We start from the raw sequence: 92,343 nt of genomic DNA, 5'->3' as shown, positions 1-92,343 counted from the left end.
GCCCCCGCCCGGCCGCCGCCCGGTCCCGGCACCATGTGCTCGCGGGAACGCTCCTCGCCTTCGTCATGCTGCTCACCGCGTGCGGCGGCACGTCGAAGGCGAGCGATCCGGCGGACAAGCCGAAGCAGAGCGCATCGGCCGATCACAACGCCGACGACGTCATGTTCCTGCAGATGATGATCGCGCACCGTCGCCAGTCGCTCGACATGGCCCGGCTGGCCCCCGACCGCACCCGGCGCGGGGACGTCCAGAAGCTGGCCGCGGCCGTCGTGAAGGACAGCACCGGTGAGATGCAGCGAATGACGTCATGGCTCACCGCATGGTCGAAGCCGACCACGGTGCAGGGCCCGGCGAACGCCCACGCCGCCCACGGCGGCCTGCCGGCCATCGGCCCGGCCGAAATGAAGGCACTGAAACAGGCCGAAGCCCGCGGTTTCGACACCACATTCCTGAACCTGCTCCTCGGCCATCAGCACAACGCGGTGGAGATGTCGAAAGTGGAGCTGAAGAAGGGAGTCAACCCCGCCGCCAAGGCGTACGCGAAAGACGTCATGGAACGCACCAGCAATATGGTCAGCCGGCTGCTCGACTTGATCAACAGCTGACCGCGGTCGTGAGCGCGACAGCGAGGTCGCGCTCACGGCTCGGCGTGGACGATCTGGCCGTCGAGGACGGTGTACCGGAGGCGGGCGGCGGGCAGGTCGGCGGCGTCCAGGGCGAACAGGTCCCGGTCGAAGACCACCAGGTCGGCCCGGTGCCCTGGGGAGACCACGCCGAGGTCGTGTTCGCGGCGGGCCATGTAGGCGCCCTCATAGGTCGCGCCGTGGACGGTCTCGCCGCGGGTGAGCCGCTGGTCGGGGAACAGGCCGCCGGGCGGTGACCCGTCCAGGGTCTGGCGTGTCTCCGCGGCGTGCAGGGTGCCGAGCGGGTCGGGCGGGGCGACCGGGAAGTCAGTCCCGAGCGCCAGCCGGACGCCGGCGGACAGCAGCGTCCGGAAGGCGTAGGCGTGCCGCGCCCGCTCCGGGCCCAGTCGGTCGGCGAGGTACCCGATCGCTTTATGCAGGTGGGCCGGTTGGACGGACGCGATCAGCCCCAGCCGGGCGAGGCGCGGGACGTCGGACGGCCCGACGACGGTGGCGTGCTCGATGACGAACCGGTGGTCGGCGTCCCGTCCGGCGAGGGCCGTTTCGAGGGTGTCGAGGACGATCCGGTTCGCGCGGTCGCCGATCGCGTGCACGCACAACCCGCGGCCGTGCGCCAGGACCGCGTCCGCTGCCTCGCGCAGGCGCGCCTCGGGCATCATCTGAAGCCCGGTGCTGTCCGGGTCGTCCTGGTACGGCTCGTCGAAGAGGGCGCCGCGCGCGCCGAGCCCGCCGTCGAAGACCAGCCGCAACCGCTGCAATTCAAAGCGCGGGTCGGGGTGATGTGTGAACACGTCGCCGACGAACTCGGTCAGGTCGCCCTCGGCGGGCGCCCGGACCATTCCGAAGATCCGCGGCAGGTGCTCGCCGTCGTCGAGCAGCGAGCGGATGTCGTCGATCCAGGCGAGGTCGTCGATGGCGTCGTGCAGGCCGGTCAGGCCAAGGCTCAGGCAGTGCGCGGCGGCGGAGCGCATGAGGCGCCGCCGGTCCGCCGCGCCGTGCGGGGGGATCCGCGCGCGGACGAGGTCGGCCGCGGTCTCCAGCAGGACGCCGGTCGGCCGCCCGTCCGCGCCGCGCAGGATGCGCCCGCCGGGCGGGTCCGGGGTGCCGGGGCCGATCCCGGCGCGGCGCAGCGCCTCCGCGTTGACCAGGGCGCCGTGGTGGTCGAACCGGTTCAGCAGCACCGGCCGGTCAGGAACCGCCTGGGACAGCAGGTGGTTGTCCTGGACGCCCTCCGGGGTCCAGCCGCGGCCCTTGATCCAGGCACCGGGCGGGGTATCGGCGGCGCGGAGCGCGGTCGCGCGGACGACCTCGTCCGGGCCGGGCAGCCCGCGCAGGTCCAGGACGTCGAGCGCCTCCCCCAGGCTCAGCAGGTGGGCGTGCGCGTCGATGAACCCCGGCAGGACCGTCCCGCCGCCCGCGTCGATCTCGGTCGCGCCGGGCCCGGCGGCGGCCCGGCAGCCGGCGAGGTCGCCCACGGCGGCGATCCGTCCGGCGGCCACCGCGATCGAGGCCGCAGGACGGCCCGGCAGGGCCGCGTTCCGGACGACGAGCGGCCCGGCCATCAGGCCGCGACCCGCCGCCGGATCTCGCCGCCCACCATGACGAGCCGCACCCTGTCCGCGAGGCCGTCCAGGTCGGTGGCGTCGCCCTCGATTAGGACGAGGTCCGCGACCCGGCCCGGCTGGAGCCGCCCGAGGTCGGTGAAGCCGAGCAGGTCGGCCGCCGATCCCGTCGTCGCGTGCAGGACCTGCTCGGGCGTCATGCCGCCGTCCCGCATGAGGGGCAACTCCTCCAGGTTGGAGCCGAACGGGCCGACGCCCGTGTCGGTGCCCATCGCGATCTTGACGCCCGCGCGCACCGCCCGGGCGAACGACTCCTTGTGCGCCTCGACCGCCTCCGCGGCCTTGGCCACAGCGATCGGGCTGACCCGGACGCCGGTGGCCGCCAGGTCGAGCACCGCTTGCCCGGCGACCAGCGTCGGCACCAGCCAGCAGCCGCGCTCGACCATCATCTCGATGGACTCGTCGTCCAGGTGGATGCCGTGCTCGATGGACCTGGCGCCCGCGGCGACCGCGTTCTTGATGCCCACCGGGGACTGCGCGTGCGCCATGAACGGGCGGCCGGCCGCCCGCGCCGCGTCCGCCAGCGCCTCCAGCTCCGCCGGGACGAACTGCGCGTCGTGCGGATGGTCGCGGGCGGACAGGATGCCTCCGGTCGTGCACACCTTGATGACGTCCGCGCCCGCCCGGACGATCTCGCGGACCTTGCGGCGGACCTCGTCCGGGCCGTCGGCGATGGCGTCCGGACGTCCGGGATGCGCGATGTTGTACATCACGGTGAGGCCCGAGGGCCGCCGCCCGTCGCCGTGCCCGCCGGTCTGGCTGATCATCGTGATGGCGATCTGCATCCGCGGGCCGTCGATCAGCCCGTCCTCCACCGCGCGCTTGATCCCGAGGTCGGCGCCGTTGGCCTCGCGGACGGACGTGATCCCGATGTCGAGCATCCGGGACAGGTTCCGCGCCGCCACGTAGAACTGGTACGAGAACGGGCGCTCCAGCCGCTGGACGAGGTCAAGACCCGACGAGCACACGTGCACATGGCAGTCGAACAGGCCGGGCAGCACCGTCATGCCGGTCGCGTCGATCCGCTCGTCGGCGGCGCCGTCCAGGCCGGGGCCGACGTCGACGATCCGGCCGTCCTCGACCAGCACGTCGCCCGGCGCGGCGGGCTCCCCAGTGCCGTCGAACACCGTGCCCCCGGCCACTGCGATCCGCGTCATCCGTCCGTCCCTCCATCACTTCGCCCGCCGGTCATCCGCGTCATCCGCGCAGGTAGACCGTGGTCGTCCGGGTGTAGAAGTCGCGGGGCGCGCGGCCCTGCTCCTTGGCGCCGAACCCGCTGGCCTTCTCCCCGCCGAACGGGACGTGCAAATCGGCCCCGGCCGAGTTGGAGTTGACGTGCAGGACGCCGACGTCGAACTCGTCGACGGCCCGCAGCGCCGTGCCGAGGTCCCTGGTGAAGATCGCCCCGGACAGGCCGTACTCGCTGTCGTCGGCGAGCGCGAGCGCGTGCTCGGGGCCGTCCGCGCGGACCGCGGCCAGCACCGGGCCGAACACCTCCCGCCGCCACAGCGGCAGGTCGGGGCCGGGCAGCGCGAGCACGCTCGGCGGGACGAAGTATCCCTCCGCGAGCGGCCCGGACGTGTACGGCTCGCCGCCCGCGAGCGCCTCGGCGCCGCCGTCCAGCGCCTCGCCGGTCGCCCGGCCGACGGTGTCGCGCGCGGCGGCGGTGATCAGCGGGCCCATCCGGACGCCGGGGTCGAGCGGGTCGCCGACGTCCAGGCCGTCCACCAGCCGGACGACCTCGGCCAGCAGGTCTTCGGCCACCCGGTCCTCCACGACGAGCCGGGTGTTGGACGTGCAGCGCTGCCCGGACACCCCGAACACGCCCGGCACGATCTGCGCCGCCGCGGCCGCGAGGTCGGCGTCGGCCAGCACGATCGCTGCGTTCTTGCCGCCCATCTCGGCCTGCACCGGCTTGGCCAGCTCGCCGCATCGCCGGATCAGCGCCCGTCCGACGGCGGTGGAGCCCGTGAACGCGACGACGTTGACGCCGGGATGCTCGACGATCCGGGAACCGACGTCCGCGCCGCCGTGCAGCAGGTTGAGCACCCCGGCGGGGAGCCCGGCCGCGTCCAGCGCCTCGGCGAACCGGATCGCGAGCAGCGGCACCACCTCGGCGGGCTTCCACACGACCGCGTTCCCGTAGGTCAGCGCGGGCGCGATCTTCCAGGCCGGGATCGCGATCGGGAAGTTGAACGGGGTGATCACCCCGGCCACCCCGACCGGCTTGTGCACCACCATGATCCGCTCGCCGGCGCGCGGCGAGTCGAACAGCTCGCCGGTCGGGCGGTCGGCCTCGGACGCGGCGTAGTCGCAGATGTCGGCGGCGCGGCGGACCTCGCCGACACCCTCGACGAGCGTCTTGCCCTCTTCCAGCGACAGCTCCCGGCCCCACTCGTCGGCGTGCGCGCGGATGTGCGCGGCGGCGCGCACCAGCACCGCGGCGCGCTCCCGGAACGGGGTCGCCGCCCAGCCCGGCGCGGCCCGGTTCGCCGCCGCCACGGCCGCGTCGACCTGCGCTCCGGCGGCGGCACGGCCCGTGGCGAGGACGGTGCCCGGCGCGGCCGGGTTGACGTCCACCAGCTCGGCGCCCGTCCCCTCCCGGAAGCCTCCGTCGATGTAGTGGACGATCTCCTTCACCGCTGCTCCCTTCCCAGAACGTCCTCGTCCAGCCGGACGAGGACCGGCCCGCGCCGGCGCACCGCGCGCTCCATCGCCGCGGGGACGTCGGCCAGCCGTTCCGGCGCCTCGACCCCGGCGCCCATCGCGGCCGCCAGGCCGGAGAAGTCCGGGGTCGCGGGCGTGACGGCCACCGGCTCGATGCCGCGCGCGATCATGTCGTCGCGGATCTGGCCGAGCGCCTCGTTGTTCCACAGCACGACGACGAGCGGCAGGCCCAGCTCGGCGGCGGTGACGATCTCCTGCGCGGTGTAGAGGAGGCCGCCGTCGCCCACGATCGCGACGGCCGGGGCGTCCGGGTCGGCGACGGCTGCGCCGACCGCGGCCGGGACGGCGTAGCCGAGCGTCCCGAACCCCGACGGGTGCAGCCAGCGGCGCGGGGCGCGCATCGGCACGATCTGGGTCCCGGTGTAGGCGAGCTGCGTCATGTCGCTGTAGACGCGAGCGTTCTCCGGGATTCCGGCGAAGACGGCGTCCAGGACGCGCGTGTGCCATCCCCGGTACGGCGGCGCCGCCGCTGCCGCGAGCGCCCGCAGCTCACGGACGTCGGCTTGCGCCCCGGAGTCCTCTCTCGCGGGAAGCTGTTCGAGGAGCCGGTCGAGCGCCCATGCCGCGTCGGCCTGAAGGCACAGCGCGTCCGGGTAGTCGCCGGGGAGGTGCGCCGGATCGACGTCGATCCGGACCAGGCGTCCTTTCAGCGGCAGGACGTCCACGGTGGTGTCGGTAGACGCCAGCTCCGTGCCGACCGCGAGGACGATGTCGCGGTCGGCGAGCCATTCGCGCACCGCGACCCGCTTGAGCGCCTGCCCGGCGCAGAGCGGGTCGTCGTCCGGGACGATCCCCTTGCCCGCCACGGTCGTCAGCACCGGCGCGGAAAGCCGCCGGGCCAGGCTCCTGACCTGCGCGCTCGCGCCCGCCGCCCCGCCGCCCACGAGCACCGCCGGACGTTCGGCCCCGGCGAGCAGCCGCGCGGCCTCGGCCAGCGCCCCCGCCGGCGGCGCCTCGACCTCGGGCCGGACGGGCGGCAGCGGCCGCCAGCCGTCCCCGACCTCCTCGGCCAGCACGTCGATCGGGACTTCCAGGTACACCGGACGGGGACGCCCCGACGTCAGCGCGCCCCAGGCACGGGCGAGCAGTTCGGGCAGCTCGTCCGCCGAACCGGCGTGCAGCGCGAGCCCGGTGATCGGCTCGGCGATCAGGCGCTGGTCCTTGCACTCATGCAGATGCCCGCGGCCGCGTCCCAGCGTGTGCGACGCCGTGACGCTGGCCAGCACGAACATCGGCACCGAGTCGGCGTACGCCTGCCCGATGCCGGTGGCGGCGTTGGTCAGGCCGGGCCCGCTGATCACGCAGCACACGGCGGGACGTCCGGTCGCGCGGGCGTAGCCGTCCGCCATGAACGCCGCGCCCTGCTCATGCCGGGGCAGCACGATCCGGAACCCCTGCTCGGTCAGCCCGCGGAAGTACTCCAGCGTGTGGACGCCCGGAATGCCGAAGACGGTGTCTGCGCCGTAGTGCCGGAGGGTGGCCATCACGGCCGCGCCGGTCCGCATTTCTTCGCTCCTCGTGTTCCGGCTCAGTGCAGCCTGGTGGTGAAGTCGCGGATCCGGCCCTCGCTCGCGTCGATCTCGGACGCGGCGATGTCCTCGGCGATGACGCCGTCCGCCATCATCACGACGCGGTGCGCGGCCCGCCGGACGAAGCCCATCTCGTGCGAGGCGACGACCATCGTCATGCCCTCGGACGCGAGCTCCTCCATCACGTCCAGGACCTCGCTCGTCGTCTCCGGGTCCAGCGCGCTGGTGGGCTCGTCGAACAGCATCACCTCGGGCCGCATCGCCAGGGCGCGGGCGATGGCGCCGCGCTGCTGCTGGCCGCCCGACAGCTTGCGCGGGTAGGCGCCGGCCTTGTCCGACAGGCCGACGCGTTCGAGCAGTTCCGCGCCGCGCTCGCGCGCCTCCGCCGGCGAGAGGCCGAGCACCCGCATGGGCGCCTCGATGACGTTCTGCATCAGCGTCATGTGCCAGAAGAGGTTGAAGTTCTGGAACACCATGCCGATGCCCCGGCGCGCGGACGCGATCTGGTCCTCCCGCTCGGGGACCAGGCCGTCGCCGTCCCCCTTCCGGTAGCCGATCAGGCGGCCGTTCACCGTGATGCGGCCCTTCTGGATCGACTCCAGATGGTTGATGGACCGCAGGAACGTGCTCTTGCCCGACCCGGACGTCCCGATCAGGCACACGACCTCGCCGCGGTGCACGGTCAGGTCCAGGCCCTTCAGGACGTGCAGCTTTCCGTACCACTTGTGCACGCCGCTCGCCTCGATGACGACCTCGTCCGACACCACGCGGCCCTTCTCCGCCGACGGCGACATCACGCGGCCTCCTTCTGCGGCCCGGCGCTCCCGAGGAGATCCCGGCGGACGCGGTCGAGCAGGCCGCCCGAGGAGGCGTCGGCCTCGTGCCGGTTCAGCCGCGCCTCGATCAGCGACTGGATGAACGTCCACACCGTGGTGAGGATCAGGTAGTTGATCGCGAGCCCGATGAACAGCTCGAACACCCGGAACGTCTCGGCCGCGTAGGTCTGCGTCGTGAGCAGCAGCTCCGGGACGCCGAGCACGCTCGCCAGCGACGTCGCCTTCAGCATGATCGTGAACTGGTTGCCCATCGGCGGCACGACCACCCGCATCGCCTGCGGCAGGATGACCCGGCGGAGCGTCGGGATCCGTTTCAGGCCGAGCGCCTTGGCCGCCTCCACCTGCCCGTGGTCGACGGCCATGATCCCGCTGCGGAAGATCTCGCCCATGTAGGCGCCCTCCCGGATCGTGAAGCCGATGATGGCGGCCTGCATCGCGGCGGGCAGCGTCATCCCGGCGATGGTCAGGTCGCTGAACTTGAAGATCCCGGCGGCCGCGACGCCGGTGTAGAGCAGGATGAGGATGACCAGCTCGGGGATGCTGCGCAGCAGCCACACGTAGATCCCGGCCAGGAACCGGATCGGCGCGATCTTGGACAGCCGGGCCAGCGCCACCAGCATGCCGAGGATCACGCCGAAGAACATCGACACCACGGCCATGAAGATGGTGCGCTGCAGGCCCACCCCGTAGTGCGGGCTCAGCGCGAAGATGTGGTCGACGAGGAACTGCCAGTCGAAGTTCATGGAGTCTTCTCCGCCGGCAGGCACGCGACGGGCTTGGACGTCTCCGCCGCGTCGAGCGTCTCCTTGTCCAGGCCGTACCGGTGGAAGATGTCGCGGTACTCACCGCTCCCCCGGACGGCGGTCATCGCCTGCTCCATCGCGGTGTACAGATCGCGGTTGTTCTTCGCGATCATGAAGCCCATCTTCCCGCCGGCCTTCACGTCCGACAGGCACGGCTGCCCGGCGAGCTCCAGCCGTCCCGGCGCCTTGCGCAGGTAAAAGGACCCGGCCGAGTACGTCGTCGCGGCGCCGTCCACCGTGCCCGCGGCGACCTGCTGGAACAGCTCGCTCGTCCCCGCCAGCGGGACGATGTTGATCTGCTTGCCGCCGCTCCCGGCGAGCTTCTTGTTCATGTCCTCCAGCAGGCCGTGCGCGACGCTGCCATCCGGCGCCGCGATCTTCTTCCCGGCCAGCGACGAGAAGTCGCTGATCTTCTTGGGGTTGCCGGCGCCGACGACGAGCTGCGTCGCGGCGATCGAGTACGGCAGTTGCCACGCCGTCTTGTCCCGCTCCGGGACGATCTTGAGCTGGCTGACGATCATGTCGCAGTGCCCGCCGAGCAGGGACGCGACGAGCCCGTCCACCCGGACCTGCACCCACTTCGGCTTGAGGCCGAGGGTGGCGGCGAGCGCCTGGCCGAGCTCGATCTCGCTGCCGACCTGCTTGCCGTCCTGCGTGAACGAGCGCGGCGGGTTGGTGAAGGTGGAGCAGAACGTGATGGTCCCCGGCTGCGCGAACTTCGGCGGGGCCTTGACCTTGCCCGCCGTCCGCTGCCCGGGAGCGGTCTCGGCGGGCTTGACCCCGGCGTCGGAGGTCTCCGAGGTGCCGCCGCAGGCGGCGGCGGTGAGTATCGCGGACGTGACGATGACGGCCGCACCCAGTCGACGAGTACGCATCCCGGCCTCCAAGGCTCGTTCGTGCAGGTAGTGCTGGTAGTGCAGGTTGTGGGGGTCGTGCGGGGTCAGGAGAACGCGGCGACGCCCGTGAGCGCCTTGCCGATGACCAGGCTGTGCACCTCGCTGGTGCCTTCGTAGGTGAGCACCGATTCCAGGTTGTTGGCGTGCCTCAGCACCGGGTATTCGAGGGTGATGCCGTTGGCCCCGAGGATCGTCCGGCACTCGCGCGCGATCGCCAGGGCCTCCCGGACGTTGTTGAGCTTGCCGAGGCTGACCTGCTCCGAGGTGATCGCGCCGGCCTCCTTGAGCCGCCCGAGCCGGATCGCCAGGAGCATGCCTTTGCCCAGCTCAAGCGCCATGTTCGCGAGCTTCTGCTGGGTCAGCTGGAAGCCCGCGAGCGGACGGTCGAACACCGTCCGCTCCCGCGCGTAGGCGATCGTCGTCTCCAGGCAGTCGAGGGCCGCGCCGAGCGCGCCGAAGACGATCCCGAACCGCGCCTCGTTGAGGCAGCCCAGCGGTCCGGACAGGCCGCGGGCGCCGGGCAGCATCGCGTCGGCGGGGAGGCGCACATCCTCCAGGACGAGCTCGCTCGTCACGCTGGCGCGCAGGGACAGCTTCTCCGCGACGTCACGCGCGCTGAAACCGGGCGTCCCGGCCGGGACGAGGAACCCGCGGACGCCGTCGTCCGCCCGGGCCCACACGACGGCGACGTCGGCGACCGCGCCGTTCGTGATCCACATCTTGGTGCCGTTCAGCACCCAGTCGCCGCCGTCGCGCCGGGCCGTGGCGCGCATCCCCGCCGGGTTGGAGCCGAAGTCGGGCTCGGTGAGCCCGAAGCAGCCGATCTGCTCGCCGGCCGCCATCGCGGGCAGCCATTCGTCCTTCTGCTCGTCCGAGCCGTAGGCCCGGATCGCGTACATGGCCAGCGAGCCCTGCACCGACACCAGGCTGCGCAGCCCGGAGTCGACCGCCTCCAGCTCGAAGCAGGCCAGGCCGTAGGCGACGGCGCCCGCCCCTGCGCAGCCGTGGCCCTCCAGGTGCATGCCGAGCAGGCCGAGGCCGCCCAGCTTCCCGGCCAGCTCGGACGCGGGCAGCTCGCCGGATCGGTACCACTCCGCGATGTGCGGTCGCAGCTCTTTGGCGCCGAACGCGCGGACCGTGTCGCGGATCGCCCGCTCCTCCTCGGTCAGCAAATCGTCCACGCCGAACAGCTCCAGCGGACGAACCGCTTGGCCGGTCATTCCAGGCCCCTCCTCAACGAAAGCTCGGGGCACTACCGAAGCACAGAATCTATTTTGGATCCAGTATTGATTCTCCAATCAACGGTGGCTAGAGTCCCGGCGGTACGTCCATGTGCGGAGATCGCTAGGAGGGCCGACCGGATGCAGAGCAGCGGCATGTGGGGCCGGGGCGGGCGCGGGCGCGGCGGCACGGCCCCCGGCGCGCGGGCATGACCGGAGCCCTGCGCGACCTGGTCATCGTCGACTTCAGCCGCGTCCTCGCCGGGCCGTACGCGACGATGCTGCTCGCCGACTTCGGCGCCGAGGTGATCAAGATCGAGCGGCCCGGCGGCGGCGACGACACCCGGTCCTGGGGACCCCCGTTCGCGGACGGCGAGAGCACCTACTTCCTCGGGGTCAACCGCAACAAGCGCTCCATCGCCCTCGACCTGTCCGACCCCGCCGACGCCGCGACGGCCCGCGCGCTCGCCGCCCGCGCCGACGCGGTGGTGGAGAACTTCCGTCCCGGGACGATGGAGCGGCACGGCCTCGGCCACGAGGAGCTGCGCGCGGCCAACCCCGGGCTCGTCTACTGCTCGATCACCGGGTTCGGCGCGGACGGCGGCGCGGACCTGCCCGGCTACGACCTGATCGTGCAGGCGGTCGGCGGGCTGATGAGCGTGACCGGCGATCCGGGCGGCGAGGGGATGAAGGTCGGCGTCGCGCTCGTCGACGTGATCACCGGCCTGCACGCCGCGCTCGGCGTCCTGGCCGCGCTGCGGCACCGGGACGCCACCGGCGAGGGCCAGCGGGTGGAGGTCTCGCTGCTGTCGTCGCTCCTGTCCGGGCTGGTCAACCACGCCTCGGCGTACGTCGCGGCCGGCGTCGTGCCCGCCGCGATGGGCAACGAGCATCCCAGCATCGCGCCGTACGAGCTGTTCGAGACCGCGGACCGGCCGCTGGTCATCGCGGCGGGCAACGACCGCCAGTTCCGCTCGCTCTGCGCGGCGCTCGGCCGTCCGGACCTCGCCGCCGACGAGCGGTTCGCCACCAACAGCACCCGCGTGGCGAACCGCCGGCCCCTGAAATGCGAGCTCACCACCGCACTCGCCGAGCGCACGGCCGACGACTGGTTCGCCGCCCTCACCGCGGCGGAGGTCCCGTGCGGACCGATCAACGACGTCGCCGGCGCCTTCGACCTCGCCACCCGCCTCGGCCTCGCCCCCCGCGTCGCCCTGCGGGACCCGCGCCGGCCGCACCCGGTGGGGCAGGTGGCCAACCCGGTCCGGCTGAGCGCCACGCCGCCCCGGTACCGCACCGCGCCGCCGCGCCTGGACGAGGACGCCGCCGCCGTCCGCGCCCGGATCGCCGGAGAACGCGACCGAGATGTGGAATCCTTGACGCAAGATCCAGACGCCGGAGGGGGGTGACCCGGATGACCGCGGGAAAGCGGCCCCGGCGCCCGCCGACGGCCCAGCAGTTCGTCCTCGAAGAGATCAGGCGGGCCATCACCAGCGGCGAGCTGCGGCCGGGCGACCCGATCCGCCAGGACGCGCTGGCCGAGGAGCTCGGCGTCAGCCGCGTCCCGCTGCGCGAGGCGCTCAAGATCCTTGAGGGCGAGGGCCTGGTCACCTACCAGGTGCACCGCGGCTACGGCGTCGTCTCCCTCTCCATGGAGGACCTGCGCGAGGTCTACCGGATCAGGGAGATCCTGGAGGCCGAGGCCGTCCGCCGCGCCGTAGACAAGGTCACCGATGCCGATGTGGACCGGCTCGAAGAGATCCAGCGCGGCGTGGAGCGCGCCAGCGAGGCCGGCGACGTCGCCGAAATGGCCGCCGCGAACCGGCTGCTCCATTTCACGCTGTTCGAGTATTCGGGAATGCCGCGTCTCGTCCGGCACATCCGCCTGCTGTGGGAGGCGACCGACGCCTACCGCTCGCTTTACTACAGCGACCACGAGAACCGCGAGCGGGTGAATCACGAGCACCGCGCCATGCTCGCCGCCCTGCACGCCCGCGACGCCGAAAAGGCGATCGCGTCCCTGGACGAACACCGCGCCCACGCGGTCTCAGCCCTGGAACTCGTCTTCGCCGAGGAATCCGCCACCACACCGCGCCATTGACCGACGTCCCGCACAAACGTCGGACGAAGCCGAGGGTGTCCTGGGGCCTTGTTCAGTCCACATGGACGGCTTGGACGCCGCTGCCGCCCGGCCACGCGAAAACGTCGCCGGAGCGGGCGCCGGCGAATTCGGGGATGCTTCCTGGCAGTTTCGTTTCGCCGCCGCGGGAATCGCAGGGCCACCAGCGTCGTTGCGGGTCCGTCCAGTAGGGACGCTCGCCGGAGCTTTTCTGGGTTTTGGCGACGAGGTCGTCGGACCAGCACCAGCCCGTCGGCTCGTCCTGGACCGGGCGGGGGCCAGAGCCGAGGTCGAGCAGGACGCTGCCGGAGTGGAGCGTCCGGATGAGGTAGGTCCGGTCGTCGATCCGGATCACGCTTCTGTCGCCTTCGATGTCGTCGGGAAGGCTGAAGCCGAGTCCGGGCACCGCTCCGGCCCGCCAGGACCAGCGTGTCTCACCGGTCGCGGGATCGAAACCCTCCACGGTCACGCTGAGGTCCTTGAAGCGCCATTTCTCGGGGCTCCCGCCGGCGGACACGTCCATCCAGCCGGTCTTCCGGCACCGGACGGGATGCTCGATGGTGAACTTGAGCGCGCCGCAGAACACGGTGGTGCCGGGCTCGGCCCACAGCCTTCTGCCGGTGGCCCCGTCGAAAGCGGCGACCGTGGCGTAATCGAGTCGCCATCTCTTCTCGGCCTCAATGAACTTGCCGCCGGCACCGATCTCCCCGACATAGCGGCCGTCTTTGTACTGGAGGTCGTAGTGATAGGACCAGCTGATCGATCTCCAAGGCCCGCCGCCGTCCTTGCGGTCGGCCACGCTGAGCTCGAGCGGGTTCACATCGCCGAAGATCTCCGATATTGGCCGCCGCCATAGTTCCTTGCCGTCGACGGTGGTCCGCACGATCTGTTTGTGGTCGATCGAGTCGCGCAGGCCTGTTCCCAGGGGGATGTAGCCGAGCGGCGCGGACTCCGACAACTTCGCGCCATTCGAGCCGTCCAGGATATGGATCCGGTCGGTGGCCGTGCTCGGTGGCCGTGTCGTGTCCGTGACACCGAAGCAGACCCTTCCTGTCCCGCACCAATGGGGGACGATGTTCGACAGATAGAGCCCGGCCTGACCATGTCGCCAGCGGACCCGGCCGCTGTGGACGTCCACGGCGACGATCTGTTCGACGTTGAGACGCTGGCCCGCTTTCTGCGTGAATACGACCGTGTCCCCTTGAACCTGCAGATGGGAATTGAAGCCATGACGCAGGTCGCTCATGGGATGGCGCCATTGGACCGCGCCGGACTGCGCATCCAGCTTGAGGACCTCGAACCGTCCGGTCGGCGTACCGCCCGCGGCCAGGAATCCCCCGGGGGCGGCCCGGATCTCTTCGACCGGAATCACCGCGCCGGTGTCCCAGGCCGGCCGGTAGGGCGGCGAGGGCCACAGCAGCAGGGCGGCGGTGATCGCGACCGTCGCCGCACCGGCCACGGCCGCGGCCGTCTTGGCGCCGCCGATCTTGGCCAGCAATCCCTTGACGCCCACGGCGGCGGCCGAGCCGGCGATCGCATGCGGGAACAGTGTGGCCAGCGCCGCGGCGGCGGCCGCGAGCCCGGCCCGGCCCTGCCGCTCCCAGCCGGGGCCGTACGCCCGGGCCGCGGTCGTCTCCAGCTCGGCGACGAACTCGGCGGCGTCCCAGACACGCTCGGACGGCGTCTTGCTCATGCCGCGCACAACCAGAGGCCGCAACGGCTCGGGAACGTCGTCGACCGGAACGGGCGCGGTGAGGTGCTGCTCCCGCAGCGTGTGCACATCACCACCGCCGAACGGCCGGCGTCCGGTGACGCATTCGACGAAAACGCAGGTGGCCGCGTACAGGTCGGTGGCCGGGGTCGCGGGCTCCCCACGCCACTGCTCGGGCGACATATATCCCGGCGTCCCCGCCTGACCGCTTTGACCGGTCAGCACGGCGATCCCGAAATCGATCAGCTTGCTCCGTCCGGCGGCATCGACGATCACGTTGGCGGGCTTGTAGTCCCGATGCACCACCCCGACGGCATGAGCCGCCGCGAGACCGAGCAGGGAGCCCTTGAGCACGGCCAGCGCGGCCTCCGCGGGAAGGGCCGCGTCGCGATCGTCCAGCAGCCGCCGCAGGGAGACCCCGTCCACCGCCTCCATGACGATGGCGGCCTCACCGCCAGGCGATTCGACATAGTCGTGCAATCGGGCGATGTTCGGATCAGTCACCCGGGCCAACGTCTCCGCCTCACCGCGAAACGCTCTCAGAGCACGGGTGTCCACGTCGGGCCGCGCGGCCAGATACTTGATCGCGATGATCTCAGCGGACTCATCACGACGCGCCAGCACCACACGTCCCTGAGCACCTGCCCCGAGCTCTTTCAACTCGGTATATCCAGGCACCCTCCACTGCGATGAACCCACTCGCATCGCCCCATTAGACCAGCCATTGCACGTATCCCCATGATGGCGCTCAATCGTTGATCACGGACTCAACGCACTGTCAGGCGTGAGGCGCTTCCCGAGCTCTCTAACGCCGGTACGCGGTTACGCCGACGGGTACTCGGCCGTCCACTGCACGGATGACGGGCTCGGCTCCCTCCGGGCCGGAGGCGCCGTACAGCTCGATCAATTGCAGGTCGTCGGCCATTGTCTCGGCCACCTCACCGGCGGTGGCCTCGTCGGGAACCGCCACGAAGGTCGTCCTGCCGCCGTCGGCCCTCTCGTGAGTCACCACGTCGCCCGAGGGGTCGGCGCCTTCGTGCACGATGATGAACGCCTCCGAAAGGACGTCCCCGGCCTCGAAACGCGACTTGTACGAGGCGACACCGGTCAGCGACTCGAACCCGTAGTAGATGGCCCCGACGGGCACCTTTCCATCGGCCGCCCGCCCGGCTGCGGCGTGCCACACCGCACCGAACGCGCCGCAGATCTCGATCTGGGTCACCCCTTCGCCGACCAGCCGGGTGACCAGCTCGACCATCTCCTCCTGCTTGCCGACAGCCCGCACGCGTGTGCGTCCGCTGCCGTTCTGGACGGTCATGACGTCGGTCCAGGGGTCGGCACCGGTCTCCTCATAAATGACCACTTTGTCTTCGCTCATGTCCAGCAGGCTGCCACCTCAACCAGAGTTGAGGTCAACTCGACATGTGACGCCGCGTCGCTGGGTGGCTTGTGGTGGGTCGGGGGTGCTTCTGGGAAGATCACCGGTATGCGTGTCGCTGCAGCACAGGCTCGATGTCCCTGGCTCGACTCCGCCGCCGGGGTCGCCAAGGTGGTGGACTTTCTTCAGCGGGCGGCTGCGGACAATGTTGAGCTGGTCGCGTTCCCCGAGACGTTCCTTTCGGGCTATCCGTTCTGGGTGGAGCAGACCGGCGGAGCCCGGTTCAACGATCCCGACCAGAAGCGCGCCTATGCCGCTTATGTGGACGCCGCCGTCGAGCTCGACGGTCCCGAACTACGCACGATCGTCGAGGCCGCCGGTGATCTGAAGGTATTCACCTATCTGGGCATTACCGAACGCGTCCGCGGCACTGTTTACTGCAGCCTTGTCGCGATCTCTTCGGACGGCGCGATCGTCGGCGTCCACCGCAAACTGATGCCTACGCACGAGGAACGGCTGGTCTGGGGCATCGGCGACGGTCACGGGCTGCGCACCCATCAGGTCGGCGACCTCACGGTCGGTGGCTTGATCTGCTGGGAGAATTGGATGCCGCTGGCCCGGCACTCCCTCTATGCACAAGGCGAGAACCTGCATGTCTCGGTCTGGCCTGGCTCGTCCAGGCTCACCGGTGACATCACCCGCTTCATCGCCCTCGAAGGCCGTGTCTACTCCCTGGCCGCCGGTGCCCTGTTCTCCTACGCCGATATCCCGACCGACTTTCCTTTCTACGACCAGCTCGCCGAACGGAAGTCCCGGTACGACGGCGGCTCAGCCATCGCCGGGCCCGACGGCCAGTGGATCGCCCCTCCGGTCTCGGACGAGGAACGCCTCGTCACCGCCGACATCGATCCCGCCGCCGTCCGCGCCGAACGTCAGAACTTCGACCCCACCGGCCACTACGCCCGCGCCGACGTCCTCCACCTCCAGGTCGATCGCCGCCGGCTCACCACGGCGGAGTTCCTCGACTGAGGACGCTCGACGGCGCGCCTCGTCCCGGCGGACCCGACCGCACGGATCGGCGGTCGCGCAGGACGGGGAACTCCTCGCGGATCCGCGCCACCACGCCCGGGTCGATGTCGCAGCGCAGGATCTCCTCGGCCTCGCCCGCCTCCGCCAGGAGGGTCCCCCACGGGTCGACCACGCGGGAGGCGCCGGCCAGCGTCACGCCTTCGTGCGTGCCGGCGGCGTTGCAGGCCAGGATCAGAACCTGCTGCTCGACCGCGCGGGCGGCGGTGAGCAGCCGCCAGTGCGCGCGCACCCGCGCCGACCACGCGGCCGGGACCGCCACCGCCTCGGCGCCGGCGTCCGTCAGCGCCCGCCAGACCTCCGGGAACCGCAGGCTGATCTGCGCAGATCCCGAATCGTGGAGCCGCATCGAGCTGCTGCCCGCGAGCTTCGGCCTCGACGTCGAGGAGGCCCGCGAACTCGCCCGGGCGCACTGCAACCTGGCCGACTCGTGCTCGTGGATCGGGCACTACGAGCGCGCACGGGAGTACCTGCGCACCGGGACGAGCCTGGCCACCCAGGTGGGCGCGCCCTACGTGGTCGGCACCGCCGAGACCACGCGGATCAGGCTGGACTGGCTCGGCGGCGACTGGACGGGGCTGGAGGAGCGGGCCGAGCGGCTCGTCCAGACCTACGCCCACCTGCTGCCGCTGACCTGCGAGGTGCACCTGGTCAGGGGCTGGCTCGCCACCGCCCACGGCGACTGGGACCTGGCCGAGACCTGCTTCCACGCGACCGGCATGGCACGGCCCGACTCCGCGATCATTCCCGTCGCGATCGCCGCGATCGGCGGCATGGTCACCATGCCGCTGAGCCGCGGTGACGTGGACGCGGCCTGCACCTACGCCGATCGCGGCGCCATCCTGCTGCGTGCCAAGCGGATCTGGGCCTGGGCCGGCGAGCTGGCCCCCAGGCCGTCGAGGCGTACCTGGCGAGCGGGCGCGTCGAGGACGCCCGCGCCCTGATCACCGACCTCGGCTCCGGGCTCGACGATCTCGACGCTCCCCTGCCGCAGGCGGCCCTGGCGGCGTGCCGGGCGCACTTCGCGCGCGCCACCGGCGGCGCCGCGGCGGCGAGCGGTGCGAGGAGGAACACGTCGCCAACGTGATCCGCAAGCTCGGCGTCAAGTCCCGGCGGGAGGTCCGCCTCTGACATCCGGCCACACGGCGATGTTCGGGATTTCGAGGCTCCCGGCCCAGCCGTCTGACCGGCTTGATCAGCAGGAGGGCGGCGACTATGCCGACGGTCGCCGCGGTCGAGCCCAGCATGAAGGTGCGTGGGTCCACCAGGGTGGTGGCCGGGCCGGCCAGGGCCTGGCCGGCGGCCATGCCTGCGACGGAACCGGCGATCTGGTAGGCGTTGACGCGGTTCAGCACGTCCGGCGCGACCTGTGTCTGGACGCTGGTCGACCACATCACCGACCAGAACGCGAGCGCGCAGCCGCCGAGCAGGTGTCCGGCCATCAGCAGCGGGAGCGGGAGTTCGAGCGCGACCGTCAGCGGTACCGGGACGTAGCCGCTCACCGCGATCGCCCCGGCCGCCAGCGGCCGGCGCGGTCTGAGCCTGATCGCGACCAGCCCGCCCAGGACGGTGCCGAGGCCGAGCGCCGCCATCACCCAGCCGTAGTCGTCCCCGATGACCTGCGACGACAGCGGCACGGACGGGCCGATCACCAGGACGCCCCAGAACACCCAGACCAGGATGACCGACCACATCCAGCTCCTGGCCCTGAACTCCTCCCAACCTCGCCGCAGGTCGCTGAAAACGTTGGAGGGTGACGGCTTGGGAATTGCGACCCGGATCAGTAGGAGGCATACGCCGCTTAGCAGGAATGTCGCGGCGTCCACTGTGTAAACGACGACGGGTCCGGCGGCGATGATGAGGATTCCGGCCAGTGCGGGGCCCGCCAGGTGGGTGAGCGCCTCGGCGATCTTCAGCGTCGCGTTGGCCCTTTGAGGGTCTTTGGCGACCAAGGGGACCATGCCGTTGACGCCCGGCTCGAACAGCCCGGCGGCCGTGCCGGACAGGAACGCCATCGCCAGGAGCAGGGCGTAAGGCGGAGCGCCGTCCAGGAAGGCGACGGCGACCACGCCCTGGGTGACGACCCTGATCGCGTCCGCGACGATCATCAGGCGGCGGGCGCCGATCCGGTCGGCGACGACACCGCCGAACACCATGACCAGCACGGCGGACGCCGTCCAGAGCCCGAGCACGTAGCCGACGCCGGCGATCCCATAGACTTTCCCGACCGCCAGCGCCGAGGCGACGGGCATCATCGCGTCGCCGAGCAGCGAGATCGTGCGGGCCCCGAAATAGAGGGTGAAGTTCCTCGTCCACATGATCCCCAATTCTGGATATTTCCAGGTCAGGGCGCTGGTGTCCTATATGACATCGTTGGGTACATTTGCGCCATGCCCCTGCCCCCGGAGTGCCCGGAAACGCCGCCGGCGCCGTCCAGCCCGCATCGCGTGGTCGCTCTGGTCGCCCCGAACCAGGAGCTCTACCCGGTCACCTCCGCCTCGGCGGTCTTCGGCTACCACGGGCCCGCCATCCCCCAGCACTACAGCTTCGGCCTGTGCGCCGAACGTCCCGGCTCCCTCCCCACCACGCTCGGCGTCCCCATCCAGGTGGAGAGTGGTCTCGAAGCCCTCGATGACGCCGACACCGTGGTCATCGCGGGCTGGACGCTCGTCCCTTCACCTGCCGTCCTCCAGGCGGTGTCCGACGCCCATGCCCGAGGGGCCCGCATCGTCGCGGTCGCCGCCGGGGTCTTCATCCCCGCCGCCCTGGGTCTCCTGGACGGACGCCGCGCGTCCGTCCACTGGGAACTGGCCGACGAGCTCGCGGCCCGCCACCCGCGCGTCGTCCCGGACGGAACCGTCATCTACGTCGACCACGGCGACGTCGCCACCGCCGGAGCATCGGCCGCGACCCTCGACCTCTGCCTTCACCAGGTCCTCCAAGAGCACGGCGCGGCCCACGCCATGCGCATCGGCCGCCAGCTCGCCGCCGGACCGCACCGCGAGGGCTGCCAGCGCCAGTACCCTCCCCTCCCCACCACCGGCCCCATGCCGGACTCCCTGGCGCCCCTGCTCGAATGGCTCCTCTCGCGCCTGGACGACCAGATCACCGTCGAGGACATGGCCGCCTACTCCGGCGTCTCTCCCCGGACCCTCACCCGCCAGTTCACCGGCCGGCTCGGCGTCCCGCCCGCCCGCTGGCTGCTGGAACGCCGCCTGGCCGCCACCCGGGCCCTGCTGGAGGAGACCGACCTGCCCGTCGAGACCATCGCCGCCCGCGTCGGGCTCTCCTCGGCGGTCAACCTCCGCCGCCGCTTCCACACCGCCCTGAACACCACCCCGGCCGCCTACCGCCGCTCCTTCCGCTGAACGTCCGCGCGCCGGTCCCCGCAATCACGGGTGATGAACAGTGTCGGTGTCATCGCGTTTAATCGAGGGGTGGACGTTGGAGAACGCATCGCGGAACTGACCGCCGAGGTCAAGCGGCTGAACGACCTGTACTACGGCGCCGGCGACAGCCCTGTCCCGGACGCCGACTACGACGCGTTGAAGGACGAGCTGGCAGCGCTCGTCGCCGAGCATCCGGAGCTGGAACCGGCCGACAGCCCGCTCGGCAAGGTCAACGCTCCGGCGGAGCTGGCCGGGCCGACCGTGCGGCACGCGCGTCCGATGCTGTCGCTGGCGAAGGCGACGGGCGAGGACCAGATCCGGACGTTCTGCGAGCGGTTCGGCGGCCAGGTCTTCCGCGTGTCGGAGAAGCTCGACGGGCTCTCGCTCAGCGTCGTCTACACCGACGGGAAGCTCGACTACGTCGCCACGCGCGGCACCGGCGCGGTCGGCGAGCTGGTGACCGAGAAGGTGCGGCACGTGATCCCCGGCCTGCCGACCGAGATCGAGCTGCCGGGGCGCATCGAGGTCCGCGGCGAGGCCGTGATGCTCCGGTCGGTGTGGACCGCCTACAACGAGGCCCACCCTGACCGGACGCTGACCAACCCGCGGTCGGGCGCCGCCGGAACGCTGGTGCTGAAAGACCCCGAGGCGGCCGCCGAGGCCAAGCGGGTGCTGCGGTTCTTCGCGTTCGGCACCGACCGCGACGGCGTCGCGATAGAAGACCCGGAGGGTTTCGAGCCGGTCGCGCGGTACGTGTGCACGACCGTCGAAGAGGTGATGGACGCGATCCACGAGATCGGCGGCCGCCGCGACGGGCTGGACTATGAGATCGACGGCGCGGTCGTGCGGCTGCACGAGCCGGCGGCGTTCGACGCGGCGGGCTTCAACAGCGCCGAGCCGCGCGGGGCGATCGCGTTCAAGTACCCGCCGGAGGAGAAGCTGACGACGCTGCTGTCGGTCGAGTGGCCGGTCGGCAAGATCGGACGCGTCCCGCCGCGGGCGAAGGTCGCGCCGGTGTTCGTCGGCGGCGTGACGGTGGAGAACATCACCCTGCACAACCCGCGCCTGATCCGCGAGCGCGACCTGCAGATCGGCGACACGGTGGCGGTCGTGCGGCGCGGCGACGTGATCCCGTTCGCGGGACGCTCGCTGCCGGAGCGGCGGGACGGGAGCGAGGTCGAGATCATCCCGCCGGAGCGCTGCCCGTCGTGCGGCTCGGAGCTGGAGGTCCGCGGCACCGGCGAGGAGCGCTGGTGCCTGAACCTGCAGTGCCCGGCGCAGGCGACGCGGCGGCTGATGCACTGGGCGTCGCGCCCGGCGGCCGACATGGAGGGCGTCGGCGACACCTGGATCGAGAAGCTCGCCGAGGACGGCGTGCTCAGGCGGCGCAGCGACTTCTACGACCTGACGGCCGAGCAGCTGCTCGGCTACGAGCGGATGGGGGAGGTCAGCGCCAAGAACATGGTCGACTCGATCGCGTCCTCCACGGGGATGGGGCTGCGGCGCGCGCTGATCGGGCTGGCGATCCCGATGGCGTCCGAGGGCACGGCCAAGCGCCTGTGCCTGGCCGGCTACGAGCGCATCGAGGACGTCGCGGCGGCGACCGTCGAAGACCTGGTGGCGATCCGCGACATCGGCCCGAAGGCCGCCGAGAGCATCGTGGCCTTCTTCGCCCGCCCCGAGGTCCAGGAGGAGATCGCGGCGTTGCGCGAGCGCGGCGTGAACCTCGACGTGCTCGACGAGGACCGCCCGGTCGACGCGATGGCCGCGGGCGACTCCCCGCTCAAGGGCAAGGCGGTCGTGATCACCGGCGCGTTCATCGATCCGCGCTCGGGCGCGAAGATCAGCCGTCCGGACGTCACGCGCCTGGTCGAGCAGGCCGCCGCGACCACCGCCTCGTCGGTCTCGGCCACCACCGACTACCTGCTCGCGGGCGACAACGTCGGCGCCGCCAAGACCGGCAAGGCCGAGAAGCTCGGAGTCACCGTCGTCGACCAGGCGCAACTGTGGCGCTGGCTGTCCGAAGCCGGAGTCATCTGATCGCATCGGTGTCCCGGAAGGGACGAACGGCTTTCGATAGTGCAGGGACCGCACGTGAAAAGGCAGGGATGTCATGGTGATGTCGTGACATTTATCGTCCATCACGCAGTGTCGCGGCGCATGCGCATTTAAGGACGAGCGCCACAGAAGCATTCAGTGTTTATAGAATGAAATGTGAAATTCACGTCGCACTTGCGGGGCCTAGTCAATTCGGCATAGCTTCACGGCTATGCAGGTGGAACTGCGCCATTTGCGGGTGCTGTGCCAGGTCGCCGAAACGGGCAGCATCACGCGCGCCGCGGCGAGCCTCGGCGTGTCCCAGCCGACACTCAGCAACCAGCTCCGCCGCATCGAGAACGCGTTCGGCGGGCCGTTGTTCGTCCGCGGCCCGCAGGGGATCACCCCCACGGCGCTGGGACGGCACGTCCTGGCCCGGGCCCGCGGTGTGCTGGCCGACGTGGACGACCTCCTCGCCACCGTGCCGGGCGACGGGTCCCGGACCGGCATCCGGCTCGGCACGCACCCGCACATCCTGCTGGGCGAGTGGCTGCGCAGCCTCGAGAGCGAGCTGCCGCACCGCACGATCAGCACCACCCTGGACTACTCCGGCGCCGTCCTGACCCGCCGGCTCGCCAACGACCAGGTCGACGTCGCCCTCATGGGACGCGTCGCCGACCACCACGCCCCACAGTGCCCGCCGGGGATCAGCGAGCGGGTCATCACCATCGAGCCGTGCGGCATCGCGATCGCGTCCAGCCATCCGCTGGCGTCGCGGAGCCGGGTCAGCCTGGCCGATCTGGCCGGGGAGACGTGGATCCCGCCGCAGGGCGGCGACGACGGCGGCACCGCCCTGCTGCGCGCCGCCTGCGAGACGGCCGGGTTCACGCCGCGGTTCCGGTACGCCGGCGCGGACGTCAACGTCATGGTCGGGTTCGTCGCGGCCGGTTTCGCCATCGCGCTCGCGTCGCCGACCTGGCTGGCCCCCGAGGGGATCACCGTCGTCGCGCTCGCCGACCACGTCACCGACGCCTACCGGGTCCTGCGCTGGCGCACCGCCGGCATGCCGGCGGGCGAGATCGACATCCTGCACCGGACGTTCCACGATCTCTACCGGCCGATCGTCCAGCGGAACATCGCGACGCAGCGCTGGCTCGCCGACAATCCCGACGCGCGCCCCCAGATCATCGACGTCCCCGCCGCCTGAGGACGTGCCCGGCCGGGCCGCTCGTATCCCCGGTTCCGGGGGCATAGCTCGGAGGCTATGCAGAATTAGCAGGCCCCATATGCCTCCCGGAATGCCACCCTTCAACGTGGGCGCCATTCCGAGACCCGCGAATGGACTCCCATCTCTCCACCTGCCCCCGTTGTTCCCAGGAGTGCCACATGGCCCGCAGACCGCTGTATGCGAGCACCCGGTACCCGCTGGGCGCGGTGACGGGCCGGATCCGAACCGGCAGCTGCGCCGGCCCCGGCGACCCCGGCGGCGCGCTCCCCATCCGGACGGACGGCCAGGCGCAGGGCAGCTCCACCACTCAGCACGGCGACCCGGACACCTTCCGGTACCGCGTCCACGCCAACAGCGGTTCGGGCGGGTACACGGTCGGGTCCGGCAAGCCGTGAGACCTCCCCGGCCGCCCGTGTGCTCTCCACTCCTCCCCGCGGGCGGCCGGGGCACCACCCCCTCCCGAATAGTGGAACGTATCATTCCGTTCTGCTAGACTGGACGGCATGAGCGAGATCATCGATTCCGGCTGGCCCGTCCTCGACGCCGCCCACGAGGCGCTGCGCGGCGCCGTCCGCGACCTTTCCGACCAGGACCTCGGACGCCCCACCCCGTGCTCCGAGTGGAACGTCGCCCAAGTCGTCCAGCACGCGGCCGGCGACCAGCTCGCCTACGCCTCCTGCATCACCGGCGAGCCCGGGCCCCACTACGACCCCTTCGAGCCGTCCGGCAAGCTCGACGGGTCGCCGATGGACTTCCTGGAGCCTTCGGTGTCGGCGAGCGCCGCCGCCTGGGCCACCGTCGACCGCGACGCGGAATCGGTGTCCGTGCCCGTCCCGCCCGGGTCTCTCAAGCCCGAGGTCGGCGCCGGGGCCGCCGCGCTGGACGCCGCCGTCCACGCCTGGGACATCGCCGTCGCCACCGGACGGCCGTCCCCGCTCACCCCCGGCCTGGCCCGCCCGCTGCTGGACGTCGCCAGGCAGATCGTCGAGCCGCTGCGCCAGTACGGCGCGTACGCCGCGGCCATCGAGCACTCCGGTGACGACGACGTGGCCGCCCTCCTCCGCTACCTCGGCCGCGACCCGGAATGGACGCCCTGACAACCGCCGCGGTCCCGCCGGGCCTGCCCGGACGCCGGCTCAGCCGCCGTCCGGCTCACGAATCGAGGCCGCCTCGGTTGACGAGCTGGCTCGCGATGACGTTGCGCTGGATCTCGTTCGTGCCCTCACCGACGATCATCAGCGGGGCGTCGCGGAAGTACCGCTCGACGCAGAACTCGGTCGAATAGCCGTAGCCGCCGTGAATCCGGACGGCGTTCAGCGCGATCTGCATGGCGGTCTCGGACGCGAACAGCTTGGCCATGCCCGCCTCCATGTCCACCCGCCGTCCCGCCTCGCCCTCCCGCGCGGCGTAGAGGGTGAGCTGGCGCGCCGCCGTCAGCGACGTGGCCATGTCGGCGAGGTGGTTGCCGATCGCCTGGTGCCGCCAGATCGGCTTGCCGAACGACTCGCGCTCCTGCGCGTAGGCGAGCGAGTCCTCGAACGCCGCCCGGCCGACGCCGAGCGCGCGGGCGGCGACCTGGAGCCTGCCCGTCTCCAGCCCCTTCATCATCTGGGCGAACCCCTTGCCCTCGGCTCCGCCGAGCACGGCGTCGATCGGCGCCCGGTAGTCGTCGAAGGTGAGTTCGCAGCTCTCCACGCCCTTGTAGCCGAGCTTGGGCAGGTCGCGGGAGACCGTGAGGCCGGGCCCGTGCTCCACGAGGAGGATCGAGATGCCCTTGTGCGCGGGCGTGGCCTCGGGGTCCGTCTTGCACAGCAGGGCGATCAGCCGGGAGCGCCTGGAGTTGCTGATCCAGGTCTTCGCGCCGGTGACGAGGTAGCCCCGGTCGGTCCTGCGGGCGGTGGTGCGTATGGCCTGGAGGTCGGAGCCGCCGCCCGGTTCGGTCAGCGCCATCGTGGCCCGCACCTCGCCGGTCGCCATTTTCGGCAAGTAGCGGCGTTTCTGCTCCTCCGTCCCGAAGTCCAGCAGCAGTTTGGCGACCACGGTGTGGCCGCCCATCGCACCGGCCAGGCTCATCCAGCCGCGTGCGAGTTCCTCGGTGACCAGGACGTAGCAGGGCAGGGAGACGGCATTTCCGCCATATTCCTCGGGAATCGCCAGGCCGTAGATCCCGAGCCGCTTCATCTGCTCGATCAGCGCCTCGGGGTAGGTGTTGGCGTGCTCCAGTTCCCGGACGGACGGCTTGACCTCGTCGTCCACGAAGGCGCGCACGGTCTCCACGACGAGGCGCTCGTCGGAAGACAGGATGTCCAGGGTGCTCACTTTGTGCCCCTCCTCGCTCGGTCAGATCACGCCGTCGGCGCGGAGGGCGTCGATCTCCGCTGCGGTGCGTCCCAGTTGGGTCAGGATTCGTTCGGTGTGCTCTCCGGCGGCGGGCACGGGATCCATTCGCGGCTGGATCCCGGCCAGGTCCGCCGGCGGCTGGAGGGCCTGCATCACGGCGCCCGGAAGGTCCACGTCGTGCCAGCGTCCGCGGTCGGCGAGCACCGGGTGGGCGACGAATTCGGGGACGCCGTTCACCCCGGCATTGGCGATTCCCGCCTCGTCCAGCGATTCCATGACCTCGTCGCCGCCGGCTCGCCGGAACCGTTCGGCGATGATCGCGTTGAGCTCGTCCCGGTGGGCGACCCGCGCGGATCCGGTGGCGAACCGCGGATCGTCCACCAGGTCCGGACGCTCGAGGAACCGCTCGCACAGCGCCGCCCACTCCCGCTCGTTCTGGACGGACAGCAGCACCTGCCCGCCATCGGCCGCCGTGTAGGCGCCGTACGGGGCGATGGTGGCGTGCTGCGTGCCGATTCGCGGCGGCGGCGTCCCCCCGTATCGCGTGTAGTAAGCGGGCTGGCTCATCCATTCCCCCAGGGCCTCGAACAGCGAGACCTCCACGGCGTGCGCCGAGCCGGTGGTGGCCCGGGTGTAGAGCGCGGTGAGAATCCCGGAGTAGGCGTACATGCCCGCGGCGATGTCGGCGACCGACACCCCGACGCGCGCGGTCGCCCCGTCGGTGCCCGTCAAGGAGACCAGCCCGGTCTGGCACTGCACGAGCAGGTCGTACGCCTTCCGGTCCGCCCACGGTCCGGACGTCCCGTATCCGGACACGGTGCACGGGATCAGCGCCGGATACCGGGCGGTCAGGGACGCGGCGTCCAGCCCCAGCCGGTCGGCGGCGCCCGGGGCCAGGTTCTGCACGAACACGTCGGCCCCGGGGAGCAGTTCCTCCAGGACCTCGCGGCCGCGCGCGGACTTCACGTCCAGGGTCAGCGACTCCTTGGACCGGTTGAGCCACACGAAGTAGCTCGACTGCCCGTGCACCGTCGTGTCGTAGCGCCGGGCGAAGTCCCCTCCCCCGGGCCGCTCCACCTTGATCACGCGGGCGCCGAGATCGGCGAGCTGCCGCGTGGCGAACGGCGCCGCCACGGCCTGCTCCAGGCTCACGACGGTGACACCGGAAAGCGGACGTTCGGTCATGCCTCATCATCGATGGTCATGCTGCCGCGAGTAAAATACTGATTCCTGATATCTCCATGCTGATCCCAGATGGTGCGGTGGAACCCTTTGGACGTCAAGCAGCTCAAAGCGCTCGTCACGGTGGCCGAAGTGGGGAGCGTGACCCGGGCGGCAGAGGTGCTGCACCTGGTCCAGCCGGCGGTGACGCGGCAGATCCGCGCCCTGGAGCAGGACCTGGGCGTCGCGCTGTTCGAGCGGACCCGGCAGGGGATGCGTCCCACGGACGCCGGGCTCATCCTGCTCGAACGCGCCAGGCGCGCCCTGAACGAGCTGGAGCGGGCCCGTGCGGAGATCCAGCCGGCGCCCGGCGCGGTCACCGGCATCGTGACCGTCGGGTTGCTCGACAGCTCCAGCGACCTGCTGGCCGAGCCGCTCGTGTCCGCCATCGCCCGCGATCATCCGGGCATCGACCTGCGCGTCCTCACCGCGTACTCCGGGCACCTGCAGCAGTGGCTGGACGACGGCGACCTTGACCTCAGCCTCCTGTACGACCTGGACGACACCCCGTCGCTGAACGTCAAGCCCCTGGTGCGCGAGAAGTTGTGGGCGGTCGCGCCGCCCACGGCCGGGCTCCTGGCCGCCGTCCCGGTCCCCTTCGAGGAGGTCGCGGCGCATCCCCTGGTGATGCCCGCCGCCGGGCACGGGCTGCGCGCGCTGATCGACGCGGCCGCCGCACGGGCCGGGACGGCGATGAACGTCGTCGTGCAGACCAACTCCATGCACGTGCAGAAACAGCTCGTCCGGGCCGGTCACGGGTGGACCGTCCTGCCCGGCGTCGGCATCGCCGAAGACGTCGCCAACGGTTCCTTGAGCGCGGCGCCGCTGTGCGAACCCACGACGTGGCGGTCCATCGTGCTCGGCACACCCCGGACAGGACGGCGAGCACCCGCCACCCACGTCGTGGTCGAAGAACTGGCCCGCCAGGTTCATTCGGCCCTGCGCCGAGGACTGTGGCCGTCGGCGCAACCATCCGAGCCCTAGACCCTGGCGCGGCCGTCCGAGCCTTAGACCTTGGCGAACGCCGTCCGCACCTGCTCGGGGCCGGCGCCGTTCCCGAGCAGCAGGCTGAGCAGGACGCGCGCCTTCGGCCCGTCAAGGAACCCGGCCGGGATCAGCCCGCGGGCGATGAGGTCGCGCTCGGACCCGGGAAAGCCGTACGTCGCCTGGAGCATGTCACCGGCGCCCGTTCGCGAGGCGAGCACGACCGGCACGGTCGCGGCCAGCCGCTCCAGAGCCGCGACGGTACGCGCGGGAACGTGGCCACCGCCGAACGCCTCGACCACGACCCCGGCGTAGCCGAGGGCACCGACCCGCTCGATGAGGCGTCCGTCGTCCCCGAGGCACATCGTCAGCAGCGCCACCGGTGCCACGGGCCCGGCAGGCACCGGGACGGCGGGCAGCGGTGCGGGCCGCAGCGCGATCCTGAGCCGCCCCTCGACGAGCCAGCCGACCGGTCCGGCCGTCATCGAGCGGAAGGCCGCGGGGCTGGTCGTATGGGTCTTGCTGACGAACCGCGCCGCATGGACCTCGTCGTTGAGCACCACCAGGCATCCGAGCCCCCGCGCCTCGGGCGACGCGGCGACCTGGACGGCGGCCAGCAGGTTCGCCGGCCCGTCCGGGCTCGCCAGCGTCGGGTTGCGCATGGCCCCGGTCACGACGACCGGGTTCGGCGCGTCGATCAGCAGGTCGAGAACGAACGAGGTCTCCTCGATGGTGTCGGTCCCCTGGACGACCACGACCCCCGCCGCCCCGGCCTCGAACCGCGCCTTGATCTCCGCAGCCAAGGCGATGAGGTCCTCGAAGGCGAGATCGCCGGACGGACATCGCCGAAAGGCCACGGCCTCCAGCCCGACCGAGCCGTCCAGCCCGGGAACACCCTCCAGCAGTTCCTTGGCTCCGAGCCGCGGCGCGACCCCGCCCCCACCGCCGCCGCCCGGTTTCTCGGTGGACGCGATCGTCCCGCCCAACGAAAACACCGTGACCAGTGGCCGATCCCGCGCGTTCAGACCCCATTCCCCCTTCGGATTCGACGCCGTATCACCATTCCTGCGTGGCGGGCAGATCGCTGACGAACTGCTTGAGCGCGGCCTCCATCGTCCATTCCATTCCGCGTCGCAGAACCTCCTGGGCCGCGGCGGCGTCGCGCCGTTCCACGGCGGCGTGCGCCTTCTCCATCGAGGCGGCGGCCCGGTGGATCCGCTCGCCGTCGACGAGCATGAGCCGGCTGTACCTGGCCGACCGGACGTACATCGTGTCCAGGTTGCTCAACATCTGCGGCCGGTTGGCGAGCGAGTAGAGGTAGCGGCGGTAGTTCCAGCTGTGCCCGACGTACTCCGGCCATTCCGCCTTGCTGTGCGCGGCGTGCTGGATCTTCTCCAGGGCGCCGCGCAGGTGCTCGATGTCGTGGTCCTGCACCTGCTCGACGGCCCTGCGAGTGAGCCACCATTCCAGGCCCACCCTGATCGTCCAGACCTCCTCGAACTCCTCAAGGCTCATCGGCGCCACCCGCATGCCGGAATGCGGGCGGCTGACCACCAGTCCCGCCGCGGCCAGCTCGATCAGCGCCACCCGCACCGGCGTGATGCTGACCCCGAAGTGCGCCGCGAGCTGGCGCAACGGCAGGTGGGCCCCGGGAGCGAGGTCGCCCTCGGCGATCAGCCGGCGCAGTTCCTGCGCGATGCGCTGCTCCACCGTGTCGGTGACCTGCGGCTGACCGGCGGCGTCGCTCGGCAGGTCCAGCTTGATGGCGCGAGACGACCGATCGGACGGCGACGGCTTCGCCCGCGATGACGGCTCGCTGCTCATTCTCTGCTCCTCCTGATGGGCGTACGGATGGGCGTACGGCTGTCGCGGATCATGACAGATCCGCCCGGCTCCGGCGATGGAGGACGAACCGCTCGATGATCTCGGCGGCGCGCTCCGGCCGCTCCAGCACCAGATAGTGACCGCAGTTCTCCAGAATGTGCAGTTCCGCGTCCGGGATGACGTGCACGGCCGTGTCGAAGCCGACTCCGCTGCCCGCCGGGACGGGCGGCGTCATCTGGTCTTCGTCCCCGCCGAGCAGCAGGGTCCGGGGCAGGCTGGGCAGCAGGTCGGAAAGGTCCATCGCCTCCAGGCTCTCCGTGCCGGCGACGAACGACTTCGGGTCGTTGGAGCCCATCGCCGTTCTCAACCGGTCGAGGATCTCCGCGGCGTCCGGACGGTCGTAGAAGCCGCGGGAGAACCCCGCAGCGGCCGTCAGGTCGGCGGCCTGGACCATGCCGCTGTCCATCGCGCCGCGCTTCCAGGTGTGCCGCATGTGCCGGGCGGCGTTGTCGTAACGGAACAGGCAGCAAGAGAGAATCAGATCTTTCAGCACTTCGGGATGGCGGGCCGCGAGCGTGGTGGCGACCAATGCGCCCATTGAGGTGCCGTGCACGTGGACGGGACCGCCGTCCAGCCGCTCGATGAATTCGGCGAGGTGATCAGCCCATTCGGCCACGCCCAGCGGACCCTTCGCGACGCTCTGCCCATAGCCGGGCAGGTCCAGGTCGATCACCTCGAAGGAGTCGACGAGATGCGGTGTCAGCATCGCGAAGTTCCGGTAGCCGAATCCGCTCCCGTGAACGTGCAGGATCGTCGGGCCTGTTCCCTGGCGCCGGTACCAGATCACGGACCCGTCGCTCAATTCGAGCGTTCCCACGCTCACCTCCCGTTCTCGTCGTGCCGGTGGCCGCGAAGCCGCGGAAAATCAGCCATTGCGGATCAGGTCCAGCGTCTCCGCGAAGGCATCGTGCATGGGGGTCAGCCGGTATTCGTCCCCGGCGAGTTTCTCGAAGGCGCTCACGCTGAACCGGTGCGGGAATCCCAGCCGTCCCGGTTCGGTGCGAACGGACACGCCGGGACGCAGATCCCGGACGAGACTCACGGCGTCCCGCATGCTCGCCACCGTGCCGGGCAGGTTGTAAATGCCCTGATCGGTCTCGTCGAGGCCGTTGACCAGGATGAACGCCCTGGCGACGTCGCGGACGTACTGCCAGGAGAAAACGTCGTCCCCGTACGGGACGACGGAATCCTCGCCACGGGCGGGCCGGTCGAAAAGGTGCTCGGTGAACAGGCCCTCGCCGCGTTCCTTGCCCTGCCCGTACACCAGGCCGATGCGCAGCCCGACGGTATTGAGCCCGTACCGTTCGCGGTACGCGAGCGAGATGCCCTCGGCGTACGACTTCGTGACGCCGTAGACGTTGTCAGGGCAGTGTCGACTCGACTCGGTGAATTCCTCGGCGCCGTCGTCGGCCTGCGTCTGGTGGCCGAACACCGCCATCGAACTCGCCCAGGTGAAATGGGTGACGCCGTGCGCCAGCGCGACCTCCATCAGGTTCTGGGTCCCGACGACGTTCACTTCGAGCGCGTGGTACGGGTCGTCCTGCGACGCCGGCGCCAGCAGCGAGGCCAGATGGATGATCCGGCCGACCCGGTGCTCGTGCGCGATGCGCGTCAGCCGTCTGAGGTCCCGGACGTCGCCCTGGACGGCCGTCACCCGTGGGGACCGCGGCCGCGGCCCGGCGGCGGGAGCGTGGTCCAGCGCGACGACGTCGGCTCCGGCGGAGACCAGCTCGCGCACCACGTACCTGCCGACGAAACCGGACGCGCCCGTGACCAGGGTCGTCATCGGATCAGACCTTCCTCTCGCGTAGCGGCCGAGAACCGTCCGCCGTACCTTCGGAGCAGGCGGACGAACGCGCGGTCGGCGCACAGCCCCAGCGCGCCCAGAGTGATCAGCGCGGCGAAGACGCCGCGGACGTCGGTGTTGGCGGTCCCCTCGGTGATCAGGACGCCGAGTCCCGACTCGGCGCCGAGCATCTCGGCGGTGACGACCGTCATGAAGGCGTTCCCGAGCGCGATGCGCACGCCGGAGAAGATGTAGGGGAGGCTCGCGGGCAGCCGCACGGCGAAGAACAGCCTGAGCGGGCCCGCGCCGTACGTGCGCGCCATCCGGATCATGTCGCGCGGGACGGCCTTCACCCCGGCGGCGGTGTTCACGGCGACGACGAACACCGAGGTGTAGACGATCAGCGCGACCTTGGACGTCTCCCCGGATCCGAGCCACAGCAGCGCCGGAGCGAACCAGGCCAGCGGCGGGATGAACCGGAACACGTTGATGAACGGTTCGAGCAGCGCCTCCAGCACCCGGCTCGACCCCGACAGCAGGCCCAGCAGGACCCCGGCCAGCGAGCCGGCGAGCAGGCCCGCCATGACGCGCAGGACGCTGGCGACCGACGCGGTCCAGATGTTCCCGCTGGTGAGACCGTCCAGCAAGGTCGAGCCCGTGTCCGCGGGTCCAGGGAACAGCAGCGGCTTGCCGTAGGCGCGGGAGACGACCTCCCACCCGATGAGGATCACACAGATCCCGGCGACGGCCACCGGCGCCCCGCGCAGACGCGCCCGCCGCGCAGACGCGCGCCGCGCCCGGGTCGCCGCCCCGTCGCCGGTCCTTGCCCGTGTCGTCGCGCTCACGTGTTCACCTGCCCGGCGTAGAAGCGGGCGAGGCCGCGGTGGATGACGACGCTGAACACCCGGTCGGCCAGCAGCCCGGCCGCGCCGAGCAGCAGGATCCCGGCGAACATCGTCGCGGTGTCGAAGAAGACGCGCGAGTCGTAGATCAGGAAGCCGATGCCGTCGTTGCCCGCCACCATCTCCGCCGCGACGACGCTCATGAACGCGTAGCCCAGCGACAGGCGCATGCCGGTCACGATGTACGGCACGGCGCTCGGCAGGACGATCGAGAGCTGGATGCGCAGCCGGGACGCCCCGAACGTGCGCGCCATCCGCACCTTGTTGACCGGCACCTGGGTCAGGCCCGTCAGGGTGTTGATGGCCACCGGGAAGACCGTGGCGTAGACCACGATGAACCGCAGCGAGCCCTCGCCCACGCCCAGCCAGATCGTGGCGGGGACGATCCACGCCACCGGCGTCACCGACCGCAGGAAATGGACGACCGGTTCGAGCGTCAGCGCGACGGCCCGGACGCTGCCGATCAGCCCGCCGACCGCGATCCCGAGGGCGCTGCCCAGCGCGAACCCGACGACCACCCGCCGCAGCGTGATGAGCAGCTGGTCGCGCCGCTCCGCATCGGACAGCACGTCGCCGAGCGCCGACAGGCAGGTCAGCGGCGTGGGAAAGATCAGCAGGTTGTCCTTCCACAGCGCCGCGCCATGCCAGGCGAGCACCGCCAGCAGGACGGCGAGGACGTTCAGGGAGAGCCGCTGCCAGCGCCAGCGTCCGGCGGCCCCCGAGCCGGCCCGGTTCACCTGGCCTCCCCGGCGGCGGCAGGTGGACGGGACTTCGCGGCCGTGACCGCCTCCTCCACCTCCCGGTACAGTTCCGCGAACTCCGCGGCGCCGCGTGCGCGCGGCCGCGGCAGCGGGTTGTCCATCACCGTCTGGAGCCGCGCGGCCGGTCCGGAGGTCATCACGCCGATCCGGTCGGCGAGGATGAGCGCCTCGGAGATGTCGTGCGTGATGAACAGGACCGTCCGCTGGGACTGCTCCCACAGGCGGGCCAGCGCGTCCTGCAGGGTGGTGCGGGTCTGCGCGTCCAGGGCGCCGAACGGCTCGTCCATCAGCAGGACGGGCGCGTCCACCACCAGGGCACGCGCGATCTGGACGCGCTGCTTCATCCCGCCCGACAGCTCGTGCGGGAACTTGCCCTGCTGCCCGTCCAGCTCGACCATCTCCAGTGCATGCTGGACGCGCCGGTTCCGTTCGGCGGCGGGAGTGCGCAGCGCCCGCAGCCCGAACTCGACGTTGTGCCGGACGTTCAGCCAACCGAGCAGGGAGTCGTCCCCCTGGAAGATGACCGCGCGGTCAGGTCCGGGGCCGGTGACCGGCTTGCCGTCCATGCTGATCGACCCCGTGGTCGGACGCTCGAAGCCCGCGACCTGGTTGAGGATCGTGGTCTTGCCGCATCCGCTGGGGCCGAGCAGGACGAAGAACTCCCCGCGCCGCAGCTCCAGGCCGACGTCCTGAAGGATCGGCTGAGGGCTGCCGGGGTACGCGAAGGAGACGTCGTCGATGACGACGAACGCCTCGTCGGACGGACGCGACTGCGAATCCGCGATCGGTGGTGTCATGCGCGGCCTCTCCCGTCGGCTGTGGTGTGAGGGGTCATCGGGGTGTCCGCGCTGACGGGCCCAGCGCGGCGGTCAGTCGCTCCCCCGCGAGGGCGACGTGCGAATCGGGGTCGGGCACGGTGGTGCTCAGCACGACGCCGTCGATCCCGGTCTCCCGCTGGAAAGCGCGCAGGCGTTCGGCGACGGCGCCCGCGGTGCCCACCGCCGCGAACCGCTCGAACAGGTACGCCTCTTCCTCCGGGTGGTCGTCCAGAAGCCGCTCGTTGGCCCCGGCCGCCTTGGCGTGCGCGGAGAAGTCGTAGCGGGCGAACGCCTGCTCCAGCCCCGGACGCAGCCGGACCGGCACGTCCCGGGCGGCCATGTCGATGCCGATGGCGTGCCGGGCCACCGCGAGGACCGAGGCGCGCACGGCCTCGCGCGCCCGTGCCGCCTCGTCCTCGCGTTCCACCAGGTGGCCGATCAGGAAGACGCGCGCGCTGACCGGGCGGCCCGCCGCCTCGATGAGCCGCCGGGTCCAGGACGCCGACAGGCCGCCGCCCAGCACCAGCCCGTCGATGCCGGTGGCCATCATCGAGGCGGCCTTAGGTCCGCTCGCCGCCAGTTCCAGCGTCACGCCGTCCGGCGCCGCGCCGCGGATCGTCTGCAACCCCAGGCGCACCTGCTCGGCCGGGGCCGGTCCCAACCCGACGCTGTGCACCGCCGAGTCGCCGGCGCCCATGACGACCGCCAGCCGTTCCGGGGTGTACAGCGCCGCGAGCGCGGCGACGTCCGCCGCGTGCACGGACGGGTGCCGGGTGACGGGATTCGTGACGAACGGGCCGACCTTGATCCGCGACGTCCGGGACAGGATCAGCTGCACCGTGGGGTACATGGCGCCGAACAGGTGCGACGAGTCCGCGACCCCGAAGCGCCCGATGCCGGTGCTCTCGGCGATCCGGGCCAGACGCAGCGCCCTGGACGGCGACGCCGGCAGGTGTGAGATCCCGATTTCCACGAGTCGTGCCTCCGCGTGGCAGGTCGTTACCGGTCGGACTCTTGGACCCAGGTCGTCTCGACCAGGCTCTTGGCGTCCACGCGGGACTTGATGTTCTTGCGCTGCAGCTGGTAGTCGGCGATCGCCTGGATCTGCTCGATGCTCTTCGGGTCGAACGCGAGGCTGAAGTCGACCTGGGCCAGGATCTTCCGGACCGCCGCGTCGTCCGTCATCCCGGTGAGCTCCTTGGCGAACGCGACGACCTCCGCCTCGTTGGCCTTCATGTAGGCGGCCGTCTCGCGCAGCCCGCGCAGGACGCGCAGCGCCGTGTCCTTGTCCTCGTAGACCTTCGGACCCGCCGACACGTATCCGTAGAACGGGAGCAGGCCGTCGTCGCCGCCCCACCAGGTCACCTTGGCGCCGCCGCGGCTGGCGACGGCCTTGGAGACGTTGGGCTCGAAGTGGATGATGGCATCGGCCTTGCGCTGCGCGAACGACGGGACGAGCTGCGCGAACTTGGCGTCCAGCACCTTGATCTTGGACTTGTCCAGCCCGTGGTGCGCCACGAACCGGTCGAACCAGTAGTTGGCGGTGGAGTTCGACTGGAACCCGACGGTCTTGCCTTCGAGGTCGGACGGCTTGCTGATGCTGCCGTCGGTGACGAAGCCCCACCATTGGGCGGACGTCGCGTTGTGGCCGATGACCTTCACCCGCGCCTTCCGCGCCGCCAGGCTGACGACGGGGAACCCCGCCACCGTGGTGAAGTCCGCCTGGCCGGTCGCCACGGCCTCCGTGCCCTCCACGCCGGTCGGGTACTTCTGGAGCTTGGCGTCCAGCCCCTGCTTCTTCAGGAAGCCCTTCTGCACCGCGAAGTACAGCGGTATCCCGAAGAAGTCCGGCTGGGTCGCGACGGTGATCTTCTTCGCGCCGCCCTCGCCCTCCGAGCCGTCCCCGCCGCAACCGGCGAGGACGAGTGACGCACCGATCAGCACCGAACCGAGAGCGCGTGCCCGAATCCTCATGAACCCCTCGCTTTCCGGCGGCGCGACGCAGGCCCGTGGCCGGGCCCGCGCAAGTTCGCTCCTCTGACCGCCACCGATGCCCACGGTCACGTGGAAGTGGCGCCGCTCACGTCCGCGGATGTTGTCACATACAACATCCGCGCGTCAATGAGCCGCCAAGCGGAGTTCAAGCGATGACCGGACGCCGGAGGACCCCGCGCGGCATGGCGTCTGATCTGCGATTCCACCGGCAGGGCGCACCAGCCGACCGTCAGGTGATCAAGCGCGTGTGCCGGACGGTCGTCAGGCGAAGAGGGCGACGAACCGCCAGTCGAGGACGTCGGCCGGGTCCGCACCGGCCCGGACCGACCGGACGAGCGAGCGCAGATGCACCAGCCCGCCCCGCGCGAGTGGCTCGGTCCGCTCGACCTCGATGGTGCTGGTCAGCGTGTCCCCCTCGCGGACCGGGCCGACGTGGTCGCAGCCGTGCCAGCCGACGACGGTGACCAGGTTCGGCAAGGCCCGGACGGCCTGGTGCAGCGCGATGCCAATGGTGTGGCCGCCGTAGACCAGCCGTCCCTGCTCGCCGGCGGTGGCGTCGTGATGCACCTTGGCGACGTTCAGCGTAAGACGGGCCAGTTCAGGCGCCGAGGACACGACGTCCCCGCCGGTCACCTGATAGACGTCCCCTTGGGCGAGCCCGGCGAAATGGCGGCCGGGCAGCGCGTCCCGGTAGGCGGCGAGATCCCATCCGGACGCCACCGCCGCCATCTCGTCCCGTCCGGGGTCGGTGCCGAGCGCGGACAGGTCGTCGGCGTGCCCGGTCTCGGCGGCCTGATCCCGCAGGGGCAGCATGGCGCAGCGCCAGAAGTCCAGGATCGGGCGGCCGTCCTGGTCGGCCGTGCTGATCCGCAACGCGGCCAGGCCCCTGGCGGGCCGTCCGGGACGGCGGGAGTTCTGCCGGAGGCCGACCACCTCGGTGGTCGTGCGCAGCGTGTCGCCCAGCCGAGGCGCCCGCCGGAAGACGACTCCCCGGTAGAAGAGGTTCGCGACGACCGTGTGCGTGGCCGTCGTCGACTGGCCGATGGCGACGTCCCAGACGAGGTTCGGAGCGGCCAGGACGCCGTCGCCGAGCACTCGCCGGGACAGCCCCTGATCCAGGGCGAGCGGCGACCGGCACCCGACGACGGCCTGGTGGGCGGCGGCCAGCCCTTCGGTGAGGGTCCGAGCGGGACCGTCCTCGAACCGCAGGCCGTGGTGGAGGTCCTCGAAGTACGGACCGTCGACCGTTTCCACACGCGCGCTCACCATCGGTCACCTCCGGGCCACGAACGTAGCAAGTTCGTTCGATACGGCCTGCAGAGGGTCATGTGTTCGCGCAGGCGGTAGCGGTGGCGCGGCTACCGCCTGCGGGCGATCATCAGGTGGCGGCGTCCAGGACGTCGTGGAGTTTGCGGGCGAACGCCTCCGGCTGACCGGTCTGGCCGAACTCGCCGCCCATGAAGCCGCCGTGATGGCTGGGGAACACCATCGCCTGCTGGCCGAGCAGCTCGGCCAGCGCCAGCGGGGCGCGTCCGGTGAAGGTGGTCAGGGACTCCTCGCCCACCGCGATCACGATCCGCGTCGGCGCCGCGGTCAGCGCCTCGACGTCGGGCTCGTAGCTGCTGACCGCCCACGAGCGGTCGGACAGGAGCGGGTCGTCGCGGGAACCGTCGTCCTCGGTGGGCATCCCGAAGGCGGCCGCGTCCGGCACGGGTTGGGCGAAGTAGTCGTCGGTGTACTCGCCCTGCCAGGACGTCATCGCGATGAACGCCGCCATGCCCGCGCCCCAGCCCTTGGCCTGGTAGACGTCCCGGACGCCGGCCCGGGCACGTTCCACGGCCGCGGCGTCGGGAACCACCGAGATGAGCGGCGGCTCGTGCGCGACCACGGTGGTCACGTCGCCGGGGTGGGCCGTCACGAGGGCGAGCGCGGTCACCGCGCCGCCGCTGCTGCCGAACATCTCGACGGGGCCCGCGCCGAGTTCCGCGATGAGGGCGTGCAGGTCGGCGGCCTGCGTCTCGGGCGTGTGGTCGATCCGGCCGTCCTTGCGGGTGCTGCGCCCCAAGCCGCGCGGATCGTAGGTGATCACGGTCCGCTCGGGGAAGTGGGACGCGAGCGCGCCGAAGCCGCTCGCGTCCATCGGCTGCCCGATCAGGACCAGCGGCGGGCGCCCGCCGGCGGGCGGCAGCGGACCGCGGACGTCGTAGACGAGGTCCACGCCGGGAATCTGAAGTGTGTGCGTACTCATGCCTCTGCTGACTTCCCGCACGTCGAGAACTCATCGGGCCTCAAGGCCGCGTTTCGAGGATTGATCGCAGGTGGGCCTCGCGTACACCTGCGATCGCGGGGCGAGGGCGTAGACTCGTGGTGACGAGGGTTCACTCGATGCGGGCGGCCAAGCCCGCGTCCCCTGGTTTCTCGATTCTCGGTCCTTCGCGGGCCAGACAGGTCCGGCGCTATGACGCCGCAACACCATCCCGTCCAGACGGCCGGGGCCGACCTCACCTGTGAACGGTTCGCCGACCACACCGTCATCGCCATCAGCGGCGAGCTCGACGTGTCCTCCACCCCGTCCCTGCGGGAGCGCCTGTACGTCGCGCTGCGCGACCCCGGCATGTACGTGGTCATCGACCTGTCGGGCATGACGTTCTGCGACGCGTCCGGGCTGGCGATGCTCGTCGGCGCGCAACGCCGGTTGGAGGGGGACGGGACGGGCCTGATCCTCGCCCGGCCGCGTCCGCACACGGCCAGGCTGCTGCGGGTCACCGGGCTGTCCCGTGCTTTCACCGTCCGTCCGCCCGCCGCCTGGGCGCCGGCCGGCGACTCGGACCCGCGATCGGCCGCAGCCTGATAGCCGCGGCCTCCACCCGTGCACCGGACACAGACGCACCGGACACGAACGCACCGGGCCCAGGCGGACCGGGCCCAGGCGGACCGGGCCCAGGCGCACCGCGCCCAAGCGCACCGCGCCCAAGCGCACCGCGCCCAAGCGCACCGGGCACAGGCGCATCGGGCACAGGCGCATCGGGCACAGGCGCACCGAGCACGGACGCACCGAGCAAGCGCATCGGGCACAGGCGCACCAGGCACGGACGCACCGGGCACGGGCGCATCGGGGCGGGTGTATCGGGTACAGGCCCGGCGGGTGCCGGGACGGGGCGGGGTCGGCCTCCGGATGGAGGAGGAAGCGTGGTGACGACATGACCACCGACGATCTGACCGCTGACGATCTGACCGCACCGGGCTGGGGCCCGGCGAACGGGTCCCGCGGCGCGGACAACAGCCCGCGCGTGGCGGCGTCGCTCGACCTGATGGCGGCCGTCCTGGACGGCGTCGCCCTGCCCGACCTGCTGACCCGCGTGGCCGAGCTGGCCCGCGGCATGGCGGGCGTCCCGCTGGCGTTCATCGCGCTGCCCGCCGAAGACGCCCTCACCCTGCGGATCGACATCGCGGTCGGCGCGGAGGGCGACCGCATCCGCGGGCTGACGGTGCGGCGCGGCCGGTCGATGCTCGGCCGGGCGTTCAGCTCCCGCCGGGCCCTGTCCGCGCGGATCGTGGCCGACCAGACGCTCAGCACCCTGCCGGCCGGCCCGATCCTGATCCTGCCGCTGGACACCGGGGAGGCGACGCGCGGAGTGCTCGCCGTCCTCGGACGGCCGGGCGCGGAGCCGTTCAGCCCGTCCGCCGCCCGCCAGCTGCTGCTGTTCGCCGACACGGCCGCGCGCCTTGTCCAGCTCGCCGAAGACCGGCGCGCGACCGTCCGGCCGGATCCCGCGGTCGTGCGGATGGGCTCGCTCCACCCGCCGCTGCCCCGGCAGATGTGACGCTGGCGGAAAGGGCGGTTCAGCAGATTCTGGGAGCCTGGTCCTTGAGGGAGAGCAGGCGGAAGTAGTTCTGGCCTAGCGCGATGCCGCGGAAGGCGTCATCGCCCAGGTACTTGTTGATCTCGCTGGTGACCCGCAGCTCCTCCTTGTAGATCTTGTAGTTCTTGTCGCGGGACGCCACGAAGTCCGTGCCGGGGATGGCGCGCGTGGGGTGGCGGTCGAACAGGGCCACGTACTTCTCGCGGACGGCGGGGTCCTTGAAGTACTGGTCGTACAGGACGCGCCAGCTGATGTCGAGGGTCAGGTTCGGGTGCGCCCTCAGCAGCTCCTCCATGATCTGGATGTGCCGGGCCGCGGGCATGTCCTTCAGCTCCTTGGACAGCCCCATGTGCGCCCAGACGATCTTGTTCTCGGGGTAGCGGTTCAGGACCTTGCGGATCAGCGGCAGGTACTTGGTCGGCTCGGCGTCGTTGCCGAGGTCGGAGTGGATGGTCATGGGGATCGAACGCTGCCGCAGGATCTTCATGAACGGCGCCCAGCGGTCGATGTCGCCCTTGTCGGCGGGTTCGTGCTTGTTGGGCAGCAGCGCCTGCTTGATCAGGTTGACCTCGCCCATCCAGGTGAACAGGCCCGGGTACTCGCGGTCCAGAAGCCTGATCTTCTCGACGACATCGTCCGGATTGGCCAGGTCGGGGAAGGTCATCGACAGCGCCAGGCGCGGCTTGCCGGGCTTGGACGCGGCGTAGTTGGCCGCGTTGACGAAGTCGTTCCGCATGCTCGGCGTGACCGGGGTGCCGGGGCAGTCCAGGTAGTACGTGCACGACGAACCGGCCGGGAGCGTCTGCCCGATGCCGTACACGTTGGCGTAGCGGACGCCGCTGCTGTTCAGGTATTTCAGCAGTTCGGGGAAGGGGATGGCGCGTCCGCCGAAGGGCCGGAAGTGCAGATGGCTGTCCACCACGGAGGTGTACGGGCGGGTGCGGCGGTCGAAGCATCCCGGTTCGGCCGAGGCCGCGGTCGGGGTCAGCAGGCACACCGCCACGGCGGCGCCGGCCGCCGTCCGGGCGAGCTTTCGCACCATTACGGGCATATCGTCTCCTCACTACACGTCCACGACTGGATACCGAGAGTAGTGCAGGGGCCCGACACTCAGGCGGCGATCAGGTGTGCCAGTGGCCGACCAGTTCGGAGTACAGGGGGCTGCGGCGCAGCAGGGCGTCGTGGGTGCCGAGGACGTGGGCGGAGCCGTCCAGGAGCAGGATCAGGTGGGCGCGCTCGGCGGAGCTGATCCGGTGGGCGATGACGATCAGGGTGCCGCCACGGTCCGCGAGCGCCTGCTCGGCACGGGCCTCGGCCGCCGGGTGCAGGTGGCTGGTGGCCTCGTCCAGGACGACGATCGGCGCCGGGGACAGGTAGGCCCGCGCCAGCGTGATGAGCTGGCGTTCTCCCTGCGACAGCGTGGCGCCTCCGGGCGGGATCTCGGCGTCGTATCCGCCGAGGCGGTCGACGGTCTCGGCCAGCCCGACCGCGTGGACGGCGTCGTCCAGCCGTGCCTGGGCAGGGTGCGGGCACAGGTAGGTCAGGTTCTCGCGCAAGGTCGCGGCGAAGACGTAGCTCTCCTGCGGGATCAGGGTGATGAACGACTTCGTCCGCACGGGATCCAGGGGCGCCCCGCCCAGTGTGATGCGGCCGCGCTGCGGTGTCGCGAGCCCCGTGAGCAGGTTGGCGAGGGTCGACTTGCCCGCCCCGCTGGGGCCGATCACGGCCAGGTGCGTGCCCTCGGGGATGTCGAGCGACAGGTCCTCGATGACGGGCGCGGCGCGCGGAGAGTAGGCGAACGTCACATGCCGGGCTTCGATGTCGAAGCGCCCGGCGGCCACCGGGGCCGGGCCGGCGGCCAGGACGCGCCCCGCCGGGCCGGTGGCGCAGATCTCGGAGAGCCTGCCCAGGACCACCGCGAGGCTGAGCAGAAGCGTCCCTCCCGCGTCGACGAGGACGGTCACGCCCGGCTGCAGCCCGGTGACGAGGTAGGCCACCGCCCCCGCGATCTCCCCCGTCGTGAATCCCTGGTGCTCCGTCAGGTAGGGCGACAGCAGAAGCAGCGCGAGCAGCGGCAGATGCACCCCGAACGCCAGCACGGGCACGCGGACCAGGCGCGTCCGGGCGTATGCGCGCAGCGCCCGGGCCTGGGCGTCGACGACCCGTCCGACCGTGTCGGACGCGCGGTCCTCGGCGGCGCAGGCGACGACGTCCCGGACGCCGTGGACGACCGCCGCCGCGGACTCGCCGATCTCCTCGGCCCGCAGCACGACGGCGCGGTAGCGGCGGACCTGCAGCCCGATGAACGCGCCGAAGATCCCCAGGCCGATCGCCACCGACAGCGCGGTCACCAGCGCAAGCCGCGGGGAGAGCAGGGCCAGCCCGACGAGCGCGGCGATCCCGGCCGACAGCAGTTGCCGGACGTTGCGCAGCGCGGATCCGAGCAGCGCCCGGACGGCCTCCGCCTGCTCGGTGACCTGCGAGACCCCGGCGCCCGCCGTGCCTGACGCCCCCCTGTGCAGGACGGCGCCCACGACCTCGCCGACCAGGGAATCGCGGAGCGGCTCGACGGTCGCGGCGAGCCATGGGTAGACCCGGCCCGTCGCCACGGCGCCGACGACGTACAGCGCACCAAGGGCAGCCAACCAGGCCAGACCGGTCATCGGACGTCCCGCGAGAAAGCCGTGGTCGATGGCGCGGGCGAGGAGGAGCCCGGACGCGAACGTCGGGAGGGCCTCGACGGCCGACCACGCGGCGAGCCGCCGCATCGCTGCCCACTGCCCGCGGACGTGCCGGTGCAGGAGGCGGGCGGCGGGCGCGGCCGCCGCGCGGCCCGTGCGTTCCGGCAGGGCCGTCATGTGCCCGCGGCTTCCGGTGTGGCGGTCGGACGCGTCGCGAACACGGCGCGGTAGCCGGGGTCCGGCCACAGGTCCGCGTGCGGTGCCAGCACCCGTATCCGGCCCGCGTCGAGCCAGGCGACGAGGTCGGCGCGGGCGGCCGTGGCCGGACGGCGCGCCACCACGAGGCTGGTGCGTCCGGCCAGGACCCGCTGGAGCGCCTGGGTCACCTTCAGCTCCGTGGCCGTGTCGAGGCTGCTGGTGGCGTCGTCGAGGACGACGATCCTCGCGTCGGTGAGCGCTGCCCTGGCCAGGCCGAGTCGCTGCAGCTCGCCGCCGGACAGGGGGGCGCGGGCGAGCGGGGTGTCGTACCCGTCCGGGAGCGCCCGGATGAAGTCGTCGGCCGCCGCCGCCCGGGCGGCGCGGCGGACCTCGGCGCGCGTCGCGCCGGGACGGGCGTAGGCGATCGTGTCGTGGACGGTGGCGCCGAGCAGCGCGGGACGTTCGAAGGCGTAGGCGACGGCGTGCCGCAACCGTGGGAGCGGAAGATCGGTCACGGGCACGCCGTCGAGCTCGACGACCCCTTCGTCGGGATCGAGGAGCCGTCCTACCGTCGACACCAGCAGGCTCTTCCCCGTCCCGGACGCACCGACGACGGCGACGGTGGCGCCGGGCGGGACGTCCAGGTCGAGGCGGTCGAGGACGGCGCGGTCCCCGATCCGGACGGTGACCCGCCGCAGCCGGAGCCGTCCCGGCCCGTCCGGCAGAGGCACCGGGAGGTCCGGCGGCCGCACCGCTGGGACGGCCGCCAGGACCTCGTTGATCCGGCCCGCGCCGACCTGGCAGTTGAGCAGCGCGACGAAGGTGTCGAAGAGGGAGGCCGAGGCGACGGCCATCGCGGCGTAGGACGCGCTCGCCACGAGCTGGCCGGGGGTGACGTCGCCCGTGGCCAGTCGCAGCCCGGCGACGCCGACCACCAGGACCTGGGTGAGGGGCGCGAGGAGCGCGAGCCGCCGGCTGACCCGGCCCTGCACCGCCCAGGTCTCCTCCCCCGCGCGGCGCAGTTCGGGGAGCGGCCCGAGGATCCGCCGGGCCTCGGCGGCGGCGGTGCCGCTCGCCTGGATGGTGCGGATGCCCTGCCGGGCGTCGAGCAGCCGGGTCGCGATCGCCGCCTGGCATGCCTGGTAGCGCGCGAACGGGTCGGTGGCCTGCGTGACGAACAGGCGCAGCGCCACGATCAGCGGCGGCACGCCCGCCGCGAACGCCGCGGCGAGCCACCAGTCGATCATGGCGAGGGCGGTCACGGCGCCCGCCGTCGTCGCCAGCGCGGCCGCCGCCGTCACCAGGAGGACGGGAAACGCCGAAGGCCCCGACGCGCTCTCGGTGAGCCGGGAGAGGACGTCCCCGGTGGGGAAGCGCCGCTGCCCGTGCGGCCCGAGCGCCAGCACCCGTCCGAGCAGCCGGTGCCGGAGCCAGACGGTGATGTGGCTGCCGCAGTAGGCGCCGAGGACGTCCTCCGCCGCGTCGGCCAGGAGCGCGACGCCCAGGGTGACGGCCAGCCACGCCGTGGCGGCGCCCAGATCCTCCTGGGTGTGGGCGGCGTCGACGGCCCTGGCCAGCATCACCGGCGTGCTCAGCATCGCCGCGACGCGGATGGCCGTGAGCACCGACAGCAGGGCCATCCTCACCCGGAAGCGGCGCACGGCCTCGCGCAGCAGCCGCCGTCCGCCCGCACGGAGGACGGCGGAGCCGCCGGGCATGACGGCACCGGCGGAGACTGTCGGTTTCCGGGCCACCCTCGTCGGCTCCGTTCCTTTCACGCGAACGTCTTCTAGACTCGAGTTCGGGTCCGGTCACGGACCGGCATCAGCCGGTCCGTGACCGGGGTTCTGCGGGCCGGAAACTTCTCAGGGGTCCCGGGTTCCGCATGGGTGGCGCGGCACTACGCGCAAGAGACGCCAACGCAGATGGTGTTGAGCAGCGTCAGCAGGCCCACGCAGTTGCACGTGCCTCCGAGCTGGATCCCCTCGAGCTCGATGGGGTCCGACTCCGGCAGCTCCTGGAGAGCGGCCACGAGGTCACCGTCGAACGTGTCCATGTCTTCACCTCCTTTCCTGTTCGGTGGCGTAGGTTCGCCCTGCCGTGAGGCAGAAGCGGACCACCGCTTGTCGCAGGACCGCCGGCCAGGCCTGGACGACGCCGTGATGGCCGTCGTCGACCTCCAGGTAGTCGAAGTCGACTCCTTCGGTCCTGCCTAGTTCGAGAAGGCGCCGCCGCAGCGCCCGGGACTGCCCTGCCGGGACGACCTCGTCCCGGGCGCCGTGGGCGATCAGCAGCGGCGCGGTGATCGACGCGCACGCTTGCAGCACGTCGCGTCCGGCGTCCGGTTCGCCGCCCGCCGCATCCGCCGCGTCCGCCGCGTCGCCTGTGTTCGCCGCGCAGCGGCTCAGGCGCGCGACTCGTTCCCTGACCGCGCCGGGGGCCGCGGCGTGCAGGCCGTCCGCCGAGGTGAACGGTGCGAGCGCCGCGCAGCCCGACCACAGCTCCGGGAACCGGCAGGCCGCGAGCAGGGCGAGGTAGGCGCCGTAGCTTCCGCCGAGCACGACCGGACGGGGCAGTCCCGCCGCGTCGCGGTCACGGACGATCGCGCCCGCCAGGTGGACGACGTCGTCGAGGTCGGGGCCGCCCCAGTCGCCGATGACCGGCCGCAGGTGCCGCTCGCCGTAGCCGGTGCTGCCCCGGTAGTTGGGCGCGACCACCGCCGCGCCGGCGGCCGCCAGGTGCTGGAAGAGCGGCTCGAACTCGAACCGCCAGGCCGCCAGCGGACCGCCGTGCAGGGCCAGCACCAGGCGCGGCCTGCTCAGGTCGCCGTAGACGATCGCCTCGATCGGCCCCGCAGGGCCGGGCAGCTCGACCAGGTCGGCGCCGTGCCAGCCGCCGCCGCTTCCGGGCGCGTTCGGGGCCAGTGACCAGCCGGGACGCGCCCGCTCTGGCACAGTCGCCAGGGCGGTCGGCACGGTCGTCAGCGCGGCCGGGACCGTCGCCAGGGTGGGCGGACGGTGCGGAGCGGCGAAGCGCACATGGATCCGGCCGTCGTCCGACCATCGGGCGGGTCCCCACAGCATCCCGCGCGGGCCGGGGATAGCGGCGAGGCGGTCCGCGGCCGGACTGTACACCGCGAGCCGCGCCACCGCGCCGTCGATCTCCCTGACGAGCAGGCGCTCGCCCGCGGCGTCGAAGGTCAGCGGCGTTCGGAGGGGCGACGACCGGTTGAGCGTCTCGGGGAACCGGACGGGCCCGCCGTCCGGGAACCGCAGCCCGATCTGCTCGGCCCCCGCCTGCTGGACGCCCGGCGACGTGGTCGTGACGGCGAGGGCGCCCGAGCGGGGGCTGTAGGCCACGATGCGGTCGGTCGTGGTGTCGGACACCGACCAGACCCGGCGCCAGGTGCGTTCGCGCAGGTCGACCAGGATGCCGTTGGCCCGGTGTCCCGGTGCGGTGTGGTCGAGGGCGAGGGTGCGGGCGCCGTCCACCCAGAGGCCGCCCGCGAGCACCCCGGGGATGCGCAGGACCGGTTCGAGGCCGGACGCCGCCAGCCGCCAGATTCGCGAGTTCTGCCCGTCCTCGACGGCGACGAGCAGCGCCGTCCCCGCCTGTCCCGGCTCGGCGAGCAGGAACCCGCCGAGCATGGAAGGGACCGGCCAGGACCGGGTGACCTGGAGCCCGGACCCGGCCGGTCCCACCGCGAGCACGGTTCCGTGCCCGGCGGGTATTCCGTGATCGTCGGTCGCCGGCCGCAGGAGCAGCACGCGGCCGTCGTCCAGCGGCAGCGCGCCGCATCGCCGGTCGGCCACCGGACCGTCGATCATCAAACCGTCGCCGCGGCCGGTGCGTTCGAGCGCGCGGCGGGACGGCGCGGGACACGCCAGGTCCCATCGTTCGAGCGTGACGTCGTCCTGCACGGCGCTCAGGCACGCGGCCCACAGGCCGCTCGCGGAGAACGCGAACCCGAACCGGCTCGGGATGAGCGGCGTCTCCGGGAGGACGGGATCCGGCGTGGCGGCCTTCACGACGCCTGCCCCGAACCGATCACCGCGGCGGTGCGGGTGAGCGCGGTGCCGGCCGTCCACAGGCGGGGGCCGCCGTGCCGCAGCCGCAGCAGGAAGGCCAGGACGCCGCTGATGCCGTCGCCCCACGTCACCGAGATCTGGCCGAACTCGTCGGGGAACACGGCGTGCCCGTCGCGGTGCGCCCGGTTGGCGAGGATGATCTCGGCGAGGCGCCAGGCGGCGTCGCGGTAGCGGTCCTCGCCGGTGAGCGCGGCCACGTCGAGCAGGAGGTCTCCGTTGCCGGCCAGCCCGTGGCACTGCCCGAGCGGGGCGCGCCAGCGGTGTTCCATGACCGCTTCCGCGGAGCGCTCGGCGTATTGGACGAACCGCTCGTCGCCGGTCGCCGCGCCCAGCCGGGCCAGGAACGCGCCGATCCCTGCCCCGCCGTGACACCAGTACGGTGCCGTCGGCGCGTCTCCGGGGCCTGCGCCCCACATCACCGACCGCTCGGTGACGGCCGCCGCGTCCAGCAGGTTCTCCCCGACGTCGACGGCAAGGTTCCGGTAGTCGTCGCGGCCGGTCGCCTCGGCGCAGGCGATCAGGAAGTATCCGACCCCGGCGATGCCGTGCGCGAAACCGTAGTACCGCTTCCCGGCGAGCTTGGACTCGTGCTGGGCCGGGGTGCTCCAGCCGAGCCCCTCCGGCCCCTTCTCGACGCCCGCGACCAGCGCGTCGGCGGCGGAGGCGGCCCGGTCGGCGTACTGCTCGCGTCCCGTGCGGGCCCACAGGTGGAGGGCGGTCAGGCCGATGCCCGCCGTCCCGTGGGTGACGTCGGGGCCGGGCACGGCGAGCGGCAGCCGGTCGGCCACGGCCAGCGCGCCGTCGACCAGGTCGGCGTCGTCCAGCGCCAGCCCCGCGTCCAGGACGGCCCACGCCGCGCCGGCGGTGCCGAAGTACAGGCCGGCGGGACGCGTCGTGCCGTCGTCCAGGCGCGTGAGGATCCAGCGGCTCGTGTCCGTGATCGCGTCCGGGAGCCCAGGGGCCTCGACGAGCCCGTGGCAGCGGACCAGCGCGCCCAGGACTCCGGCGGCGCCGTGCTGGACGCTGCACGGGTCGGGTGCTCCGTGGACGCAGGACGCGGGCCACAGGGCGCCGCCCTCCCCGCGAGTCATCGAGGCCAGCAGATGCCCGACGATTCCGGTGACCGCTCGCCCGCTCTGCTCCCGCAGCCACTCCGGGCCGTCGTCCGGGAGTGGGGACACCGGGAGCGCCGCGTCCCCCGCCGCGCCTTCGGACGGGACGGTCGGCGCGCCGGTCGTCAGGGCGGCGAGCGTTTCGCGGGCCTGCGCCGGGGACCAGCGGTCGCCGGGGTCGTCGGCCATCAGCCCGAGGAGCAGGGCGGTCAGGGACGGGGGCGGCGTCAGGCCGCGGGTGCGGGCTCGCAGCAGCTCCGCGAGCCGTTCGGTCACCGGCCTCGTCGCGGGAACCTCGTCCAGGAGGAACGGCGGGCCGCCGGTGATCACATGGCAGAGCGTCGCGCCGAGGCCGAAGTGGTCGGCCGCGGGGTGCGGGGACGCGCCGTCCATCTGCTCGGGCGCCGCGTAGCCGGGGGTCCCCGCGCGCAGCGGCCCCTGCTCGGGGTCTCCGGCGGTCACCGCCAGTTCCAGGTCGATGAGGACGGGCGTGCCGTCCGGGCGGACCATGATGTTGTTCGGGTTGAAGTCGCGCAGGATGAGCCGCGCGTCATGCGCCTCCTGCATCAGTCCGGCCAGCCGGTGCGCAATTTCCAGGGCCTCGGGCAGGTGCGGGCCCCAACCGCTGTCGGCGATCAGGTCGGCCGTCCACTGCCGCAGCGAGGTTCCCGGGATCATCTCCTGCGCCAGGAACAGATGGCCGCTCTGGGTGAACAGTTCGAGGGGGCGCGGGGCCAGCCCCAGGTGCTCGACGGCGGCGAGCGCCCGGGCCTCCGCCCGGAGGCGGTCGCGGATGTCCGCCCCGTTCTCGTCGGCGGCCACGTGCGGGCGCGCCTCCTTGATCACCACCGGGTCGCCGGTACGGGTGTCGACCGCGCGGTACACGCCGCCCTTGTTGGTGTGGCGGATCGCCTCGCGGACCGCGAAACGCGTTCCGATCAGTATCTCGCCCCGGTTGCCACCGCCACCGCCATTGGCGTTACCGCCGTCGTTGCTCGCGGCGGGGAGTTGACTGCTCGGCCGGTGATCGGGGAAGGGACATTCGACCCAGGAGGGCGGCAGGTATCTGCCGGTTCGCCGGTCTTCCACGGCATTGCCGTCCGGATCGAGGATCATCCAGGCGTAGAACCCGTCGTTGGTGATCCGGCGATCTTCGACGAAGGCGCCGTACCGGTAATGGACGAGGCTGCCCGGAGCGTAGGGCCGATCGGACAGAATGCGCGGCCCGGCAAGGCCCTCCGTCGCCCGGTGCAATTCCAGCGCCAGCCGGACGGCCTCGTCGTCGCTCTGCGGATAGACGGTGATGAACTTCCCCGAATGCCCGCGGGAGGTGTTGCGCGCGTTCAGCGCCGCGACGCGATCATGGCTGGCGGCGAACTTGAAGGAGGAGCCTGCGGCCAGCAGCACCGCGAGCGAGCGCGAGAGCACCTCGACGGCCGACGCCGGCGTGGCGGAGACGTGCAGTTTCCACCCCTGTGCTGGGCAGACGCCGCCCTCGCGTTCGAGGTGGCACCACATGGCGCCGCGGCGCGCCGTCCAGCCGGCGGTGCCGGACGACGAGGCGAGCGCCCGGTCCAGTACCTCGATCAGACGGCCGTCCCCGGCGTCTGGAGACGTCGCGCCGGAGAAGACGCTGAAATTGAATTCCGCCATGTGGATTGCCGCTCTCTTTCCGCTTCGTCCCGGCTTCCGGTCCGTCCCGCGGTGTGCCCGTCGATCTTTCCGATCTATCGCCTTCGATCATTAGATGTAGGCATTCGGCGAACGAGAACACGGTAACCACGGAAACCCGGGGACGCCACCGGTGGCGCCCCGGAGACTTTTACTGAAGCGATACAAGGGCCTTACTGATTGCAGGGCTCCGTGTGACCGATGGGGCGGCAGAGATGATCCAAATACCGGCGGAGTTCCGGAATGCGAATAATGTCCGTCTTGGCCGTCTAATGATTCGGCACGGAATTTACCAATTCGGCGACGAATCAGTTTCGGTATCGGTCATGGCCGATGGCTGCCACATTCACCGCTGGCGAGTCGCCGACGCGATGTGCTATTCGCCGTGGGCCCGTCGGCCCTGTCAGCCCGTCGCCGCCGTCCGATAGGGGCGGAAGAAGGCGCGGAGTTCCTCGGCGTAGAGCTCGGGCTCCTCGAACGGCGCGAAGTGCCCGCCGCGCTCGGGCTCGGTCACGCGTACGACGTTCGTGGTGCGCTCGAGCCACGCCCGCGGGGGCCGGACGATGTCGCCGCGGAAGAGCGAGAACCCGGACGGCACCTCGACCCGGCGGGCGAGCTGGGCGGGCGGGATCGCGGCGTTCGCGTGGTACATGCGCATCGACGAGCCGATCGTCCCCGTGAGCCAGTAGAGGGTGACGTTCGTGAGGATCTCGTCCTTGGTGAAGCGCCGCTCGACGTCCCCGCCGCAGTCGCTCCACGCCCGGAGCTTCTCGACGATCCAGGCGGCGAGCCCGGCCGGCGAGTCGGTGAGCCCGAAGGCGGCGGTCTGCGGTTTCGTGCGGTGGACGGCGCCGTACGCGCCCTCGGCGGCGCCCCAGGCCACGGCGTCCTGAAACCAGGCGCGCTCTTCGGGGGTGAGGTCGGCCGGGTCGCCGGCATGGGCGGGCAGACCCCCGTCCATCCGGTGGACGGCCACGACCCGGTCGGGGTGGTCGAGCCCGAGGTAGCGGCTCACATGGCTGCCGATGTCCCCGCCCGCCGCGCCGAACCGCTCATAGCCGAGGACGCTCATCAGCTCGGCCCACAGACCGGCGACCGCGATCGAGTCGAGCGGCTGACCGGCTGGACGATCGGAGTATCCGTAGCCGGGCATGTCGGGCACGACCACGTCGAACGCGTCGGAGGGGTCGGCGCCGTGCGCGCCCGGATCGGTGAGAAGGGGGATGACCTTCGTATAGCGCCAGAACGAGTCCGGCCAGCCGTGGCTGAGAACCAGCGGCAGGACGGGCCCGGCCGGTGCCACGGCCCGCGCGTGCACGAAATGGATCCCGAGCCCGCCGAGCCGGACGCGGAAGCGGGGCAGCCGGGCGAGCCGCGCCTCCTGCGCCGGCCAGTCGAACCCGTCCGCCCAGTAGGCGACGAGTTCGCGGAGGTAGGCGAGGTCGGTTCCGAGCGACCAGCCGGCGTCCTCGGGCGCGTCCGGCCAGCGCGTCGCGCGCAGCCGCGTACGAAGGTCCTCAAGCGCTGCGGGCTCGGTCTCCGACGTGAACGCCTCAGGGCGATGCGGCACATCCGGCATGGCCCTCACCCTACGCACCGGCGATCGGCCTCAGGGCTGAGCGCCAGGGTCGGGTTTCTCGAACAGCCGTTTGTCCAGACGCTGCCACCACAACTCGGGCTCCGGCTCATAGGAAAGATCTGCGCGAGCCTTGTGATCGAGCAACTGTTGCAGATCTTCGTTCTGTAGCCGTTCCTCCCTCGTGTCGGCGGGCTTGGGGATGCCGAGCCGCTCGTAAAGCGCCCGGCGGTTCAACAGGATGAGTGCGGCGATCGCGGTGCCGTACTCGCGAGCGGTGACCACGGCACCGCGATAGAAAAGGTAGGCGAGTCCGTACGGGATCAGGCTGATCATGAGCCACAGGCCGTCCTGCCAGAGGAAGGCGATGGAGAACGCGCAGGCGATCAGGGACGTGACGCTCATGCGAACCGCGAGATCAAGAGCCCCGCGCTGATCGTTCAGGTATTCGACATCCTTTTCCTGTCCGACCAGCGCGAGCAGCGGGACGACCTGAATCGTGTTCAGCTTGTAGGGCTTTCCTGATTCGGTCTCGTACCGGCGCAGCACGTTGCCGAGCCGGGTCGGCATGAAGAGCTCCGACTCCTTCGGGAACAATGTGCTCACCCTGCCCGCCTCGAGGTGCGTCGTCATGAGCCAATGCCGCAGGGGAACACTGAGCTCAGGGTGCTCCTTGAAATGGTCGTTGATGTCCCGTTCCTCGTCTCGCAAAGCCTCGACGTACCTGCATCTCCGCATCGCACGTCTGGTGGCCATCAGGCGAGCGGTCTTCGACGTCCCCCAGTAGCCCTCGTAAACCTGCACAAGCGCGAACTGGAGGGGATGGAGGACCAGCCCCGCGAGCAGTGAGAGGACCGAGAGCGCCGCGGCGGTGCCCACCCCGATGCCCGTGACGGCGGTGGCGGCGCGCTTCCAGTCGGGCGGGCCGCTCCAGGCCCCGCTCGATATCAGCAGATATACGTAGAAGACCAGCACAGCGGACGGCAGTACGCTGACCAAGCTGAAATATCGTCCGACTCGTGCCCCCGCAGCACTTCCGAGATCGGGCGCGCTCATGACAGCTTCAACGTTCTTTCAGCTCGTGCTTGTTTCTGCAGACCAATTTTCCCTCTCTCAGCCTCACCGGTTCTCCACAGCCCTGCTGCGGGCAGGCGAAAATCCAGGTGTGACCAGAGGAGCACTCGAAATAACCGTCGCTTCCGAGTATGCCCTTACGACCTCCGCGGCACGTAGGGCACGGCTCTTGAACGGTACCGCCCCGGACGGTCACTCCGGGTGGTGTGAACGGCCCTGAATGTGTCATGTCAGGGGACTCCCGCTGCGCTGGCCTGCTCGCTCGCCGTGGGGTCGGACGCGGACGGATGGTGCGGACGAGATGGACGACCGCTCGCCAGGGAAGGCCGGTTCTGCCAATATCGGAGCGTGGCGCAGACACCGACCTCCAGCGCCGCCGGCGAGCAGGTGCTCCCCGTCGATCCTCCGCCGCCCCAGGGCGACCAGGCAAGAGCTCTGCCGATTTGGATATGGCCGGCACTTGCCATAACTCTGGTCGCGGTCTGCGGGGAGTTCTTGGGGACGAGAGGCTCTCTCGCGGCACTGGGCTTTTGTCTTGTGGGCGGCTTCGTCCTGATGGGCCGGGCGCTCAACCCGCGAGAACGGGGCTTCGCGGTCGCGCTCGCCGTCGTTTTCGCCGGGCTGGCCACGCTCGTCATCCACGGGTCGTCCGCGCGAGACCTCTTCGATCCGGGGACGGCGGACAAGAAACCGGCGGGTCCGGTCGATCTGCGGGGAAAGACCCTGACCGCCGACGTCGTGAAACGGACCGAGTTTCGCGGCGCGCTGCTGGCCGGGGCGCAGTTGGGCGGATTGGATCTGCGCCACGAGAACTTCGCGGGTGCGTCCGCCCAGGGCATCACTTTGTCGAGGACGCGGCTGGACGGCGTGAGCTTCCGCGGCGCCGATCTGCGTGGCGCGGATCTCAGAGACGCGTGCCTGCGCGGCGGCGATCTGACCGGCGCCGATCTCTTCGGGGCGAGGGTCGATCGCGCCGATCTCAGCGGTGCGGAGTATGACGAGGCCGCCGAGAAGACGTGGCGCGGCAAGCCCTCTGAAGGCGCCTGCCGCTAGCGCGTCCGGTATAGCGGGCCCGCAGAAGATTTCGCCGTTGATGATCTTCATCAACGGCCTCCGGAATGGCGTCTGAGCACCGGAAGTGCGGAGAAGCTGACGGAAGAAGCTCCCCTTTTAGTCAATTTTCTCGGATTGTTCGCCCTTCGGGCAAAGCCTAGTGTTATGGCCCGGCGGCCCAGCTCCCGGCCGCCCGCGCCACGGGTACGGAGGCGAAACCACGATGGGTACGGTCAGGAAGATCCAGAAACGGCCTAGGGCCTGGCGCCCGGTTCTGATCGCGGTCGCCGCGCTGCTCAGCGCCGGCGGCGTCGGCGGTCTCGTCGCTCCGGCGAATGCCGCCGAGGGGAACGTGATCAACGCGGACTCCCCCGGCACGGTCGACGGTCAGTACATCGTCGCGCTGAAGGGCGCGACGTCCCTCGCGCCCGGAGCCGACGCCCCGGTGGCCGCCCAGGCGCAGGATCTAGCCAGCCGTTATGGCGGCTCGGTGCAGGGCGTCTTCAGCGCAGTGCTGCGCGGCTTCGCCGCCGACATGACCCCCGCGCAGGCCCGCCGCCTGGCCGCGGATCCGGCGGTGCGGTACGTGCAGAAGTCGGTGATGGTCCGCACGGCGGCCGGAGGCGGCACGCAGCCCAATCCCCCGAGTTGGGGCACGGACCGTGTCGACGGCAAGCAGGACCGCGTCTACAACTACCCGGGGGCGGGCACCGGCGTCAGCGTCTACGTCCTGGACACCGGAGTCCGCATCAGCCACCGGACGTTCGAGGGCAGGGCCGTCGACGGCTACGACTTCGTCGACAAGGACACCACCGCTCAGGACTGCCACGGCCACGGCACCCACGTGGCAGGCACCGTGGGCGGCAAGGAGTACGGCGTCGCCAAGGACGCCAAGATCGTCGCGGTGCGGGTCCTGGACTGCGACGGCTACTCCCCCGACCGGCTCGCCATCCAGGGCCTGGAGTGGGTGGCGAAGAACGCCCAGAAGCCGGCCGTGGGCAACATGAGCATCGCCTCCGACCCGCCCGCCCCCGAGCCGGAGGCGTTCCGCGAGGCGACGAGGGGCGCGATCCGCGCGGGCATCCAGTTCGCGATCGCGGCCGGCAACGACTCCAGGAACGGCTGCGACGCGCCCGGCGACGTGTCCGAGGCCGTCACGCTCGGGTCGACGGACGAGGGCGACTGGGTGTCCTTCTTCTCCAACTACGGCCGCTGCCTCGACCTGTTCGCGCCGGGCGGCGACATCATCTCGGCGGACAACGGGTCCGACACCGGCTCGACGGTGCTGGGCGGGACGTCGATGGCGACGCCGCACGCGGCCGGGGCGCTCGCGATCTACATGGAGACCCACCCGAACGCGACGCCGCTGGAGGCGCGGAACGCGGTGGTCAACGCGGCACAGCGCGGTGTCATCTCCAACCCCGGCAGCGGCTCCCCGAACCTCCTGCTGAACGTCACCGCACTGGGAACACTCGGCCAAACCCGCTAGTACCGGCCTGTCGCATTCCGGCCAAGGTGAGCGCCTCGCTCGCGGCGCGTGGCCAGGTCGGCTGGAATGGAGCGAGTGAGGAACGCGGACGGGCCTTCGGCCCGAAGTCGGGGACTGCGGGCGACGGCGCTGTTCGCCGTCGCCCTGTCCGCGGCCACTTCGTGCTCCATGTTCGGCGACGCGGGCCCGGAGGAGTCGGTGAGCCGCTCGACGGCGCCGGGGCAAGCCGGGCGCCAGTACGGGATCGCTTTGCCGTCCTGGGACTCCGGCGACTACGCCGGTCCGCAGGCGGGTGCCTATGTCGCGGCGATCGCCGCGACTGGCGCGACCTGGATACAGCTCAACCCCACCTGGTACCAGCGGTCGCCGCAGGACGCCGAGATGCACCGCACGGAGGAGACGGCAAGCGACGCTAGCGTGCGGCACATCGTTCGTCTGGCGCAGCGGGCAGGGCTCCGCGTCCTGCTGAAACCACACGTGGACCTGCCCGGCGACAAGGACCGGGCCGAAATCAAGCCACGGGACGCACGCCGCTGGTACGCCGCCTACTCGCGCTTCATCGGCCACTACGCCGACCTGGCACGGGAGACCGGCGTGGACGAGTTGTCCGTGGGCACCGAGCTCGCCGGGCTGTCGGGCGACCGGCGCCCCTGGCTGGCCATCGTCCAGACGGTGCGCGCGAAATTCCACGGGACGCTCGTCTACGCCGCCAACTTCGACGAGTACGAGCAGGTGGCGTTCTGGGACGTCCTAGACCTGATCGGGATCGACGCCTACTGGCCGCTGGCCGACCGTCCCACCACCGACGTCGCCGCGCTGCGCCGCGCGTGGACGCCGATCCTGCAGCGGGTCGGACGCTTCTCCGAGCGCCAGGGACGTAGGGTCCTGTTCACCGAGGCCGGGTACGTGAGCCAGCGAGGGTCCACGACCGAGCCATGGTCCTGGAACATCAGCAAGGCGGACGGAGCCGCGGAGCAGGCCGCCGCCTACGAGGCCCTGCTGACGAGCTGCACCGGCCGATCGTGGTGGGCGGGCGTCCATTGGTGGATGTGGGACGACTGGCCGGGCGCGGCCGAGACCCCTCCGAGCCTCTCGTACTCGCCGCACGGCAAGCCCGCGGAGCGGATCCTCCGGCGCTGGTGGCGCCCCAGGTGACGCCCAGCAAGGAGGTAGCGCCGAAGGATCCGCGGCCCCCTTACGGAACGATGCTCGCCGGGTCGACGAAGGTGTAGCCGAGGTCCCGGATGCCGGTCACGATCTCCGTGAGCGGGCCCGTCCCAAAGTACGGGTGGTAGAAGGTGCTCGCGAAGCCGTCCCGCACCGCGAGGTTGTACCGGGCCGCCCGGACGATGTCGGCGGGGAGCCGCGCCGCGTGGTTGTTCGCCGGTTCGGGCTCGTAGTTCCCGAGGTTCTCCGGCAGGACGGTCGCCCCGCCGATGTCACGGACCGGGTACGGGAAGAACTGGCCGATGTACCGCTGCCCGTCGATGGGGCCGCCGGAGAGCTGGCCCGCGAAGTACAGGCTGCGCTCCAGCCGCGCGCCGTAGGACTGCTTGACGGCCTCGTAGGAGAGGGCTGAACCCGCGTAGTGCGGGGTCGTCCAGATGTCGGGCGTGGGCAGCCCGGCCGGTGCGTACAGGGCCTTGCCCGTGGTGATCCGCTGGGACGCCCAGGCAAGGGAGTCCTCCGGGACGGGGCCGTCGAGGATGACGGAGTCGTTCGCGTCGATGTGCGCGCGGAAGAACTCGAAGTCGTCGCCCGTCACGCCGGTGTAGGGGTTCTGGACGTCCTGGTACTGGTGGGTGTAGCCGTGCGCCACGATCCGTCCGCCGTTGGCGGCCATGTATTTCAGGGCGTCGACGACCTGCGGCCGCTGGGCCAGCGTGATGGTCTCCGGGACGCCGTCGTTGTAGACGCCCTTCGGGTCGGTGTAGACGGGGATCACCTGGAACGCGTACGGGATGTTCTGCGAGGCCAGGTACTGCGCGACGGCCATCAGCTCGGCCGGGTCGCTCGCCGGGCTGATGTCCTCCAGCCGCAGCACGGCGCGGTGCCGGGCGGGCGTGTCCGGGGCGAGGGCGTCGAAGAGCAGGTCGTGCCAGGCGATGATCCGGTCGGTCTCGTTGGTGTAGGCGTAGGGGATCTCGCCGAGGTAGGTCAGGTTGGCTGACCTGATCGCCCACGGGAAGGCCGTCGCCGGGGTCGTGCTGGCGTCCTGGGCCGTCGCGAGGGTGGTCACCGCCGCCGGGTCGGTGATGGCGGGACGCAGGATGCCGCCGTCCGCTCCCGCCGGGATGGTGCGGGTCAGCGGCTGGTTCTTGTAGTCGACCCGGGTCACGTTCCCGACCGGCTCGAAGGACGACCGGGTCGGGTCCCACCCGTACTTCCGGGTGAAGGCGGGCACGCCGACCTTGCCGGCCAGCGTCCAGATGTTGTCGTTCATCCACACGACGGGCTTGGCGGTCCCGGCCACGTCGGCGTAGAACGCGTCCGGGATGGCGTCGGGGATGGAGCCGCCGTAGTAGGTCGAGCCGACGTAGATGGTGGCGGTGTGCTGCTCGACCTCCCCGGCGGTGTACTGCTGGACGGGCTTGGCCGAGACGGTGCCGAAGTGGCCTGCGAGGTTCGCGGTGGCCATCCCGTACAGCTCGCCGAGGAACCCGTACGGGCCCGCCGTGTCGTAGAGCACGAGGGCCGAGGCGTCAGCGGCCTTCCGCGGCGCGGGCACTGCGGGCTTGGCGGGCGGGGTGAGCCTGAGCCCCTTGAGCGGACGGATCGCCGGTGGCTTCGCCTGCCGGCGCCGCTCGGCCGCCCTCTGTGCCTGGGCCCACTCCTTCAGCTTCAGCGCGGACGCCGGGCGTCCGAGGGAGAGCGGCCCTGCCTGGACGGTCCGGCCCGCCTGGACGGTCCGGCCCGCCTCGGCGGCCGCCGTTCCGGGCACGGCCAGCGCGGTCACCACCGCCAGCAGGACAGCCCCTTTTCGGCTGCGCCATTTCATGGTCATGGAACTGCCTCCACGTCCTCAACGAAGAGTGAAAAACTCCGCACACTGGGCGAAATTTCGCGCCGCGCCCGTGGAAATCGATGCGGCGTTGGCGCGATCCGGCCGATCCGCGGCTTTTCCATCTTCTCGACTTTGACAGGACTTTACTTCGGGGTACCGTTCGCGAGGAACAGTTGACGAGTCCCGGAGTGGAACACCGCGGAGGGTCCCGCATCCGTCGTAGGGGAGCTACGGAGAACGCGGCCTTCCGCTCGCAGGCATGCGCGGAAACGGGGGTATATGGCGGTGTACATAAAGTCGTCCATCGGCGTCCTTCTCGCCTTCACCGGCATCGTGGCGGCACCGGAAGAGACGCCTGTCATGCAGGTAGCACGAATCTTTCTGCAGATAACCGGAATCGGTTTCGGGTTGTACTGCGTGGCCGCATTCGGCCTTTTCCTCGCCGGGGTGCGGATTCGCGCCGCGGCCGGTGTAAGTGCTCGGCGCACCCGGGAGTGGCCATGATCGGCCAGCTCGCGGTGGCCGGCAGCCTGGCGATCATCGTGCTGGCCGTCTCGTACAACAGCGGAATGTTCGTGCTGTCCCAGCGCCGGACGCCGCATCCGCGCGAGACGGGAAGGGAGCGAACCTATGTCTTCATGCTCGCGTGCCTGAACGAGGAAAAAGTGATCGGCGAAAGCCTGGCGCGCCTCGCCGATCTCCCGCTGGACGACTTTATGGTCCTCGTCGTGGACGACGCGTCCGACGATGGAACGGCCCAAATCGTCACCGCGGCGGCGGCGTCCACACCCGGCCGAATCCACCTCTACCGGCGCAAATTTCCGGACGCCCGCAAAGGAAAAGGCGCGGCGCTCAACGCCGGACTCGAATGGCTGTCCGAAACGAGCGTCCTGGACGGGCGGGATCCGCGCGACGTCATCATTTGCGTGGTGGACGCCGACGGACGCCTCGATCACCACGCGGCCGAGCAGGTCGACCCTTTCTTCAACGATCCCGGCGTTGGCGCGGTCCAGGTGGGCGTGCGCATGTACAACCGCCACAACCGTCTTCTCGCCCGGCTGCAGGACATGGAATTCGTCGTCTACGGCGAGATCTTCCAGAACGCCCGGCGGCATCTCGGCAGCGTCGGGATGGGCGGCAACGGCCAGTTCATGCGGCTCGCCGCGCTGCGCTCGCTGCCCGGCAGGCCGTGGAGCGACTGCCTCACCGAGGACCTCGACCTCGGCGTCCGCCTGATCGCGGCCGGGTGGACCAACGCGTACTGCGGCACCGCCGCCGTCCACCAGCAGGCGGTCCTCACCGTGGGGCGGCTGCTCCGGCAGCGGTCCCGCTGGTTCCAGGGGCACATCCAGGCGTCGCGCCTGGCGCCGCTGATCCTGCGCAAGATCGCGCCGCGTCCTGCGGCGGACCTGCTGTACCACCTGTCGAGCCCGGCGCTGCTGCTGCTCACCTCGCTGCTGCCGATCTCGTTCGCCCTCATGCTCGGCGACACGGCCGTCGCCTCGATCCGGACCGGGAACAGCACCCTGTCCCTGTGGTGGCTGCCCTGGTTCTACGTCATGACCTTCGGCCTCGCGGCCGCCTACGCGTTCGTCTACCGCAAGCGTGAGCCGGTGAGCAGGCCGTACTCGCTGCTGCTCGGGCACCTCTATGTGATCTACGGCTACGTCTGGTTCGTGTCCGGCTGGTGGGCCGTCGGCCGAGTCCTCACGGGCAGGCACACCTGGCTCAAGACCGCACGGACCTAGGTAGGCCCCCGGCCTTCCTAGGCGAAACCCCACCCCGACCTTCCGCCGCGCGGCGTCCTCCGCATCCGGGCGCCGCGTCATCCGACCATGCCTGCGAGGAGCAGAGACCATGGCTGTTCTCCCCCAGCGTGACCCCGCACGGAACCGGCCGCGGAACGTCGTGACCGAACCTCCGGTCCGGGCCATGATCGTCCTCGGTACCCGGCCCGAGGCGATCAAGCTCGCCCCCGTCGTCCGCGCGATGGACGCCTCCCCGCTCTGCGAGCCGTTCGTGGTGAGCAGCGGCCAGCACCGGGAGATGCTCGCGCCGATGCTGGCGGCCCTCGACGTCAAGGCGCACGCCGACCTCGCCGTGATGCGCGACCGGCAGCGGCTGTCCGGGCTCACCGGACGGCTGGTCACCGCGCTCGACGCGGTCCTCCGCGCCGAGCGTCCGGACGTCGTGGTCGTCCAGGGCGACACCACCACCGCGCTGTGCGGCGCGCTCGCCGCGTCCTACGAGCAGGTCCCCGTCGCCCACGTCGAGGCAGGGCTGCGCACCGGCAACCTGTACAACCCGTTCCCCGAGGAACTGAACCGGCGGCTGATCGCCCGCATCGCCCGCTGGCACTTCGCGCCGACCGAACGCGCCGCGGCCTGCCTGCGCGCCGAGGGGATCGCGGGGCCGGACGTCCGCACGACCGGGAACACCGTCATCGACAACCTCCACTGGATGCTCCGCCAGGGCGTGGGCGAGGCGGCGTTCCGCACCTCGGGCAAGCGGATCCTCGTGACCCTGCACCGCCGTGAGAACCAGGGCGGCGGGATGCGCGGGCTCGCGGGGGCCGTCCGCCGGCTGGCCGACCGGGGCGACTGCGAGGTGCTGCTGCCGCTCCACAAGAGCCCGGCGGTGCGCGAGGCCCTGCTCCCCGGCCTGTCCGGGCATCCCGGCGTCACGATCTGCGAGCCGCTCGGCTATGCCGACTTCACCGCGACGCTCGCCGCCTGCGACCTCGTCCTCACCGACTCCGGGGGCGTGCAGGAGGAGGCCCCCAGCCTGGGCAAGCCCGTGCTCGTCCTGCGGACCACCACCGAACGTCCCGAGGCGATCGACGCCGGTGTGGCGCGGCTCGTCGGGACCGACCCCGGCGAGGTCTACGCCGCGGCGTCCCGGCTCCTGGACGACCCCGCGGAACGCGACCGGATGGCCCGCGCGGTCTCCCCGTTCGGCGACGGCCGGGCGGCCGAGCGGATCGTCGACGCGCTGGTCCGCGACTGCCTCCGGACGGACGCCGTGCGTCGCACGGCACGGGACTGAGCCTTGCCGCATGATGTCGACCATGTCGCCCTCCGCCATGCCCCGCGTCTTCCGGTGGTCGCCAGCGTTGGCCCTGGCGGCCCTGCTCACCGTCGCCGCCGTGACCGCCGTGCTCGACCGGGGCGGGGACAGGTTCGTCCGGTGGCGGGACGGCACCGTCCACGGCCCCTGGCGGGCGGTGTTCGACGGCCACGGCGTGAACGGCTCCCGGGGCGGGGTCATCTCGCTGCGTCCGAAACCGGCCACCGATCCGGCGGAGACGCACGCGGGCCTGGTCGTCTCCCAGGCGCGGTACGGGCATATGGACTTCCACGTGCGCGCCCGGACCGTCGCCCAGTTGCGCGACCAGGCCCCCAACCCGTGGGAGGCCGCGTGGATCGTCTGGGCCTACTCCGACGAGCACCACTTCTACTACTTCATCCTGAAGCCCACGGGCTGGGAGCTGGGCAAACGCGATCCCGCCTACCGGGGAGGCCAGCGCTTCCTCGCCACCGGCGAGCGCTCCTTCGCCATCGGCCGGTGGTACAGGGTCAGCGTCGTCCAGCGCGGTGCCACCATGTCCGTCCGGGTGGACGGACGGCCGGTGACCGAGTTCACCGACGCGGAACGCCCGTACACGGGTGGCTCCGTCGGCCTCTACACCGAGGACGCGGAGGTCGAATTCCGCGAGATCTCCGTCAGGCCCCGTCCCTAGGCGCCGCCGCGGAGGGTGTGCAGGACGGCGGTCTCCTCGGCGGGGTCGCGGAGCTCGGGAGGGCCCTGGGTGAGCGGACGGAGCACGGCGCGGGCCGCCGCGCGCGGGTCGGGCCACAGCGCGGCGTTCAGCGCGTCGGTGAACCAGCCCAGCATGTTGGCGGCGGTCCGCTCGTCGTCGCTCAGGTTGGTACGGGCGAACGGGTCGTTGAGCGATCCGCCCGCCTGGCGTGCGCGCCGCAGCCAGGAGCGGACGTGCGTGCCGAGCTCGGAGCCGGGTGAGACGGTGACCGGCTCGCCGCGCTCGGCCGCGGCGACCGCCTCCGCCAGGCCGGGAGTCGCGTCCAGGCCGAGGACGGAGGCCAGGCGCATCGTCTCGCGGGCGGCGACGGCGCGGAGCACGTCCGGCGGGGCGGCCTGGAGGGCGGCGATCATGGCGGGGTCGGTGGGGCCGTGGGTCCGCCGGGGCGAAGCGGCGCTGAACCACGGTTCGATCTCGGCGCAGGGCAGTTCTCCGGCCAGGGCGTCCGGATGCGGGACGGCGCCGGTGATCAGGCCCGCCAGCAGCAGCGCCGGGACGTAGGCGCTGGGCACGTAGTCGCCTTCATCGCCATATTCGTCGTCCTCGTCGTCGCCCTCGTCGTAGGCGGCCAGGTCCAGGCCCACCGCGCGCATCTGCCCGAGCAGCCGGTCGGGCTCGCTCCCCCAGCGATGATCGGGCCAGGTGGGCTCGAAGGCGGTGACCAGCGTGCCGTCGACGGCGTAGCGGAAGGCATGGTCGGCGTAATCGTGCCGCTGCACCGCCACCGCCTCGGTGCCCCGGGAAAGCGCCGTCAGCGGCTCTTCGAGCGAGCCCTGGAAGCCGTTGGGCTCGATCAGCACCGTCCAGTCGCCGAGGTTCAGCGCGAACGCGAACTCCGCATAGCCCGCCTCGTACGACGTGAACGCCTCGCCCGCCTCCTCCAGGGTGCGGGGACGCAGCGTGTCCGGCAGCCCGCCCAGACGCGACAGCGCCTCGGTCTCATCGACCCCCTTGAGGAAGGTGAGACAGAAGATCTCGCCGAGCGGCCCGCCGCCGTCGCCGTCGATCCACTCCACGCCGTCGTGCGTCACCTTGAGCATGGGCTCCTCCGCTGGGTCGTCGGTGGCATGGCCCGAGAATCATGGCAGCGTCCTGCGACAAAGGACGGTGAGTCGGGCGAATGGCCTGCCCATCGGCCGGACGCCGGACGGCACCGGCTCGGAGCGGGCAGGCTTACCGTGTACGGGTAGAGTGCGCCGGGAGGAAGATCCATCCATGACCCCACGGGCCGACGCCGACGAGGTGACCGAGCAGCCCCGCGTTCCGCTGAGCCGGAGGCGGGTGCTGCGCGCGGCCGTGGCGCTCGCCGACCGCGACGGCCTCGGCTCGCTGACCATGCGCCGGCTCGCGCAGGAGGTCGGGGTCGAGGCGATGTCGCTGTACCACCACGTCGCCAACAAGGAGGCCGTGTTCGACGGCGTCGTCGAGGTGATTCTCGGGGAGGTCATGGCGGCGGTGGAGGACGTCGACGCCCCGCCCCCGGAGGAGGATTGGCAGGCCGCGCTGCGCGCGCAGATCCTCGCGGCGCGGGACGTGTTCCTGCGCCACCGCTGGGCCCCGCAGGTCCTCGAAAGCCGTTCCGTTACGAGCCCGCTCGTCATCGCTTACTACGACCATGTCGTCGGCGTCCTCCGCGCGGGCGGGTTCTCCTACGACCTGGCGCACCGGGCGCTGCACGTCCTGGGCAGCCGCGCCCTGGGTTTCACGCAGGAACTGTTCTCACCCGACGGCGCCCAGGCCCCTGCTGAGGGGGCCGACGCGATCATGGATCAGATGGCGGACCGGTTTCCCAACATCGTCGGGATGCTGGCGGACGCCGTCCACGACGATCCGGACGGCACCCTCGGCTTCTGCGACGACCAGTTCGAGTTCGAGTTCGCGCTCGACCTGATCCTCGAAGGGCTGGAACGGCGCCGCACCGCCGCTTCGTGACCCCCGCCTGTCCTCATGGCGCCAGTTGAGCCCTCACTTTCCCGGCGGGCCTTGACTCCCTTACGCCGTACGATAACCTTACGGCGTATGACTACCTTACGCCGTACGACGGACGGCGTCGCCCGCCGGAAGGAAGAGCCGATGAAAGCCTGGAGCTGGGACCGCTACGGCCCCCCGGACGACGTGCTGGCCCTGAAAGACGTCGACGAACCCGGCATCGCCCGCGACGAGGTGCTCGTCCGGGTGCGGGCGGCGTCCGTCAACCCCTACGACTGGCGCCATGTGGCGGCCGACCCGAAGCTGGTGCGGCTCGTCGTCGGCCTGCGGCGGCCGAAACCGGGCCTCGTCCTGGGCGCCGACCTGGCCGGGGTGGTCGAGCGGGTGGGCGACGACGTGACCGGACTGCGGGTCGGCGACGAGGTCTTCGGGGAGGTCCGGCTGGGCTCGTTCGCCGAGCTGGCCGCCGTCCCGCAGGACAGGCTCGCCGTCAAGCCCGCTCGCCTCGGCTTCGAGCAGGCGGCGTCGGTGTCGATGGCCGGCATCACCGCGCTTCAGGGGCTGCGGGACGTCGGGAAGATCGCCGCCGGGCAGCGCGTCCTCGTCAACGGGGCGTCCGGCGGGATCGGCACGTTCGCCGTCCAGCTCGCCAAGGCGTTCGGAGCCGAGGTCACCGGAGTGTGCAGTACCCGCAACCTCGAACTGGTCCGCTCCCTCGGCGCGGACGACGCCGTCGACTACACCCGCGAAGACTTCACAGAGCGGGAGGGACGCTACGACCTGCTCATCGACATCGTGGGCAACCGCTCACTGGGCCGACTGCGGCGCGCCCTTACCTCTCGCGGGACGCTCGTGATCGTGGGCGGCATCGACCCGGGCCGCGGAGGCCTGCTCGGCCCGGCGGCGCAGGGGTACCGCGGGGCATTGACGTCCCCGTTCGTCAGCCAGCGCATCGGCACCGTCCACTGGAAGCCCAATTCCACGGACCTGGGCTTCCTGGCCGACCTCATCGAAAAGGACCGGCTCACACCCGTCATCGACCGGACGTACCCGTTCGACCAGATCCCCGAGGCACTGCGCTACATCGAGCAGCGCCACGCACGAGGCAAGGTCGCCATCACCTTCTGACCACCCGGCCGGCCGGGCACGCCGAAGGCGCCCCAGGGATCGGGGCGCCTGTGCGGTTATGGCGGTGGTCAGGCGCTGACCGCCTTCTTGTAGAGGCGAGTCGCCAGCGGGACGAACACGAGCAGGATGAGGGCGATCCAGAGCAGCGACGCCGGGACGGCGTGCTGGATGGGCCAGGCGTCCGAGGTCTTCATCGCGGTGCTGGTGTTGCCGAACAGCTCCCGTGCCGCCTGGGTGAACGCGGAGACGGGATTCCAGTCGGCGACGACGCGCAACGGCGTGGGCAGCCTGGAGCTGTCGAGGAAGGCGTTGGAGACGAACATCAGCGGGAAGGAGACCATGGTCGCGATGTTGTTGAAGTTCTCCGGAGTGCGCAGGGCCAGCGCGACGGTCGCGGTGAACCAGGAGAACGCGTAGGCGAAGAGCAGCAGCAGCGCGAAGCCGAGGACGGCCTCGTACGGCGAGGAATGCACCCGCCAGCCGACGATCAGCCCCATCCCCGCCATGACGACGAGGCCGGCGAGGTTCATCAGCACGTCGCTGACGGTCTGCCCGATCAGCACCGCGGACGGCGCCATCGGCAGCGAGCGGAACCGGTCGAAAATGCCCTTCTGCAGATCCAGTGTCAGCGTGTAGCCGGTGGTCTGCGCGCCCATGATCACGGCTTGGACGAAGATGCCGGGAAGCAGGAACTCCTTGTACGACATCCCCGGGACGTCGATGACGCTGCCGAAGACGTAGGCGAACAGCAGGATGAGCACGATCGGGAGCATGATGGTGCCGCTGAGCAGGTCCGGCTGACGCCGGATCTTCAGGGTGTTGCGCTTGGCGATCGTCCAGCCGTCGGCGATGGGCATGGTGATGGCGTTCATCGGGCGGCCTCCTCGGCCTGCGGGTCGGTGCCGGGGCCGGGCGTCTTGTGCCCGGTCAGGGTGAGGTAGACGTCGTCGAGGGTGGGCCGCCGCAGGCCGGCGTCCCGCACCCGGACGCCTGCGTCGGCGAGCCGGCCGAGGACCTGGCGGAGCGCCTCGGGCCCGTCGGTGACCGGGACGGTGATCTGCAGCGATTCCGGGACGGTCCGCATCGCGCCGACGGCGACCCAGCCGAGCGTCTCCCGGGCGGTCTCCAGCTCGGCGGCGTCGCTCACGGTCAGCTCGATGCGGTTGCCGCCGACCTGGTCCTTGAGCTCGTCGGCGGTGCCGCGGGCGATGGCGCGGCCGTGGTCGACCACCAGGATCTGGTCGGCGAGGCGGTCGGCCTCCTCCATGTACTGCGTGGTCAGCAGCAGCGTGCTGCCGCCGGCGACGAGTTCGGAGATGGTCTCCCACAGCGCGGCGCGGGCGCGGGGGTCGAGGCCCGTGGTGGGTTCGTCCAGGAAAAGGACCGGCGGGTCGGCGACCAGCGCGCCCGCGAGGTCGATGCGGCGGCGCATGCCGCCGGAGTAGCCCTTCACCGGACGGTCGGCGGCGCCGGTGAGGTCGAAGCGTTCGAGCAGTTCGCGGGCGCGGGCTTTGCTGCGCTTGGCGCCCAGGTGGTAGAGGCGTCCGACCATCTCCAGGTTCTCGGCGCCGGTGAGGTGCTCGTCCACGGCGGCGTACTGGCCGGACAGCCCGATCTGCGCGCGCAGCCGCCGGGCGTCGCGGACGACGTCGAATCCGGCGACGGTCGCACGGCCGCCGTCAGGGCGCAGCAATGTGGTCAGAACTCTAACCGTGGTGGTCTTCCCGGCGCCGTTCGGCCCGAGCAGGGCGAGCACCGTCCCCTGCGGGACGGAGAAGCTCAGCTCGTCCAGGGCGGTCACCTCGCCGTACCTCTTGACCAGTCCTTCGGCGGTGATCGCGTCACTCATGGGGGGTCTCCTTCCTGGGAGTTTGCGGGGGTCAGGACCGGTGGACGTCGATGTCGCCCCAGTTGGTGTGGGCGTGCACCTCGACGACGGCGTCGGTGGTCTCGGGTCCGTCGGCGGCGGTCAGGGTGTTGCGCACCACGCCGTTCTTGGAGTGCAGGTCGAGCAGGGCGGCCGTGCCCTCGGGGATGCCGATGCCGACCTTCCCGTGGCCGCCCTCCACCTGGACGTTGCCGTTCACCGCCGCGCCGATCCGGATCCGGCCGTGCGCGGACTTGGCGGTCAGGCCGGCGAGCACGCGGTCGACGGTGATGTCCCCGGTGCCGGTCTTCAGCTGCAGGTCGCCGGTCACCTCGCCGAGGCTGATGGCGCCGGTGGAGTTCTTCACCGTGCCGGGCCCGTCGACGGTCCCGATCCGGATCGCAGCGACGGACCCGGTCACTTCAACGGGCCCGGTCACCCGGTCCACGGAGATCTCGCCGATGGACGTCCTGGCCTCCAGCGGACCGGTCTCCTCCAAGCGCAGGTCGCCGTTCGAGCTGTGCAGGACCGTCCGGCCGAGGACGCCCGTGGCGACGAAGCCCGCCATGCCTCCCGCGGCGACCCCGGCCTCGACACCGGACCCGGTGGGCAGCTCGACGGTCACCTCGATGGACCCGCGCCAGGACCGCAGGTACCCGAGGCCCTTGGGCCGCGGGCTCCTGACCCGCACCCGTCCGCCGGAGAACTCGACGACCGTCCGCTCGGCGGTCTGCACGCACGCCTCGTTGGACGGGTCGCTGGGCCGCACCTCAACCACGGTGTCGGCGCGGTCGGTGGCGTGGATGTGGACCTGGCCGACGAAGACGTCGATATCGGCGACGATCGGCTCAGGTGTGTCGAAAGTTGGCATGGCGGAGCCCTCCTCATGGGTCCGGTGGAACATCCCGGCCGCGGGCCGGGCGATGAGTGATGGGGTCTGGCGGGTGCCGCTAACGCACCCAGCCGGTGTAGCTGCGCCCGCTTTGGGTCTGCTGCGGCCGGGCGGCGGGACCGCTCCCGGCGCCGGCCTCGCATGCGGCGGAGACGGCGCGGACCAGCCAGGCGTTGACCGAGATCCCCTGCCGGTTCGCCGCCTCCTCCACCCGCACCTTGAGGTGCTCGGGCAGCCGGAGGGTCATCCGCGCCGTCCCGCCCTCCTCCCCGGCCGGCGGCCCGGCGGGCGGCCCGGCGGGCGGCGTTTCCCAGGCGGTCTCCGTCCCGCCGCCGACCGCGCTCTCCGGTGCCGGCTGCGGCGGCGTCACCACGAAGGCCGGGTCGCCGCCGCGCAGCCGCACGTCGACCGAACCCGGGGCGAGCTCGCTGGTGATCTCGTCCGCCGCGGCCGACAGCGCCTCCAGCAGCGCGAGCCGCGTCGCCGACTCCAGGACACCGGTCAGGCGCTCGGCCAGCGCACGAGCGTCCGGCCCGCCCGCCTCGGCGGCCACGACGAGTTCGCGGCGAAGGTTCTCCACGTACGGCATCAGCTCCATGCCACAAGTATGGCGTCAGAATGACGTCACGTCAAATGCCAATCTGACGTCACTCTGACGCGGCGATGGCGTCACGTCCCGCACAAGCCACAAACCTGCAGCTGGGAAGGTGCGCGCCAGGGGGTTTCAGTGCTGTATTGCACCCGGTTGGCAGTCCTCGTACGCTCTTGCCGGACTACGGGCAGTGAACCTGGCAGCGGAACGGGGCGGCGGGGCGTTGGGAGTGCAGGCGGAGCCGGGGCGGACCGTCGGTGGACGGTACCGGCTGGTCGAAACGCTGGGGACCGGCGGGTTCGGACGCGTATGGAAGGCGCATGACGAGGCGCTCGGCGTCCAGGTCGCGGTGAAGGAGGTGTGGCTGCCGCAGCAGTCGGGGTCGGAGGAGGAGCATCACCGGCGCGTGGTCCGCGCGACGCGGGAGGCCCGCAACGCGGCCCGCCTGCGCGACAACCCGCACGTTGTCGCGGTCCACGACGTGGTGGTCGAGGACGGCACCCCCTGGATCGTGATGCGCTTCGTCGACGGGTGCTCCCTGGAGGAGCGCCTGCGCACACACGGGCCGCTGCCCGCCGCGTTCGTGGCCGAGATGGCCACCGCGCTGCTCAAAGCGCTCAAAGCCGCACATGCCGCCGGGATCGTGCACCGCGACATCAAACCGGCGAACGTGATGCTCACCGACGACGGCCAGGTCTTCCTGACCGACTTCGGCATCGCCGTCCACGAGACCGACACGCGCCTCACCGCGTCCGGCGGGGTGATCGGCTCCGCCGAGTACATGGCCCCCGAACGCCTCAACGGCGTCCACGACCACGCCGCCGGCGACCTCTTCTCGCTGGGGGTGACTCTGTACAGGGCCGTGGAAGGCGTCTCCCCGTTCCGCCGCGACACCGCCACCGCCACGATGGCCGCCGTCGCGATGCAGGATCCCCCGCCCATGCGGCACGCGGACCCTGTTCTCGCCTCGCTCATCACCGCCGTCCTCGCCAAGCGGCCCGAGGACCGCCCGACCGTCGACAGCGTCCTGGCCCTGCTGAACGCCGCGTCCACACTCGCGCCACCGGCACCCGCACCGGCCCCCGCGCCGACCTTGCGTGCAGCGCCGCCCACATCCGTGATGGCTCCAGCGCCCCGGACGGTTTACGTCGAACGCCTGGTCGCGGGGACCTGCTTCCTGGCGGCCGGGCTCGGCGGCATCGCCTTCGGTTGCAGCATGTACATCCGGGAAGGCGGCTGGGTGGGCGCCTACCTCGTCGGCACCGTCGCCGCCGCCCTGGTCGCGCTGATCCTCGGCCTCGCCGCGACGTTCTACCGCTGGACGGGCCCGGGCCGGCCACCCTTCCGGATCGTCCGGACGGTCTTCCTGGCCGTCTTTCTCCCCCTGAGCCTTACCTGGGCGCTATGGAACGCGGTACTGCTCGCGTAATCGGAGACAGAGTGTGTCCCCGCGCTGGGCTACTCCATCGTGGACGAGTCCGGCGCTCGATTCGGTTATACCGGCGACACCGTCCATTGTCCGTCGGTGGAGAAACTCGCGGCCGGCAGCGTCGCTATGGCCGTCGACACCTCGTTTCCAGGGCAGGGCAAGGTCGGGCACATGGGGCTCGACGACGTCGAAGCCGTGGCGGACCGCCTATCTGGCCGGGCCGGACGCGCCGTAGCGCTGCTCGAAGTGATGGAAGGCGATCTCCTGCCGCCATTGCAGTTGGGCTTTGGGGCTGGACCTCAAGAGCGAGGCGCAAGCCGGTCCCGGCTGGGACTCCTCGATTTCAGACTGGTGGCATGCCTCGTCGAGCTGGTGGACGTCGCGGGAACGCCAGAGGCTGCGGCCTTGGATGAACGCATGCTCCAGTGATGCACGTGCGAGGGTTTTCAGGTCGGAGTACGTGAGGTGGAAGTCACGTAGTGCGCGCAGGTACTCATGGGTCAGATCGGTGTGCTCGATTCCCTGATCGTCGGTGGAGAGGGTGACGGGCACGTTGTGGGCCCGGTAGAGGGTGAAGGGATGCCGTGCCCCGCACACCCTCAGAATCTGGCAATTGCTCGTCAGGTTGATCTCGACCAGGATGTGCCTGTCCGCCATGGTCTTCAGCGTCTCGGCGGAGCCGGTCTCGCCCGCGATGTCGACACCGTGGCCGATGCGTTCCGCCCTCGCGACGGTGACGGCTTCCTGGATGTGCGATTTCAGCGCGTCCGGCCCGGCGAAACGGGGCGTGAGTTCTCCGGCGTGCAATGTGACGTGTGCGGCGGGGTGAGTGCGGCGCAGGTAACCGACCATCCGCATCTGCCGGCTGTATTCCTTGATCGCCTTTGGCTCGTCTTCGGGCGCTACCAGGTTCATCCCGACCACGTTGGGATCGCGTTCGGCCAGGACGGCGCCAAGCACCAGGTTGGCGAAGACCACCGAGGGCTCCCCGATGCGGTTGACCTGGTGATCGATGCGCACGGCCATGCGGCAACCGGGGTCGGGACGGTCGGCACCGCAGCCCAGGAGCCGCCGCATCTCGGCGATGTCGGCGTCGGTCTCCGCGGCCGCCTTCTCCACGATGCGGTCGAAGCCCGGAGCGCCGGTGATCTTGGCGGCCATCGCGGGGAGGTCCTCGGTCCAGCCGAGGTCGGAGGCGAGGTCCTTCATCGCTCCGCTCTGCCGGCTGATCAGGGGTTCCAGGTAGGAGACGTTCTGTTTCGCCGCCTCGGAAGCGACGGCGGCGAGCATGGCGCCCTTCTGCCCGGTGGCCGCGCCGAATTTGGCAAAAGCGGCGAAGAAGTGATCGTGCCCGGATTCCTCGGTTTTCGCCGTGAATCCCTTCATCGACCATGCGCGCATGACGCGGTCGTAGAAGGCCCGGTCGGTTCGTGTGTCGGCGGCGGGTCGGGCGCCGTCCTCGCACGGCGGGGCGACGGCGGTGTCGTTCTGATCGATGCACAGCCCGTCGGCGGCGGCCTTGTCGATCAGCCAGCCGGTCGCCACCGCACCGGAGAGGTGGGTGTGCAGGTCGCCGCCCTTGGGCAGTTCCCTGACGAACACGCTCAGGCGGCCGGGCTCGTCGCGGACCTGATCCAGGTAGGCCTCGACCGCTTCGTCCGGCGCGTCCTGCGCCATCGCCGTGGCGGCGGGTGACGAACCGGCCATGACGGCCGCGACGGCCAGAGCGGTGAATCCGACCAGAACACGGCGTCCGCCCGTGCGTCGACAATGCATGCGTTCCCCCGGATGAAAAGGCCGGCCATCACCCTTGGCATGCTCGGAAAAGGCGGCGGCCTCCCCCGGGAAGAAACAAATAGTTGATCATCTGATCGTCATCGAAGGGCTCAGGCGAGCAGGTGGCTCAAGCCCCTGGCGGTGAAGAGGAGGCCGAACACCAGGACGAGGAGGAGGGTGAGCGCCCCGTTGTGCAGACGGCGGAGATCTAGCTGCGGGACCCGGTGGCGTCCATCGCGGCGGTGCGGGACGCGCTCGACCCGACGGTGATCGACTGGGTGAGTACGCGGGCACCGTCCTGACCTCGCGCACGCTGGAGGCCGAGGAGGGCGCATCGGCCCCGGCCGGCTGTACCACCGGGTCGCCGACGCCGTCGACGACTTCGAGCGCGCGGACGGAACCTGAGCCGCCGCGCGGCGGTCAGCGTCCCACGCTCCCCGCCTCGATCGTGCGGCCCTGGGTCGTCTCGACCACCACGTGCGAGCCGCCGGGGACGGCCCCGTCCAGGCGGGCCAGCAGGTCCTGGAGCGGCGGCAGGCCGGAGGGCGTGCGGACGGAGACGTGGAACGTCCGCGATTCCGTCCTGACGCTTGTGACGGTGGCGCCGGGCTCGGCTTCCAGCCACTCGGCGGCGACCTGCTCCACCCGGTCCTCCCAGGCGGCGAACAGGTAGTTCGCGGCGGTGCTGAGGGTCAGCGGGACGACGACGAGCAGCCCGAGCCCGCTGAGCGCCAGGGTGGCCCGGGAGCGCGTCCGGCCGCGGGGCGGGGCGTCCAGGTAGCCGAGCGCGGCGAAGACGAACGTCCCCGCCAGGACGAGCGACAGCAGGTTCGACAGGAACAGCACCATCGCGCCGAGCGCGAGGACCGGCGCCCCGTCCCCGAGGCACACGCCCGCCACGACCAGCGGCGGCACGAGCGAGATCGCGATCGCGACGCCGGGCAGGACGGCCGCGACGTCGCGGCGGGCGAGGGCGACGGCGCCGGCCAGCCCCGTCGCCAGCGCGGCGATCAGGTCGGCCAGCCCCGGCGAGGTCCGGCCGGAGATCTGGCTGTTGGACAGCAGCTCGTACGTCCGCGGTACGGCCAGCGACGCCACCAGCCCGACGGCGACGACCGCCGCGACCCCGCCGAGGACGAACACGCCCGCGCCGGTCCTGGTCCGGTTGACCAGGCCGAGCGCCATTCCCATGATGGGCGTGGACAGCGGCGCGATGATCATGGCGCCGATGACCGTCGCCGTCGAGTCCGCCAGCACGCCCGCCGCCGCGATCACCGCCGACAGGACGAGCATCGTCCAGTACGCCGACAGGCTCGCCTCGCCGCCCGATCGCAGGTCCAGCTCGGCGCTCAGCTCCGTCGGCGTCCGCCGCCGCACCGCCGGCACCAGCAGCTCCCGCACCTGCGTCAGCACGCGCACGGGCCGGGAAGACTCGGCATCAAGCCTGGAAGGCCAGGGTCACGGGGTGACGATGTCGAAGTCGGGGTCGACGTCGTCCAGCAGGCCCATCAGCGTGGTGAGCGCCCGGGGGTCGCCGTCGATCTGGATGTCGCCGAGATCCTGGGTGGCGACCAGGCGGAGCAGTTGCGGCTTCGTCAGCGTCAGCGTGAGGTCGGCCTGGGTGCCGTCGTGGGCGCGGGTCTGCGTGAGGACGCCGTTGGCCAGGCCGAGCCTGACCTCCTCCTTGAGATCGGTGAAATTCCAGTCGATGGTGAGGCGGTGCTCCCAGGCGCGCGGGCCGTCGACGCGGATGGCGATGGAGTCGAAGACCTGCTCGATGCTGAGCGCCATGAGGACGTCCTGGGACGTGGTGTCGAGCACCCCGGCGGGCTTGTCGCCGCGCAGTTCGGCGGCGCCCTGCAGGTAGTAGCTCCGCCAGGTGCCGTTCTCGCTGCCCTGCCCGAGCCGGTCGTAGACCCGGGCGAGAAGTTCGCGGGCCTCGGTGTTCCCAGGGTCGGCGAAGACGACGTAGTTCAGGACCTGCGCGGCCCAGCGCGTCTCGCCCGCCTCGAAGGCGGCCCTGGCCTTGGGCAGGACGATCTCGGCGCCGCCCATGAATTCGACGTGCTTCCTCGCCGACTCCTCGGGAGGCAGCTCCCACAGATGCGCGGGATTGCCGTCGAACCAACCCATGTAGCGCTGGTAGATGGCCTTGACGTTGTGGGAGACCGAGCCGTAGTAGCCGCGAGCGTGCCACGCCTGCTCCAGCGCGGGCGGAAGCCGGATCATCTCGGCGATCTCGATGCCGGTGTAGCCCTGGTTGAGCATCCGCAGCGTCTGGTCGTGAAGGTAGGCGTACAGGTCGCGCTGCTCGTGCAGGAAACGGGTGAGCTCGCGGGTGCCCCAGGTCGGCCAGTGGTGGGAGGCGAACAGCACGTCCGACTGGTCGGCGAACAGCTCGATCGCCTCGGTGAGGTAGCGGGCCCACACCCGCGGGTCGCGCACCAGCGCGCCGCGCAGCGTCAGGACGTTGTGCAGGTTGTGGGTGGCGTTCTCGGCCATGCACAGCGCCCGCCGTCCGGGGAAGTAGAAGTTCATCTCCGCGGGCGCCTCGGTGCCGGGGGTCAGCTGGAAGACGATCCGGACGCCGTCGACCGTCTCCTCCTGGCCGGTCTCGGTGATGAGCAGGGTCGGCTCGATCAGCGAGATGGTGCCGATGGACGTGTTCGGCCCGAGGCCCGCGCCGATCTGGCCGGCGGCGTGCCTGGGCAGGACCGTCCCGTACATGAAAACGGCCCGCCGGTTCATCGCCGTCCCGGCGTAGACGTTCTCGGCCACGGCGCTCTCCAGGAACCCGGCCGGGGCGATGACGGGGATGTCGGCGCCGTCCGGCACCACTCCCCTGACGCCGCCGAAATGGTCGGCGTGCGAATGGCTGTAGATGACCGCGGTCACCGGCCTGTCCCCCCGGTGCTCCCGGTACAGCGCCAGCGCCGCCGCCGCGCATTCGCTGGACAGCAGCGGGTCGACGACGATGACGCCGGCGTCGCCCTCCACGAACGAGACGTTCGACAGGTCGAACCCGCGGACCTGGTAAATGCCGTCGGTCACCTGGTAGAGGCCGTGCTTGGCGGTGAGCTGCGACTGCCGCCACAGGCTCGGGTTCGCGGTCTCCGGGCACGGGCCGTCGAGGAAGGCGTAGGCGTCCAGGTCCCAGACGACCTTGCCGGACGCGTCCTTGATCTTCGCCTGCGACGCCGAGCCGACGAAGCCCTTGTCGGCGTTCTCGAAATCGGTCCGGTCGTCCATCGACGGCATGGCGCTCACAGCTACTCCCCCGGAGTGAATTCGTCAGTACCCGAGCATTTCCCCCACCGGGCGGCGGATCACGACCAGCGAAGGGCAAAAGATCGTGAACGCCGGGCGGCGCGGCGTCGCTGTCGTCCGACGAGGAGGCCCACCTCCGCGAGGCGGTCAAGGCCGCCCGCGCACCACAGCCCGCCTGACCCACGTCCCGGACCCGCGCCCGGCGGCTCCTCTCCGGAGCCGCCGGGCGCCCCCCTTGCGACCGGCCGGCGCTCTGCGAGGATGGCCCGATGGACCCCCGACGCATCCGGCTCAGCCGGCGCCACAGCATGGAGATGGGTCAGCTCTTCGCGAAATTCCTCGAAGCCCATCCGGACGTCGAGTCCGAGGTCACCGGAGCCGAGATGACCCCGGAGCAGGACGCCGCATGGACCGCCTTCAGCGCCGACCTCTTCGCCCGCCATCAGGCCGAACGATCGGCCCTCGCAGCCGAACTCGAAGCCGAACAAAACCAGACCTGACAACCCCGTCCCAGTACCCATGAAGCCCTGGCGAGTGACCGCAGTTGGACTACCAGACGGCCATTCAGTGGAAGGCGGAATCGACCGGCACGGACGCTGGACCGACGCTCCGCCCGCGGACGCCGAGCCGCTCCCCGGACGGTTCGTGCTGGCCGGACTGGTCGACGCACATTGCCATCTGAGCATCGCCGACGACGGTGACGCCGCCGGCCCACGCCCGCTGCCCCTCCCCCAGGCCGGCCAGAATCTGCGCGCCGCGCAACAGGCGGGGATCACCCTGATCCGCGACATGGGCAGCCCCGGCGCCATCACATTGCAGATGCCGGTCGCCGCAGACGGCGCCGGATTGCTGGCAGCCGGACGATTCCTGGCCCCGTCAGGCGGGTACTTCCCGGCACTCCACGAACCGGTGGACGCCGACGACCTCGTCCAAGCCGCGCGCACCCAGATCGCTGCGGGAGCGCGATGGGTGAAGCTGATCGGTGACTTCCCCGCCGTTGAGCAGGGCGTGACACGTCCGCATCTGGCGCTGCCGACCTACGCGATCGAGGACGTTCGACGGCTGGTGCGGGCCGTCCACGCCGAGGGCGCTCGCGTCGCCGCGCACACGACCACCGCCTTGGCCGCCGACCTGGTCGCGGCCGGGGTGGATTCCATCGAGCACGGCGACGCTCTCACCGTCGACGCGCTGCGAGCCCTGGCCGACCAGGGCGGCGCTTGGACGCCCACCCTCTGCGCAGCCTTGGCGCCCGCCCCGCCCGACGATCCCGTACGCCGGCGACGCCTGGCTCAGCGCCGCGAGAGGCTCGCGTACCTGCTGGACGAGGCCGTCCGGCACCAGGTCACGGTCCTTGCGGGCACCGACGTCGTCGGCAACCTGCCCCGCGAGGTTCGTCTCCTCACCGAACTGGGCCTTTCCCCGCAGAGCGCGCTCGCCGCCGCCAGCAGCAACGCACGCCGTTACCTGCTCACCGACGGCACATCCGGGGACTTCGCAACGGGCCGGCCGGCCAATCTGGTCACCTACCACGACGACCCCCGCGATGACCCTGAGGTCCTCCGGCGTCCGGCCGCGACATTCGCCGCCGGCCACCGCCTCCACTAAGCCACCCCGGCAGCCTCGCCCAGGCAGCGCCCAGGCGCCGTCCGCGTACCCGCGCCGTGGTCGGCGCCACGACGAGCTGGCCGGCCACCATGAGCGGCCCTGCTTGTACGAATCGGAATATTGCGCAGATATCCACTAGTTCCAGGAATGCGGTCTCGCGACTTTTCCCTAGCGTCCGGGTAAGCGTTGAATGACGTCAGGTCGTCACTGTTGGCAATTCACCTCTGACAACGCCTTGACTACAATGATTTTCCAGTGGTCTTGATCAAAATTTCCGCCCGGAATTACGCCCACTGGAATGGAGGAAAACTTCCTGATGGACGACGTGCGCGCAGAAACCCGCGCCGCTGACCCCGCGGGGGCCGTGTCCGAGGACGTGTCGAAGTTCATCGAGCTCTCGGAGGTGCTCACCGGCTTCAGCCGCTACGACCTGCGGGGAACCGGAATGGCCGAGTCGTACCTGGACACGGTGAAACGCCAGATCGGCACGTCCAACTACGACGACCTGCTCGCCATCCTGGCGGCGGCCCCGCGCCAGAGCCCGGACTGGGACGGGCGCCCGGCCCTGCTGGAGGCCGCCAGGGCCATCGCGTACCTGTGGTACACCGGCGCCTCCGAAGCCGCCCCGCCCACGCGACAGGAGCAGCCATGACCGACACCGTGACCTCGCCCGGCCGGCTCGACGGCCGCCGCTACGACGTGATCATCGTGGGCGCGGGCATGTCCGGCAGCCTGGTCGCCAAGCGGCTCGGCGCGCAGGGCTGGCGGGTGCTCGTGCTGGAGGGCGGCAACGGCGGCACGCAGACCTGGCCCGGCTACCTGGACTCGCTCGACACCTTCCACTCGGCGGCGATCAAGGTGCCGAACTCGGCGTACCGGCACAACGCGGCCGCGCCGTCCCCGGACGTGCTCGACCTGTCGCCCATCCCCGGCGGGGACGGGTACCGCACCAGCGGCTACTTCCTGCAGAACGGGAGGCTGCCGTACGGCACCGACTATCTGCGCGTTCTCGGCGGTTCCGCGATGCACTGGCTGGGGGCCGTCCCCCGGATGCACCCCACCGACTTCCAGACCGAGACCCTGTACGGCTACGGGCGGGACTGGCCCATCGACCCCGACGAGATGCAGCGGTACTACGCACGGGCCGAGCACGAGATCGGTGTCGCGGGCGACGCCGCCGAGCAGCGCGAGTGGCTCCGGGACGTGGACGACCCCGACGACCCGTCCGTCATCTCCGACCCGCACTACCGCTACCCGATGCACAAGATCCCGCCGAGCCACATCGACGACGTGTTCCGCAAGATCGACGACACCGCGATCACCGAGGACGTGGGCGGCCAGACCGTCAACCTGCACGTCACCGCCCTGCCGCAGGCCCGGACCAGCACCCCCGACCCGGAGTACGACGGCGGCGCGGGATACCGTCCGACGGGCGCGGTGGGCCTGCCGAACTACGGGGAGCGGTGCGTCGGGAACGCCAGCTGCGTCCCGATCTGCCCCGTCCAGGCGAAGTGGACGCCGCTGCGGCTGCAGGCGCAGTGGAGCGACTCGGTCACGCTCGCCACGCGGAGCGTCGTGAGCCGCGTGCTCCTCGGCGAGGGCGGACACGTCCGCGGCGTGGAGTACCGGGCCTACGGGGATCCGGCGACCCCGGTCAGCGACGTGTACACGGCGGAGGCCGACATCGTCGTCCTGGCAGGCCACGCCATCGAGAACGCCCGCCTGATGCTGACCTCGCGCCTGGCCCCGAACAGCGGGCAGCTCGGGCGCAACCTCATGGACCACCCGACCATGCTCGCGTGGGCGCTGATGCCGTCGGGGAACCAGGTGGGGCCGTTCCGCGGGCCCGGCCACACGTCCGGTTACGAGAGCTTCCGCTTCGGCGACGCGCGCAGGGTGCGCTCGCCCTTCCGCATCGAGATCAGCAACTGGGGCTGGGGATGGCCGATGGGCGCGCCGTTCAGCAACGTCGCCGCCATGCTCCGCATCGGCGGCGACGCCGCCGGCGAGGTCCTCGAACTCGATCCCGCGCTGGACAAGTTCGGTCCCGCGCTGCGCAAGTCCCTGGGCGAGACGATCGGCCGCCAGATCTCCCTGCAGATCGCCGTGGAGCAGCCCGCGAACCCGTCCAACACGGTCACCATCGCCCCCAGGGACCTGGACGCGATGGGCAACCCCCGGCCGGTGATCACCTACGACCTCGACGAGCACGTCAAGAAGGGCATCTACGCGGCCCGGCAGGTGTCCATGAGGATCTTCGACGCGCTCCGCGCCGTCGACCGCACCGACTACGGGCCCGCCCCGGACGGCACGTACCCGGTCGGCCACTTCGCCTTCGCCCCGGACGAGACGTCCGAGCCGCTGGACCTCGGCTACCGGGGAGCGGGCCACGGCGCCGGGACGCACATCATGGGCACCGGCACCGGCGACTCGGTGGTGAACTCCGACCAGCGCACCCACGAGCATCCAAACCTGTACGCGGTGGGGTGCGGCAGCATGCCGTCCGTCGGCACGTCGAACCCGTCCCTCACGATGGCCGCGCTGACGCTGCGCAGCGCCGACGCGATCCACCGGCATCTGGTCGGGCTGCACCGTCCGGTCAACCTGAGCGCGCCGTCCAACGCACAGCCCAGCGCGCAGCCCACGGGGGTGAAGGCATGACCAGCGAGAACGCGTCCGGCGGACGGATCGTCCATGCCCACGAGCTGAAGTTCGAGCCGCCCGCCACCCTGGACGAACTCCGCACGTACCTCCAGTACGCCCTCCAGGTCGAGCACATCACGATCCCGCCGTACCTCACCGCGATGTACACGTTGCGTCCCGGCACCAACCGGAGCGCGTTCTACGTCATCCGCAGCGTCGTGCTGGAGGAGATGCTCCACATGACGCTGGTGTCGAACCTGCTCAACGCGGTCGGCGGCACCCCGTGCGTGGCGCATCCGGAGTTCGTCAAGAAGTACCCGGCCACGCTGCCGCTCAGCGCCGGGGACATCTCCGTCCCGCTCCAGCACTTCTCCCGGGACGCGCTGCGGACGTTCCTGCGCATCGAGCAGCCGCAGTCGCTGAGCGGCCCGCCCGACCCGAGGGGCTGGACGTCGATCGGCCAGTTCTACGCCTACATCCGCCAGGGCCTGATCAACCTGATCCGCGAACACGGCGAGGAGGGCGTTTTCACGGGCGCCCCGGGCAACCAGGTCGGGCCGGAGGACTTCTACAACTCCGGCGGCGAGGTCTTCAAGGTCACCGGCCGCGAGAGCGCCCTGCTGGCGCTGCGCGTGGTCAGCGAGCAGGGCGAGGGGCTCGGCGACTCGATCTGGGACAGCGACGACCAGATCTTCGGCGAGGAGCGCCAGGTCGCGCACTACTTCCGGTTCAACGAGATCGCCGAGGGCCGGCTCTACGGTTCGTACGACCTCCCGAAGGACCGTCCCAGCGGCCCGCCTCTCATCGTCACCTGGGAGGACGTCTACCGGATCGACGGCTCGTCGACCGTCGCCGAGTACGGAGAGTGCGACGACAAGTCCGTGTACCACCACGCGAAGGCGTTCAACGACGCCTACGCCGGCATGCTCGCCTACCTGCAGAAGGGGTTCACCGGGCAGCCGCGCGACATCGCGCACGCCATCCCGGTCATGCTCGAACTGCGGGATCGCAGCCAGGCCCTCTATCGCAACCCCCACCCGAAGCCGGAGAAGGCGGCTCAGGGCCTGTTCGCCAGCGCCACGTTCGAGATCGATCAGGCCACGATCGACCGCGCGGTCGAACACGCCGCCGCCCGCATCGAGGCGGCCGGACTGTCCGCCGGCGAGCCCATCGACCTGTCCGCCCTGACCGCACCCCGCCCGTCATGACATGCGGTCATGGCATGACGGACGGGGCGGTTCGTTCAGCGGGGTGATTCGTTCAGCGGGCCGGTCCGGTCAGCAGGCCGGGCCGGCCGGCAGCGGGTCCGGTCAGCAGGCCGCAGGGGTGACCACGTTGGCCCAGTCTCCGGTTCCGATGGAGCTGGCGACCTGGCCGCGCTCGGGGGCGTCGGCGCCGCAGGGCCAGAAGGTCGGCCCGCTGAACCAGCGGGTCGAGGAGCCGGCCTGGAGCGTCTTCGAGCCGCCGCCGTCGGTGGCCCAGCCGCTCGCCGCGGGGTCCCAGTGCTGGAGCGTGAAGTCCAGATCGACGTAGGAGATGCCGCGGTTCCGCGCTTCCAGGAACGGCTGGGTGGTGTAGGTCGTCTCGCCCACATGGACGACGTCGCTGCACATCTGGTAAACGACGGAACCGAGTTCGACCTCAGGGCCGCAGACGGTTTCCGTGGTCCGAGCGGAGGCGGTGGCCGCTCCGCTCAAGGCGGTGGCCAGCACGGCCGCACCCGTGATGACCGCCAGTCGACGCGAGCCGGGTAATAACTTCATGTGTTTCTCCCAGGAAGAAAATGACGCTGTGTTCGACATTTATAGATTTATCGAACGTTCCAGCGTCATATCAAGCCGACGGCCCTGGCCGCTGTCGGCCATCAGGGAGATAGCCGCAGGCCGTGAATTAGACCAGTGGCGTACTCGTGGCGCGGCGGTACCGCGTCATCGCCCAGCAGCAGGCCGGTGAAGGCGCAGTTGAGGCAGGCGCCGATCAGGAGGCGGGCGACGGCCTGCGGTTCCACCTCTTCCGCCACCCGTCCCAGCTCCTGCTCCTGGCGCAGGTAGGCGGCGACCGAATTCTCGGCCTGGTGGGGGCCGAGCTGGCGGGGCCCCATCACCTGCCGCAGCCTGACCAGCTGCGCCGGGCTGGCCACCACCGCCACCTTCGCGGCCAGGACCTCGTTGTAGAAAGTGATGGTCGCCTCCGCGACCATCACGAGGTTCTTGTGGACGCTGGCCTGTCCGACATGGGAGAGAAGGTCGGCGACGGTGCCGACGTAGACGGGCAGCCGGTCCTGCAGCAGTGAGAGGTAGAGGTGCAGCTCACCGTGTTCCCTGTGCTGCACCGAGCGCATCGAGTCGCTGACCGCCTCGACCACGCGGCGCCGCACGAGATCAGCGGGATTTTCGGACACGGAGCTGGAAGCAGGTCCCCGTTCGGGCTGCATGATCTCCCCAGGCTATTTCGGCATCCACGCGGGCATAAAAGTCCACCCACCCAATGGACCGCCATCAAGCGTCGGCCTTACCGGCGGCCGCGTCACGTGATGGCGAATCCAGATTATGGGCTACGCCTTTTGCAGGCAACGAAAACGAAATCTTGGTGGGCAAGATCTTCCGGTGCGGCGGGCGCGGTGCGACCGGGGTGAACGCGTCCGGCCTGCCCTCGCGGCTCGCTGACCTGTAGGACCGTGCCATTCGCTCGGTCATCCCGGCGCGCAAGGCGTTCCGATGCGCGGCGTGCAACCGGGACGGGACGCGTCCGGCCGGTTCCGTGCCGAGGGGGGCGCGTGTGTCGAACCGGTCGTGCGAGGACGCCGGCGGCACCGTCCTGATGATCCACAAGCCGGGAATCGAGCGGCTCGCGCCCGGCTGAACCGAACACTTATCGATGAGGGTTCTATCCCTTAGAACATTGTGTTCTCATATTCGGTAGTGGATGGTTCTGGATCCAGGGCTGGGGGCACCGGCGATGCCGACTTACCATGCGGCTTGGTGGAATCTGGAGAATCTCTTCGACGAGGAGAACTCGCCGCGGCGCACCGAGAAGGTGGCGCGGGTGATCAAGAACAGCATCGCCGGGTGGACGCCGCGGCTCCGGGACCGCAAGGTCGCCCAGCTCGCGTCGGTCATCGTCCAGATGAACGACGGCGCCGGTCCTGATTTGCTGGGCGTGTGCGAGGTGGAGAACCGGTTCGTGCTGGACCTTCTCGCCGACGCCGTCAACGAGCGGCTCCCGCAACGGCGGTATTCGATCGTGCACGCCGACACGAGCGATGCCCGCGGTATCGATGTGGCGTTCCTCTACGACCCGGATCTGCTGGAGGCCCCGGCGGATCAGGTGTTCTTCCATGTGGTGATGCGGCGCAACGCCACGCGGGAAATCGTCCAGGTCAACTTCCGCACCCGGCAGGGCCGCACGTGGGCGGTGTTCGGCAATCATTGGCCGTCCCGCAGCGGCGGGGCGTTCGAGTCGGCGGGCTACCGGCACATCGCCGCGGAAACGCTCGCGTTCTTCCATCAGCGGGTGCTGGAGGAGCACGGCGCCGACACCCCGGTGCTGGCGATGGGCGACTTCAACGACGAGCCGTTCGACGCGTCCCTCGTCACCCACGCGCTCAGCACCCGGCAGCGGCGGCGCGTGATCGAGGCCGACACGCCGCGGTTGTGGAACCTGATGTGGCCCGCCATCGGCACCCCGGACGGCAGTTTCTATTTCAACAATGAGCCGAATCTCCTCGACCAGTTCCTGGTCAACGTGAACATGGCCCGGCGGGAGGCGGCGATACGCGCGGACGCCGGCACCGTCCGGATCCTGAGGTTCCCCGGCACGGCGGCCACCGGCCCCTACCCGCGGCCGGTCCCTTTCGGCGGTATGGGGAAAAAAGTCGATGAGGACGGCTTCTCCGATCACTTCCCCATCGCCATGCGCGTCACCGAATCAGGCTAAGAGGCGCTAAAAAGCCGTCATTGGCCAGGCCCTGCCTTCGCGGCGTAATTCATACTGGCATTGGCGGTGAGCCATCGGTCGAGTGTGAGGGGGAGCCATGTCCTCGACCGCCAGAATCGACGGTGCTCTCAAGATGCCGTCGCTGGGCCCCGATGTCACGGCGGTCTTCTCGGGCGGCTGGTCGGCGGCCTACGACTGGGTGGCCGACCGGGTCGTGACCGAGGGCGCTCCCACCCGGATCCCGCTCCCCGCCCCGTTCGACCGCGACCTCGCCGGCGCGCTGCCGGGACAGGGAGGCTTCGCCGCCTTCCATTACGTCTTCAAGGACGACCGATACCTGCGGCTGAACGCGTCCGACAGCCTCCCGGACGGGTCGCCGCCCGCGGACATCGCCTCGAACTGGGACCTGCCGCCGGGCTGGACGTGGGTGGACGCGGTGTTCGCCGGAGGCGGCGTCAAGAGCAGGTTCGCCTATTTCTTCCAGGTCGACGAATACAACCGATTCGACTGGACGACGAACGCGAGGTCGCCGAACTACCCGAAGCAGTTCGCCCCGAACTGGCACGCGACCGGCCCGTTCACGGCCGGCATCGACGGCGAGATTCCGGGGCAGCGCTCGTTCAGCACGAAGGCCTACCTCTTCCGCATCGGCAGGACGGTGGTCGACGACGAGGGGCATCCGATCGCGCCCGGCCTCGGGAGGACGGTGTTCGCGCCCATCTACGCGCGCTACGACTACAACACCGAGACGTTCGAGTTCACGGTCACGGACCCGTTCGAGGTGGTGACCCAATGGCGGGGGCTCCTGCCGCTGCTCGACGCCGGGCCCGCCACCGACGTCGCTCTGGACTGGGTCGCGCGGACGCTGACGGCGCTGGCCGGCCCGTTGACGCCGGCCCTCGCCACCGCTTTCAGGAACCATTTCGCGATGACGGAGACGACGATCGACGTCGCGACGGTCAAGGCCCGGCTGGAGGAGATCCAGACGAGGCTCAACGCCATTCCCGACAGATTCCAGTGGACGCCGGGAATGCGGAAGGCGGCGCGGACGCGCCAGGACACCCTCACCGAGGTCGGCGACATGTTCTCCACACTCCACGGCCCGAACGGCAGGGCGGCCGTGCTCATTCACGAGGCCGTGCATTTCACGTTCGGGGCCGATACCGACGTCCCCGAGTGGTCCGGCGCCACGATCGGGGACAACACCTTCGGCATAGCGACCGATCCCGACACCGGCGCGTCGCTGGGCGCCTACGCGGATCTGAGCACCGCCGCCGCGCTGACCAATCCGAGCTCGTACGCCGCCTTCGCGCAGGAGGTGGCGCTCGGTTCCGACACGCGGTTCGGGGCGGGACGCCCGCAGGAGTGACCGCACGCTCCACCGGCGCCGGAGGAGGGCGCGATCATGAATCCCAGGGAACTGCTGAACGCCGTCGCGGCGCTGCTGTGGCCGCTGGCGGAGCGCGCGGTGACCGACGCGGCCGACCCGCTGGGGCTGTCGGGCCTGGGGGATGATCCCACCGCGCCGCCCGAGTTGCAGGGGCGGCTGCTGCAGCCGGTGAACGCCGTCCCCGGCGAGCGCGGTGGGCTCATGGCGTTCCTGCGGTCGGTGGTCGGCGACCTGGGGCCGGGGCGGCCGCTGCGGCTGCACGGGTGGCGGCGCCCGGACGGGCAGCGCGGTCTGGCCCTGGTCGCCAGGCAAGGGGACGTCTGCGCGGCGCTCGCCGTGGTCCCCGGCGGTCCTCAGCTGGACGTCGTGGTCACGGGACGCCTCCGCGTCGAGCACGAGAACGGCCCGTGGGGGCTTGAGGTACTGGCGAGCGGCTTCTCCGGCGCCTGGGATCTCACGGTCGTGCCGGGTGCTCCGCCGACCGTGCGGACGCCGGACGCGTCCGGTTCGATGAGGGTTCTCCTGTTCCGTTCCCTTCCAGTCCGCTCGGGCCCGCCGGGTCTGGCCGTGGACAAGATCGTCGCGCAGCTGGACGTCGACGTCGCGGCGGCCGCGCCCCAGCTGAGCGTCGAGCTGAAGGGGTTCAGCGTGGCGGTCGTCCCGGACGACCTGTCCGGCCTGCTCGGCCCGCTCATGACCGCTCCGGCCGGGCTGCAGATCGTCGCCGACCGGGCGGGCGGCCTGCGTTTCGCCGGGACGGGCGCCACCGGAATCCAGCTCAGGCACGGTGTCCGGCTCGGGCCCGCGTCCGGCGGCGGCAGGGCGGTGCCCGGGGCATCGCCCGGAGTGGACGTCCTCCAGCAGGGCATCGAGCTCCGCCTCGCGGGGCAGGACCTCGTGATCGGCGCGCGCGTGTCCGTCGCGGTCCGGCCGAGGGGGCTGCCGCTGCGGGCGGGCGTGGCGCGGATCGGGCTCGACCTGCCGATCGCGCTGGCCGGGGACCGGGTGGGCCCGCTCCCGGACCGGTGCGCGCTCGTCGGCCCGGACGGCCTGCACGTCGACCTGGACGTCGGCCCGGTCAGCGGCGGCGGCGCCCTGCAGCGGACCGGGCCCGGCGCGTACGGCGGCGTCCTCGACCTGGATCTCGCGGCCCTCTCGGTGAAGGCGGTCGGACGGCTCCGGCCGCCGTCCGGGAACGTTCCAATGTCGTTCCTCCTGCTGCTGAGCGCCTCGTTCCCGCCGCCGGGCATCCAGGTCGGCCTCGGCTTCGCCGTGGACGCGGTCGGCGGCATCGTCGGGATCGGCCACCGCGCGGACGCCGACGCGCTCCGCCGCATGGTCGCCGACGGGCACGCCGACCGGGTGCTGTTCCCCGACGATCCGGCCCGCCGGGCCGGGGAGATCATCGACGCGCTGGGGGCCGCGTTCCCGGAGGCGCGCGGCCGCTTCGTCGTCGGCCCGATGCTGCGGATCACGTGGAGCGGCGGGATCGTGTCGCTCGCCGCCGCGGTGATCCTCGACCTGCCAGCGCCGCCGCAGTTCCTGCTGCTGGGCCGGATGCTCGCCGTGCTGCCGCACAAGGAGGCGCCGATCGTCCATCTGCAGGCGGAGCTGTACGGGCGGGTCGACCCGGGCGTGCCGTCGGTGGAGCTGCTGGTGTCGCTGACCGGGTCCTGGATCGCGGGCGTGCCGGTCTCCGGAGACATCTACCTGCTGTTCCGCGGCGAAGGCGAACGGGGCGGCGGGGCCGACTTCGTGCTGTCGGCGGGCGGGTTCCATCCGCGGTATGTCCGGCCGCCGGGGGTGCCGGAGCTCGACCGGCTCAGGCTGGCGCTGGGCGGCGGGCTCGGGCTGCGCGCCGAGGCGTACTTCGCCGTCACGTCCAACGCGGTGATGTTCGGCGGGCAGGTCCGCCTGGAGGCCACGATCGCGGGCTGCGGCGTGGAGGGCTGGCTCGGGCTCGACACGCTGTTCGTCTTCGACCCGGTGTTCTCGTTCTCGGCCCGCGTGTTCGCCGGGGTCGCGGTGAAGGTGCTCGGGGAGCGGCTGGCCGGGGTCGCGCTCGACTTCACCCTCGAGGGTCCCGCGCCGTGGCACGCGTTCGGCACCGGCAGCGTCTCGGTGCTGTTCGAGGACATCTCGCTCGACTTCGACGTGACCTGGGGATCCAAGCCGGCGGTGGCGCCGCCGCCGGTCGATCCCGACCTGCCCGCCCGGAGGCTCGGGGAGGCGTTCGCCAAGCGCGAGGCGTGGTCGGCGCGGGCGCCCGTCCGCGACCGGACGGGCCTGTGGCTGACCGCCGACGCGAAGGCCCGGGTGGCGGACGGCGAGCTGATCCACCCCGACTCGGTGCTGTGCGCCCGGCAGTCGGTGCTGCCGCTGAACGTCACCTTCGACCGGTTCCAGCGGATGCCGATCCCGCCGCAGCGGTGGCGGCCCTTCTTCGCGAGCCTCGGCGGCACGGCGGTCGAGAACCCGAACCCTGTCACGGACCGGTTCGTCCCGGCGGAGTTCTTCACCATGACCGAGGACGAGCGGCTCGGCGGCGAGGCGTTCCGGGAGTTCGTCAGCGGGCTGGAGTTCTCCGCCGACCCGTCCGCGGCCGCGCTGGACGCGCCGCGGCGGGCCGCCGACGGGTACGAGACCGGCTACCGTCCGGAACGTCCGCCGCATCTGAGCCTGCACGCGGTCGACCTGATGGCCGAGGCGTTCGCGCGGCGCTGGGACGCCGCCGAGCGGGTGGAGCGCTGGCGGCGCGCCGAGCCCCTGGTGCGGCTCGCATGAGCGGCCGCTGGTTCGCCTCGTCGGTCCGGGTCGGCGCGATCGCCTCCGCCGCCCCCGGGCCGGACGGACGCGCGCAGGTGCGTCCGTCCATCACGATGACCCGCACCACCCCCGAGGGCGGCCACGGCGACGAGATCACCTTCCCGGCCCCCGGCGCCGCGATCACCCTGCCGCTGATCGGCCCCGGCGACGTGTTCGGGTTCGACCGGGGCCTGGTCGCGCGGCAGGAGCCGCCGGACGGCTGCGTGAACGCGGCCACCAACGAGCTCGCATCCGTCGAGTTCGCGCACGCCGACCTGCCGTGGCAGCTGTCGCCGCCGGGCGCGCCGCCCTGGCTGGCGCTCGTCGTGCTGCGCGAGGACGAGGGCGTCCCCGCCGAGCGCCGCCCGCTGCCGGTGGTGACGATCCCGCCCCAGGCCCAGCCCGACCTGGCGCGGGCGGCGATGTGGGCGCACGTGGAGGCGCGGCTGACCGGCGAGGACGACCTCGGCAACCGGATCCTCGCGGGCGTGCGGCGCAGGTCCGACGCCGTCATCGCCCGGCTGGTCTGCCCGCGGCGGCTCGAGGAGGACACCCCCTACGTCGCCTGCGTCGTGCCCGCGACGGCCGGGGGCCGCGAGGCCGGGCTGACCGGACGGTCCGCCGACCCGCGCCGGGCGGCCGTGCCCGCGTGGACGGCGGGCGCCGCCCCGGTCGAGATGCCGGTGTACTACTGGTGGCGGTTCCGGACCGGCCCGGACGGGTCGTTCGAGGCGCTCGCGCGGCGGCTCGTCGGCGTGGACCCGTCGACCATCGAGGGTTTCGGCGTCCGGACGGTCAGCGTGCGGCGGCCGTGGCCGCACCGCGAACCGCCCGAGGGGACGCCGCCGTCCGTCACCGCGAGCATTCAGGGCGCGCTGCGGATCCCGGGCTCCGAGGTCGCCGACGAGGTGTGGGAACCCGCGTCGCCCGCCCAGGAGACGTTCATGGACGAGCTGCTCGGCGAGCTGAACGCTCCCGGACGCAGGTTCGATCCGACCCGTCCGCCCCCGGAAGGGGTCGGTCCGGTGACGCCGCCGCTGTACGGCAGCCACTTCACCGGGCTGCGGCGCGCGGACGCCGCCGGCTGGCAGACGACGCTGAACCTGCAGGTCAGGTATCGGGTCGCGGCGTCGCTCGGCGCCCGCTACGTCCAGCTGGAGCAGGAGTTCCTGATGGCGCGGGCCTGGGAGCAGGCCGGGCCGATCCGCGAGGCCGCGCGCATGGTGGCGGCCGCGGAGCTGGCGGCGGAGAGCGGGCGGCGCGTCCAGGACAAGCACCTGACGACCATGGACCAGGTCGCCTTCACATCGCTGTCCGCCCCGCTCGGCGGGACCCTGCAGATCGAGCTCGGGTTTGAGCGGACGGGCGAGCCGCAGCCGCTCGGCGACGTGGTGGACGAGACCGCGGTCCCCGGCGGCGCGTTCACCACGGCGTTCGCCCGGCTGACCCGGCGCGGCGGCGGGCTGGCACGGCGCAGCGCCCGGGCCGCGCAGCGGCCCCCGCAGGAGGAGGCGGCCCTGGCGGCGGGCCTGGAGGGGACCCGGCTGCTCGGCCCGCCCGCGTCCTGCACCGAGGCCACCGGCGACGTGAGCGCGCTCGGCACCCGGCAGACGGACCCGGTGGGCGCGGCCGCCGCCGGGCGGCTGGCGATGCTCATGGACGGCGAGCTGTCCCAATGCCAGGTCCGCGGCGACTACTCCGGGCACGCCGACTTCGCCGGCTTCGGCGACGCCGTCACCGCGCCGGACACCTCGACGCTGGGGAACCTGACCCAGACGCTCGCCGGCGAGACGGGCACGTCCGAACGGACGGTGGTCTCCAGCGGCTGGCTGCGCGGGCTGCGCCGGACGGCCGACTTCGTGTCCCTGGACACCCCGCAGGACATGGGCGGCGCCCTCGGCATGGGCGCCGCGACGCTCGCCGACGCCATCCGCACGGAGATCGAGCCGGTGCGGCTGCAGCTGGCGCGCGTCCAGGAGAGCGTCTTCGCGCCGGGGGTGCAGGAGACCGCCGTCCCCGACCCCCGCCCGCTGCGGCCGATCATGGCGCATCCGTCGTTCGACGTCCCGATGGCGGTGGAGCTGTTCCGCCGCTGGCCAGAGTGGGCGCTGCCCGGCATCGGCGGCCTGCCCGAGGACTCGGTCGTCCTGCTGGAGACCAACCCCGCCTTCGTGGAGGCGTTCCTGGTCGGGCTGAACGACGAGTTCAACCGGGAGCTGCGCTGGCGGGAGTACCCGACCGACGAGCGCGGGACGGCCTTCGCCCGGTTCTGGTCGTCCCCCGACCAGGGCCTGCCGCCCGACATCGACGAGATCGCGCGCTGGCCGCTCGGGACCCCGCTGGGCGGGCACGACCGGATGGGCGGCAGGTCGCTGCTGACGCTGCTCGTCCGGGGCGAGGTGCTCCGCCGCTTCCAGGGGACGGTCATCTACGCCGTGCAGGCCGCCGAGGACGGCACCGTCCCGCCGGAGGGCGCCGGCGTCTGGATCGAGCCCGCGTTCGCCGTCCCGGCGGACGAGTCGACGAACCTCTACGCGTTCGAGACGCCCACGCGCGAGCAGGTCGCCGCCGGCGGATGGCTGTTCGTCATCCGCGAGCCGATGCGCGGGACCAGGTTCGGCTTCGACGACGTCCCGGCGTCCGGCTCCCCTCCGCCGCTCACCCACTGGTCCGACCTGACCTGGGCGGGCGTCCCCGTCGACGGCCGCGGCTTCGTCGTGCCGCACCGCGTCGGAGACGAGCCGCCCACGCCCGGGGAGGAGAACGGGACCGATCCCGCCTGGGGCCGGGACGCGGCCGACATCGCGCGGATCGCGTTCCAGCAGCCGTTCCAGCTCGCCTACCGTGCCGAGGAGATGCTTCCCGGTGGCTGACGTCTTCGCGCTCCGGCGCGACGCCGACGACCTGCGGCTCCGCCGCGACACCGCGATCGCCGCCGCCGACGACCACGAGCTGTGGGTCCGGCGGCTGGAGGAACGCCTGGTGGCGGGCATGACCATGTACAAGCACGGGGTCCCCACGCAGGTGAAGCTCGACCAGGAGCGGGAGGGGCAGGACCGCCGCCGGGCGGCCGCCGCCGATCTGGGCGACACGCTGAACCTCGTGCTGCTGGAGCTCGCGGAGGAGCTCGGCTCGGGCGCCCCGCTGTTCGGCTCCGGGAACGGCGGGCCGATCGCGCTGCTCCCCGTCCGGCTGGAGACCCGGTTCACGCCCGACCGGCGGCGGATCATGGTGCGGGTCTACCCGGACGACCTGCACATCGACGCGCACGAGCCCCGGCTGACCGCGGCGGAGGCGGAGGCGGGCCGCGCCTACTGGGCGGCGCCCGGCGAAGCCGCCTGGCAGCGGCTGCTGACCACGCTGAGCCCCGGCCGCGCCGCCTGGACGGTCCGCGCCACGCGTCCGGGCGCTCCGGCGCCGGAGATCCGCCCGGACGGGGAGCGCCGCCCGCCCCGGGTGACGACCCTGCCCGACCACTGGCGGTTCATCGGCCTGACCGGCGGGGCCGTGGTCGTCGACACGACGGCGGAGCGCGTGCCGGACGTCCTGCCGCTGAGCCTGCTCGCCCCGGACGCCGAGCCCCGCCACTGGGCCGTCGACTTCGAGGCCGCCGTCCGGGCCGGGATGGCGACCATGCTGGACCTGCCCGACGGCGTCGAGCACCTCGACGAGCTCATCGCGGTCGGCGTCCGGCAGGAGGAGCCCGGCCCGGCCGCGGCCCGGCTGGCGGACCTGCTGCTCGGGCACGCCTACAACAGCGGGCTGGCCTTCCTGCCCGCGGGCACGCCCACCAACAACACCCCGCAGACGCGGTCGGCGTGGTCGTCGCGGCCGGACGTCCCGCCGCCGGTCCCCGACGACCCGGCGCTGGAGCCCGGCACGGCGGCCGCCGCGCTGGCCGCCGCGCTCGGCCTGCCGGACGGACGCTTCCTCGGCCTGTGCGACGGCGCGGACGACGTGTCCGACCGGGCCATCGCCGGGATGTGCAGGATCGGGTGGGGCGGGCTGGCCCAGGGGTTCTGCCGGGCGGCGACGACACGGTTCGACCTGGCCACCCTGGAGCCCGACGTGCCGGGCTCCGACCCGGACACCGGCTCGCTCCCCGACCCCCGGCCGTGGCGCGAGCTCCGGGAGCATCTGGCCGGGTTCGTCCGCAGCCGCGGCCCGCTCCCCACGATCCGCGTCGGCCGCCAGCCCTACGGCGTCCTGCCGGTGGCCGGCCTGGACGAGTGGCGCCCGGACGACCAGGCCGAGGACGCCGGCACGGAGGAACTGATCGTCGAGTGGCTGCTGCGGCTGCGGCACCACTGGCGGGCCGCGCTCGCCCCCCGCTGGATCCCGCGCGTCGGGGAGGGGCGTACCGCCGACCGGGCCGCCGTGGACATCCTCTCGCGGCTCCCGGTCGCGACCGACATGCTGATCCGGCGCGTGCACACCGGGCGCACGACGATGGAGGCCGCCGACCGCATGGCGCCGGGACCGGTGCTCTCGGTCGGCGGCGTCCCGCCCGAGTCCGGGCTGCGGTGGCAGGTGCCCACCGACGTGACCACCGACCTGGCCCGCGACCCCGAGACGGACGTGACCCGGATCGACTACGACCGCTTCCGGCAGCAGATCGCCCCCGACCCGGAGGGCCACCGGGCGCTCTTCGAGATCAGCCGGCAGCGCGTCGCCGACGCCCTCGCCCTGGTCCGCGAGGAGCTGACGCTCGACGAGTACCTGGCACGGTGGCCGATGTCGCCGAGCGGCGAGATCCTCGTCGAGCAGCGTCCGGAGACCATCTTCGACATGGTCGGGTCGCCGGATCTCCTTCCCGCCGTGCTGATCACCGACAACTGGAGCCAGCTGCCCGTCGACACTTTCGACGACCCGGTCGCGATGGCGCTGGCGCTCCCCGGGGTCGTGGACAGGTGGGTGCAGCTCCGGATGCCCGACGTGGGCGGTACCCCCGACCTCGTCGCGGGGGCGCACCAGACGGCGCGCGAGGCCGCCCGGCTCGCGCCGACGATCATCGAGGCCCTGGACGCGCTGACGAAGGTGCCGCTGGACGATCTGGGCCCGCTGCTGATGGAGGTCCTCGACGTCTTCTCCCACCGCCTGGACGCCTGGATCACCTCGCTCGCCGCCAAGCGGCTGGCGGCGGTCCCGTCCGGCGAAGGCGTCCGGATCGGCGGGTACGGCTGGGTCGAGGACCTGCGGCCGTCGGACGAGCCGACGGTCACCGTGGACCTCCCCGACGGCGAGCCGGTGGCCCTCTCGCTCCAGGACGGCTACATCCACGCGCCCTCCCTGCACCATGCCGCCACCGCCGCCGTGCTGCGCTCCGGCTTCCTCGCGCACCAGGGCGACCAGACCCTGGCGGTCGACCTCACGTCCCGGCGGGCCAGGACGGCGCGGTGGCTCCTGCGCGGCGTCCGCAACGGCCAGAACCTCGGGACGCTCCTCGGCTACCGCTTCGAGCGCGCCCTGCACGACGCGGAGCTCGACGACCTGATCCCCGGCTTCCGCCGGAGGTTCCCCGCGCCCGCCGCCCCCGAGC

Annotated in this window: 77 protein-coding genes; 33 read left to right on the top strand and 44 right to left on the bottom strand. The window is 71.5% G+C overall.

Translation table 11 applies throughout. The features are described 5' to 3' along the window. Positions 1-605, top strand: a 605-nt coding sequence (locus E1287_RS05390; RefSeq protein WP_131963695.1) for a DUF305 domain-containing protein, incomplete at its 5' end; no start/stop codon positions are given. Between the two features lie 32 nt (positions 606-637). Here E1287_RS05390 and E1287_RS05385 read toward each other — a convergent pair. The 8 genes from E1287_RS05385 to E1287_RS05350 all read right to left on the bottom strand — a co-directional run bounded on the left by E1287_RS05385 (position 638) and on the right by E1287_RS05350 (position 10,277). Further along, positions 638-2,206 carry an amidohydrolase gene (locus tag E1287_RS05385; RefSeq protein WP_131963694.1) on the bottom strand — a complete coding sequence of 523 codons (1,569 nt, stop codon included), beginning with the start codon at positions 2,204-2,206 and terminating at the stop codon, positions 638-640. After that, positions 2,206-3,423 (bottom strand): amidohydrolase family protein, encoded by a 1,218-nt coding sequence (locus E1287_RS05380; protein WP_131963693.1) that lies wholly within the window; start codon positions 3,421-3,423, stop codon positions 2,206-2,208. The genes E1287_RS05385 and E1287_RS05380 overlap by 1 nt, the downstream gene beginning before the upstream one ends. Positions 3,424-3,463: 40 nt before the next feature. Further along, positions 3,464-4,906 (bottom strand): aldehyde dehydrogenase family protein, encoded by a 1,443-nt coding sequence (locus E1287_RS05375; RefSeq protein WP_131963692.1) that lies wholly within the window; start codon positions 4,904-4,906, stop codon positions 3,464-3,466. After that, on the bottom strand, positions 4,903-6,498 hold the full coding sequence (locus E1287_RS05370; RefSeq protein ID WP_131963691.1) for a 5-guanidino-2-oxopentanoate decarboxylase: 1,596 nt from the start codon (positions 6,496-6,498) through the stop codon (positions 4,903-4,905). Before E1287_RS05370 ends, E1287_RS05375 begins: the two co-directional genes overlap by 4 nt. Positions 6,499-6,521: 23 nt before the next feature. Beyond that, on the bottom strand, positions 6,522-7,316 hold the full coding sequence (locus tag E1287_RS05365; RefSeq protein ID WP_131963690.1) for an amino acid ABC transporter ATP-binding protein: 795 nt from the start codon (positions 7,314-7,316) through the stop codon (positions 6,522-6,524). Next, positions 7,316-8,101: an amino acid ABC transporter permease gene (locus E1287_RS05360; protein ID WP_131963689.1), complete on the bottom strand. Its 786-nt coding sequence runs from the start codon at positions 8,099-8,101 to the stop codon at positions 7,316-7,318. The genes E1287_RS05365 and E1287_RS05360 overlap by 1 nt, the downstream gene beginning before the upstream one ends. Then, entirely contained in the window at positions 8,098-9,036 is a 939-nt protein-coding gene (locus E1287_RS05355) for a transporter substrate-binding domain-containing protein (protein ID WP_131963688.1), read from the bottom strand. Before E1287_RS05355 ends, E1287_RS05360 begins: the two co-directional genes overlap by 4 nt. A gap of 65 nt (positions 9,037-9,101) precedes the next feature. Further along, a complete protein-coding gene (locus E1287_RS05350) occupies positions 9,102-10,277 on the bottom strand; it encodes an acyl-CoA dehydrogenase family protein (protein ID WP_131963687.1) in 1,176 nt (391 codons plus the stop codon). A gap of 209 nt (positions 10,278-10,486) precedes the next feature. On the opposite strand from E1287_RS05350, the gene E1287_RS05345 reads away from it, so the two are divergent. Together E1287_RS05345 and E1287_RS05340 are read left to right on the top strand one after the other, a co-directional pair. Further along, entirely contained in the window at positions 10,487-11,686 is a 1,200-nt protein-coding gene (locus E1287_RS05345) for a CoA transferase (RefSeq protein ID WP_131963686.1), read from the top strand. Between the two features lie 5 nt (positions 11,687-11,691). Next, on the top strand, positions 11,692-12,378 hold the full coding sequence (locus E1287_RS05340) for a GntR family transcriptional regulator (protein ID WP_131963685.1): 687 nt from the start codon (positions 11,692-11,694) through the stop codon (positions 12,376-12,378). A 52-nt stretch (positions 12,379-12,430) separates the two neighbouring features. On the opposite strand, the gene E1287_RS05335 is transcribed toward E1287_RS05340, so the two are convergent. Together E1287_RS05335 and E1287_RS05330 are read right to left on the bottom strand one after the other, a co-directional pair. Beyond that, positions 12,431-14,767 carry a serine/threonine-protein kinase gene (locus tag E1287_RS05335; protein WP_207934026.1) on the bottom strand — a complete coding sequence of 779 codons (2,337 nt, stop codon included), beginning with the start codon at positions 14,765-14,767 and terminating at the stop codon, positions 12,431-12,433. A 145-nt stretch (positions 14,768-14,912) separates the two neighbouring features. Further along, the gene (locus E1287_RS05330; protein WP_131963683.1) at positions 14,913-15,485 is read right to left on the bottom strand and encodes a DUF6506 family protein; all 573 of its coding nucleotides are present in this window, start codon (positions 15,483-15,485) and stop codon (positions 14,913-14,915) included. A gap of 108 nt (positions 15,486-15,593) precedes the next feature. On the opposite strand from E1287_RS05330, the gene E1287_RS05325 reads away from it, so the two are divergent. Beyond that, entirely contained in the window at positions 15,594-16,514 is a 921-nt protein-coding gene (locus E1287_RS05325) for a carbon-nitrogen hydrolase family protein (protein WP_131963682.1), read from the top strand. On the opposite strand, the gene E1287_RS05320 is transcribed toward E1287_RS05325, so the two are convergent. Continuing rightward, on the bottom strand, positions 16,489-16,833 hold the full coding sequence (locus tag E1287_RS05320; protein WP_243718646.1) for a nitrilase-related carbon-nitrogen hydrolase: 345 nt from the start codon (positions 16,831-16,833) through the stop codon (positions 16,489-16,491). The genes E1287_RS05325 and E1287_RS05320 overlap by 26 nt on opposite strands. On the opposite strand from E1287_RS05320, the gene E1287_RS45410 reads away from it, so the two are divergent. Continuing rightward, the gene (locus E1287_RS45410) at positions 16,778-17,515 is read left to right on the top strand and encodes a hypothetical protein (protein ID WP_243718644.1); all 738 of its coding nucleotides are present in this window, start codon (positions 16,778-16,780) and stop codon (positions 17,513-17,515) included. The genes E1287_RS05320 and E1287_RS45410 overlap by 56 nt on opposite strands. Here the strand turns inward: E1287_RS45410 and E1287_RS05310 are convergent, their stop codons facing one another. Beyond that, a complete protein-coding gene (locus tag E1287_RS05310) occupies positions 17,516-18,889 on the bottom strand; it encodes an MFS transporter (protein WP_243718643.1) in 1,374 nt (457 codons plus the stop codon). 72 nt (positions 18,890-18,961) lie between these two features. Between E1287_RS05310 and E1287_RS05305 the strand changes: the two genes are divergently transcribed. From E1287_RS05305 to E1287_RS05285, 5 genes are all read left to right on the top strand, one after another. Then, entirely contained in the window at positions 18,962-19,939 is a 978-nt protein-coding gene (locus tag E1287_RS05305) for a helix-turn-helix domain-containing protein (protein ID WP_207934025.1), read from the top strand. A gap of 69 nt (positions 19,940-20,008) precedes the next feature. Further along, positions 20,009-22,000 carry an NAD-dependent DNA ligase LigA gene (ligA, locus tag E1287_RS05300; protein ID WP_207934024.1) on the top strand — a complete coding sequence of 664 codons (1,992 nt, stop codon included), beginning with the start codon at positions 20,009-20,011 and terminating at the stop codon, positions 21,998-22,000. A 229-nt stretch (positions 22,001-22,229) separates the two neighbouring features. Beyond that, on the top strand, positions 22,230-23,204 hold the full coding sequence (locus E1287_RS05295; RefSeq protein ID WP_131963678.1) for a LysR family transcriptional regulator: 975 nt from the start codon (positions 22,230-22,232) through the stop codon (positions 23,202-23,204). A 179-nt stretch (positions 23,205-23,383) separates the two neighbouring features. Beyond that, positions 23,384-23,620: a hypothetical protein gene (locus tag E1287_RS05290; protein WP_131963677.1), complete on the top strand. Its 237-nt coding sequence runs from the start codon at positions 23,384-23,386 to the stop codon at positions 23,618-23,620. Between the two features lie 108 nt (positions 23,621-23,728). Further along, the gene (locus E1287_RS05285) at positions 23,729-24,322 is read left to right on the top strand and encodes a TIGR03086 family metal-binding protein (protein ID WP_131963676.1); all 594 of its coding nucleotides are present in this window, start codon (positions 23,729-23,731) and stop codon (positions 24,320-24,322) included. A 55-nt stretch (positions 24,323-24,377) separates the two neighbouring features. Here the strand turns inward: E1287_RS05285 and E1287_RS05280 are convergent, their stop codons facing one another. Next, positions 24,378-25,544, bottom strand: a complete 1,167-nt coding sequence (locus E1287_RS05280) for an acyl-CoA dehydrogenase family protein (RefSeq protein ID WP_131963675.1) — start codon at positions 25,542-25,544, stop codon at positions 24,378-24,380. Between the two features lie 21 nt (positions 25,545-25,565). After that, positions 25,566-26,750 carry a CaiB/BaiF CoA-transferase family protein gene (locus tag E1287_RS05275; protein WP_131963674.1) on the bottom strand — a complete coding sequence of 395 codons (1,185 nt, stop codon included), beginning with the start codon at positions 26,748-26,750 and terminating at the stop codon, positions 25,566-25,568. Between the two features lie 69 nt (positions 26,751-26,819). Between E1287_RS05275 and E1287_RS05270 the strand changes: the two genes are divergently transcribed. After that, positions 26,820-27,770: a LysR family transcriptional regulator gene (locus E1287_RS05270; RefSeq protein WP_243718642.1), complete on the top strand. Its 951-nt coding sequence runs from the start codon at positions 26,820-26,822 to the stop codon at positions 27,768-27,770. Positions 27,771-27,793: 23 nt separating this feature from the next. Here E1287_RS05270 and E1287_RS05265 read toward each other — a convergent pair whose 3' ends face one another. The 11 genes from E1287_RS05265 to E1287_RS05215 form a co-directional block, all read right to left on the bottom strand. Continuing rightward, entirely contained in the window at positions 27,794-28,765 is a 972-nt protein-coding gene (locus tag E1287_RS05265) for an asparaginase (protein ID WP_279503223.1), read from the bottom strand. Positions 28,766-28,826: 61 nt separating this feature from the next. Further along, positions 28,827-29,594, bottom strand: coding sequence for a GntR family transcriptional regulator (locus E1287_RS05260; protein ID WP_131963672.1), 768 nt, complete (start codon positions 29,592-29,594; stop codon positions 28,827-28,829). Between the two features lie 49 nt (positions 29,595-29,643). Then, on the bottom strand, positions 29,644-30,471 hold the full coding sequence (locus tag E1287_RS05255; protein ID WP_165968891.1) for an alpha/beta hydrolase: 828 nt from the start codon (positions 30,469-30,471) through the stop codon (positions 29,644-29,646). A 48-nt stretch (positions 30,472-30,519) separates the two neighbouring features. After that, complete coding sequence (locus E1287_RS05250) at positions 30,520-31,440, bottom strand: NAD(P)-dependent oxidoreductase (RefSeq protein WP_131963670.1); 921 nt, start codon at positions 31,438-31,440, stop codon at positions 30,520-30,522. Next, a complete protein-coding gene (locus E1287_RS05245; RefSeq protein WP_131963669.1) occupies positions 31,437-32,285 on the bottom strand; it encodes an ABC transporter permease in 849 nt (282 codons plus the stop codon). Before E1287_RS05245 ends, E1287_RS05250 begins: the two co-directional genes overlap by 4 nt. Continuing rightward, positions 32,282-33,079: an ABC transporter permease gene (locus E1287_RS05240; RefSeq protein ID WP_165968890.1), complete on the bottom strand. Its 798-nt coding sequence runs from the start codon at positions 33,077-33,079 to the stop codon at positions 32,282-32,284. Before E1287_RS05240 ends, E1287_RS05245 begins: the two co-directional genes overlap by 4 nt. Beyond that, positions 33,076-33,900: an ABC transporter ATP-binding protein gene (locus E1287_RS05235; RefSeq protein ID WP_131963667.1), complete on the bottom strand. Its 825-nt coding sequence runs from the start codon at positions 33,898-33,900 to the stop codon at positions 33,076-33,078. The genes E1287_RS05240 and E1287_RS05235 overlap by 4 nt, the downstream gene beginning before the upstream one ends. A 34-nt stretch (positions 33,901-33,934) precedes the next feature. Next, positions 33,935-34,894 (bottom strand): LLM class flavin-dependent oxidoreductase, encoded by a 960-nt coding sequence (locus E1287_RS05230; protein WP_165968889.1) that lies wholly within the window; start codon positions 34,892-34,894, stop codon positions 33,935-33,937. A gap of 26 nt (positions 34,895-34,920) precedes the next feature. Next, positions 34,921-35,895: an ABC transporter substrate-binding protein gene (locus E1287_RS05225; RefSeq protein ID WP_131963665.1), complete on the bottom strand. Its 975-nt coding sequence runs from the start codon at positions 35,893-35,895 to the stop codon at positions 34,921-34,923. Positions 35,896-36,177: 282 nt separating this feature from the next. Then, positions 36,178-37,185: a MaoC family dehydratase gene (locus tag E1287_RS05220; RefSeq protein WP_131963664.1), complete on the bottom strand. Its 1,008-nt coding sequence runs from the start codon at positions 37,183-37,185 to the stop codon at positions 36,178-36,180. A 109-nt stretch (positions 37,186-37,294) separates the two neighbouring features. Beyond that, the gene (locus E1287_RS05215) at positions 37,295-38,134 is read right to left on the bottom strand and encodes an alpha/beta hydrolase (RefSeq protein ID WP_243718640.1); all 840 of its coding nucleotides are present in this window, start codon (positions 38,132-38,134) and stop codon (positions 37,295-37,297) included. Between the two features lie 240 nt (positions 38,135-38,374). Here E1287_RS05215 and E1287_RS05210 point away from each other — a divergent pair, with 240 nt between their 5' ends. Together E1287_RS05210 and E1287_RS05205 are read left to right on the top strand one after the other, a co-directional pair. After that, positions 38,375-38,767, top strand: coding sequence for an STAS domain-containing protein (locus E1287_RS05210; protein WP_131963662.1), 393 nt, complete (start codon positions 38,375-38,377; stop codon positions 38,765-38,767). 349 nt (positions 38,768-39,116) lie between these two features. Beyond that, positions 39,117-39,740: a GAF domain-containing protein gene (locus tag E1287_RS05205; RefSeq protein ID WP_131963661.1), complete on the top strand. Its 624-nt coding sequence runs from the start codon at positions 39,117-39,119 to the stop codon at positions 39,738-39,740. A gap of 19 nt (positions 39,741-39,759) precedes the next feature. On the opposite strand, the gene E1287_RS05200 is transcribed toward E1287_RS05205, so the two are convergent. From E1287_RS05200 to E1287_RS05170, 8 genes are all read right to left on the bottom strand, one after another. Continuing rightward, on the bottom strand, positions 39,760-40,830 hold the full coding sequence (locus E1287_RS05200) for an amidohydrolase family protein (RefSeq protein WP_131963660.1): 1,071 nt from the start codon (positions 40,828-40,830) through the stop codon (positions 39,760-39,762). Between the two features lie 70 nt (positions 40,831-40,900). Then, positions 40,901-42,637: an ABC transporter ATP-binding protein gene (locus E1287_RS05195; RefSeq protein ID WP_131963659.1), complete on the bottom strand. Its 1,737-nt coding sequence runs from the start codon at positions 42,635-42,637 to the stop codon at positions 40,901-40,903. Further along, the gene (locus E1287_RS05190) at positions 42,634-44,376 is read right to left on the bottom strand and encodes an ABC transporter ATP-binding protein (RefSeq protein ID WP_131963658.1); all 1,743 of its coding nucleotides are present in this window, start codon (positions 44,374-44,376) and stop codon (positions 42,634-42,636) included. Before E1287_RS05190 ends, E1287_RS05195 begins: the two co-directional genes overlap by 4 nt. A gap of 182 nt (positions 44,377-44,558) precedes the next feature. Continuing rightward, entirely contained in the window at positions 44,559-44,714 is a 156-nt protein-coding gene (locus E1287_RS43540; RefSeq protein ID WP_165968888.1) for a VenA family class IV lanthipeptide, read from the bottom strand. Positions 44,715-44,718: 4 nt separating this feature from the next. Next, on the bottom strand, positions 44,719-46,686 hold the full coding sequence (locus E1287_RS05185) for an alpha/beta fold hydrolase (RefSeq protein WP_131963657.1): 1,968 nt from the start codon (positions 46,684-46,686) through the stop codon (positions 44,719-44,721). Then, positions 46,683-49,511 carry a class IV lanthionine synthetase LanL gene (gene lanL / locus E1287_RS05180; RefSeq protein WP_131963656.1) on the bottom strand — a complete coding sequence of 943 codons (2,829 nt, stop codon included), beginning with the start codon at positions 49,509-49,511 and terminating at the stop codon, positions 46,683-46,685. Before lanL ends, E1287_RS05185 begins: the two co-directional genes overlap by 4 nt. A 421-nt stretch (positions 49,512-49,932) precedes the next feature. Beyond that, positions 49,933-51,108, bottom strand: coding sequence for an epoxide hydrolase (locus tag E1287_RS05175; protein ID WP_131963655.1), 1,176 nt, complete (start codon positions 51,106-51,108; stop codon positions 49,933-49,935). Positions 51,109-51,138: 30 nt separating this feature from the next. Then, positions 51,139-52,104 carry a hypothetical protein gene (locus tag E1287_RS05170; protein WP_131963654.1) on the bottom strand — a complete coding sequence of 322 codons (966 nt, stop codon included), beginning with the start codon at positions 52,102-52,104 and terminating at the stop codon, positions 51,139-51,141. A 423-nt stretch (positions 52,105-52,527) separates the two neighbouring features. Between E1287_RS05170 and E1287_RS05165 the strand changes: the two genes are divergently transcribed. The 3 genes from E1287_RS05165 (at position 52,528) to E1287_RS05155 (ending at position 55,876) form a co-directional block, all read left to right on the top strand. Beyond that, positions 52,528-53,232, top strand: a complete 705-nt coding sequence (locus E1287_RS05165) for a pentapeptide repeat-containing protein (protein ID WP_131963653.1) — start codon at positions 52,528-52,530, stop codon at positions 53,230-53,232. 223 nt (positions 53,233-53,455) lie between these two features. Then, a complete protein-coding gene (locus tag E1287_RS05160) occupies positions 53,456-54,721 on the top strand; it encodes a S8 family peptidase (protein ID WP_131963652.1) in 1,266 nt (421 codons plus the stop codon). A 66-nt stretch (positions 54,722-54,787) separates the two neighbouring features. Continuing rightward, positions 54,788-55,876: a hypothetical protein gene (locus E1287_RS05155; RefSeq protein ID WP_131963651.1), complete on the top strand. Its 1,089-nt coding sequence runs from the start codon at positions 54,788-54,790 to the stop codon at positions 55,874-55,876. 40 nt (positions 55,877-55,916) lie between these two features. Here E1287_RS05155 and E1287_RS05150 read toward each other — a convergent pair whose 3' ends face one another. Further along, positions 55,917-57,725, bottom strand: a complete 1,809-nt coding sequence (locus E1287_RS05150) for a polysaccharide deacetylase family protein (RefSeq protein ID WP_131963650.1) — start codon at positions 57,723-57,725, stop codon at positions 55,917-55,919. A gap of 279 nt (positions 57,726-58,004) precedes the next feature. Here E1287_RS05150 and E1287_RS05145 point away from each other — a divergent pair, with 279 nt between their 5' ends. From E1287_RS05145 to E1287_RS05130, 4 genes are all read left to right on the top strand, one after another. Continuing rightward, complete coding sequence (locus E1287_RS05145; protein ID WP_131963649.1) at positions 58,005-58,229, top strand: hypothetical protein; 225 nt, start codon at positions 58,005-58,007, stop codon at positions 58,227-58,229. Continuing rightward, the gene (locus E1287_RS05140; protein ID WP_131963648.1) at positions 58,226-59,473 is read left to right on the top strand and encodes a glycosyltransferase family 2 protein; all 1,248 of its coding nucleotides are present in this window, start codon (positions 58,226-58,228) and stop codon (positions 59,471-59,473) included. The genes E1287_RS05145 and E1287_RS05140 overlap by 4 nt, the downstream gene beginning before the upstream one ends. A 160-nt stretch (positions 59,474-59,633) precedes the next feature. Continuing rightward, positions 59,634-60,770, top strand: a complete 1,137-nt coding sequence (gene wecB / locus E1287_RS05135; protein ID WP_207934022.1) for a UDP-N-acetylglucosamine 2-epimerase (non-hydrolyzing) — start codon at positions 59,634-59,636, stop codon at positions 60,768-60,770. A 22-nt stretch (positions 60,771-60,792) separates the two neighbouring features. Next, positions 60,793-61,464, top strand: coding sequence for a family 16 glycoside hydrolase (locus E1287_RS05130; protein ID WP_207934021.1), 672 nt, complete (start codon positions 60,793-60,795; stop codon positions 61,462-61,464). Here E1287_RS05130 and E1287_RS05125 read toward each other — a convergent pair. After that, on the bottom strand, positions 61,461-62,585 hold the full coding sequence (locus E1287_RS05125; protein WP_131963647.1) for a DUF6461 domain-containing protein: 1,125 nt from the start codon (positions 62,583-62,585) through the stop codon (positions 61,461-61,463). The genes E1287_RS05130 and E1287_RS05125 overlap by 4 nt on opposite strands. A gap of 175 nt (positions 62,586-62,760) precedes the next feature. Here E1287_RS05125 and E1287_RS05120 point away from each other — a divergent pair, with 175 nt between their 5' ends. Both E1287_RS05120 and E1287_RS05115 read left to right on the top strand, forming a co-directional pair. Continuing rightward, positions 62,761-63,477, top strand: coding sequence for a TetR/AcrR family transcriptional regulator (locus E1287_RS05120; protein WP_207934020.1), 717 nt, complete (start codon positions 62,761-62,763; stop codon positions 63,475-63,477). 141 nt (positions 63,478-63,618) lie between these two features. Further along, positions 63,619-64,602, top strand: coding sequence for an NAD(P)-dependent alcohol dehydrogenase (locus E1287_RS05115; protein ID WP_131963646.1), 984 nt, complete (start codon positions 63,619-63,621; stop codon positions 64,600-64,602). A 68-nt stretch (positions 64,603-64,670) separates the two neighbouring features. Here the strand turns inward: E1287_RS05115 and E1287_RS05110 are convergent, their stop codons facing one another. The 4 genes from E1287_RS05110 to E1287_RS05095 form a co-directional block, all read right to left on the bottom strand. Beyond that, the gene (locus E1287_RS05110) at positions 64,671-65,474 is read right to left on the bottom strand and encodes an ABC transporter permease (RefSeq protein ID WP_131963645.1); all 804 of its coding nucleotides are present in this window, start codon (positions 65,472-65,474) and stop codon (positions 64,671-64,673) included. After that, entirely contained in the window at positions 65,471-66,451 is a 981-nt protein-coding gene (locus E1287_RS05105) for an ATP-binding cassette domain-containing protein (RefSeq protein WP_131963644.1), read from the bottom strand. Before E1287_RS05105 ends, E1287_RS05110 begins: the two co-directional genes overlap by 4 nt. Positions 66,452-66,482: 31 nt before the next feature. After that, complete coding sequence (locus E1287_RS05100; RefSeq protein ID WP_165968887.1) at positions 66,483-67,340, bottom strand: DUF4097 family beta strand repeat-containing protein; 858 nt, start codon at positions 67,338-67,340, stop codon at positions 66,483-66,485. Positions 67,341-67,419: 79 nt separating this feature from the next. Then, positions 67,420-67,959 carry a toxin-antitoxin system HicB family antitoxin gene (locus E1287_RS05095; protein WP_131963642.1) on the bottom strand — a complete coding sequence of 180 codons (540 nt, stop codon included), beginning with the start codon at positions 67,957-67,959 and terminating at the stop codon, positions 67,420-67,422. Between the two features lie 184 nt (positions 67,960-68,143). Between E1287_RS05095 and E1287_RS05090 the strand changes: the two genes are divergently transcribed. Then, a complete protein-coding gene (locus E1287_RS05090; RefSeq protein ID WP_165968886.1) occupies positions 68,144-69,382 on the top strand; it encodes a serine/threonine-protein kinase in 1,239 nt (412 codons plus the stop codon). A gap of 207 nt (positions 69,383-69,589) precedes the next feature. Here the strand turns inward: E1287_RS05090 and E1287_RS05085 are convergent, their stop codons facing one another. The 3 genes from E1287_RS05085 to E1287_RS05075 all read right to left on the bottom strand — a co-directional run bounded on the left by E1287_RS05085 (position 69,590) and on the right by E1287_RS05075 (position 74,416). Beyond that, positions 69,590-70,927, bottom strand: a complete 1,338-nt coding sequence (locus E1287_RS05085) for a hypothetical protein (RefSeq protein WP_207934019.1) — start codon at positions 70,925-70,927, stop codon at positions 69,590-69,592. Positions 70,928-71,578: 651 nt separating this feature from the next. Beyond that, positions 71,579-72,577, bottom strand: a complete 999-nt coding sequence (locus E1287_RS05080; protein ID WP_243718639.1) for a DUF389 domain-containing protein — start codon at positions 72,575-72,577, stop codon at positions 71,579-71,581. Between the two features lie 39 nt (positions 72,578-72,616). After that, a complete protein-coding gene (locus E1287_RS05075; protein ID WP_207934027.1) occupies positions 72,617-74,416 on the bottom strand; it encodes an alkyl sulfatase dimerization domain-containing protein in 1,800 nt (599 codons plus the stop codon). A gap of 278 nt (positions 74,417-74,694) precedes the next feature. On the opposite strand from E1287_RS05075, the gene E1287_RS05070 reads away from it, so the two are divergent. The 5 genes from E1287_RS05070 to E1287_RS05050 all read left to right on the top strand — a co-directional run bounded on the left by E1287_RS05070 (position 74,695) and on the right by E1287_RS05050 (position 79,881). After that, on the top strand, positions 74,695-74,925 hold the full coding sequence (locus tag E1287_RS05070; protein ID WP_131963639.1) for a hypothetical protein: 231 nt from the start codon (positions 74,695-74,697) through the stop codon (positions 74,923-74,925). 67 nt (positions 74,926-74,992) lie between these two features. Continuing rightward, a complete protein-coding gene (locus E1287_RS05065; RefSeq protein ID WP_165968885.1) occupies positions 74,993-76,030 on the top strand; it encodes an amidohydrolase family protein in 1,038 nt (345 codons plus the stop codon). 298 nt (positions 76,031-76,328) lie between these two features. Beyond that, on the top strand, positions 76,329-76,682 hold the full coding sequence (locus tag E1287_RS05060; RefSeq protein ID WP_131963637.1) for a hypothetical protein: 354 nt from the start codon (positions 76,329-76,331) through the stop codon (positions 76,680-76,682). Beyond that, complete coding sequence (locus E1287_RS05055; protein ID WP_131963636.1) at positions 76,679-78,691, top strand: GMC family oxidoreductase; 2,013 nt, start codon at positions 76,679-76,681, stop codon at positions 78,689-78,691. Before E1287_RS05060 ends, E1287_RS05055 begins: the two co-directional genes overlap by 4 nt. Continuing rightward, a complete protein-coding gene (locus E1287_RS05050; protein WP_131963635.1) occupies positions 78,688-79,881 on the top strand; it encodes a ferritin-like protein in 1,194 nt (397 codons plus the stop codon). Before E1287_RS05055 ends, E1287_RS05050 begins: the two co-directional genes overlap by 4 nt. A 102-nt stretch (positions 79,882-79,983) precedes the next feature. Here the strand turns inward: E1287_RS05050 and E1287_RS05045 are convergent, their stop codons facing one another. Then, positions 79,984-80,475 (bottom strand): hypothetical protein, encoded by a 492-nt coding sequence (locus tag E1287_RS05045; RefSeq protein WP_131963634.1) that lies wholly within the window; start codon positions 80,473-80,475, stop codon positions 79,984-79,986. 62 nt (positions 80,476-80,537) lie between these two features. Then, on the bottom strand, positions 80,538-81,074 hold the full coding sequence (locus E1287_RS05040) for a hypothetical protein (RefSeq protein ID WP_131963633.1): 537 nt from the start codon (positions 81,072-81,074) through the stop codon (positions 80,538-80,540). Between the two features lie 557 nt (positions 81,075-81,631). Between E1287_RS05040 and E1287_RS05035 the strand changes: the two genes are divergently transcribed. From E1287_RS05035 to E1287_RS05015, 5 genes are all read left to right on the top strand, one after another. Further along, complete coding sequence (locus E1287_RS05035; RefSeq protein ID WP_131963632.1) at positions 81,632-82,609, top strand: endonuclease/exonuclease/phosphatase family protein; 978 nt, start codon at positions 81,632-81,634, stop codon at positions 82,607-82,609. A gap of 97 nt (positions 82,610-82,706) precedes the next feature. After that, positions 82,707-83,978, top strand: coding sequence for a hypothetical protein (locus E1287_RS05030; RefSeq protein WP_131963631.1), 1,272 nt, complete (start codon positions 82,707-82,709; stop codon positions 83,976-83,978). Positions 83,979-84,014: 36 nt separating this feature from the next. After that, entirely contained in the window at positions 84,015-86,783 is a 2,769-nt protein-coding gene (locus E1287_RS05025) for a DUF6603 domain-containing protein (protein WP_131963630.1), read from the top strand. Continuing rightward, complete coding sequence (locus E1287_RS05020; RefSeq protein ID WP_131963629.1) at positions 86,780-89,677, top strand: hypothetical protein; 2,898 nt, start codon at positions 86,780-86,782, stop codon at positions 89,675-89,677. Before E1287_RS05025 ends, E1287_RS05020 begins: the two co-directional genes overlap by 4 nt. Next, on the top strand, positions 89,670-92,343 hold a 2,674-nt coding region (locus E1287_RS05015; protein WP_207934018.1), incomplete at its 3' end, for a hypothetical protein. The genes E1287_RS05020 and E1287_RS05015, both read left to right, overlap by 8 nt.

The sequence above is a fragment of the Actinomadura sp. KC06 genome (assembly GCF_004348735.1).
Classification (GTDB): domain Bacteria; phylum Actinomycetota; class Actinomycetes; order Streptosporangiales; family Streptosporangiaceae; genus Spirillospora.
The sequence above is the reverse complement of the archived record's forward strand: the minus strand, read 5'-3'. Positions and strand labels throughout refer to the sequence as shown.

What these genes read in the sequence shown, in the direction of transcription:
- E1287_RS05160 (WP_131963652.1), top strand. Translation starts at nt 53,456, where the DNA reads ATGGGTACGGTCAGGAAGATCCAGAAACGGCCTAGGGCCTGGCGCCCG.
- E1287_RS05130 (WP_207934021.1), top strand. Translation starts at nt 60,793, where the DNA reads ATGTCGCCCTCCGCCATGCCCCGCGTCTTCCGGTGGTCGCCAGCGTTG.
- E1287_RS05340 (WP_131963685.1), top strand. Translation starts at nt 11,692, where the DNA reads ATGACCGCGGGAAAGCGGCCCCGGCGCCCGCCGACGGCCCAGCAGTTC.
- E1287_RS05350 (WP_131963687.1), bottom strand. Translation starts at nt 10,277, where the DNA reads ATGACCGGCCAAGCGGTTCGTCCGCTGGAGCTGTTCGGCGTGGACGAT.
- E1287_RS05250 (WP_131963670.1), bottom strand. Translation starts at nt 31,440, where the DNA reads ATGACGACCCTGGTCACGGGCGCGTCCGGTTTCGTCGGCAGGTACGTG.
- E1287_RS05290 (WP_131963677.1), top strand. Translation starts at nt 23,384, where the DNA reads ATGGCCCGCAGACCGCTGTATGCGAGCACCCGGTACCCGCTGGGCGCG.
- E1287_RS05380 (WP_131963693.1), bottom strand. Translation starts at nt 3,423, where the DNA reads ATGACGCGGATCGCAGTGGCCGGGGGCACGGTGTTCGACGGCACTGGG.
- E1287_RS05360 (WP_131963689.1), bottom strand. Translation starts at nt 8,101, where the DNA reads ATGAACTTCGACTGGCAGTTCCTCGTCGACCACATCTTCGCGCTGAGC.
- E1287_RS05305 (WP_207934025.1), top strand. Translation starts at nt 18,962, where the DNA reads ATGCCCCTGCCCCCGGAGTGCCCGGAAACGCCGCCGGCGCCGTCCAGC.
- E1287_RS05150 (WP_131963650.1), bottom strand. Translation starts at nt 57,725, where the DNA reads ATGACCATGAAATGGCGCAGCCGAAAAGGGGCTGTCCTGCTGGCGGTG.
- E1287_RS05385 (WP_131963694.1), bottom strand. Translation starts at nt 2,206, where the DNA reads ATGGCCGGGCCGCTCGTCGTCCGGAACGCGGCCCTGCCGGGCCGTCCT.
- E1287_RS05020 (WP_131963629.1), top strand. Translation starts at nt 86,780, where the DNA reads ATGAGCGGCCGCTGGTTCGCCTCGTCGGTCCGGGTCGGCGCGATCGCC.
- E1287_RS05025 (WP_131963630.1), top strand. Translation starts at nt 84,015, where the DNA reads ATGAATCCCAGGGAACTGCTGAACGCCGTCGCGGCGCTGCTGTGGCCG.
- E1287_RS05205 (WP_131963661.1), top strand. Translation starts at nt 39,117, where the DNA reads ATGACCACCGACGATCTGACCGCTGACGATCTGACCGCACCGGGCTGG.
- E1287_RS05365 (WP_131963690.1), bottom strand. Translation starts at nt 7,316, where the DNA reads ATGTCGCCGTCGGCGGAGAAGGGCCGCGTGGTGTCGGACGAGGTCGTC.
- E1287_RS05115 (WP_131963646.1), top strand. Translation starts at nt 63,619, where the DNA reads ATGAAAGCCTGGAGCTGGGACCGCTACGGCCCCCCGGACGACGTGCTG.
- E1287_RS05220 (WP_131963664.1), bottom strand. Translation starts at nt 37,185, where the DNA reads ATGGTGAGCGCGCGTGTGGAAACGGTCGACGGTCCGTACTTCGAGGAC.
- E1287_RS05120 (WP_207934020.1), top strand. Translation starts at nt 62,761, where the DNA reads ATGACCCCACGGGCCGACGCCGACGAGGTGACCGAGCAGCCCCGCGTT.
- E1287_RS05070 (WP_131963639.1), top strand. Translation starts at nt 74,695, where the DNA reads ATGGACCCCCGACGCATCCGGCTCAGCCGGCGCCACAGCATGGAGATG.
- E1287_RS05095 (WP_131963642.1), bottom strand. Translation starts at nt 67,959, where the DNA reads ATGGAGCTGATGCCGTACGTGGAGAACCTTCGCCGCGAACTCGTCGTG.
- E1287_RS05175 (WP_131963655.1), bottom strand. Translation starts at nt 51,108, where the DNA reads ATGCCGGATGTGCCGCATCGCCCTGAGGCGTTCACGTCGGAGACCGAG.
- E1287_RS05200 (WP_131963660.1), bottom strand. Translation starts at nt 40,830, where the DNA reads ATGCCCGTAATGGTGCGAAAGCTCGCCCGGACGGCGGCCGGCGCCGCC.
- E1287_RS05050 (WP_131963635.1), top strand. Translation starts at nt 78,688, where the DNA reads ATGACCAGCGAGAACGCGTCCGGCGGACGGATCGTCCATGCCCACGAG.
- E1287_RS05345 (WP_131963686.1), top strand. Translation starts at nt 10,487, where the DNA reads ATGACCGGAGCCCTGCGCGACCTGGTCATCGTCGACTTCAGCCGCGTC.
- E1287_RS05125 (WP_131963647.1), bottom strand. Translation starts at nt 62,585, where the DNA reads ATGCTCAAGGTGACGCACGACGGCGTGGAGTGGATCGACGGCGACGGC.
- E1287_RS05310 (WP_243718643.1), bottom strand. Translation starts at nt 18,889, where the DNA reads ATGTGGACGAGGAACTTCACCCTCTATTTCGGGGCCCGCACGATCTCG.
- E1287_RS05330 (WP_131963683.1), bottom strand. Translation starts at nt 15,485, where the DNA reads ATGAGCGAAGACAAAGTGGTCATTTATGAGGAGACCGGTGCCGACCCC.
- E1287_RS05055 (WP_131963636.1), top strand. Translation starts at nt 76,679, where the DNA reads ATGACCGACACCGTGACCTCGCCCGGCCGGCTCGACGGCCGCCGCTAC.
- E1287_RS05105 (WP_131963644.1), bottom strand. Translation starts at nt 66,451, where the DNA reads ATGAGTGACGCGATCACCGCCGAAGGACTGGTCAAGAGGTACGGCGAG.
- E1287_RS05145 (WP_131963649.1), top strand. Translation starts at nt 58,005, where the DNA reads ATGGCGGTGTACATAAAGTCGTCCATCGGCGTCCTTCTCGCCTTCACC.
- E1287_RS05285 (WP_131963676.1), top strand. Translation starts at nt 23,729, where the DNA reads ATGAGCGAGATCATCGATTCCGGCTGGCCCGTCCTCGACGCCGCCCAC.
- E1287_RS43540 (WP_165968888.1), bottom strand. Translation starts at nt 44,714, where the DNA reads ATGGACACGTTCGACGGTGACCTCGTGGCCGCTCTCCAGGAGCTGCCG.
- E1287_RS05370 (WP_131963691.1), bottom strand. Translation starts at nt 6,498, where the DNA reads ATGCGGACCGGCGCGGCCGTGATGGCCACCCTCCGGCACTACGGCGCA.
- E1287_RS05035 (WP_131963632.1), top strand. Translation starts at nt 81,632, where the DNA reads ATGCCGACTTACCATGCGGCTTGGTGGAATCTGGAGAATCTCTTCGAC.
- E1287_RS05325 (WP_131963682.1), top strand. Translation starts at nt 15,594, where the DNA reads ATGCGTGTCGCTGCAGCACAGGCTCGATGTCCCTGGCTCGACTCCGCC.
- E1287_RS05270 (WP_243718642.1), top strand. Translation starts at nt 26,820, where the DNA reads ATGGTGCGGTGGAACCCTTTGGACGTCAAGCAGCTCAAAGCGCTCGTC.
- E1287_RS05235 (WP_131963667.1), bottom strand. Translation starts at nt 33,900, where the DNA reads ATGACACCACCGATCGCGGATTCGCAGTCGCGTCCGTCCGACGAGGCG.
- E1287_RS05075 (WP_207934027.1), bottom strand. Translation starts at nt 74,416, where the DNA reads ATGCCGTCGATGGACGACCGGACCGATTTCGAGAACGCCGACAAGGGC.
- E1287_RS05030 (WP_131963631.1), top strand. Translation starts at nt 82,707, where the DNA reads ATGTCCTCGACCGCCAGAATCGACGGTGCTCTCAAGATGCCGTCGCTG.
- E1287_RS05155 (WP_131963651.1), top strand. Translation starts at nt 54,788, where the DNA reads ATGGAGCGAGTGAGGAACGCGGACGGGCCTTCGGCCCGAAGTCGGGGA.
- E1287_RS05140 (WP_131963648.1), top strand. Translation starts at nt 58,226, where the DNA reads ATGATCGGCCAGCTCGCGGTGGCCGGCAGCCTGGCGATCATCGTGCTG.
- E1287_RS05225 (WP_131963665.1), bottom strand. Translation starts at nt 35,895, where the DNA reads ATGAGGATTCGGGCACGCGCTCTCGGTTCGGTGCTGATCGGTGCGTCA.
- E1287_RS05195 (WP_131963659.1), bottom strand. Translation starts at nt 42,637, where the DNA reads ATGACGGCCCTGCCGGAACGCACGGGCCGCGCGGCGGCCGCGCCCGCC.
- E1287_RS05190 (WP_131963658.1), bottom strand. Translation starts at nt 44,376, where the DNA reads ATGCCCGGCGGCTCCGCCGTCCTCCGTGCGGGCGGACGGCGGCTGCTG.
- E1287_RS05100 (WP_165968887.1), bottom strand. Translation starts at nt 67,340, where the DNA reads ATGCCAACTTTCGACACACCTGAGCCGATCGTCGCCGATATCGACGTC.
- E1287_RS05275 (WP_131963674.1), bottom strand. Translation starts at nt 26,750, where the DNA reads ATGACCGAACGTCCGCTTTCCGGTGTCACCGTCGTGAGCCTGGAGCAG.
- E1287_RS05260 (WP_131963672.1), bottom strand. Translation starts at nt 29,594, where the DNA reads ATGAGCAGCGAGCCGTCATCGCGGGCGAAGCCGTCGCCGTCCGATCGG.
- E1287_RS05210 (WP_131963662.1), top strand. Translation starts at nt 38,375, where the DNA reads ATGACGCCGCAACACCATCCCGTCCAGACGGCCGGGGCCGACCTCACC.
- E1287_RS05295 (WP_131963678.1), top strand. Translation starts at nt 22,230, where the DNA reads ATGCAGGTGGAACTGCGCCATTTGCGGGTGCTGTGCCAGGTCGCCGAA.
- E1287_RS05045 (WP_131963634.1), bottom strand. Translation starts at nt 80,475, where the DNA reads ATGTCGAACACAGCGTCATTTTCTTCCTGGGAGAAACACATGAAGTTA.
- lanL (WP_131963656.1), bottom strand. Translation starts at nt 49,511, where the DNA reads ATGGCGGAATTCAATTTCAGCGTCTTCTCCGGCGCGACGTCTCCAGAC.
- E1287_RS05060 (WP_131963637.1), top strand. Translation starts at nt 76,329, where the DNA reads ATGGAGGAAAACTTCCTGATGGACGACGTGCGCGCAGAAACCCGCGCC.
- E1287_RS05110 (WP_131963645.1), bottom strand. Translation starts at nt 65,474, where the DNA reads ATGAACGCCATCACCATGCCCATCGCCGACGGCTGGACGATCGCCAAG.
- E1287_RS05355 (WP_131963688.1), bottom strand. Translation starts at nt 9,036, where the DNA reads ATGCGTACTCGTCGACTGGGTGCGGCCGTCATCGTCACGTCCGCGATA.